The organism is Rubritalea squalenifaciens DSM 18772, from assembly GCF_900141815.1.
GTDB lineage: Bacteria > Verrucomicrobiota > Verrucomicrobiia > Verrucomicrobiales > Akkermansiaceae > Rubritalea > Rubritalea squalenifaciens.
This window is the reverse complement of the sequence record NZ_FQYR01000002.1, coordinates 512,237-627,579: the sequence shown is the minus strand read 5'-3', so window position 1 is coordinate 627,579 and position 115,343 is coordinate 512,237. Positions and strand designations below refer to the sequence as shown.

The 115,343-nt window shown below is 55.1% G+C and carries 108 protein-coding genes (2 of these 108 running past the window's edge); 41 read left to right on the top strand and 67 right to left on the bottom strand.

What is annotated here, in order from left to right:
- From BUB27_RS02960 to BUB27_RS02905, 12 genes are all read right to left on the bottom strand, one after another.
- Positions 1–4,849, bottom strand: the 5' portion of a protein-coding gene (locus tag BUB27_RS02960; protein ID WP_143158052.1) for a DNA repair ATPase. 284 nt of this gene lie to the left of the window's left edge; only the first 4,849 of its 5,133 coding nucleotides appear in the window; it begins with the start codon at positions 4,847–4,849; the stop codon falls past the left edge of the window.
- A 90-nt stretch (positions 4,850–4,939) separates the two neighbouring features.
- A complete protein-coding gene (locus BUB27_RS02955; protein WP_143158051.1) occupies positions 4,940–5,314 on the bottom strand; it encodes a GxxExxY protein in 375 nt (124 codons plus the stop codon).
- Between the two features lie 169 nt (positions 5,315–5,483).
- A complete protein-coding gene (locus BUB27_RS02950; protein ID WP_200797046.1) occupies positions 5,484–7,565 on the bottom strand; it encodes a flotillin family protein in 2,082 nt (693 codons plus the stop codon).
- A 22-nt stretch (positions 7,566–7,587) separates the two neighbouring features.
- Entirely contained in the window at positions 7,588–8,205 is a 618-nt protein-coding gene (locus BUB27_RS02945; protein ID WP_143158050.1) for an OB-fold-containig protein, read from the bottom strand.
- A gap of 111 nt (positions 8,206–8,316) precedes the next feature.
- Positions 8,317–8,880, bottom strand: coding sequence for a ribonuclease H-like domain-containing protein (locus BUB27_RS02940; RefSeq protein ID WP_143158049.1), 564 nt, complete (start codon positions 8,878–8,880; stop codon positions 8,317–8,319).
- 42 nt (positions 8,881–8,922) lie between these two features.
- Positions 8,923–9,723: an RDD family protein gene (locus tag BUB27_RS02935; RefSeq protein ID WP_143158048.1), complete on the bottom strand. Its 801-nt coding sequence runs from the start codon at positions 9,721–9,723 to the stop codon at positions 8,923–8,925.
- A 26-nt stretch (positions 9,724–9,749) separates the two neighbouring features.
- On the bottom strand, positions 9,750–11,573 hold the full coding sequence (locus BUB27_RS02930) for an FtsX-like permease family protein (protein ID WP_143158047.1): 1,824 nt from the start codon (positions 11,571–11,573) through the stop codon (positions 9,750–9,752).
- Positions 11,574–11,585: 12 nt separating this feature from the next.
- Positions 11,586–13,847: a ComEC/Rec2 family competence protein gene (locus BUB27_RS02925; RefSeq protein ID WP_143158046.1), complete on the bottom strand. Its 2,262-nt coding sequence runs from the start codon at positions 13,845–13,847 to the stop codon at positions 11,586–11,588.
- Between the two features lie 15 nt (positions 13,848–13,862).
- On the bottom strand, positions 13,863–14,453 hold the full coding sequence (locus BUB27_RS02920; protein WP_143158045.1) for a tetratricopeptide repeat protein: 591 nt from the start codon (positions 14,451–14,453) through the stop codon (positions 13,863–13,865).
- 151 nt (positions 14,454–14,604) lie between these two features.
- Positions 14,605–15,060, bottom strand: coding sequence for a type II toxin-antitoxin system RelE family toxin (locus BUB27_RS02915; RefSeq protein ID WP_234991656.1), 456 nt, complete (start codon positions 15,058–15,060; stop codon positions 14,605–14,607).
- A gap of 27 nt (positions 15,061–15,087) precedes the next feature.
- Positions 15,088–16,881, bottom strand: coding sequence for a serine/threonine protein kinase (locus tag BUB27_RS02910; RefSeq protein WP_143158044.1), 1,794 nt, complete (start codon positions 16,879–16,881; stop codon positions 15,088–15,090).
- A 301-nt stretch (positions 16,882–17,182) separates the two neighbouring features.
- Complete coding sequence (locus BUB27_RS02905) at positions 17,183–19,870, bottom strand: protein kinase domain-containing protein (protein WP_143158043.1); 2,688 nt, start codon at positions 19,868–19,870, stop codon at positions 17,183–17,185.
- Between the two features lie 97 nt (positions 19,871–19,967).
- Here BUB27_RS02905 and BUB27_RS02900 point away from each other — a divergent pair, with 97 nt between their 5' ends.
- Positions 19,968–20,381: a globin domain-containing protein gene (locus BUB27_RS02900; protein ID WP_143158042.1), complete on the top strand. Its 414-nt coding sequence runs from the start codon at positions 19,968–19,970 to the stop codon at positions 20,379–20,381.
- An 8-nt stretch (positions 20,382–20,389) separates the two neighbouring features.
- Here the strand turns inward: BUB27_RS02900 and BUB27_RS02895 are convergent, their stop codons facing one another.
- The 4 genes from BUB27_RS02895 to BUB27_RS02880 form a co-directional block, all read right to left on the bottom strand.
- The gene (locus BUB27_RS02895; RefSeq protein ID WP_159434765.1) at positions 20,390–22,330 is read right to left on the bottom strand and encodes an NPCBM/NEW2 domain-containing protein; all 1,941 of its coding nucleotides are present in this window, start codon (positions 22,328–22,330) and stop codon (positions 20,390–20,392) included.
- A 372-nt stretch (positions 22,331–22,702) separates the two neighbouring features.
- Entirely contained in the window at positions 22,703–23,338 is a 636-nt protein-coding gene (locus tag BUB27_RS02890) for an N-acetylmuramoyl-L-alanine amidase family protein (RefSeq protein WP_143158040.1), read from the bottom strand.
- 186 nt (positions 23,339–23,524) lie between these two features.
- Positions 23,525–24,271, bottom strand: coding sequence for a 3-keto-disaccharide hydrolase (locus BUB27_RS02885; protein WP_143158039.1), 747 nt, complete (start codon positions 24,269–24,271; stop codon positions 23,525–23,527).
- Positions 24,272–24,378: 107 nt separating this feature from the next.
- Positions 24,379–25,233, bottom strand: coding sequence for an alpha/beta hydrolase (locus BUB27_RS02880; RefSeq protein WP_143158038.1), 855 nt, complete (start codon positions 25,231–25,233; stop codon positions 24,379–24,381).
- A gap of 180 nt (positions 25,234–25,413) precedes the next feature.
- On the opposite strand from BUB27_RS02880, the gene BUB27_RS02875 reads away from it, so the two are divergent.
- Complete coding sequence (locus BUB27_RS02875; protein WP_143158037.1) at positions 25,414–26,289, top strand: hypothetical protein; 876 nt, start codon at positions 25,414–25,416, stop codon at positions 26,287–26,289.
- 96 nt (positions 26,290–26,385) lie between these two features.
- Here the strand turns inward: BUB27_RS02875 and BUB27_RS02870 are convergent, their stop codons facing one another.
- The 4 genes from BUB27_RS02870 to BUB27_RS02855 all read right to left on the bottom strand — a co-directional run bounded on the left by BUB27_RS02870 (position 26,386) and on the right by BUB27_RS02855 (position 28,662).
- Positions 26,386–26,646: a Txe/YoeB family addiction module toxin gene (locus BUB27_RS02870; protein WP_143158036.1), complete on the bottom strand. Its 261-nt coding sequence runs from the start codon at positions 26,644–26,646 to the stop codon at positions 26,386–26,388.
- Positions 26,643–26,903 carry a type II toxin-antitoxin system Phd/YefM family antitoxin gene (locus tag BUB27_RS02865; RefSeq protein ID WP_143158035.1) on the bottom strand — a complete coding sequence of 87 codons (261 nt, stop codon included), beginning with the start codon at positions 26,901–26,903 and terminating at the stop codon, positions 26,643–26,645. The genes BUB27_RS02870 and BUB27_RS02865 overlap by 4 nt, the downstream gene beginning before the upstream one ends.
- An 82-nt stretch (positions 26,904–26,985) precedes the next feature.
- Complete coding sequence (locus BUB27_RS02860) at positions 26,986–27,348, bottom strand: hypothetical protein (RefSeq protein ID WP_143158034.1); 363 nt, start codon at positions 27,346–27,348, stop codon at positions 26,986–26,988.
- Between the two features lie 90 nt (positions 27,349–27,438).
- Positions 27,439–28,662, bottom strand: coding sequence for a DUF2971 domain-containing protein (locus BUB27_RS02855; RefSeq protein ID WP_143158033.1), 1,224 nt, complete (start codon positions 28,660–28,662; stop codon positions 27,439–27,441).
- Positions 28,663–28,899: 237 nt separating this feature from the next.
- Here BUB27_RS02855 and uvrA point away from each other — a divergent pair, with 237 nt between their 5' ends.
- Complete coding sequence (gene uvrA / locus BUB27_RS02850) at positions 28,900–34,503, top strand: excinuclease ABC subunit UvrA (protein ID WP_425500464.1); 5,604 nt, start codon at positions 28,900–28,902, stop codon at positions 34,501–34,503.
- 7 nt (positions 34,504–34,510) lie between these two features.
- Here the strand turns inward: uvrA and BUB27_RS02845 are convergent, their stop codons facing one another.
- Both BUB27_RS02845 and BUB27_RS02840 read right to left on the bottom strand, forming a co-directional pair.
- A complete protein-coding gene (locus BUB27_RS02845; RefSeq protein ID WP_143158031.1) occupies positions 34,511–34,768 on the bottom strand; it encodes a Txe/YoeB family addiction module toxin in 258 nt (85 codons plus the stop codon).
- Positions 34,759–35,010, bottom strand: a complete 252-nt coding sequence (locus BUB27_RS02840; RefSeq protein ID WP_143158030.1) for a type II toxin-antitoxin system Phd/YefM family antitoxin — start codon at positions 35,008–35,010, stop codon at positions 34,759–34,761. The genes BUB27_RS02845 and BUB27_RS02840 overlap by 10 nt, the downstream gene beginning before the upstream one ends.
- 267 nt (positions 35,011–35,277) lie before the next feature.
- Between BUB27_RS02840 and BUB27_RS02835 the strand changes: the two genes are divergently transcribed.
- The 3 genes from BUB27_RS02835 (at position 35,278) to BUB27_RS02825 (ending at position 38,749) form a co-directional block, all read left to right on the top strand.
- Positions 35,278–36,708: a sulfatase gene (locus tag BUB27_RS02835; protein ID WP_143158029.1), complete on the top strand. Its 1,431-nt coding sequence runs from the start codon at positions 35,278–35,280 to the stop codon at positions 36,706–36,708.
- 46 nt (positions 36,709–36,754) lie between these two features.
- Positions 36,755–37,210: a 6-pyruvoyl trahydropterin synthase family protein gene (locus BUB27_RS02830; protein WP_234991654.1), complete on the top strand. Its 456-nt coding sequence runs from the start codon at positions 36,755–36,757 to the stop codon at positions 37,208–37,210.
- 66 nt (positions 37,211–37,276) lie between these two features.
- Entirely contained in the window at positions 37,277–38,749 is a 1,473-nt protein-coding gene (locus BUB27_RS02825) for an alpha/beta hydrolase (RefSeq protein ID WP_143158028.1), read from the top strand.
- 100 nt (positions 38,750–38,849) lie between these two features.
- Here the strand turns inward: BUB27_RS02825 and BUB27_RS02820 are convergent, their stop codons facing one another.
- Positions 38,850–40,556, bottom strand: a complete 1,707-nt coding sequence (locus BUB27_RS02820; protein ID WP_143158027.1) for a substrate-binding domain-containing protein — start codon at positions 40,554–40,556, stop codon at positions 38,850–38,852.
- On the bottom strand, positions 40,553–41,641 hold the full coding sequence (locus BUB27_RS02815) for a hypothetical protein (RefSeq protein WP_143158026.1): 1,089 nt from the start codon (positions 41,639–41,641) through the stop codon (positions 40,553–40,555). The genes BUB27_RS02820 and BUB27_RS02815 overlap by 4 nt, the downstream gene beginning before the upstream one ends.
- Positions 41,642–41,984: 343 nt before the next feature.
- Between BUB27_RS02815 and BUB27_RS02810 the strand changes: the two genes are divergently transcribed.
- From BUB27_RS02810 to BUB27_RS02790, 5 genes are all read left to right on the top strand, one after another.
- Positions 41,985–42,767 (top strand): hypothetical protein, encoded by a 783-nt coding sequence (locus BUB27_RS02810; RefSeq protein ID WP_143158025.1) that lies wholly within the window; start codon positions 41,985–41,987, stop codon positions 42,765–42,767.
- Between the two features lie 140 nt (positions 42,768–42,907).
- The gene (locus BUB27_RS02805) at positions 42,908–43,693 is read left to right on the top strand and encodes a hypothetical protein (RefSeq protein WP_143158024.1); all 786 of its coding nucleotides are present in this window, start codon (positions 42,908–42,910) and stop codon (positions 43,691–43,693) included.
- Between the two features lie 39 nt (positions 43,694–43,732).
- A complete protein-coding gene (locus BUB27_RS02800) occupies positions 43,733–44,416 on the top strand; it encodes an SDR family oxidoreductase (protein WP_143158023.1) in 684 nt (227 codons plus the stop codon).
- An 83-nt stretch (positions 44,417–44,499) separates the two neighbouring features.
- Complete coding sequence (locus BUB27_RS02795) at positions 44,500–45,303, top strand: flagellar basal body-associated FliL family protein (protein ID WP_143158022.1); 804 nt, start codon at positions 44,500–44,502, stop codon at positions 45,301–45,303.
- A 395-nt stretch (positions 45,304–45,698) separates the two neighbouring features.
- Positions 45,699–46,451 (top strand): HNH endonuclease, encoded by a 753-nt coding sequence (locus BUB27_RS02790; protein ID WP_143158021.1) that lies wholly within the window; start codon positions 45,699–45,701, stop codon positions 46,449–46,451.
- Here the strand turns inward: BUB27_RS02790 and BUB27_RS02785 are convergent.
- A complete protein-coding gene (locus tag BUB27_RS02785) occupies positions 46,402–46,677 on the bottom strand; it encodes a hypothetical protein (protein WP_143158020.1) in 276 nt (91 codons plus the stop codon). The two genes, BUB27_RS02790 and BUB27_RS02785, sit on opposite strands and share 50 nt — an antisense overlap.
- 48 nt (positions 46,678–46,725) lie before the next feature.
- Here BUB27_RS02785 and BUB27_RS02780 point away from each other — a divergent pair, with 48 nt between their 5' ends.
- The gene (locus BUB27_RS02780; RefSeq protein WP_143158019.1) at positions 46,726–47,166 is read left to right on the top strand and encodes a nuclease-related domain-containing protein; all 441 of its coding nucleotides are present in this window, start codon (positions 46,726–46,728) and stop codon (positions 47,164–47,166) included.
- A gap of 244 nt (positions 47,167–47,410) precedes the next feature.
- On the opposite strand, the gene BUB27_RS02775 is transcribed toward BUB27_RS02780, so the two are convergent.
- The gene (locus tag BUB27_RS02775; protein ID WP_143158018.1) at positions 47,411–47,905 is read right to left on the bottom strand and encodes a very short patch repair endonuclease; all 495 of its coding nucleotides are present in this window, start codon (positions 47,903–47,905) and stop codon (positions 47,411–47,413) included.
- A gap of 175 nt (positions 47,906–48,080) precedes the next feature.
- Here BUB27_RS02775 and BUB27_RS02770 point away from each other — a divergent pair, with 175 nt between their 5' ends.
- A complete protein-coding gene (locus BUB27_RS02770) occupies positions 48,081–49,931 on the top strand; it encodes a beta-N-acetylhexosaminidase (RefSeq protein ID WP_159434764.1) in 1,851 nt (616 codons plus the stop codon).
- 60 nt (positions 49,932–49,991) lie between these two features.
- On the opposite strand, the gene BUB27_RS02765 is transcribed toward BUB27_RS02770, so the two are convergent.
- Complete coding sequence (locus BUB27_RS02765; protein WP_143158016.1) at positions 49,992–50,435, bottom strand: RrF2 family transcriptional regulator; 444 nt, start codon at positions 50,433–50,435, stop codon at positions 49,992–49,994.
- Positions 50,436–50,506: 71 nt separating this feature from the next.
- Between BUB27_RS02765 and hmpA the strand changes: the two genes are divergently transcribed.
- Both hmpA and BUB27_RS02755 read left to right on the top strand, forming a co-directional pair.
- Entirely contained in the window at positions 50,507–51,724 is a 1,218-nt protein-coding gene (hmpA, locus tag BUB27_RS02760) for an NO-inducible flavohemoprotein (protein WP_143158015.1), read from the top strand.
- A 244-nt stretch (positions 51,725–51,968) separates the two neighbouring features.
- Positions 51,969–52,991, top strand: coding sequence for a PEP-CTERM sorting domain-containing protein (locus BUB27_RS02755; protein WP_143158014.1), 1,023 nt, complete (start codon positions 51,969–51,971; stop codon positions 52,989–52,991).
- Positions 52,992–53,069: 78 nt separating this feature from the next.
- On the opposite strand, the gene BUB27_RS02750 is transcribed toward BUB27_RS02755, so the two are convergent.
- From BUB27_RS02750 to BUB27_RS02735, 4 genes are all read right to left on the bottom strand, one after another.
- Entirely contained in the window at positions 53,070–54,146 is a 1,077-nt protein-coding gene (locus tag BUB27_RS02750) for a substrate-binding domain-containing protein (RefSeq protein ID WP_159434763.1), read from the bottom strand.
- Between the two features lie 82 nt (positions 54,147–54,228).
- On the bottom strand, positions 54,229–55,125 hold the full coding sequence (locus BUB27_RS02745; RefSeq protein WP_143158012.1) for a LysR family transcriptional regulator: 897 nt from the start codon (positions 55,123–55,125) through the stop codon (positions 54,229–54,231).
- A gap of 62 nt (positions 55,126–55,187) precedes the next feature.
- On the bottom strand, positions 55,188–59,768 hold the full coding sequence (locus BUB27_RS02740) for a hypothetical protein (protein ID WP_143158011.1): 4,581 nt from the start codon (positions 59,766–59,768) through the stop codon (positions 55,188–55,190).
- Positions 59,765–61,609, bottom strand: a complete 1,845-nt coding sequence (locus BUB27_RS02735) for a hypothetical protein (protein WP_143158010.1) — start codon at positions 61,607–61,609, stop codon at positions 59,765–59,767. Before BUB27_RS02735 ends, BUB27_RS02740 begins: the two co-directional genes overlap by 4 nt.
- A gap of 266 nt (positions 61,610–61,875) precedes the next feature.
- Here BUB27_RS02735 and BUB27_RS02730 point away from each other — a divergent pair, with 266 nt between their 5' ends.
- Both BUB27_RS02730 and BUB27_RS02725 read left to right on the top strand, forming a co-directional pair.
- Positions 61,876–63,318, top strand: coding sequence for a catalase (locus tag BUB27_RS02730; protein ID WP_143158009.1), 1,443 nt, complete (start codon positions 61,876–61,878; stop codon positions 63,316–63,318).
- 31 nt (positions 63,319–63,349) lie between these two features.
- Complete coding sequence (locus BUB27_RS02725) at positions 63,350–63,889, top strand: ankyrin repeat domain-containing protein (protein ID WP_143158008.1); 540 nt, start codon at positions 63,350–63,352, stop codon at positions 63,887–63,889.
- Positions 63,890–63,967: 78 nt separating this feature from the next.
- On the opposite strand, the gene BUB27_RS02720 is transcribed toward BUB27_RS02725, so the two are convergent.
- From BUB27_RS02720 to BUB27_RS02710, 3 genes are all read right to left on the bottom strand, one after another.
- Positions 63,968–64,258, bottom strand: a complete 291-nt coding sequence (locus BUB27_RS02720; protein ID WP_143158007.1) for a hypothetical protein — start codon at positions 64,256–64,258, stop codon at positions 63,968–63,970.
- A 215-nt stretch (positions 64,259–64,473) separates the two neighbouring features.
- Positions 64,474–65,061: a hypothetical protein gene (locus BUB27_RS02715; protein ID WP_143158006.1), complete on the bottom strand. Its 588-nt coding sequence runs from the start codon at positions 65,059–65,061 to the stop codon at positions 64,474–64,476.
- Positions 65,062–65,072: 11 nt separating this feature from the next.
- Positions 65,073–65,369 (bottom strand): hypothetical protein, encoded by a 297-nt coding sequence (locus BUB27_RS02710; RefSeq protein WP_143158005.1) that lies wholly within the window; start codon positions 65,367–65,369, stop codon positions 65,073–65,075.
- Between the two features lie 98 nt (positions 65,370–65,467).
- On the opposite strand from BUB27_RS02710, the gene BUB27_RS02705 reads away from it, so the two are divergent.
- Both BUB27_RS02705 and BUB27_RS02700 read left to right on the top strand, forming a co-directional pair.
- Positions 65,468–65,971: an SRPBCC domain-containing protein gene (locus BUB27_RS02705; RefSeq protein WP_143158004.1), complete on the top strand. Its 504-nt coding sequence runs from the start codon at positions 65,468–65,470 to the stop codon at positions 65,969–65,971.
- Between the two features lie 107 nt (positions 65,972–66,078).
- Positions 66,079–66,984: a hypothetical protein gene (locus BUB27_RS02700; protein WP_143158003.1), complete on the top strand. Its 906-nt coding sequence runs from the start codon at positions 66,079–66,081 to the stop codon at positions 66,982–66,984.
- 20 nt (positions 66,985–67,004) lie between these two features.
- On the opposite strand, the gene BUB27_RS02695 is transcribed toward BUB27_RS02700, so the two are convergent.
- Positions 67,005–67,298: a hypothetical protein gene (locus BUB27_RS02695; protein ID WP_143158002.1), complete on the bottom strand. Its 294-nt coding sequence runs from the start codon at positions 67,296–67,298 to the stop codon at positions 67,005–67,007.
- 59 nt (positions 67,299–67,357) lie between these two features.
- On the opposite strand from BUB27_RS02695, the gene BUB27_RS02690 reads away from it, so the two are divergent.
- The 3 genes from BUB27_RS02690 to BUB27_RS02680 are packed head-to-tail and all read left to right on the top strand — an operon-like array spanning position 67,358 to position 68,806.
- Positions 67,358–67,840: a hypothetical protein gene (locus BUB27_RS02690; RefSeq protein ID WP_143158001.1), complete on the top strand. Its 483-nt coding sequence runs from the start codon at positions 67,358–67,360 to the stop codon at positions 67,838–67,840.
- Positions 67,841–67,847: 7 nt separating this feature from the next.
- A complete protein-coding gene (locus BUB27_RS02685) occupies positions 67,848–68,300 on the top strand; it encodes a hypothetical protein (RefSeq protein WP_143158000.1) in 453 nt (150 codons plus the stop codon).
- Positions 68,301–68,305: 5 nt separating this feature from the next.
- Positions 68,306–68,806 carry a hypothetical protein gene (locus BUB27_RS02680; protein ID WP_143157999.1) on the top strand — a complete coding sequence of 167 codons (501 nt, stop codon included), beginning with the start codon at positions 68,306–68,308 and terminating at the stop codon, positions 68,804–68,806.
- Positions 68,807–68,883: 77 nt separating this feature from the next.
- Here BUB27_RS02680 and BUB27_RS02675 read toward each other — a convergent pair whose 3' ends face one another.
- Positions 68,884–69,411 (bottom strand): phage tail protein, encoded by a 528-nt coding sequence (locus tag BUB27_RS02675; RefSeq protein WP_234991680.1) that lies wholly within the window; start codon positions 69,409–69,411, stop codon positions 68,884–68,886.
- A 166-nt stretch (positions 69,412–69,577) separates the two neighbouring features.
- Between BUB27_RS02675 and BUB27_RS02670 the strand changes: the two genes are divergently transcribed.
- Complete coding sequence (locus BUB27_RS02670) at positions 69,578–69,889, top strand: DUF6916 family protein (protein WP_143157997.1); 312 nt, start codon at positions 69,578–69,580, stop codon at positions 69,887–69,889.
- Between the two features lie 6 nt (positions 69,890–69,895).
- Positions 69,896–70,858: a methionyl-tRNA formyltransferase gene (locus tag BUB27_RS02665; RefSeq protein WP_143157996.1), complete on the top strand. Its 963-nt coding sequence runs from the start codon at positions 69,896–69,898 to the stop codon at positions 70,856–70,858.
- Here the strand turns inward: BUB27_RS02665 and BUB27_RS02660 are convergent.
- The 6 genes from BUB27_RS02660 to BUB27_RS02635 form a co-directional block, all read right to left on the bottom strand.
- A complete protein-coding gene (locus tag BUB27_RS02660) occupies positions 70,830–72,047 on the bottom strand; it encodes a glycosyltransferase family 4 protein (RefSeq protein WP_143157995.1) in 1,218 nt (405 codons plus the stop codon). The genes BUB27_RS02665 and BUB27_RS02660 overlap by 29 nt on opposite strands.
- Before the next feature lie 77 nt (positions 72,048–72,124).
- Positions 72,125–72,742 carry a hypothetical protein gene (locus tag BUB27_RS02655; protein ID WP_143157994.1) on the bottom strand — a complete coding sequence of 206 codons (618 nt, stop codon included), beginning with the start codon at positions 72,740–72,742 and terminating at the stop codon, positions 72,125–72,127.
- A gap of 28 nt (positions 72,743–72,770) precedes the next feature.
- Positions 72,771–73,616, bottom strand: a complete 846-nt coding sequence (locus BUB27_RS02650) for a PEP-CTERM sorting domain-containing protein (protein ID WP_143157993.1) — start codon at positions 73,614–73,616, stop codon at positions 72,771–72,773.
- A gap of 367 nt (positions 73,617–73,983) precedes the next feature.
- Positions 73,984–77,409, bottom strand: coding sequence for a DUF6288 domain-containing protein (locus BUB27_RS02645; RefSeq protein ID WP_143157992.1), 3,426 nt, complete (start codon positions 77,407–77,409; stop codon positions 73,984–73,986).
- Positions 77,410–77,495: 86 nt separating this feature from the next.
- Complete coding sequence (locus BUB27_RS02640) at positions 77,496–78,287, bottom strand: response regulator transcription factor (protein WP_159434762.1); 792 nt, start codon at positions 78,285–78,287, stop codon at positions 77,496–77,498.
- A 291-nt stretch (positions 78,288–78,578) separates the two neighbouring features.
- Complete coding sequence (locus tag BUB27_RS02635; RefSeq protein WP_143157990.1) at positions 78,579–78,923, bottom strand: hypothetical protein; 345 nt, start codon at positions 78,921–78,923, stop codon at positions 78,579–78,581.
- Positions 78,924–79,069: 146 nt separating this feature from the next.
- Here BUB27_RS02635 and BUB27_RS02630 point away from each other — a divergent pair, with 146 nt between their 5' ends.
- Together BUB27_RS02630 and BUB27_RS02625 are read left to right on the top strand one after the other, a co-directional pair.
- Positions 79,070–79,507 (top strand): hypothetical protein, encoded by a 438-nt coding sequence (locus BUB27_RS02630; RefSeq protein ID WP_143157989.1) that lies wholly within the window; start codon positions 79,070–79,072, stop codon positions 79,505–79,507.
- A 387-nt stretch (positions 79,508–79,894) separates the two neighbouring features.
- Positions 79,895–82,195 carry an alkaline phosphatase D family protein gene (locus BUB27_RS02625; protein ID WP_143157988.1) on the top strand — a complete coding sequence of 767 codons (2,301 nt, stop codon included), beginning with the start codon at positions 79,895–79,897 and terminating at the stop codon, positions 82,193–82,195.
- Between the two features lie 131 nt (positions 82,196–82,326).
- Here BUB27_RS02625 and BUB27_RS02620 read toward each other — a convergent pair whose 3' ends face one another.
- From BUB27_RS02620 to BUB27_RS02600, 5 genes are all read right to left on the bottom strand, one after another.
- Positions 82,327–82,659, bottom strand: a complete 333-nt coding sequence (locus tag BUB27_RS02620) for a hypothetical protein (protein ID WP_143157987.1) — start codon at positions 82,657–82,659, stop codon at positions 82,327–82,329.
- 62 nt (positions 82,660–82,721) lie between these two features.
- A complete protein-coding gene (locus BUB27_RS02615) occupies positions 82,722–85,916 on the bottom strand; it encodes a S41 family peptidase (RefSeq protein WP_143157986.1) in 3,195 nt (1,064 codons plus the stop codon).
- A 456-nt stretch (positions 85,917–86,372) separates the two neighbouring features.
- Positions 86,373–86,939 (bottom strand): hypothetical protein, encoded by a 567-nt coding sequence (locus tag BUB27_RS02610; RefSeq protein ID WP_159434761.1) that lies wholly within the window; start codon positions 86,937–86,939, stop codon positions 86,373–86,375.
- Positions 86,940–87,245: 306 nt separating this feature from the next.
- Entirely contained in the window at positions 87,246–88,838 is a 1,593-nt protein-coding gene (locus BUB27_RS02605; protein ID WP_159434760.1) for a LamG-like jellyroll fold domain-containing protein, read from the bottom strand.
- On the bottom strand, positions 88,835–89,386 hold the full coding sequence (locus BUB27_RS02600; protein ID WP_143157983.1) for an RNA polymerase sigma factor: 552 nt from the start codon (positions 89,384–89,386) through the stop codon (positions 88,835–88,837). The genes BUB27_RS02605 and BUB27_RS02600 overlap by 4 nt, the downstream gene beginning before the upstream one ends.
- Before the next feature lie 138 nt (positions 89,387–89,524).
- Here BUB27_RS02600 and BUB27_RS19020 point away from each other — a divergent pair, with 138 nt between their 5' ends.
- The 8 genes from BUB27_RS19020 (at position 89,525) to BUB27_RS02570 (ending at position 94,984) form a co-directional block, all read left to right on the top strand.
- Positions 89,525–90,244, top strand: coding sequence for a DNRLRE domain-containing protein (locus BUB27_RS19020; protein WP_200797044.1), 720 nt, complete (start codon positions 89,525–89,527; stop codon positions 90,242–90,244).
- Between the two features lie 131 nt (positions 90,245–90,375).
- Positions 90,376–92,316 (top strand): FAD-dependent oxidoreductase, encoded by a 1,941-nt coding sequence (locus BUB27_RS02590; protein ID WP_143157982.1) that lies wholly within the window; start codon positions 90,376–90,378, stop codon positions 92,314–92,316.
- 44 nt (positions 92,317–92,360) lie between these two features.
- On the top strand, positions 92,361–92,804 hold the full coding sequence (locus BUB27_RS02585) for a hypothetical protein (protein ID WP_143157981.1): 444 nt from the start codon (positions 92,361–92,363) through the stop codon (positions 92,802–92,804).
- Between the two features lie 3 nt (positions 92,805–92,807).
- On the top strand, positions 92,808–92,978 hold the full coding sequence (locus BUB27_RS18845; RefSeq protein ID WP_159434759.1) for a hypothetical protein: 171 nt from the start codon (positions 92,808–92,810) through the stop codon (positions 92,976–92,978).
- Positions 92,979–93,131: 153 nt separating this feature from the next.
- On the top strand, positions 93,132–93,911 hold the full coding sequence (locus tag BUB27_RS02580; RefSeq protein ID WP_143157980.1) for a PEP-CTERM sorting domain-containing protein: 780 nt from the start codon (positions 93,132–93,134) through the stop codon (positions 93,909–93,911).
- Between the two features lie 137 nt (positions 93,912–94,048).
- Positions 94,049–94,198: a hypothetical protein gene (locus BUB27_RS18840; protein ID WP_159434758.1), complete on the top strand. Its 150-nt coding sequence runs from the start codon at positions 94,049–94,051 to the stop codon at positions 94,196–94,198.
- A 48-nt stretch (positions 94,199–94,246) separates the two neighbouring features.
- Positions 94,247–94,540 (top strand): hypothetical protein, encoded by a 294-nt coding sequence (locus BUB27_RS02575; RefSeq protein ID WP_143157979.1) that lies wholly within the window; start codon positions 94,247–94,249, stop codon positions 94,538–94,540.
- 48 nt (positions 94,541–94,588) lie between these two features.
- Positions 94,589–94,984 carry a hypothetical protein gene (locus BUB27_RS02570; protein WP_143157978.1) on the top strand — a complete coding sequence of 132 codons (396 nt, stop codon included), beginning with the start codon at positions 94,589–94,591 and terminating at the stop codon, positions 94,982–94,984.
- Positions 94,985–95,177: 193 nt separating this feature from the next.
- On the opposite strand, the gene BUB27_RS02565 is transcribed toward BUB27_RS02570, so the two are convergent.
- Positions 95,178–95,492 (bottom strand): Imm53 family immunity protein, encoded by a 315-nt coding sequence (locus BUB27_RS02565; protein WP_143157977.1) that lies wholly within the window; start codon positions 95,490–95,492, stop codon positions 95,178–95,180.
- Between the two features lie 178 nt (positions 95,493–95,670).
- Between BUB27_RS02565 and BUB27_RS02560 the strand changes: the two genes are divergently transcribed.
- The gene (locus BUB27_RS02560; protein WP_143157976.1) at positions 95,671–96,027 is read left to right on the top strand and encodes a hypothetical protein; all 357 of its coding nucleotides are present in this window, start codon (positions 95,671–95,673) and stop codon (positions 96,025–96,027) included.
- 207 nt (positions 96,028–96,234) lie between these two features.
- On the opposite strand, the gene BUB27_RS02555 is transcribed toward BUB27_RS02560, so the two are convergent.
- The 8 genes from BUB27_RS02555 to BUB27_RS02520 form a co-directional block, all read right to left on the bottom strand.
- The gene (locus BUB27_RS02555; protein WP_143157975.1) at positions 96,235–96,759 is read right to left on the bottom strand and encodes a hypothetical protein; all 525 of its coding nucleotides are present in this window, start codon (positions 96,757–96,759) and stop codon (positions 96,235–96,237) included.
- Between the two features lie 56 nt (positions 96,760–96,815).
- Positions 96,816–97,292 (bottom strand): hypothetical protein, encoded by a 477-nt coding sequence (locus BUB27_RS02550; protein WP_143157974.1) that lies wholly within the window; start codon positions 97,290–97,292, stop codon positions 96,816–96,818.
- 99 nt (positions 97,293–97,391) lie between these two features.
- A complete protein-coding gene (locus BUB27_RS02545; protein ID WP_159434757.1) occupies positions 97,392–97,817 on the bottom strand; it encodes a hypothetical protein in 426 nt (141 codons plus the stop codon).
- Positions 97,814–98,170 (bottom strand): hypothetical protein, encoded by a 357-nt coding sequence (locus tag BUB27_RS02540; RefSeq protein WP_159434756.1) that lies wholly within the window; start codon positions 98,168–98,170, stop codon positions 97,814–97,816. The genes BUB27_RS02545 and BUB27_RS02540 overlap by 4 nt, the downstream gene beginning before the upstream one ends.
- A gap of 105 nt (positions 98,171–98,275) precedes the next feature.
- Positions 98,276–99,034, bottom strand: a complete 759-nt coding sequence (locus BUB27_RS02535; protein WP_143157971.1) for a hypothetical protein — start codon at positions 99,032–99,034, stop codon at positions 98,276–98,278.
- A gap of 36 nt (positions 99,035–99,070) precedes the next feature.
- Positions 99,071–99,418: a hypothetical protein gene (locus BUB27_RS02530; protein ID WP_143157970.1), complete on the bottom strand. Its 348-nt coding sequence runs from the start codon at positions 99,416–99,418 to the stop codon at positions 99,071–99,073.
- Positions 99,419–99,928: 510 nt separating this feature from the next.
- On the bottom strand, positions 99,929–100,306 hold the full coding sequence (locus BUB27_RS02525; protein ID WP_143157969.1) for a hypothetical protein: 378 nt from the start codon (positions 100,304–100,306) through the stop codon (positions 99,929–99,931).
- Positions 100,307–100,624: 318 nt separating this feature from the next.
- Positions 100,625–101,374: a PEP-CTERM sorting domain-containing protein gene (locus BUB27_RS02520; RefSeq protein WP_234991652.1), complete on the bottom strand. Its 750-nt coding sequence runs from the start codon at positions 101,372–101,374 to the stop codon at positions 100,625–100,627.
- 190 nt (positions 101,375–101,564) lie between these two features.
- On the opposite strand from BUB27_RS02520, the gene BUB27_RS02515 reads away from it, so the two are divergent.
- The gene (locus BUB27_RS02515; RefSeq protein WP_143158515.1) at positions 101,565–102,326 is read left to right on the top strand and encodes a LamG-like jellyroll fold domain-containing protein; all 762 of its coding nucleotides are present in this window, start codon (positions 101,565–101,567) and stop codon (positions 102,324–102,326) included.
- Positions 102,327–102,333: 7 nt separating this feature from the next.
- Here the strand turns inward: BUB27_RS02515 and BUB27_RS02510 are convergent, their stop codons facing one another.
- On the bottom strand, positions 102,334–103,257 hold the full coding sequence (locus BUB27_RS02510) for a hypothetical protein (RefSeq protein WP_143157968.1): 924 nt from the start codon (positions 103,255–103,257) through the stop codon (positions 102,334–102,336).
- A gap of 151 nt (positions 103,258–103,408) precedes the next feature.
- Between BUB27_RS02510 and BUB27_RS02505 the strand changes: the two genes are divergently transcribed.
- Positions 103,409–104,059 carry a nitroreductase family protein gene (locus tag BUB27_RS02505; RefSeq protein WP_143157967.1) on the top strand — a complete coding sequence of 217 codons (651 nt, stop codon included), beginning with the start codon at positions 103,409–103,411 and terminating at the stop codon, positions 104,057–104,059.
- 164 nt (positions 104,060–104,223) lie between these two features.
- Positions 104,224–104,619 carry a hypothetical protein gene (locus tag BUB27_RS02500; RefSeq protein WP_143157966.1) on the top strand — a complete coding sequence of 132 codons (396 nt, stop codon included), beginning with the start codon at positions 104,224–104,226 and terminating at the stop codon, positions 104,617–104,619.
- A 156-nt stretch (positions 104,620–104,775) separates the two neighbouring features.
- On the opposite strand, the gene BUB27_RS02495 is transcribed toward BUB27_RS02500, so the two are convergent.
- On the bottom strand, positions 104,776–105,558 hold the full coding sequence (locus tag BUB27_RS02495; RefSeq protein ID WP_159434755.1) for a PEP-CTERM sorting domain-containing protein: 783 nt from the start codon (positions 105,556–105,558) through the stop codon (positions 104,776–104,778).
- A gap of 116 nt (positions 105,559–105,674) precedes the next feature.
- On the opposite strand from BUB27_RS02495, the gene BUB27_RS02490 reads away from it, so the two are divergent.
- On the top strand, positions 105,675–106,139 hold the full coding sequence (locus BUB27_RS02490) for a DUF2262 domain-containing protein (protein WP_159434754.1): 465 nt from the start codon (positions 105,675–105,677) through the stop codon (positions 106,137–106,139).
- Positions 106,140–106,222: 83 nt separating this feature from the next.
- Here the strand turns inward: BUB27_RS02490 and BUB27_RS02485 are convergent, their stop codons facing one another.
- The 4 genes from BUB27_RS02485 to BUB27_RS02470 all read right to left on the bottom strand — a co-directional run bounded on the left by BUB27_RS02485 (position 106,223) and on the right by BUB27_RS02470 (position 108,942).
- Positions 106,223–106,879 carry a class I SAM-dependent methyltransferase gene (locus BUB27_RS02485; RefSeq protein WP_143157963.1) on the bottom strand — a complete coding sequence of 219 codons (657 nt, stop codon included), beginning with the start codon at positions 106,877–106,879 and terminating at the stop codon, positions 106,223–106,225.
- A 12-nt stretch (positions 106,880–106,891) separates the two neighbouring features.
- On the bottom strand, positions 106,892–107,497 hold the full coding sequence (locus BUB27_RS02480; protein WP_159434752.1) for a hypothetical protein: 606 nt from the start codon (positions 107,495–107,497) through the stop codon (positions 106,892–106,894).
- Between the two features lie 171 nt (positions 107,498–107,668).
- A complete protein-coding gene (locus tag BUB27_RS02475) occupies positions 107,669–108,364 on the bottom strand; it encodes a PEP-CTERM sorting domain-containing protein (RefSeq protein WP_143157961.1) in 696 nt (231 codons plus the stop codon).
- A gap of 308 nt (positions 108,365–108,672) precedes the next feature.
- On the bottom strand, positions 108,673–108,942 hold the full coding sequence (locus BUB27_RS02470) for a helix-turn-helix domain-containing protein (RefSeq protein ID WP_200797043.1): 270 nt from the start codon (positions 108,940–108,942) through the stop codon (positions 108,673–108,675).
- 200 nt (positions 108,943–109,142) lie between these two features.
- On the opposite strand from BUB27_RS02470, the gene BUB27_RS02465 reads away from it, so the two are divergent.
- The gene (locus BUB27_RS02465) at positions 109,143–109,892 is read left to right on the top strand and encodes a glycine-rich domain-containing protein (RefSeq protein ID WP_143157960.1); all 750 of its coding nucleotides are present in this window, start codon (positions 109,143–109,145) and stop codon (positions 109,890–109,892) included.
- 252 nt (positions 109,893–110,144) lie between these two features.
- Positions 110,145–110,696, top strand: coding sequence for a hypothetical protein (locus BUB27_RS02460; RefSeq protein ID WP_143157959.1), 552 nt, complete (start codon positions 110,145–110,147; stop codon positions 110,694–110,696).
- A 45-nt stretch (positions 110,697–110,741) separates the two neighbouring features.
- On the opposite strand, the gene BUB27_RS02455 is transcribed toward BUB27_RS02460, so the two are convergent.
- The 5 genes from BUB27_RS02455 to BUB27_RS02435 form a co-directional block, all read right to left on the bottom strand.
- Positions 110,742–112,250 (bottom strand): LamG-like jellyroll fold domain-containing protein, encoded by a 1,509-nt coding sequence (locus BUB27_RS02455; protein ID WP_143157958.1) that lies wholly within the window; start codon positions 112,248–112,250, stop codon positions 110,742–110,744.
- Between the two features lie 5 nt (positions 112,251–112,255).
- Positions 112,256–112,810 (bottom strand): sigma-70 family RNA polymerase sigma factor, encoded by a 555-nt coding sequence (locus tag BUB27_RS02450; RefSeq protein WP_143157957.1) that lies wholly within the window; start codon positions 112,808–112,810, stop codon positions 112,256–112,258.
- A gap of 396 nt (positions 112,811–113,206) precedes the next feature.
- On the bottom strand, positions 113,207–113,437 hold the full coding sequence (locus BUB27_RS02445; RefSeq protein ID WP_159434751.1) for a hypothetical protein: 231 nt from the start codon (positions 113,435–113,437) through the stop codon (positions 113,207–113,209).
- Positions 113,430–115,118, bottom strand: coding sequence for a hypothetical protein (locus BUB27_RS02440; protein ID WP_143157955.1), 1,689 nt, complete (start codon positions 115,116–115,118; stop codon positions 113,430–113,432). The genes BUB27_RS02445 and BUB27_RS02440 overlap by 8 nt, the downstream gene beginning before the upstream one ends.
- Before the next feature lie 36 nt (positions 115,119–115,154).
- Positions 115,155–115,343, bottom strand: the 3' portion of a protein-coding gene (locus BUB27_RS02435) for a hypothetical protein (protein WP_143157954.1). It continues 168 nt past the right edge of the window; 189 of the gene's 357 nt are visible here — the last part of the coding sequence; the start codon falls outside the window, past its right edge; its stop codon occupies positions 115,155–115,157.

Sequence of the window (115,343 nt, the reverse complement as noted above, 5' to 3'; positions counted from 1 at the left end):
GGGCAACGATCCTGGCGACAGGATCATTCTCGCCACCGCTGGCACCGAGAAGCAGGTTCTTGTTGAAGCTCTTCTTGATGTCCTCCCAGCGCTCCTGTTCTTCCTCCGTCTGGAGATTCTCCATTTCACGGAACTTGAGCAAGTTCGCCTCGGCCCCCTTAGTCAGGGTCTGGGATTCGTTCTCGTAGTGATCCACCACCAGGTCTTCGACCTCCTTGTCCGTCATGAGCGGAAGGACCTTTTCGGCGATCCTGTTCATGTTTCGGTAGGAACCTTGCAGCTTGAAGGCAGGCTCGGTGCGGTAGGCATCTTCCTGCGCGGCACTGCGGATGTACTCCAAGTTCACACGAAGGATAGAATCACGCACACGATAGAGGTGCTTGGTGACTTTGACCATCTCATCGATCTCAGCCGGCGTGTAGTTACCCTCGAAATCAACGCCCTCCTGGCTGCCAGTGCGGGCGATCTGCATGACTGCGTAGACGTCCTTCTGACTGCGGCTGGAGAGTTTGTTCAGAACCCGGTTAGAAGTGAGTGAGTTCTCAATGTAGGAGGCTTTGAAGTCCTCAGCATGACCACCGATGATGTCACCCAGGTTGTAGGTATCCGCACGGTTGGCCAACATGTCCGGAATCTGGAACTTACCGCCAGTCTCCGTGTAAGGGTTACCCGCCATGACCACGGCCACCTTCTTACCACGCAGGTCGTAGGTACGTGGTCTACCGTTGTAGACACCTTCAATCTTACGCTGGCCATCGCAGAGGGAGATGAACTTCTGCAGGAACTCAGGATGAGTGTGCTGGATGTCATCCAGGTAGATCATCACGTTGTCCCCCATCTCGAGCGCGAGGTTGAGCTTCTTCACTTCCTCAGCAGCGGAGGCATTGGGAGCCTCCTGAGGATCCAGCGAGACCACGTTGTGACCGAGTGCCGGACCATTGATCTTCATGAAGGTCAGGCCGAGGCGGTTGGCCACGTACTCCATGAGCGTGGTCTTACCGTAACCCGGAGGCGAGATCAGCAGGAGCAAGCCCATACGGTCGGTACGGGTATCGCTGCCAGCGGTACCAATCTGCTTGGCCAGATTATCCCCCACCATCGGCAGGAAGACGTTATTGAGAAGTTTGTTACGCACGAAGGCACTCATCACCTTCGGTTTGAACTCATCCAGGCGCATCATCTCACGCTTGTCCTCGACCAGTTGCTGCTTGAGCTCCTGATAGGCGCGGAAGGTAGGCACGGCTTCACGCTCGAAGTGATCCAGCCTTTCCACAAAGCGATTGTAGTTCAGGTGATACTTGCCCTGCTCTACCACATCGTGGCTGCCGATGAGGCCTTCCACATCGACGGCGACGCGGACATCAAGCACATCACGCTGCTCGTAGCCGCCGCGGGTCAGGTGAGCGGCCGCTTCTAACAAAGCACTACTCTCCATATCGATGCCTTCCGGCATGTCCTCCTCGGCAAGGCTCTGCAGGTAGCCGTGTAGCCAGTCGAGATTGACCTCGAACAAGGCAACGACATCCTCGATTCCCTGCACGGTGTCCTCATACTCAGACTCGACGTGCTTCACGACGAGGCTGTGCTTGAGCTTCTTCACCAGATCATTCGCCTCTGGAGAGACGGTAAAGCCGGTGCATGAGGTGAGTTCCTCAAACAAATACTTGGCCGCGGCATCGGCTCTGGCGCCAGTAACTACACTGCCATTGTCCCAGGACCCGAGATGCTTCTGCAGATCGCCCATGAGTGCGTGCTGCTCATTCTTGTTCGCACCAAAGACGGCACGGCGCTTGGCGTGTGCTTTTATCTTACCGGCGAGCAGGGCCTTCTCTTCACCTTGCCAGGCCTGCCAGAACAGCATGGCTAGAGCACGGTCACGCGCGCCGAAGCGCAGCAAGCCGATATTCGCATGGATCGGGAGGATCGCCGCGAGCAGCTTGGTCCCGTCCTCATCGTGCACACCCTTGGTGTAGCTCTCCGCGTAGCGGGGCTGCATGTACTGCTGGACGACAGCGAGCAAGTTGTCTTTTTTCCACTGGCTTTCATCCTTGGCCAGATCGCGGCCTTGCTCGGAATTGAGCAGCTGATAGATGAGATACTCGGCACGGTAGACTTGCTTGTTCTCGGAAATCACTTCCTGATCCCAGACCGCCTTGGTGGCAAGGAATTCCGGATCAGTGATCGGCTCGAAGAAGTCCGTCCCGCTGAGGTGGAAGCACATCTTCTCCTCGTGTGGAACGATCGTCAGCGCCAGCTCCTGAGTGTTGACGTTGAACTTGTTCTTGCCGAACTGGATGATGTTCTTGCCATCAACGTAGAGCTCGTTGCGGTCCTTGAGGGCACGCACGGCGTCCTCACGGATGGTCTTCAGGCGGGTCTGGATGTCGTCTGCCTTGACGCTATCGCCCAGTTCGGTGAGCTGCTCGATGACATCACGCACCTTCTCGATCATCAGATCACTGGCGAAGTAGCCATTGATCTCATTGATCTCTTTGAAATTCGAGACGCGGTTCTTGATGCCAGCCAGCACACGGTCAGCGGACTTGATCAGGATGTTCGCACGCTTGCTTTTCGCCTCAAGCAGCTGCTGCTTACGGCTTTCAAAGGCATTGTAGACCTCTTCACGCTTGGCGGTCAGTTCCTCGATGTAGTCATCGAACTCGGCAAACTTGCCTTCGAGTTCCTCGATCTGCACCATCACCTTGGTGAGATAGCCTTCGGTCTTCTCCGGGGTATCGCAGAGGTCAAGGTAGTTCACCACGGCCTGCCCCAGGAGCTTGATCTGAGCACCGAACTGCGCCACGCCCTCGCTGCGGGAGAGGTCCATGCGCTTGTTCTTCAGCTCGGCCTTGGCTCCATTCAGAGTCGAGTAGATGGAGGAAATGCTCTCGATGATCGCGGTGGTCTGGGTGGAATCCTCGATCTTGAGGTTAGAGACCACATCGATGAGCATCTCGAGTTCCTTGCCTGCCTCGGAGATCTCTTCGCCCAGTTCATCCGCCTCGGTGACCTTGGTCAGCTTAGTCAGCGTGACTTTCTGTTCCTCGACTTTTTTACGGTAAGGATCCAGAGCCTCCGGCATGAGCAGGAAGCTCACGGTCTTACCGGAAACTTTCTCTGCGGCTTCTACGATAGATTCCTCAAGCGCATCCACGCGCTCCAGGTCCATGTAGCGCATTTCACGCAGGCCAATCACTTCACCACGGATCGTGCGCAAGCCACTGAGCTGCTTGACGAAGCCGAGGATGTCATCCGGCGGACTATTCTCCGCATCGCGCACCAGGCGCTGGCACTGACTGGCCACTTCCTCGATACGTTCGGCGGAAGTCTTGCGCAGGCGCTGCACTTTATCAAATTCCTCGATCGCGCTGTTTGCAGCCTGCTGGACGCCTTTGATCGGCTCGGAAAGGTTCTTGGTCTCCTCTCGCTCGATCCAGAAGTAGCCATCGAGCAGGTCGGTGGATTTCTTGACGAGGTCCAGGTAAAGTCCGCCGTAGTTATCTTCTTTATCTAACAGCGTAAGAAGCTCACGGCACTCAGCCATGGCAGCCACCAATTCGGCGTTACCAATTTTGAAAAGGTAACTGGTCTGATCCTGCTCCTGGGCAGCGACGGCATCATCGCTGAGGATAGGCGTCTGCCAGACCTGCAGGGTATGGTGCTTCTGAGCCTCCAGTTCGGTCTTGAAATAAATCAGCTCACCATTGTCGAAGATCGAGTAGCCATTACACACCACCGGAGTAGCGACGGTCTGCTCGATGATATTGTAGGTGAGTAGGACGTAGTCACCCGAGGTGCGGTTGTAGAAGGCAAAGAGACTGTCCTCGCCATTGGCCGATGCCACCCGGCGCTCGAACATCATGTGATCGATCCCGTGATCAAAGGTCTTCAGCTCCCCGCTGAGCAGGTAGTAACCATTGGCAAAGATAATGCCGTGATCCTCCGGCAACAGCACACAGGATTCACCAATCGCATCGATACGATCCACCGATTGGTTCTTTTCGTTGAAGACCAGATAGCGGTACTCCTCTTCACGATAAGGAAGAATCTTCAGCAAGATGAGCGGCCCAACGATGGCATAGAAAATCTCCGCATCATCGAGTGTCTGATCCACATCTAACACCTCCTCACAGTAAATCCCTTTACCATCAGCCGTGTTATCCTCCACCTTGACGGTAAGGTCGCCGCCAACCGTTTCCACGAAGACTTTCTCCTCGATGGAAATGTGCGGGTGCTCCCCGGCGCGCTGCATATCGCGTGTGACGCGCTTCCACTCGAAGCCGTGCTGGTTCGGGAAAACATATTCGTGATCGAAACGGTTACCGACGTATTTCAGAGTGCCGTTTCCATTGACCAGGAATTTGAAAGCTTTGATATCCTTCACGTCCTTGCCTACCTGCAAGGCCATGTAGATATGCGGACCGATGCGCATGAACTTCGCGAATACGGTCTGCTTGTAGTACTTGTAAAGGTAGTCGAAGTCCGCTTTGAACTCCGGGCTATCAATCACCTCGGCGAGAGACAGCTTGGTAAAGTGATGACCCTCTGGGTCATACGCGTAGGCGGCAAACACATCCGCCAGCTCGGTAGTCTGCTTGAGACCGAACTGGATGTTGTAGCCGAAGAGAAAACGATTGTCCCCGATCGCGATCAGATCACGCGGCACACAGTTGTGGTCCGTGGTGACACGCTCGGTAGCCACCAGAGATGACTCGACCGCCCCGAAGATCGACTTGCGCTCCTCATTGAGGGAATCCAGTCGCCCGCGCAGGTCCACGGCCTGTTTCTCCAGGCGAGCGCGAATCACTTCATACGCTCCACCCTCTAACTGTTTGTTTTCTTCTGACATGTTTGTGGAATCTGGAGCTCGTCAGGTGGTCGACTTTTCAACCACGAATCTCACGAATCTCACGAATTTTTTGTTCCATGAAAAATAATTCTAACGCAGGACACGCTCATACTGTAGTCCCTCTCGATTACCCAAATTGACAAGCAAGGCCAGTTTGTAGCCAGTTGCCTTCAAATAGTTCAGCACTTGTTGCCGGTGGTAATCATTGAGAGCCGTGACAGCTTTCAACTCTATGATGATTTTCTCAAAACAGATAAGATCTGGCTTAAACTGCTTTGTGAGCTTGTGGCCTTTGTAGGAAATTTCTAGAGAAGGCTCAGAGACGAAGCTTATCTTCTTCTCCATGAGTTCGATTAGGAGTGCTTCATGGTACACTCTCTCATCGAAACCATTGCCTAACTCATTATATACCTCGAAACAGGCTCCAATAATGTCGAAACTCTCTTGTTTGTAGATCAGACTCAAATCGAATTCCTTTCATTCTGGACCAGCTTTCACTTATCTTAGCACGCTTGGCTACAGAGACTTGCTTTGCAACCATTCGTGGGATTCGTGAAATTCGTGGTAAAAAATTTATTAAGGATCCCAGTGCTTTCCGCTCCATGCTTACTCGCACTGGGATTGTCTTAATACCTTACTTCAGCAGGCTGCTGGCTTTGGCGTCTGAGAGGCCGAAGCGCTCTGCTGCACCGAGGAAGCCGATGAGCTTCTGCTGGACGTCGCCGTCTGCCTGAGGAATCATTTTCCCTAACAGACCAGCTACGCTGAGGTTCTTGAGGTCTTCTGTCTCGATGCCGAACTGGTCGATCCAGCTCTTCACCTGGCTCTTGAAGTACTCAGGGTCTCCGTTGAAGAAGGTTTCCTTCACGTCGCTGAGCACTCTTGAGTTGTCGACGATGCGGTCGGCAACCTTGCCCTTGGTGACAGCATTGGTAATGCGGTCGAAGAACTCGGTCTCGCCACCCACGATGTCGATCTTGGCCTGCTTGAGGGCCTCGCCGATCACCACAGCCTGCTGCTCGGCAACCTGGCGCTGGACGTCGATCTCTGCGAGTTCGATGGCTTTCTCTTTCTCGAGGCGGAGCTTGAATTCCTCGTGTTCCTGGCCGGCTTCTTCGAAGAGCTTCATGGCGGCAGCCTTCTGCTCGATACCCTTCGCTTCGGCAGCGAACTTGAGGGCATCCACATCGGCCTGAGCGGCACCTTGCTTCTGCAGGGCGTCTGCGTCTGCAAGTTTCACCTCCACGTGGCCAAGGCCTTCGGCAGCGGTTTCCTTCGCAATCGCGTCTGCGAGCATCTTCTTGGCATTGGCTTCCTTCTCGGATGCGGTGAGGGCAGCTTCTGCGGTGATGACACGCTCTTCGGCTTTCATCTCGCTGGCCTTCTTGCTGGCTTCGGCAGCCTTCTGCACGTTGTAGGCTTCCTCGTCTGCCTTGAGCTGGGCTGCTTCCTTGCGAGCCTCGGCTTCCTTGATCTGGCGGATGAGAACTTCCTGAGCCTCGGCCTCTGCCTTGGTAACCAGAACCTGCTTGTGACGGTCTGCGCCGGCAAAGGCTTCGGTGTCCTTGATCTTCTCTTGCTCGATGACCACGGTCTTCTCGAGAGCCACGCGGTCTTTGATGACCTCCTGGATGTTCTTCTTCTCGATCTCGACGGCCTTCTCTTTCTCGATGGCCTTGAGGGCGGTCACACGCTCACGCTCAATAGCCTCAAGCATACGCTCGCGCTCCACGCGCTCGAGCTCGACGGCATCGGTACGTTCCTTGTTACGCAGGGCAACCAGCACCTGTCGCTGCTTGTTCTCCTCTGCAATTTGAATTTCTTCCTCAGCAGTGATACGGGCACGCTCTGCCTTCTGGTGCTCTTCTTCACGCACCTTGTCAGTCTCTGCCTGCTCACGAAGCTGAACGATCTGTACTTCGCGTTGCTGCTTGGCCTCGGTCTCAGCAAGCTGACGCTCGAGCTCAAGGATCGCTTCACGCGCTTCCACGTCCTGCTGCTTGATGACCTTCTCTTTGTCACGCTGGATGTTGTTCGCCAGCTTGGCCTGACCAGCGGTCAAATCGATAATCTTCTTGATACCTTCCGCATCGAGAATGTTGTCTGGGTCGAGACTTTCGATAGGAGTCTGCTCCAGGTAGTCGATCGCCGCGTCATCCAAAATGAAACCATTCAGGTTACGACCGATGACTTCGATGATCTGGTCACGGAAAGTTTCACGCTCTTCATAGAGCTCGGTGAAGTCAAACTTCTTACCCACCGTCTTGAGAGCCTCAGAGAATTTCGCGTCAAAGAGTCCACGGATTTCAGGTTCACTGGAGGCACGCTCACAACCGATGGATTCAGCCACATTGATCACGTCCTGTGCGAGATTATTTACACGCACGAAGAAAGCGACCTTGATGTCCGCACGCATGTTGTCCTTACAGACAAGACCATTTTTGCCAGTACGGTCGATTTCAATACGCTTCAAAGAAATGTCCATCAGCTCTGAGCGATGAACCACAGGGAATACCATCATTCCCGTAAAGGTCACCTTGGTTTCACCCAGACCTGTACGGATCAGTGCGGTACCTTTCTCCACTTTGCGGAAGCAATTAATGAAGGCAAGCACTCCTGCAATCAGAATAATTACTGCCACTACGATACCAATCGTAATGATATTACCTGGCAGGCTTGCCAGAGTAACATGGTTGTTTACTAGTTCAGTTATCATTGTTGTTTTTTGTTAGATTGTTTCAAATTCGCTTAGCCACATAGAGGCTATTTTCTTTATCGTGATCAAAGAGCACTACTTTGTCCCCTCTTTTAAGAGGCACATCACCCTCTACCAAGCGGCAGGCCACGACAGCAGGAGCACCGCGCTCACGTGGGATCTCCACACGCCCGTACTTATCAGTTAGAGTTCCAGAAACGACCTCGCACTCGCGACCATAGACAGGCTCCTCATCATTCTCGCCTTGTTTGAAGGCAGCAAACAGAGGGCTCAGAGGCTTCATCAAGATCCTGGTAACAATACATGCAATGATGAACGCACCGATGATCCCGAGCAGGCCTCCCCACCAAAGGGAAGCGAAGCCCACATAACCATGATACATCACCAAGAGCATCCACTTGAACAAGCAGATCAGAGAGAGCACCATCATCAGAGGAACATCCGTGGCATTCACGATTTTCAGGAAACCTGCCATGAAGCCGCCACCGTCCGTGTCAGCATCTGCATCGGCATCAATATCCAGGCTATCAATATCCATGGTGCCTATCGCCGCCAGCAGCCAGTAGACCACAAAGAGACACAGCATCACGGTGTAGGGTAAAACCCATGGAGATAGCGCAATATCGAATAGTTCTTTCACAACGCTAGCACTAGACAAGAAACGTTCGTTTTACGCCATTACAAAACTGGCCATTTTTTCCCATCTGGGGAATGAAAGGGCCTTACACACTGATACTCAGAGGCTCTGGGTCTAGCTCCAGTCTACGGAAACTTCTGCAGTATCGCCTGACTTGTCCTCGTATTTGATGATTCCCTTCTCCACACCGTATTCGTGAACGCATTTGGTCACTTTCACATCGAAGCAGCAGTACTCGGCAATCTTCATCATGAACTCCGGATCTCCGGTCTTCTTGTACTCGTTCCACCAGCGCAGGGCGTCCAGGCCATCGGCGGTTTTACCGTCGTTGCCGAGGCAGCATTTGGCGGCGGAGTCGAGCTTGAGGCGGAAGCCGAGGTCTTTCTCCAGCTCCAGCATCATGTCCAGGTTCATGGTCTGGGTCTCCAGATCGTAGACGGTGTAGCCCTGCAGCACTGGGTAGTCGAACTGGACGTGGTTCCAGCCGACGACGAGGTCAGCGCGGACGAGCTGCTGGACGAGGTCATCAATATTCTCCTCGGTGTAGATGTGATACTGTCCTGTTTTGGTAGAGTAGGTTACCGCTACAGAGATTCCCATTTTCGCCTTATTCTTGGCGCCTCCAACAGCGGAGAAGCTTTTCTGGGTTTCCAAGTCGAAGTAAACAATATCACGCATAGCCACCACAGGTTTACGGGGCATCCCCCCGTACTGCAAGCACTATGGAGCAGGATTCTGCATCTGGTTCTCCAGCATCTCCATGACTTCGGGCGGGAACCCGTACTGCATGAGTACTGCAAGCATCAGGTAGGCTAGAACCACTAGCGTGATACGCATCGCTGTTAGCGGCTCAGCGACTACCCGGTAGCGCTTGGGGAAATCCCAGACCATGTAGTTCAGCCGCTTGGCCATGAACCAGCTGATGGCCAGTGAGACAGGAGTAATGATCCACATTCCCCAGCCCAGCACCCAGACACGCAGGGAGCGCATCACCGAGCTGCCCAGCCCAATGGCCAAACCCTGGGAATCTACGACCCGAATACCCAGCAGCCATTTGCCGGGAGAGCATTTCCAGAGATTGGTCATGCCGGCATCGATCAGCACGTAGCCCAAGCCCATCATCAGGTGAAACATCACATCCCGCTGTGCCGGATCCAGAATGACCGGGTCCCTGATCACGATGATGAGCAGGGTCATGTAGAGCATCAAATCAAACAAACGGGCGAAGAAGCGCCGCACCAGATGCAGCTTGGGCGGGTAGATGTACTCCAGCGCAATCTGCTCCTCCATCACTTCCTCCTCGCTGATAGGAGTGGCCAAAGCCCCCGAACTCTCCAGGCTGTCCCTGGTGCGGAACAAACCCTCTACGACCGGGACTTCATCCAGACGTACCCAATCCGGGGCGCCTTCGTACCAGGCCTGGGTAGAGGCCGCCAAGTCTCCAGCTTCGATCCTGTCACGGACTTCGTAGCTCTCATGGGGGCCTGTACGTTCGCCCTCTTCCAACAACCAGATTTTCATGCCTCTTGCAGTAGCTTAGCCGAAATTTACATGTTGCGCAATGATCTCGCCGCATCCACGCGTGAGGCCATAAAGGCCGGGATCCAGGCAGCCAAAGTACACATCAGGAAGGCTCCGACACTGACGAGCACCATTTCCCAGGTGTCCACCTTATGGGGCAGCGTTTCCATACCGTAGAATGAAGCCGGGAAGGGATCGAAGCCCAAGCCCGCCACAAAGCTCTGGATGACATTCAGGTTCTTCAGCACGAGAATCGCCAACCCGACACCGCCAACCGCGCCGAGGATACCCACGATTACCCCCTGCAGGGTAAAGACCTGGGTAATCTGCGCCGGCGTGGCTCCGAGAGCTTTCATCACACCGATCTCGCGCTTCTTCTGCACGGTCACCGTGAACATGACCGCTCCTATGGAGAAGACTGCGACTAACACAATGAAGAACAGGGCAATCACCATCATCAACTTCTGCTGCTTGATGAGATCAAACTGCTGCTCGAACTGCTCCATCCAGGTTACAGGCTTCCAATCGACTATCAGGCCATTGGCCGTCAGCATCGGGATGATTTCATCTTCTAGCACCTGGTTCACCGTATAGGGATCTTCCACCTTCACGGCGACTCCGCCAATCCCTCCGCTGTCTCCAGCCCCGGCTAGCTCCTGCGCCAGATGCAAGGGCACGAGCAGTGACGGCGTACCCTGCGCAAAGCGGTCAGCACGGAAGACTCCGACGATCTTTACCTTCTTCGGCAAGGCCAATTCCTTGAACTGCATGTCTTCCTCTTCATCCAGTTTCTTGAGATCCACTTGCTTGAGTTCATCGATAGTACTCAGTAGCTTTGTCAGGCGGCCTTTCTCATAAAAATTGGTCGTATCGTCATAGTCGCTGGTACGTGTCAGCTGATAGATGGCATCCACCAAATCGAGCTCTCCTTGTCTCGCGTTCAAGCCTTTCAGGTAGACAATGAAATCTTGTGCCCGCTTGACCCGTTCATAATTCGCGGATTCCTTTTCTCCATCCGTTTTCCAAAAGTCATTCAGGTCTGTGATCAAGCGCTCAAAGTCCATCTGATGCTGGTCATAGATGGATGGCTGATTTTGCCTGTCGAGCATCGGCTTGAGCTGTTTGATATTCCTGTTAGAAATGATTTCAAGAATCATGCCGGGCTGCAGCTTGAAGTTATCCGCAAAGAGTGAGGACACGATGCAGACATCCGTGGTCTCAGCCTCAGCGATCGGCGCCTCGTTAATTTCCTCCATCGACAGATCGTTTGCGGAATCCTTATCGAGAGCCGCTTCCACCTCATCGATACTCAGGTCACTGATCACGCCCATGCCCATCTGGGTGGTGCCTCTGTCTGGGATCTCCAGCTTCTTCAGCGCCTCCATGGTGCTTTTATCCTGGGTATCGACCCCTTGCATCTTCTGCGGGACGACCTGACCGTTCATGTCTACGATCACAAAGTCCTCTACCAGAGGGTAGGCATTGGTCACGCCTTTGACCTCCTTGAGCTTCTGCTCCAGATCGCGCCACTGGGTTTCCGCAGAGAGAGGATTACCATTCGCATCGAAGGCCTGCCATGGCTGCACACGCTGCACGACAACGTGCGGCGACTGGCCGAGTACGCGCTCTTTCACCACCCCTTCAAATCCGGCCATCACCCCATTGACCACGATCAGCACCATCACTCCCACGGCGACGCCGAGCAGAGAGATCAGGGTAATGACAGAGACGTGGGTGCGCAGTGGGTTCAGGTAACGCAGCGCGAGTAGAAGACTAAAGTTTTTCTGAATGATAAGCCGACGAAAGGTTGTTAATGCGGCAAAATTCGCATTTCCGCCGACAAAGTCCAACGCAAAATCCGTTTACTTCGGATAGCGGAAAGCCCGCAGTTTTATACCATCACTCGCGGGCTCCAAGATCGCCGCACCGGACTGATCGAGGCGGTGAACCTGGATGCCCTGCTGCTCCAAGCTAGCGTACCAAGCCTCTCCTCTGGATTCCCCTTCCGGAAAAGCGTGCTCGCTGGCGATGACAAGTTTGGGCGAGATCTTTTCCAGCAAAGCAGGCGACCCAGAAAGGTCTTCGCGGTGCTTGCCCAGCACCAGAATATCCGCAGAGAGATCCACGCTGCCCTGCATGGCCCATTGCTCGAACTCGAAGCCTGAGTCACCCAGAAAGAGCAGGGTCTTTCCCCGCCAGTGAAGCCGGAGGACCAGACAACGGTCATCTGCCAGACCTCCCACATTTCCCGGTGCATAGAGGACTTCGATCCAGCTGTCTGCATCCAGCGCCAGCCGCTGTCCCTCGCCCGCTCTCAAGGTAGTGACTCCCTGTGAATCCAGCTCACTGAGTAAGGACCGCAGCAATCCACGCGACTGCCCTTCATCCGGCACCAATGCCTGCTGAATCTGGTAACGCTCTAGCAGGGGCAGGAAACCACCGCAGTGCTGACTGTCCGCATGGGTAGCAATCATACTATCCACTGGAGCACCATATCGGTTCAAGGAGGGCCAGACTTCCTGATAGAAGGCATCACGATCCCCCGCATCCAGCAAGGCACCTCCACCGATTCCCAGATAGGCACAGGCTCCCCCCTCTGGCATGGCATAGACCACCACCCTCTCGCCCTGCTGCCATTCCTTGTGCAGAAAATGGCTACCGGGGGCATCCGCGAGAGCTGCCGCCATCCCGCGTGCTCCAGCCGCCTGCAGGCCATTCAGGCGATTCAACTGCTGGGAGGCCTGCGGCCAGAGACTGCCGATACAGAGAGACACACAGCACAGCGACATGATGAAGAAGGCCATGAACACCAAAGGTACCCCTAACAAGAAGGACGCTGGCGTCACGATCCCAAAATGCCAGAACATCAGCGGCGCGGAACCTAACCAGGCGCTCCCCCCGACTGTGAGTCCCCCGCTGAGCTGCCGCCTCGTCCAGAGTGAGCATTCCTGATAACGGGAATACAAGGGCCTCGGCAAAAAGGGATCCATGTAGTGAATCCACCGGAAGCAACGATGCACCAAGGAGGTGGTCAGCACGATGGCCACCAGCACCCCAAAGGACAGCTGGAAACCCGGCATGAAGATCATGTGTCCATTCCAAAGCACAGCCACCAGCGCACTCAGGGCCACGCCATTTCCCAGCACGGGCTTGCGCGAGAACAGCCAGGCACCAATAACCAGACTCCCCATCACCGCGGCGCGCATGGCTGGCGGTCGCATACCTGTGACCATGGCGTAAAAGAACATCACCGCGATGACCGCAAGCACCCACACTTTCCGGGGCACACCGAGAAGGCGCAGCATGAAGGCCACAAAACCACCAATCATCATGACGTGCAGACCACTCACTGCAAAGACATGGATCGTCCCACTCTTGCGAAAGTCCTCCACCATCTCTCTGGCTCCCTGTGGGCGCTCGCCGAGGAACATCGCCCGGATCACCTTTTCATCCTGACCACCAGGCTCCAGACCCGCTGTGATTCTTTCCCCTATCCAGCCACGGGCATACCAGGCCCAGCGCTGTAGTAGGAAGCGCTTGTCCACCTCTCCAGTAGGTTTCGCGTCCCAAGCATCCAGAACTGTATGCACTCCGCGCCTCGCCAACCAGTCCTGCTGATCCCAGGCGGCGGGATTCATCGCCTTGGCGGGAGCTACCAGCCGTCCCTTTACCAGCAAGACATCCCCAACAAGCGGCTTCACCTCCATCCAGGGAAGATCCAGATAGAGCCTATCCTGCGTGCTTGGCCCTACTGTAGGCGTCACCATGACTTCCCAGCCCTCACGCCCGCTCCGCACTTCATCCATCACGGTAAATGGTGCTTCCACTCTCTCCCCAAGATGTGCGGCTATGGAATACTCCCGTGCCAATCGCTCATGATAGAGCACTCCAGAGGCCACCGAACAAAACAGAGCCAGCAGCAGGCAACGCAGACCACCCAGACAAGAGAGCAGCAAGAAAGCAAGCAAGGCGAAGCAGAGCAGCCAAGACCACTGATCTACTAACAAAACGGCAGCCACACTCGCCAGTGCAGGCAGCACCATGACCTGCCGCCTGATCCACTTACCCAGACGACTCTCAGTCCAACTCAGGCAAGCAGCCGGGAGCTGGGATCGGGCAGCCATATAGTGAGAGAACAGTTAGAGAGCACCAAGCTCGCGGAGCTGATGGGTCGCATTGGCCGAATGACGAGTCTCAGGAAAGAGCTCGATCACTTGCCTGAGGATATTCACGGCAGAATCCTTGTCCTCACGTTCTTTGAGATGGATCTCCGCCATGCGGAACATGAAGTAGGCAGCGTCATTGACTCTCCACTCATGGCTTTCCAGGCCTTCCTTGAGTATAGCTACCGCACCATCAGGGTCTTCCATTTGCGTCAGCTGGATCTTGGCCATTTCGATCCAAGGCATACGGTTCTCAGTATCCGTCTCCGTGACTTTACGGAATTCCTTGAGTGCACCTGCGTAATCTCCCTGAGCCATCAAGGCCCGTCCATCGTGCATAGGATCCTCGATCTCAGGCTCACCACCAGGATCACTGTAGAGGAGACGGGCGACCGCATCCGAGATAAGAGGCAGCGCATAAGTAATAAACATTAGGCCGATGTAGAGACCAGCGAGAATCGAAACACTCATCCTCAGGAAGACATCCTCCGGCCCCGCTGTCCGGTAGACGTGGATAACCAAATATGCGATAGCAGCACCGATGACGCCGTAGATAATTCCCTTCATAAGATTAAGTTAGAAAAAATATTCAGCATCATTCCTAACACGTTCCGCAGGCGATGGGCAAGCCCCAAGCGAAAGAACCCGCTAATCCTAGACAGATTACGGGTTCGAAAGCTTATTTTATGGATCTACTGACCCCCGGAGAGATCCGGAATTACATCCTGCGGGCATTGCGGCCCTCATCGATGAGCTTCCAGAAATGCTTGCTCTGGCTGAGCGCCTCATCCTCACCGACAGGCATTTTAGAGCGGAAGAGGAAATCTGAGAAGGTGTTCTTGTGCAGAACGCGGTGCACCACGACCAGATCATCCTGTACCTCAAAGTAGATACGATACTCTTTGGCACGGAAACGGTAGAGCACTTTATCATCGCGCTCCAGCTTGGCGAAATCCCCCCCATCCATGTCTTCCAGCTTTTCTCTGGTGACCTGGAAGGAATCTAACAAATCCAGCTGATCCAAGGTATCCATTCTGGATAGCTCGGCGGCACTAATTTCATTGAATACGATCTGAAGCACGGCGGCACTGTAGCCATATAGCCCGCGAAGGACGAACCTTTTTTCCAAACTCGTAAAAATGAAATGCCGCTCCCGGCAAACGGTGAGCGGCATGGGTAAATCTATTACTGGAGATCAGGCTTAGGAACCGGCCTGCTCATCAGGAAGAGGCAGTCCTCTGGCAATCAGACGGATTCTCGTCTTATCCTCGCGGATGGACTCGACCTCAGCCTTAAGCGCCTCGATACCCTCTTTCTGTGCTTGGGCATCCAGCTCCTTGAGCTTCTTCTCGCAAGCCCTCACATACTCAGAACGCATGGTGCTGAACTGCTGCTCGTAACGCTGGTCGATGTCCCGCTGGTCTCTGAAATACTCAAAGTGGGAACGCGTAATGACGAAGTGCTCACCAGAAACTTTCTCAGGGATGTACTGGTTCTGCTGCATCGCGCCATAGAAGGCCTCGGCCTTCATTTCCACCCCGTCACGCTCGCCATTGTTCAGCTTGCGCACCGCACGCTTGATCTCACGATTGTAGCGGTCGATGTTCTTGGCGATCTCTTCATTGTATTCTTCTACTGTGGAGGAATTGTGAATGACGACATCCTGTCTCAAGCCCTTGATGAAGGCCTTGTGGTCAAATGTCTGGATCTCTGCATCCTCGACAACTACAGGCCTCGAAACCTCCTCAGGCTCCGCGACTCTGCCACGGCCTGCCTGGAGTTCAGCTTTGAAGGCACGCATTTCCGCCTCGCGCTCAGCCGCCTTGGCGAGGCGCAGTTCTTCTTCCTGCTGCTTTTTGAGCCTGCGGGCTTCACGCTGCTTCTCCATATCGGCCTCTTTTTCCGCACGGATGCGCGCGGCTTCCTGCTCGGCAGTCTCTGTCGCTACTGGAGTTGGCGCAGGCTCATCCTGCTTGGACATGGAATTATAAGCCACGACACCGACTACCGCCAGACCTGCCACCAGCAGGAGAGGAACTACTGGGCTCTTCTTTTTACTGGAAGCCAGATAGGTTGGAGCCGGGGTACGTAGAGCACCTACGGTAGCTCCAGCAAGTGGCCGAGCCCCCATGGCTGCCGGCGTATTGGCAGTGGTGAGCAAGCGGCTGGTTGGAGGTGACGGGACTGGCTCAGGATTGGTCAGTGAGCGAAGGAGTTCCTCGAGATCCTCAGCCATTTCAGAGACAGATGAGTATCTGTGTTCCGGATCCGGCTGGATGGCTCGAGCTACAATGTTATCAAAGCGCTCATCGGCCTCCGCAGCCTCGCTCGGGCTCATGTAAGGATCCACAGGCATTCCACCAGTGAGTAGCTCATAGAGCATGACACCCACGGAATAGATGTCCGAACGCTGGTCCACGTTCTCCGGATGATTGAGCACCTCTGGAGCGGTATAGCCAGGCGTACCAAAGACGACACCGCCTCCTTCATCACCCTCGAGCGGTCTCGCCAGACCGAAATCCACGATTTTCGGGCGCACCTGATCATCAATCAGGATATTGGCCGGCTTGATATCCCGGTGAATCAGGCCTGCCTCATGGGCGTGCTCCAGACCGCGGCAGATATCCAGAATAAGACGGGCGGCCTCTTCCTCTTCCACCACCTGGCCATGGGCCGATTCATGCAAGGATCTCCCCTGCACGTATTCCATGATGATGTAGAGCATGCCATCCAGCTCACCGAAATCATAGATTCCGACCAGGTTAGGATGGTTGAGACGAGCCATCGCCTTGGCTTCTGTTTCAAAGGACTGACGATAGCTTGGATCTTCTCCAAACACGTCTGGTAAAATCTTGATCGCCACGGGACGGTCCAGGGAGACCTGTGTACCATGGTACACGGCACCCATTCCTCCCTGTGCGATGAATCCATCGACACGGTAGGCAGAAAAAAGATTATTAAGTTCCTCAGGTTGAGGTGGGGTAAATTGATTCATAATCACTTTTTATGCGGTATTTTCAGCAACTTCAGAGGAATGACACACGATCCTCTGCGGGGCTTATAAAGTTAATTATCCTGAATAATCTAGTCAAAATTTAAAAAATGCGTCGTCAAAGCACGGCAGAACAATGGATCCAGCCTACAGCCTAACACCACACAAAAATCGTGACACTCTCGATTCATTTAGGAATCAACTACACGTAGTACGCAAAAGTTGCGGTCAAAGTTACAAAAAAAATCCCCACCCGATAGATCAGTAATCGAGTGAGGATTATAAAAGATTGCGAGTGATCGGTCTACTCGACTCCCATCAACTCGAGGAAGGACTTAGTCGACTTCTGCGCAGCAGAGATCTCATCTTCCACAGAACGGGAAGCGGTGATTTGCCCTTTGGAGACTAGGTCATCCCTGACTTTCTTGAGCTGGCGAATGTAGGCCATGCGGATCTTGTCCACATCTGCGAGGAACTCTTTTTCGATCCGCTGCTGCTTGTCATAACCGTAGCTGGTAAAGCCTCTGACCTTCTGGCTAGGCCCCTTGTTCTCGATCTCATCAGGAAGCCTTTCCTTACCGACGAAGGTGGTCTTGAGTGCTTCAAGCAATTTGCCCTGGATTTCTTTGTCCCCTTTGGTGAGTCCATTGAAGTAGGTGTCAATATCCCACTCGAGACGTTTGATGTTCTCGGCATGCTGCTCTTCTCTGGCCGTATTCTCCTTGGCCAAGAGCTGCTCAGCCTTCGTGCGCAGAGATGCAAATGAGGCATTCACATTGGCAGCATCTTCACTGAGCTGCTCTGGGGTAAACTTCGCCTTGTCCTTGCTCCACTCGATCAGGATATACGAAACTCGATCCGAAGAAGTAAGATCTCTCCATGGCGAAGATTCCGCACCAAAGGCGGCCACAAGCTTTCCATCTCCGGGATAGTTCTGATCCCAGTTTGCAAAACTCCATGGCTCACCCGTAATCCAGGTCCATTTGTCGCCGGAGCGCTGGCCACCGATCCAGGCCATCTCACCTGCAGGCAATGTCTCAGCAAGAAACTCCTTCACGGCTTCCAACTCTGTCTGATCAGTCGGCACGAAGAGTTCACCGCCGGCATCCTTGGCCAGACTTCTCGCCTGAGCAAAGGTGCTAGGCTCATAGACCAGGCAGAAATTACGGCTGCCGATGGAGTACGTACCCGGAGGGTAAATAGGATCAATCTGGTTCAGCGTCTGTCTGGTGAACTGGAGTCGCTCGCGGATACCACCAGGCTGACTGCCATCTACACGCCACTCCATCACGAAAGGCTGCTTGTCCTTGGAATTGAGCAGCTCAAAAATGGCATCTGAGCTCAGCCCCACGTAGAAGAGCTTGCTTGTCTTACGCAATCCCAAGTCATTGGCATACACGGTACCATCTGACCAGGCCCAGAGGTTTCTGCCAGCTTTACCAGCTCCGACCCAGGCGGTAGTGGCGGCTGGAATTTTCTCTGCGATGGACGCTGCATCCGCACTATCACGCACGGTGGCGAGATATGCGCCGTGCGCGCGGCACCACTGATCGGCTTGCTGCCAAGTCATTGGTGTCTGCACATAAAGAAGCATGCGAGACTTGCTACTCAGGTAGAAGGTCTCCTTGGGCATCTCGCTCAGCGGACGGCGTCCGCTTGCCAAGACGTCTTTCAAACTCTCCAGAGCCTCAAGTTTGGTCAAGGGCTTCGGAGCCGGCTTTGGCTTAGGCTTCGGGCTCGTTGATCCAGAATTATCATTCTGTCTGTTCCCGTTCTGATATTGAGCTTTCTGGGCAGCGATGATGTCCTCACGCTCTTTTTTCCTTTGAGCCTCTTCCCTGTCGATCTGCTCCTGCTGCTGAGCAACGCGCTCCTTGCGTTTGGAGAGCTGGTCCTGAGCCACATAGATCGCCACCAGAAGAATGATGATGATCACGATATTCCGTGTCACCGTGCTATTGCCGGTCACATCCACCTTGGCGGTAGACGGAGTCGCCGGCCTGGCAGGTGCGGCACCTGCAGCTCCGGGCGTGGCCAGCTTTGCGGCAGGCGTCACAGGCTGGGCCGCAGGTTTCAGCTTGGCACCGGTTTGGCGTGCAGCGGTCCCGGGAACCCCGAGATTGACTGAAGACTTCTTCGCCGCAGGCGCAGCTCGGAGCCCCCCTGTCGGCGGTGCTGAAAGAGTACGCAGGATTTCAGCGAGTTCGTCGCCCATTTCCTTGGCCGTCGAAAAGCGCAACCTCATGTTCGGGTTGATCGCCTTGCGGATCACTTTGTCCAGGCGCTGGTCACAATCGACATGAGTGTGGACGGCCTGATAAGGGCCTTCCGGCTTGGCTCCAGTCAGAAGCTCATAGAGCATGATGCCCACAGAGTAGATATCCGCACGCTGGTCTACATTGTCCGGGCTGTTAAGTACCTCGGGTGCTGTGTAGCCAGGAGTTCCGTAGATGACACCGCCAGACTCAGAGTTTCCAACGGCTCGGGCGAGACCAAAGTCACCAATCTTCGGAATTTTCTTCTTCAGGAGAATATTGGCCGGCTTGATGTCACGGTGGAGAACGCCGGACTCATGAGCGTGATCCAGACCTTCACAGATCTGGCGGATGATATCGATCGCAGTCTCTTGCTTGATCGCCTTACCGTAGGCCTTTTCGTAAAGGGACTTACCGGGGACAAGCTCCATGACAATGTAGAGCAAGCCTTCGATTTCACCGAAATCATAAACGGCAATCAGGTTTGGATGATTGAGACGGGCCATCATCTTGGCCTCTGTCTCGAAAGATTCGCGGAAAGAAGCGTCTGCTCCGAATTCCTTTGGCAGCACTTTGATAGCTACCGGCCTATCCAGGGAAATTTGAGTAGCTTTGTATACAGCGCCCATGCCACCTTTGGCGATGAACGACTCAAAGTGATACTTGGGTAGTAAAGATTCTACTTCTTCCAGCGAGGGCGCCTCGAAGTGAATCTGGTCGTGAGGATTGTGGGTCATGTTCTTATGTGGGAACGTGTGAACAACGGATATCTTAGTTTACTGCTGACCTTTATCATGTAGTCTTGCCCTAAAGAGCAGTTCAGCAAACGCACCGATGGACGAAGAAAGCATCATGAATCTGGTTGGTCGAGCCGGAATTGAAAGAATGACGAAAGCGTTTTACGCCAAAGTGAAGGATGACGACATTCTCGGACCCATGTACCCTGAAGCGGACATGGCCGGAGCCGAGGAGCGCCTGAGGGACTTCCTTCTCTTTCGTCTAGCCGCCGATGAAACCTATCTGCAGAAACGTGGCCACCCCAGACTAAGGGCTAGGCACATGCCTTTCACCATCGGCATCAAGGAGCGAGACCGCTGGGTGGAGCTGATGGACGCCGCCATGGTAGAGGCTGAAATCCCAGCCGAAGCAGCCACAGCACTCTCGAAGTTTTTTGCCCAAGTGGCGGACTTCATGCGCAACACGCCGGAAGGCGGCGGGGTCCATTTCAATCCCCGCGCCAACCAGTAAGCTGCGACTTAGCGCTTGAGTTTGACATCAAACCAAGTGGACCAGTCACTGCCGATCCCGTCACCACCGTCTTCGGTGATGAGCTCGAGGGTCTGCACGCCCTCGACATTGAGGTCAAAGTTTCTGAGCTGGTCACTCTTGGTATTACCAGATTTCCAGAGCACCTTGCCATCCCCCTTGATGACAAAGGCGGCTGTTCCCCAGCTACCGTTTGCCATGGAGGCAAAGCCTGAAAGCTTGTTCCATTTTCCGCCGAGTGTATAAACCACTCTGGACTCCGCGTGAGCAAAGAGTCCGGTGGAGAAGGCACGCTCGGCAGCCACCAGCATGGGATTCTCACTAGGCACTTTGTCAAAGACCGGGCGACCGTAGCCCACCTTGATGGACTCATACTTGGTATCCGTCAGCACCACTTCCTTGGTACTCTCCGGCAGAGCGGCCGGTGCCGGCAATGGCCTGGATTGGTTCTTCGCATTGACCAGACGCTGGGCAATCTCACGCATTTCCGGGCTGGCATCCGCTGGGAGCATGTCCATGCTGGCAGTTCCCTTGTTCACGGCGGCGAAAAAGTCTGTGAGCTCCAGCTTCATCAGAGCGAGGGTGAGATCCACATTCCCCTCTTTATCCACGGAGTATGGGTGGTAATACTTGTCGTTTGGACCAGCAAAGGAGGAAGCATCGCCATTCACGTGCAGGAAGGTGATATTCAGGCGGCCAGTCTTACCAGGAACCAACTCCTTGCATTCCAGGCTGAAGTCGCCGTTTTCATCCGGGATGGAAACGGTCATGTGTGAATTATAGTCACCGCCACCGGTAGGATCCATGTAGCCGAGAACCGCATGCACCGGGATATCCGACTTCACGTTACCACTCACGGTGAAGGACTTGCCGTGGTTTTCAATGTTTACATTCGTCACCTCGCGCTTGGCGATCTCGCCAAAGCCTTTGGCGGAGCCATTGAACATAGGGTGAGCGGCCAGCTTCAGGCCATGGCCGAGGTTCAGGAAAGAGCCCAGGCTCTCGCCGCGCAATTCCTCGCCGTAGGTGAAGTTACCATTCCCCATGAGCGCCGTACCAAACTCCTTCTTCTGATCTGCGGTCTCGCGGTTGTGCGGCAAAGACAGGGCGTGACCGAGCTCGTGGGCGATACCACCGATGAAGATGGAATTGTACTGACCGAGTGACTTCTTGCCGTACTGGCCGTCGCGGACAAATTTCCCTTTCTCGGTGAGATCATCCAGATTCAGGATCTCAGAATCCACCTGCCAGGCGGTTCCTTTGACGCTGGTCCCGGAGGCATAGTAGGGAGAGTTCTGGCGGATGGTGCGGTGCTTCTCATTCCAGTTCGCCATGTTACAGAAGATCACGATGGTCTCCTTGTCGGCATCGATTCCGGCCTTCTTGAGAACTGGCACGCAATCTTTGCGGATCTGGCCTCCACTTTGCACGTTGTATTCAGCATAGGGCTTCTCACCCCTGACCACGTGAATACGCATCTTGCCCTCAGGATCGTAGTCCAGGTTGACGGTCTGTCTGCCAAAGCCAAGGGACTCCATCTCATCGGCATAGAAATTCTGGATGTGCTCGAGAATCTTCTGCAGGCGCTCCTGGTAGGCTGGTGCCGGATCACGGTCAGCAGGAGTCCAGTAAACGATGTGCAGCTTACGCTCGATGGTTTTCTCTGGTCTTTTGCCATGATAAGCCTCAAGGATTTTCAGAGCTTTCGGCACCTTGATAGCGATATCGCGAGCCGCTGGTGGCAAGCTAGCGGGATCCACTGGTTCTGGCTTAGGCTCCGGCTGAGCTTCAGAATCAACCAACTCAGCTTCGGTGGCGGAGGATTCTTTCTCCGGCTGAGAGCTTTGGTCGTTCTTATTACAATTGATCAGGAGGAGTGTGGCTGCGGCCGTGGAGGCGCAGACGAGAGGACTTAGTACAGAGAACTTCATGAGCAAGGTGTGCGTGCGTGTGCGAGGAAGTACGTAATTTGTAAGTAAATTTATCAAGATTATTGCACAGATTGCATGCAATTGCATCTGGCTCTTCTGATGAACAAAAAATGCCAGCTCTAATGAACCATCATCTCTAAGATAGTCACTTATTGTTCTAATTCAGAGTCCCCGACCGGAACTCGACAAGAATCAAAGAGTCAGGTAGGCGCCCCAGACTGAGGATCCTGGGCTAGTAATCGGACCACTAGATAGACGATCACGCCAAGCATGAGCCAGACCTCGATCTTGCTAAACCAGCGCATTGTCTGTCCGGGCTTTTCCTCCATACATCTCTATGAGGGATAAGGCCTGGAAATATTCCAAGGAAGCTCAGCGCACACGGCCGGATCGGCGGGCGGACTGGTAGCGCACGATGCCCTCGACGATTCCCTCTGCAATATCCTGACGATAGTTGCCACGCTTGCAGTCACGGCATTCGGAGGAATTGGAGACAAATCCACCCTCGACCAGAACGGCCGGATTCTTCGCATGGCGGATCACATAGTAGCGGGCAAACTTCACCCCCCTGTCGACTGCCCCCGTCTTGCGCAAGGTCGCATTCTGGATGTACTGCGCGAGAGCCTTGGAGCGGGAGCTGTAGTAGAAAGTCTCGATCCCTTTGACATGGCGCTTGTAGGTGTAGTTGTAGTGGATGGAAACGAAGATGGAGTTGCGGTAGCTGTTGCCGATCGAGGCACGCTTCTGCAGAGTAATGAAGTGATCGCTATCACGGGTCATGCGGGTGCGGTAGCCTTTGCGCTTGAGCATATAGTCCACACGCTTTGCGGTATCGAGCGCCAGATGTTTCTCATACACCTTGCCATAGGAACCACCGATATCCTTTCCTCCATGCCCTGCATCAATCACTACCGTACTGAAAGCCCCAGCAGAACTCAGACCCGCTGTACAGAGCAGAGATAGCAAGATAGCTAGCAGTGGGCGCGGTGTGAGGCTTCTTTTGGGCATGAATACGTCTTTCTTTTGATAGTAAAGGGGTTATGCGAATTAAGGGAGGGCGGCAAACAAAGTAGCCACACATGCCATCGCATAAATACCCCCTACCTGTCAAGCTGATACTTAAGACATCTAAATCAAAACCCCGCCATCCCTTGAGATAGCGGGGTCAGAAAATTCAAAAAAAGCTAACAGCTCTTACTTGGCAGGAAGAGGTGTGAGCTCCACCTTGCGGAATTCGACCTCGGTCCCCTCCGCCTGGAGAGCGATCTGGCCTTTGGAGACGGTGCATCCGGTGCCGTGGTTAACGAAGTCACCATTGACCCAGACCTTGATCTCATCACCCACGCAGTCGATGATCATGGTGTTCCACTCACCTGGAGTCTTTTCGGAACCATCGGTCAGGTTCTTGATATTGCGGGCATCGCCTTCGGAGCCGCCGAACTTCTGGTTTTTCCCTTTCGGGCGGCGCTTCTCCATATCTGGCACGGAGATATCTTGCTCAATGCACCAGAAGTCACCAGCGGAGCCGGACATCATCTGCACCTCGATGGAGGCAGGAAACATTTTATAGAGCGCGCGAGGCGTGGAGGAATGCACCAGCACACCGCAGTTGCCAGTCTTGATGCTGCCGTCCTCCTTCTTGCCAGAGAAGCGGTATTCTACGACAAGTCGGTAATCGGAATACACCTGGTTAGTAGTCAGGTGGCCGAGTGGGCGCCCCATACTCACCAGCTTGCCATCACGCACGATGAAGCTAGGCTTGATGTCTTTGTTGTGGTCGGCAGCCGGCACGTCTGGTCTCCAGCCTTTCAGGTCCTTGCCATTGAAGAGCTTGATGGTCTTGTCCGTAGCGGCGGTATCCGGAGCTTTAGGTGACTCAGCCAGTACGGTGACCGGCAGTACAAAGGCACATGCGAGTATGGTATTCTTGATGATATTCATAGATGAGTGTGGTTGAAGCAGGCTATACGCCCAAAACAGCAGATTCCTTCAAATCTGTTCGATTCTGCACCACCCGTACACCAATCTGCAAAAAGATACGAGACAATCTAGTAGTCCACAAACTGCCCCACTGATGGGTCCAGATCCAGAAAGCCCTGCTCAGCCAGGAATCCATTCGCCGCCTCCAGCGTCTGCACGAAATGCTGCTGGTTCACATTGAAGTTAAAGAAGGAATGGGTGGCCCGGTTGAAGGGGACAAAGCGGGCGATGTTCCGCTTGCCCTGCAGCCTGCGGCAGAATTTCTCCACCGTCGCCACTGGCACCGTGGGGTCCGCCACGCCGTGGAAGAAGATCATCGGCGGCAGCTTGCGGCGCACGTTCTTGGTGGGTGAGGTCCGGGTAGCCTCCCTGCGGGAAGCAAACTTGGACATGCCGATGCCCTTGTTCGTGGTATCGATAATCGCGCTGAAAAGGATGAGAGCATCCGGCTTGCCGGAGTAGAAGCCATCATTTTCCACCTTCTTGTGCATAGCGGCACAGAGGGCAATGTGGGCTCCCGAGCCAGCTCCGCCAGCCACCACCTTCTCAGGGTCGACCCCCAGATAGCGGTTGTTTTTACGGATCCACAGAATGGCTGTTTGCGCATCCGCGATCGCCTCCATCGGAGTGGTATTGTGGACGGAGGAAACGCGGTACTCCACGACGATGCCCACGGCTCCCTCACTGACAAAATTCAGCGCCTGCGGAGCAAACTGGCTCGTCATTTCATTATCCCACTGGCCACCATGGAAAAAGACCACGGCCGTGCGGTGATCTGTCTGCTCATGGCCTGGAGGAAAGAAGCAATGCAAGGTAAGCTCACCCTGCTCGGTCTTCTTATAGACCATCGGGGTTCCATCTTTGAGGAGTTCAACATCGCGGATCACAGCGATCGGCGACTTTATGATTGGCTCGGTCTGCATGGGAGGCAAAGACTAATGGAGAGTCTGAGTGGGTGTTCAATCTTCGTCAAGTTCGCAGAATCCGTCCTCTGCCAGGCCGCTGGCCTATGAATTTCTTGAAATTGATGTTCGTGGGATCGACAGGGTTGTGCAATGCTTTCTGCAATGCAAAGTCGTTTTTTTTCACCCCTACTGATAGCCATGACGGCCTGCTGCTGCCTCTTCAGCCTTGCAGGTAAATCCCTTGCGCAGGAAAACAAACTGCTGCAGTCACAGCTGGAAACCACCTACGGCACCTGGCGAAATGCGATGATCAAGAAGGATCCGCGCGCTTGGTCCCAGACCACGGCCACTCACCGCCAGCTCCACATCAAGAACCGCATCCTCTCCGAGAAGCGTGCTTTCCCCTCCGCTGTCTTTGAGGTACCCGCCTCACCACCGGCTATCGACAACCTGAAAGCCCTACGTGTCACCCAGAACGGAGCCACCGCCACCGCCGTCTACTTCGGCAAGGTGGATTTCGGCGTAGGCGGCCAGCCTACCGACAACCTGCTACTGCTCCATTTCCTCAATGAGCGCGGCCGCTGGAAATACGACACCGCGGACTACATCAACCTCGGCGCCCTGCCAGAGATCCGCAAGAAGCTCCAGGCCGGCGACTACAGCTACGTCCAGCACGAGGACTTCAAGGCCAGCGGCAAGACACCGGAAATGCCTATCGCCGTGAAGGGCGCCCAGTACATCGCCAAGGTCTACGTCTTCTGCCCGGGCCGCGAGGTGAAGGTCAAAGTCAACCGCATCTCCGACCACCGCTTCCAGGACACCAAGCAGGCCGAAGTCATCATCGGCGGCGCCAAGGCCGGCCGCAACGACCTGCAATTCGCCACCAAGCTGCTCGAGGGAGCCAAAGGCACCGAGCCCCTCAGCATCCGCGTCTATCTCATGTCCACCGTCCCGGGCGTGAAGCCAGTCAAGATCTACGAATACCAGGTCGCCGACAAAGGCGAGGTCAAAGCCTACGGCAGCGGCACCTTCGTCATCGACAACAAAGTCCACAACCAGCTGCTGGGACGATGAAGCCCATTGGAGAAGTCACCATCGCCAATGCCAGCTCCTGCCCCCAACGCGGCTGGAGCTGGGTGGATCATTCTTAGGCACTCGCTTCGAACCGAACTAGATATAGTGATATCTAGCCTGAGCTACTTGGATCACTTGATCCGAAACACGGTAGACTAGCCTGTGTTCATCGGTGATACGTCGTGACCAGAAGCCAGAAAAGGCATGCTTCAAGGGTTCAGGTTTACCTATCCCTTGGTAAGGATCATCCCGGGAAATATCCTGCAGCAAGGCATTGATTTTCTTCAAAACCTTTCGGTCATGCTGCTGCCAATAGAGGTAGTCTTCCCAAGCTCTGGTAGAGAACTGAATCGTCATTTCTCTAGATCATCCAAACTCTTGATCACGCCTCCACCAGCCTCCAGCTCAGCAATCGACTCTGCTAGCCTTGCTGCATTCACTGGAGACCGCAGCAAGTAAGCAGTCTCTTGCAATGACTCGTAGTCTTCAAGCGACAGCATCACCACGGACTGATTACGCTTCCGAGTAATAATCACTGGATCATGGTCTTCACAAACCTTGTCCATCGTAGCGGCAAGATTCTCTCGCGCAGATGTGTAGGTAATCGCCTTCATACGTACAGGATAACGTACAATGGAAATCTGTCGACTAAATTCACCAAGCGCTTAACATGTCAAACGTAAGACCTCAAACGACTTACGCACTCGCTTCGCTCTCGGTGCGGCTCAGGGAGGCCCCAAGGGTGAGACGCTGGCCGTTGGCTGAGGTGAGGCTGTTTTCATCGATCACGCCTTGCAGCTCGGTCAGGACGCTGATCAGGTCAGCACCTACTTGCTCCATCTGCTCGCGGCTCATCTGGTCATTCCAGCAAGCCAGGTAAATGCCACCGGAGAACTCCGTGCTCGACCAGCTCTCTACATGGGCATCCAGGATGGTGGCGATCTGCTCCTGCATGGCAGCAGCACTCGCTATTTCCAGCTTAGTCACATAGCGCAGTTGGGGCTGCCCGTCGATCTCTAGCATCTCGCCAGTCGGCACGTGGTATTTCAAATCACTCATCGGTTTTATGACACGTAGCACTAGGCGCTAAGCTTTCGGATGAACAGGATTTTTTAGATTTTGCCACCACAATAATAGAGATCACAGATATTAGGTAACTACATTGCCATTCCCTAAAATAGCTGCTTTGTCCTGTAGCAATTTTTGGTGCGGTATCTCTAATTCACATAAAGGCTTAAACGGAAGAGAACCCATGTAACTTTTCTTGAGCACTCCCAGGGGCTTTATAGTCATTTTAAATTCAAACTGATGAGCTTTGGCCTGAAAAAAAGAAAAACTTTCCAAATCATATTCTTCACCAGCATTTTTTGCATATTCGCTTACTAACATATAGCAGCAGAAAAATACCCTCTGAGCATCGGCATTCGATATTTTACTTCCGAGAACTATTCCTTTAACATGCTTCGGTGAAACTTTGAGCGATCGAAGATCAGGCGGAAAATTCCTTTTCCCATATTTTGGCAATATTGCACGCACCTCTCTCTCATAACGCCAATCAGAATACTTCACCAAACCAACTAAGTGATCATCTTTCAAAGGAGCATCCCCCATTATTAATTCGGGAACATCATAGTGATATTCTGCTTCCGAATAGTGAAATTTATGTACTAGATAGTGAAATCCATTCACCTTAGGAGGGCTTTTTTTATAAGTAACAGGTTCTAATTCTAGATCTTTATCAGTCCATGCCCCAATCAAACTCACACCTTCTTCTTCGGAAGGTCGTGACCCATACAGTATCTCTAAGGATGAACTCACACTTAACTTATTGCCATCAACTTCATATACGATTGCGAAACCTTGATCAGCTGCTCCATAATGACCCCACATTGTTGGGTTCGTGACATCTGTTGAAAAAGCAGCAATATATCTGTCGACATCATTTATATCTGGAAGCTTTTCCTTTAGTACAGCAAACGAGAGCTCCTCCAAATATCTCAACTGATTTTCTGGATAGGAACCTGCCACATTCCCAAGCATAACCTTTATGAATAACCCTATTAGGTTATCTTCTGACAACTCACGAAGCCCTGCCGACTTCTTTACTTCCGCACCAATTTCATCATACAAATCAACAAACTGTTCAAACTTCTCTCTGTTTCCCCCAAACAACACATGCTCACCCGCGATTGCAATTTCAAACAAGATGAAATGCGCGAAACGCTGCCAAATTTCCAGAGAAGCCTTGTATATAAAATTCGGACGGCATTCATTTGAGTCGTTCAATTCCCCAACTGAAGCAAAATAAATTTCACCTCTCTTTAACGCGCTAAATGACAAATTTGATGGGCTTTGGTACTTAAAAAGAAACATGAGCTTTTTATCTAACTAGATACATTGCTAATACAGCACCACCTCTTTTCAATCCAGTAAAACAGCCGTAATACCTCGAAGTCTAAAATCCAGACACAACCCACCACTTGCCACCCATCATTTCCGCGCTAAGCTCTGGGCGTGCCTGCGAAGAAAACCACAGCAAAGAAGGCTGCCAAGAAGACGGCGAAGAAGGTAGCCAAGACTAAGTCCCGGAAGACCAATACGGAGGATGCGATCCGCATCTTTGGGGCGAAGCAGCACAACCTGAAGAATCTGGACCTGGACATCCCGGCGGGCAAGCTCACCGTCATCACGGGACCTTCCGGCTCCGGCAAATCCTCGCTGGCCTTTCACACGCTCTATGCCGAGGGGCAGCGCCGCTACGTGGAAACCTTTTCTCCCTATGTGCGGCAGTTCCTCGACCGCATGGACAAGCCAGTGGTAGACCGCATTGAGAACATCCCGCCGGCGATTGCGGTGGAGCAGAAGAACAACATCCGCACCACCCGCTCCACGGTGGGCACGCTCACCGAGCTGAACGACTACCTCAAGGTGATCTATCCGCTGCTGGCCAAGGCCTATGACCCGGAGACGGGCGACGAGATCAAGCCGGACACCCCGGCCACCATCTGCGACTGGGCCTTTGACAAGCACGAGGGAGAGAACCTGCTGGTCACCTTCCCGATCCCGATTCCCTCCGGCTCCACCCAGGCCGAAGTCTGCGACTTCCTGCACCAGCAGGCCTACCTGCGCGTCTGGCTGAAGGGCGAGGTGATCCGTACCGATGAACCGGTGGACCCGGACAAGAAATGGCCTGCCGCGATGGCCAATGTCATCCAGGACCGCATCAAGATCAGCAAGGCGAACCGCCTCCGTCTGCACGAGGCGCTGGAGGCCTCGCTATCCTTTGGCAAGGGCCACACCACGCTCATCCCGACCCAGACCAACAAGCCGAAGGAATTCTTCAACGGCTGGTCGAACCCGAAGACTGGCTTCACCCTGCAGCCGCCTACTTCCTCCCTCTTTTCCTTCAATTCACCACTGGGCGCCTGCCCGACCTGCCGTGGCTTTGGCCGCGTGATTGGCATCGATCTGAAAAAGGCAGTCCAAGACCCTACGCTTTCAATCAAGGAAGGGGTGATCAAGCCCTTCGAGGGTGAGCGCGGCGCCGAGTGCAAGGCGGACCTGATCCGCTGCGCGCGGGACAAGGGCATCTCCGCCGTGACCCCATGGCATTCCCTGACCAAGGACGAGCAGCAGTGGATCCTGCGCGGTGAGAAGGGTGACCCTGACGATCTCTGGCGCAACGGCCAATGGTACGGCGTGAAAGGCTTCTTCGACTGGATGGAGACCAAGGCCTACAAGATGCACGTGCGCGTCTTCCTCTCCCGCTACCGCGCCTACACCGAGTGCTCCGCCTGTGAGGGCACCCGCCTGAAGCCCGAGGCACTCTGCTTCAAGATCGATGGCAAGACCCTGCCGGATCTCTGGCACATCCCGCTGGATGAGCTGCTGCCGTGGTTCCAGAAGATCGCCAAGCAATCGCTGGAGGATGCCGACAGCTCTAACATCGAACGTTCGAATTCCCTCAAGCACGCGCTCAGCGAAATCATTTCCCGTCTTTCCTACCTGAATCAGGTGGGCCTTTCCTACCTCACGCTCGACCGTCCTGCCCGCACCCTCTCCGGTGGCGAGATCGAGCGCGTGAACCTCACCACCTGTCTCGGTGCCGCGCTGACGAACACGCTCTTTGTATTAGACGAGCCTACCGTGGGTCTGCATGCCAGGGACATCCACCGCCTGATCGGAGTGATGCATTCCCTGCGCGACAAGGGCAATACCGTTGTGGTGGTGGAGCACGAGGAAGCCGTGATGCGCCATGCGGACAACCTGATCGACATCGGCCCGCAGGCTGGTGAACACGGTGGCCAGATCACCTACCACGGCCCGGTTCCGAAAAATCTCAGCGCCCTGAGCAAGAAGAACCAGGAGTCCCCGACTCTACCTTACCTGACTGGTGACAAGTCGGCCTCCCGCCCGCGCATCCAGAAGAAATCCCGCGCCAAGCAGAAGGTGCTCAGCATCAAGGGAGCGACCAAGCACAACATTGAGATGCTGGATGTGGACATCCCGCTGGGCAAGTTCGTCTGCCTGACCGGCGTTTCCGGCTCCGGCAAGTCAACGCTGGCGAATGAAGTGATCTACCTCAACCTGCTAGACCGCTTCCATCTACCAAATGATGAGGATGCCGCCTTTGTAAAATCCCTCAAAGGCTACGAGGAACTGGCAGGCGTGGAGCGTGTGGACCAATCCCCGCTTACCCGCACGCCGCGCTCCACCCCTGCCGTCTACGCAGGCGCCTTCGATGCCATCCGCGAGCTTTTCACCCGCACCCCAGAAGCCCAGGACCGCAAGCTGAAGCCTGGCTACTTCTCCTTCAACTCCGGCGAAGGCCGCTGCCAGCGCTGCATGGGCAATGGATTTGAGAAGGTGGAGATGCAGTTCCTTTCCGATCTCTTTATCACCTGTCCGGAGTGCCAGGGCGACCGCTACAATGCCACCGCACTGGAGATCACTTATGAGGGCAAGAGCATTGCCGATATCCTCAAGCTCACCATCACCGAGTCCATCGAGTTCTTCGCCCTATCAGCAGACGACGCCAAAAAGGAAATTTCCCTGAAGAACAAGATCGCCAACGCGCTCAGCCCGCTGGTCGATGTAGGCCTGGGCTACCTGCGCCTCGGCCAGCCGCTCAATACCCTCTCCGGCGGTGAGTCCCAGCGCCTCAAGCTCTGCCAGCTTCTCTCCAGCACCAGCTCTGGCGATGGTCGCGGCAAGCTGCTCATTCTCGACGAGCCGACGACCGGCCTGCACTTCACCGACATTGAAAAGCTGCTCGATGTCTTCCAGTCGCTCACCGAGCAGGGCCACAGTCTGTTAGTGATCGAGCACAATCTGGATGTCATCCGCTCCGCCGACCATTTGGTCGAGCTCGGCCCCGGCGCCGGCACGCACGGCGGTCAGTGCGTCTTCACCGGCTCACCGCAAGAGATTCTCAAGACCAAGACGGAAACCGCCAAGGCCCTTCACCTGGACACCGAGCCAGAAACAGCCGTGCTCAAGGCTGCGGAAGACGAAGCCCTCTACCTAGTCGGCGAAGCCGCTGGTTCCATCAGTAATCAGAAATCCGTAATCAGTAATTCGATCCACATCAGCGGAGCGCGTGAACATAACCTGAAGAACTTCGATCTCTCCATCCCGCGCGATGAACTGGTGGTCGTTACCGGTCTATCAGGTTCCGGCAAATCCACGCTCGCCTTCGACATCATCTTTGCCGAGGGGCAGCGCCGCTTCCTCGATTCCATGTCTCCCTACGCCCGTCAGTTCGCGGGGCAGATGGAAAAGCCGGACATCGACAAGATCGAGGGACTGCCCCCGACCGTGGCGATCGAGCAACGAGTCTCCCGTGGTGGCGGCAAGTCCACTGTGGGCACTGTGACGGAGATCTATCACTTCCTGCGCCTGCTCTACGCCAAGCTCGGCGTGCAGCATTGCCCCGAATCCGGCGAGCCGGTTGTCTCCCAGACTCAGGATGCCATCCTGCAACAACTGAAGAAGGCTTTCTCTAACAAGAAGAAAAAACAATACCTCGTATCCCCGCTAATCCGTGGCCGTAAGGGTTACCATACGGATGTCGCCGCCGCAGCGGGCCGCAAGGGAATCGAACTCCTGCTGGTAGATGGCAAGCTGGTGGAGACGGAGGCCTTCCAGCCTCTCGCCCGCTTCAAGGAGCACGACATCTTCGCCGTCATCACGGACAAGGCACCGGATGCCGAGCAGCTCTCCTGGGCACTCGCTATGGGCAAAGGCCAGTGCGCACTGGCCGAGGTGAAGGGCAAGAGCTTTGAGTTTCAGACCTACTCCACCGCCAGAGTGAGCCCCGTCACGGGGATTTCCTTCCCAGAGCTGGACCCGCACCACTTCTCCTTCAACTCCCCACGTGGCTGGTGCTCGGAATGCCGAGGCTACGGCGTGATCGCAGAGAGTGCTGGCAAGAAAAAGCGCAAGTCCCGCCGCAAGGCCAATGAGTTCAACTCAGAAGCCGAGGCCGAGATCGCCGAAGAGCTGAAGCATTTCTCTGATGACGAGGACACCGTCCGCGTGACCTGCCCGAGCTGTCAGGGCGACCGCATCCAGCGCAATGCGCGCTTCGTGCTGATCCGCGACCACAACATCGCCCACATTACCGACATGTCCGTCACTGCCGCGGCTGACATGTTAGAAACCTGGAGCTTCGAGGGCAGGGACAAGATCATTGCCCGTGACATCCTGCCGGAGATCACCCAGCGCCTGCGCTTCCTGGAGAAGGTGGGTCTCAACTACCTTTCCCTCAACCGCTCCGCAGACACGCTCTCCGGCGGCGAGTCCCAGCGCATCCGTCTGGCCGCCCAGCTAGGCTCTAACCTGACTGGCGTACTCTACGTGCTGGACGAGCCGACCATCGGCCTGCATCCGCGTGACAACGTCCAGCTGCTGCAGACTCTAGAAGCCCTGCGTACGCGGGGGAACTCGCTCATCGTGGTCGAGCACGACGAGGAAACCATGCGCCGCGCCACCCAGCTGATCGACCTCGGCCCCGGAGCTGGGATTCGCGGCGGTGAAGTGATGTATGCTGGCGATCCGAAACCACTCTTCAGCAAACGCCCGACCAAGGCCGCCAAGAACTCCAGCACCGGCCATGCACTGGCCAATCCGCTGCAGCACCCGATCCACGGCGGGCGCCGCAAGATCCCCGCACTCAAGTCGAAGGACGAATGGCTGCTGCTACAGGGCTGCTGCTACAATAACCTCAAGGACATTGACGTGCGCATCCCGCTGGGTCGCCTCACGGTGATTTCCGGGGTATCCGGCTGCGGTAAGTCCTCGCTGATGCGCGGCACCATCCCGGCTGCCTACGAAGCCGGCCAGAAGAAGCGCGGCAAGAAGAAGGACACCGATCACCTTTTCAAATCCGCCACGAACTTCGACCAGCTCAAGTACTGCTACGAGGTGGACCAGACCCCGATCGGCAAGACCTCGCGTTCCTGCCCGGCCACCTACGTCAAGGTGCTGGACGAGATCCGCAAGCTCTACGCCCAGCTGCCGGAGTCCCGCATGCGCGGCTACACCGCCTCCCGTTTCTCCTTCAACAATGCCGAAGGCCAGTGCCCCGAGTGCAAGGGCAATGGACGCATCAAGCTGGAAATGGACTTCCTGCCCACCACCTGGGTGCCCTGCCACACCTGCCACGAGAAGCGCTACAACCCGGCTACGCTGGAGGTCTTCTACAACGGCAAGAACATCGGCGATGTACTGGACATGAATATCAACGATGCCGCTGAGTTCTTCTCCGCCCACACTAAGCTACATCGCACCCTTTCCCTGCTAGACCAGACCGGACTCGGCTACCTGAAGCTCGGCCAGGCCTCCCCCACCCTCTCTGGTGGCGAAGCGCAGCGCCTCAAGCTGGTGGCCGAACTCACCCGTGGCCGCGCCAGCGTCCGCAAGATGGGACCGACTAACAAGAACCTCTACTTGATCGAGGAACCCACCATCGGTCTGCACCAGGAAGACGTGAGAAAACTCATCGAGGTGCTGCACCGCCTCGTGGATGAGGGCCACACGGTCATCGTGATCGAGCATCACACCGCCATCATGGCCGAGGCCGATTACCTCATCGACATGGGCCCCGAAGCCGGCGACCAAGGCGGCACCATCGTCGCCCAAGGCCCGCCGGAAAAAGTCGCCAAAGCGAAGAACTCACGTACGGCTCCGTTTATTCAGGAGGAGCTGGGGTAATTCTCCCCTAGTCATAGTGAAAGCGGCATTGCATGATGATGAGCATGCCGTCTTCCGCTTTGTAGACCAGGCGGTGCTCCTGGGTGATCCGGCGCGACCACCAGCCACGCAGGTTACTCTTCAAGGGTTCTGGCTTACCGATACCTTCAAAGGGGTGGCGCATCGCGTCTTTGATGAGCTCGTTCACGCGCTTAAGCGTTTTTTTGTCCTGGGTCTGCCAGTAGAGGTAATCCTCCCAGCCTCCCTCAAGCCACATTAGTCGCATAGCTCGTGCTCTTGGATTTTAGACTCTTCGTAATCCGCGAGACCTTGCTGAATGCGCTTCGCATTGGCAGGAGTCGAGAGCAGGTGAAGTGTCTCCATCATGCTATCGTATTCTTCCTGCAGCATCACCACCACTGAGGCGTGACCATTGCGGGTGATGGCAATTACATCGCGATCCTGCTCGGCGTCCTTCATCAGACGCGCAAGACCATTTCTCGCTTCGGTGTAATTGACTGTTTTCATAGGACTAATCTACGTAGTGCCAGAATTCTGTCAATTTGTAATTCCATCAACTCAGAGAGCCAGCTTTCTGAGCATCCAACGATTTTTACGCATCACCAATCTAGCCAATGCTAGCTGACGCCTCATCCGTTCTTCCTTAGTCATTGCAGAATCATAATCGGCTATTCGACAAGTGGCCAAGAGTATTTCCCCGTTAACGCTTTTACGTGCCCAGTCATACTATGGTAAGAATCCTCATTCACTACCGTATTCTAAACACATCGTTTTATGAAATTTAGTAAATTGCTCAGACTCTCCGCGCTCTTGCTGGTCCCCATCGTTGCCAAGGCGGCGGACAAGCCGAACATCCTGCTTATCTATGCCGACGACCATGGCTACACAGATATCGCGAGCATGGGCTCAGACTTTTACGAGACGCCAAACCTCGACAAGCTGAAGTCCCAGAGCCTGAGCTTTACCAATGGCTATGCCAGCTGTGCGAACTGCGCGCCTTCCCGTGCTTCCCTGATGTCCGGCGTCTACAGCGCCCGCCACAAGGTCTACACCGTAGGCAGCTCAGCCCGCGGCAAGTCCTCCAAGCGCAAGCTGATCCCGATCAAGAACGTCGAAACGCTGGATCCCAAGTTCACCACCCTACCGGAAGCGCTGAAGGCTGCAGGCTACGCGACCTGCCATGCGGGCAAGTGGCACGTCTCCGGGGACCCCACCAAGTACGGCTTTGATAAAAACATCGGCGGCAACCACAGCGGCGGCCCACGTGGCGGATACTTCTCCCCCTACAACAACCCGCAACTGCCAGACGGCCCGAAGGGCGAGCACCTGCCTGATCGCCTCACCCGCGACCTGAACGGCTGGATCAACGAGCAGCACAAGGCGGACAAGCCATTCTTCGCTTACATGGCCTTCTACTCCGTCCATACCCCGATCCAGGCACGCGAGGATCTCACCGAGAAGTACCAGGCCAAGGAAAAAGGCAAGTACCACAATCATCCGAAGTACGCCGCCATGGTGGAAGCCATGGATCTGGCGATCGGCAACCTGCTCAACAACCTCGAGGAGCAAGGTCTAGCGGACAATACCATCGTGGTCTTCACCACGGACAACGGCCCTTACGGCCCGGTCTCCAACGCCAAGCCACTGCGCGGCAACAAGGGCATGTTCTACGAGGGCGGCATCCGCGTGCCCTACTTCATCAAGTGGCCCGGCAAGTCCAAGGCTGGCAGCAGCTCAGATACCCCGGTACACCAGACAGACCTGTTCCCGACACTGGCCACGGCTGGCGGCGCCGAGCTTCCGGAAACGCTGGACGGCGTAAACCTCAGTGGCCTGGTCCAGGGAGAGGAGCTGCCTGCACGCGCGCTCTTCTGGCACTTCCCCTGCTACCTCCAGTCCTACGGCAGCGATGCCATGAAGGATGCCCACACCGAGGGCTGGCGCGCCACCCCGTGCAGCGTGATCCGTGAGGGAGACTGGAAGCTGGTACAGTATTTCGAGGACAACTCCGTGGAGCTCTTCAACCTGAAGGAGGATGCTACCGAGTCCAAGGACCTCTCCAAGACCAACCCGCGCAAGGTCACCGAGCTGCTCGCCAAGCTGAAAGCCTGGCAGGAGGCATCCGGCGCAGACATTCCTACCGAAAAGAATCCTGAGTACGGCAAGCCAGAGGCCAAAAAGGAAAAGAGGAAGAACAAGGCATAGATCGTAAAGAGTTTGCCCTAGGCGAAATCCATAGTATGCCTAGGGCATGCCTTACCGCATCTGCAAAATGATCGAGGTGGAAAACGGCCACCTCCTCTCCAAGCACCCGGACAAGTGCCGCTTCCCGCACGGCCACACCCGCAAGGTGGAGCTCATCTTTGAAGCCGACTCACTCGACGACCGCGAGATGGTTTTCGACTTCAAGCTGGTGAAGCGCATGGTGGATGACTTCCTGGAGACCTACGATCACGCCCTTTGCATGAACACCTCGGACCCGAAGTTCGAGTTCTTCAAGGAAGCCTACGGCGACCGCATCATCGGCTTTGAAAACCTGGACCCCACCACCGAGGTGATGGCCAAAACGATTTTCGACCACACCAGCGGCCAGCTCCAGCACCACGTGGACAACCCGGATCCCGAGTACCCGGTCCGCGCCGAAGTGAAGCTCAAGACCGTCCGCGTCTGGGAGACTACTTCCTCCTGGGCGGAATACGGGCTCTAGTCCCCATTTCCCCTTGGAATAAACTTCTGACTTTTCAAGTGCGCCTCAGCCTTCCAGCTTAGGCGCATGTTTTTTCGTCGTTTCAGTCACCTGGCCCTGAGCTGCCTGGTTCTTGCAGGAGCCGCCCAGGCGAAGACCAGCTTCGAAGTCAGCTACGCGCTGCCTGAGAAGAAACCCAGCGAGACCCCGATCGTCTACATCGCACTGCGTGCAGATTCCAAGGAGCCCGTGAAGACCCTGTCCTCCTGGTACAGTCCTCCCTATCTGCTCTCTGCGGAAGATACAGACCGCGATGGCAAAGTCACCCTCACGCTGGATGAGAACAGCTACCTGGGGCTCGATGGCAAGCTCCCGAACAAGCCACTGAAGGCGCAGGCCATCGTCCGGCTGACTGAGAACTGGCCCGTACCCGGCGTAGGCTTTGACGATCTCCACAGTGCGACCATCGATGTGCGCTTCAGCGAGGAGGAAGACCACCACTACGAGCTGACTGCCAGCCGCAAGGCCAAGCCATTCAAGCCCGTCAATAAAGGCAGGCTACGCATCGCCTCCTTCCGCAGTGAGAAGCTCAGCCAGTTCCACGAGCGCCCTACGGACATGCTCTACACCCTGCTGCTGCCTGAAAACTGGGATCCGGAGAAACGCTATCCCGTGCTGGTCTACGTGCACGGCTATACCGGCACCTACCTGAACTACTGGGGCATTTTCTCCGACCTGGGGACTGAAAATCTCAAGGATGTGATCACCATCATCCCGGACCCGAACTGCCGCTGGGGTCATCATGTCTTTGCGGATTCCGAGGTCAACGGGCCTTGGGGCACAGCGCTTACGGAAGAGCTGATGCCCCACATCGACAAGACCTACGGCGGCGCTGGTCCAGAACACCGCTACGTCACAGGCGTCTCCTCCGGTGGCTGGTCCTCCATCTGGCTGCAGGTGAAGTACCCGGAGCACTTCGCTGGCTGCTGGGGCTTTGGCCCGGACCCGCTGGACTTCGCCCACTTCCAGGACAGTAATTTCTATGAAATCAAATCCTTCTACTACCAGGAGGATGGTAAGCCACGCCCACTCTCGCTGCCGATCATGAGAGGGAAAAGCCTCTACTACAAAGACATGGCCGCCTATGAGCGGGCCATTGGCCCGGGTGGCCAGCTGAAGTCCTTTGCGGCGGTCTTCTCCGAGCGCCTGGATGACGGCAGCCCGCGGCTCTTCTATGATGAGGAGACCGGAGAGATGGATCACGAAGCTCTCAAGCACTGGAAGCCCTACGAAATCTCCAGCCTGATCAAAACCCAATGGAAGAACAACAAGGAGCAGCTCAGCGGCAAGATCAACGTCCTCGTTCATGAACAAGACCTCTTCTTCCTCGATCATTCCGTGCGTGCCTTTGAGAAAACCTGCCAGCAGATCGGCTGCGATGCCAAGTTCACCTACATGGAAGGACAGGGCCACCACATCCCGGAAGGCCAGCTCGACCCGATGTTCAAGCTCATGAAAAAGCGGATCCAAGAAAGCCCGGCACTCGACCGGGCTGAGTAAGGGATTTGCTGAAGCTATAAAAAAGAATCCCGGCCAGCGTGCCGATAAAAGCACACTGACCGGGAACACCTCCAACAAAAATTGGAACGCTTTGAATCGCTTACTTACGGGTAAGCCAGATCTCTACGCGGCGGTTCTGCGCGCGGCCGCTTTCGCTGCCGTTGTCCGCTACAGGCATGGCTTCACCGAAGCCTTCTGCAGTGATGTTACGCACGCCTTTGGCTTCCAGTAGTGCCTTGACCTCTTCGGCTCTCTTTCTGGAGAGTCTGAGGTTGCTGGACTGGTTACCCACGCTGTCTGCGAAACCTACGAGCACGACACCAAACTTCTCGTGACCAGGGTTCGCCAGGTAGCTGGCAAGACGGTCGAGGTTGTTCAGGGAGTTGATGTCAGGCTCGTTGGAACCCTGCACGAAACGGATGTTCGCCTGGGTGTCTGAGCGGTCGGAATTAGCGATCAGCATCTTGTAGGCTTGAGGCACAGAGGCATCTGAGAGAAGTTGCTTCTTCAGCTGGTCCGCGTTGTTGCGGTCCACCTGGCTGGAAAGACCCTGGCCGACGAGACCAGACTTATCCACTACTTCCTGGCCATCGTTAGACATGGTGAACTTGACGAAGTCTCTGGAGAGGCTGCTCGCATTCACCGGAAGGTAGAAATAAAGCAGGCGCGCCAGCGGGTAGTCCTGAGTCTTTACGGTAAGGCGGGTCGGCTGGAACGGGCGGGCTTCCTTACCTGCCTGTACGGCGAGACCTTTGACTGTGGAGTCCACATAGGCTAGGCCAGTGAAACCGATGCCACCCTTGGTGGCGGCTACGTTGCGCACCAGCAAGGCGGAGTCCTCGAAGCGCTTCACGTTGTTCTCGCTCAGTTTGAATTTGAACGGCTTAAGCACGCGGGACTTAAAGGTATCCCAGGTACCGGACTGCTCGTCACGGGCGAAGATCTGGATGGGCAGGTCCTCACCGCCGAGCTGCTTCCAGTTAGAAATTTTACCGGAGAAAATCTCAGCGATCTGCTCTACAGTAAGAGCCTGGATCGGGTTACTGCGGTTCAGCACGACTGCCACCCCGTCAAGGGCGATCGGGAACTCGCTGGCCGCGGTGCGCATGTCACCCATGCCGGCATCCATCAGAGCCTTTTGCTCTTTGTCCTTCATCGGACGGGAAGCCATGCCAATATCACAGAATTTTCCGAGCAAGCCGACTCCCTTGTTAGAATCCGTCTCACCGAAAGCAGTGCTGGATCCGTGAGCCTTGATCTCCACCTGATAGATGGTGTTGTCACCTGGCTTGGAATAAGAAATCATCGCTTCCACACCATCGCGGTCTGTTGTGATGCCAGTGAAGCCTTTATCCTTGAGGAAGGCGCGCACCAAAGCTGGGGCCAGGCTGGCACCCACGGTATTGGAACCATGGACACGCAGGGTGGTCACCATCTTCTTGGCATTCACATCCACGCCCATACGCTGGGCGAACTCCTTGGCCACTTTGGCCACGGTGGATCCCTGGATGCTCGCAATAATCACAAACATGCGCTGGCGGTCCTTGTTCTCGGACTCAACGGCTTGTTTGGCGGCGGCCGGGGCATTGTCTGCAAGGCTCAGAGTGCCTGCTGCGGTTTCACTTACCTGCTTGGTATTCTTGAGGTAGTCGATCAGGGAGGTACGCTGTTCGCGCTGCTCCTGGAGTTTGGCGAACTCTTCTTTCATGCCAGTATCCTGGGCAAAGGCGCCGCAGATACTCATGAAGAAGAACGCCAGACCGATCAATGATCGGAAGCTTGTGTGCTTGGTCTTTCGTGTGTTCATCTTGTCATTTGGTTGAGTAAATCATTCTTCTTGCCGGTCTTCGGCAGCATGCCATTGAGATCCGGCTTTTCTTTGCCAGTATCCGCTCCGGACATTTGATCTAATAAACTGGCACTGGAGGCAGCAGGCTTTACTGGTTCAGCCTTGGCCATCAGGTCCAGTGGGTTCACCTTGGCTGGCTCCGGCTTGGGTGCCGGCTTGGGATCGATCACGGCCACTGGGGCAGGCTCAGGCTTCTTCTCCACCTCTGCCACAGGGGCTGCTACTGGCTCGGGCTTCACCTCTGGCTCAGCCTTGGTCACGGGTGGTGCAGGAACTTGCTCGCGGATCACGATAGTCTCCACCTGCTTGGGCTCATCTTTATCACCTAACAGCATGAAAGCACCCACGCCGAGCAGGAGGACAAAGACCGCAGCGATCGCGCCGATCATCAGCTTGGCTCCGTTTTGGTTGTCTTGCTGATTCTTGACTTCCATCAGCTTGCGCTGGGCTTCTTCAGCCACAGCCTTGACTGGCACTGTCCCCGTATTGGCAGGCATGGAGGTAGAGAGGATGCTGCGTAGATGGCCGAGCGGCACATCCATTAAGAGCGCGATGGCCTTCTCCACGGAAATGGCCGGAGCATCCTTTTTCTCAAAGCCCCACAGGATGAAGAGGCGCTTCTCCTCGCCTTGCTGATAGATGCGGTAGCGGTCCAGGCTACGGCGCGGACTTGGCACGTGGAAGTTCAGCAGGACAGGCTGTAGGTTTGCCGGGATCTTCTCCTCCTGCAAACGTCTGCGTAGCCTGAGCCAGCCCTCCATCAGGCGCATCATCTCTGCGCGCGGCACATCGACGATGTTTTTGACGGGCTCGGAACTCTCGACGAGATTACGGCCACTTTCGTTGTTAGACGCGTAGTAGAACTCACCAGTCTTCTCATCCTTCACGATCGCAGGAAACAAATCCCCGAAGGCGGCCACCAGCACCTCGTGCACACGAGGATCATGGTAATGAACTTTCAAATGAGGAGCAGCGAGTCCAGAGCACTGAACAGGAATCCAGGACTCCTGATCGATCATGATATCTTTTTTGTCTCTGTTCACGGTGCATCCTATAGGCACACCCCCTAACAGAAACGAATGATACTCGGTGACAAAACTGTATCAAAATCGCGCACGGCCTTAGCATTTTACGCACAAGTGCGGAACAACTCACTCAGCAGTATTCCTCAAGGCAGCAGTTGCTTGAGCTGAAGTAAGCGCCCCGCTAGGCCGCACCCATGCCGCCACTCCCTCAGGAACCCCTTGAGAGAGAAACAGGAAGGATTAACCGGGTAGTCCAACCATAGCTTCATAAAGGCGGCATCAGGGGATCTAGGCTTGATCTCAGCCTCATCTCTTGCTTCAAACACTACCGCAAATTGCACTTTCGAGCTTTCTTACACCTATGAAAATAAACGCTAGATCCTACTTAGGCATCCTCTTTGCGCTTTCTGCATTCGGACTCAACTCCTGCGGTGACGATGAAAAGGTCGTTCCCAATGTCGCTGTGCCAGACTGGTACAAGGAAGAAAGCGAAGATCTCACCGATGCGGAGCCGGATTCAACTGAGGATATCCAGAAGCCGATCAACATCGAACTCAAGGTGCTCTTCTCCCATAACCGTGTCACTCCACCTCACAAGAAATTCTCAAACCTGAATGCCAGCAGCATTCAGGACTGGGCCGTCTACACCGGCAGCCCGTCCTACGACAAAGTCGTGCGCAAAGACTTTGGCAAACTCCTCAAGACTCCACTCAAGATCGGCAGCTTTGAGGAGAGCAAGGACTTCCCCGGTGAAAAACACGCCTTCACTTCCAGGGAGCAAGAAGCACCCATCGTCCCCGCACTCTATGCCGACCTCAAAGACGGAATACAACAAGGAGAAGGATACACGGTAGGCGTGAAAGTCCCGCATACTTCAAGCGGCCAGTTTAGTATCACCACCTACTTCGCAGCCTTCAGAGTAGATGCCCAAGTCCGCATCCGTAAATCCGACGGCACAGTGCTGCAGGAATACGCCTTCCCCTGGGAGCATAGGGCCTACCATGCTCTGGAAGCCACGATCAGCGATGCCGCTCCTGACTCCCTCCTGTATGTGGATGTCTTGTTAGGCAACACGGAGAACATTCAAGGCACTCTGCCTGAGGTGGGCATCGGCCTGAATGGCATCAAAGTCGAGCGTCTCTAACCGATCCAGCGCAGCCGCTGGCAGCACATGACAAGGGTAGGAAAGGGACCACCCGAAACCCTGGACTCCGGCTTGATAGGGGGAGGGCAATTGTATGAAAGGATAAGGCTTAAATCCTTCACTCACATACACCCAACCCGATGACACTCAATCCATCATCTCGCCTCTCCCTCATCTACTCACTAGCCCTACTGTCCCTCAGCTCCTGCGGAGACGATGAAAAGGTAGTCCCTAATGTCCAAGTACCGGACTGGTATAAGGAAGAAGGCCATGAAGCAGTAGACGAGCCGGAAAAGGAGCTGAGTTCTGCAGAAAAAACGCCTCTTAGCATCTCTTTTAACATGCTTTACTCCAGACACCGAGCCTGGCCACCTGAGAAACAGCACAGCAATCTGGATGCCCCTGAGATCCATGACTGGGCCGTCTACACCGGCAGCCCGGTGTACAATCACACCATCCGCAAAGACTCAGGCAAATTGCTCAAGATACCTTTGAAGATAGGCAGCTTTGGGGACGGGATGAACTACCCTTGTACCGCGCACGCCTTCAACTCAAAATTTTACCAGTCCCCGCTGGTTCCGGCACTCTATGCCGATGTCAAAAACGGCCTCCAGCCTAATGAAGGCTACACCGTGGGCATTAAAGTCCCACAGGCCGCTCAGGCAGGCTTCAAGCTCACCACCTACTTTGTGGCCTTCCGCTCAGACGCCCTCATCCGAATCCGGAAAACCGATGGCACCGTGCTGCAGGAATTTGCCTGCCCATGGGAAGAAAGCGCCTATCATGCGCTCCAAGCCACCATCAAAGGAGCCCAGCCCGGCTCACTCCTCTACGTGGACGTACTCCTCTCTCAGGCGAAACCAGAAACCAAAGGCCTCCCTCAGATCGGCATCGGCCTGAATGGAATGAAGGTCGAAAGTCTCTGACTTCACAGCGGCACGGTTTCAGTCTATACTAACCGTGTTATGCACATACTTCTGACAGGAGCCTCCTCCGGCATTGGCCGTGCCGCCGCCGAATTACTGCACGAGAGGGAGCACATCATCTACGGTGTGAGCCGTCAGTTAGAGAATCTTCCCGATGGGATCCACCCCATTGAGGCGGACCTCAGCAAGCCGGAGGACATTGAAAACATCTTCAACTACCTGCCGAAGTTCAATGCTCTGATCAACTGCGCCGGCATGGCCTACCTGTCCCCCATCTCCAGCGGGAACCCTGAACAATGGAAGACCATGTGGCAGGTCAATGTGCATGCCCTCGCCCTGCTCTGCCAGCACTCGCTACCCAGACTAACAGACACTGGAATCATTCTCAATGTCTCCTCCATGTCCGGCTGGCGTGTGCCTCCGAGCGGTGGCTTCTACGCCCCCACCAAGTTTGCCGTGCGCGCCATCACCGAGGCACTGCGCTCCGAGCTTCGCGCCGAGGGCTCCCGCATCCGCGTAGGCAGCCTCTCCCCCGGCTTTGTAGACACCCCGTTGTTAGACAATTACTTCCACGGCCGCGAGCAGCAGCTGGCCACCCAGCGCGAGAGCAAGGTCATGCTCAGCGCCGAGGATGTCGCCCGCTCCATCGTGCACATTATCGAGGCTCCAGAGCACGTGGAGATCGGCGATATCCAGATGCGCTCCACCGGGCAGAAAGCCTAGAAGCGTGGATAAAAATAGAGCCTATCGGGCTAATACTTTCCCCTAGAGAGTCATACAGAGAGTAACTCACACTCTCTCCTGCTATGACTCCGCAAAGCTCACACACCAAACTATCCGCGAACAAAGTTTCCCTCATCATCCTGGCCAGCTCGGTCGCCCTGACCCTCGTCATTGGTCTGGTCATCGCCAGTGGCAAAGACGAAGACAGCAGCCCGGTCAGCATTCCACCTGAAAGGCTGGAAGCTGCAGATTCACCAGCCGCCTCAAAGCCCACCTCCAGGCAGACCCCACCAGCCTTTGCCAGCGTCTTCCTGCTCTACGAAAAGATCCGCCAGGCCAAACTTGACCCCGAATTCAAGGACCTCAGTCTGGCACGAGACTGGGCCATCTACACCGGCACCTCACTCAGCCTCGACAGCAGCCGCAAGTCCGGCGGCCAGATCCTTGGCAAGCTCCAACCTGTCGGTGACATCGGCGAGCTCCAGTTCTTCGAGCTGCCCAACTACACGTTCAGGACTCCAAAAGGTGAGAAAATCCCCGGTATGTATGCTGACCAGAAACTAGGGCTCAATGTAGGACAGGGCTGGCGCATCCCGCTTACCACACCGGAGAATCTCCATAGCGATCTCATCATCACCATCCACTACAGCGCCTACCGCACCAATCTCACCCTCAAGGTGCGCAATGCGGATGGCACCATGATCACTGCCAGCCCCCTACCCTACACCCAGAAAGCCATCTGCGGCATCCGCACCACCCTGCAGAACCTCCAGCCAGATACCCCCTACTACCTGGAACTCGTCGTCGACTCCTACTACACCGACAACAAAAGCACCCGCGCCAACGCCCCCCACGGCCTCGGCATCAATGCGGTTGTCGTGGAGTGATTCGATCACCATATAATTTCTTAGTCACCCTCTAACTGCTTGAACACACCCGCACAAAACACCTCCCACAATTCGCACATAGCTTGCGCCTCGTAGAGAGAGCTACACTCCTCGATTCCCCCCTCCACCCAAGCTCTCGCGAAACCCTTCTCTTCTACCTGTTGCCAATAGTCCCGGGTCCTCTCCCAAGTCTTCAATCGCTCCTCCAGCGCCACCCGTACCATCACACGGTCAGCGCGGGGGATCTCTATAACGCAATGGCTGTTAGCCTCACTTCCTCCCTCTTTCATTCCCCCCAGCATAGCACCCTACAGGAATTCCAGCCACGGACTATAAGTAGCATTTTCGCACTTAGAGTTTCACATTCGAGCATAAGTTTGAGCATAGTGTAATGCATGAGCAAACGCTGGACTCGCGAGCACCTGCTGCTGGCGCTTAATCTTTACCACCAGACTCCATTTGGAAGGCAGCACCAAGGCTATCCGCCTATAATCGAGCTTGCTGATAAACTAGAGAGAACTCCGGGTTCCGTAGCGATGAAGCTTAACAACTTTACTTCACTGGACCCGGCAGAAACCAGTCGCGGCATTAAAGGGCTGCAAGGCTCAAGCCGCCTTGATCGTGTGATATGGGAGGAATTCTACGGTCATCTGGATGAACTAGCAGAACAGAGTGAACTCCTGATCGATTCATTTGGCACAAAGCCCATGGACTCCACAGCGATCTCTCCCCCTGCTGGCGAGTCCGAGACAACTGCTCTCGTTAAGGTGCGCAGACACCAGCAATTCTTCAGGAAAGCAGTTCTGGGTTCCTACGAGCAGAAGTGCTGTATCTCCGGAATTCCTGTTCTGGAACTACTCCGCGCCAGTCATATCATCCCATGGAGTGATCATGCCGAGCACCGTACAGATCCAGCTAACGGTTTATGTTTGGCAGCGACTTACGATGCAGCTTTTGACAAAGGCCTCATTGCTCTCTCAGGCGATTTTACGATTCTCGTCAGCGACAGATTGAAGCAGTTTAAGAATAATCAGGAGATAGAAACCCATTTCCTCTCCAGAGAACATACACCGATTACTCTCCCGGCTAAGAACCTCCCTAATCCTGAGTTTCTTGAGTGGCATCGTACTCACCGTTTCCTCGGATAAGCGAAGCAACAACTACATACTCTTCCAGACTCACTGCACTCTCGAAGTCTCTTTCCCCTTCCAGAAACTCATTTAGTCGAAACATCAGGTGACTCACGATCTCTTCCTGAGCCTCCCGTTCCGTAGCAAAAAGTATTGGCCCATGATCTCCCAATACTGATGGCACGACACCACCTAACAATGAATCTATAACAATCATATAGCCTTTTTCTTCTTCCTGCATCATAAGCAAGCCTCCACTTTACCGCATTAGCCATCCTTTAATCAACGGACTATGAGTATCATCGCCTCTAGCAGCTTCACCTCTGAAATCATCCAGACACTGCTTCATCAGTTGCTTGGATATTGGCACCTCATTGGAATTGTTTTTATCATAATATTGCTCAAAGGCATTTTCAGCAGTCCGAGTGTCAAAGGGTGGTGGGGTGAGTTGCAAGTCACTAGCTTTGGCCTGAAGCGACTTGATCCCGCCATTTACAAAGTCTTCAACGATATCTACCTACCCAGACCAGATGGAAAGGGAACCACTCAAATAGACCATCTGGTGATTTCTCGATTCGGTCTTTTTGTAATAGAGACGAAAAATTACGGCGGCTGGATCTTTGGCAGCGAGAATCAAAGACAATGGACTCAACAAATCTACAAAAGAAACACCGCTTCCAAAACCCACTTCAACAAAACCAGCTTCACATTAACGCTCTCTCAAAGTTTCTAGGAATTGATAAATCCCTCTGTCACAACATGGTGTTTTTTATTGGTGATTGCACCTTAAAGACAGAGCTTCCGCCCAATGTACTCACCGATGGTTTACTTCGATATATTCGAAATAAATCAGAAACCCTCATTGAGGAAATTAATCTAACAAGCATTACATCTCAACTGGTCGCACACCTGTCCTCCATCGATAAAAAAGCTGTAGCCAGAGAGCATGTCAGGCAACTCAAAGCAAGAAAATCACCCTAATCGAAATCCTCCGCCACCCTTCCGAGTTGGTCGGTTTCATCCTCGAGGTGGTACTCGAAGGGTTTGCGCTCGATGAGGTAGGGTAGTCGGCGTTCGAGGGAATAGAGGCGGTCTTTGGTGGAGAGTTCGCAGGCCCAGATGGTGATGACGTTCCAGCCGAGGGATTCGAGTTTTCCATTGTTTGATTGATCGCGCTGCTGGTTCTTGCGGATCTTGGTTAGCCAGAACTCGGTGCGGGTTTTGGGGATGGAGAAATCCTTGCAGCCTTCATGACCGTGCCAGAAGCAGCCGTTGACGAAGATCACGGTGGCCCATTTGGGAAGGACGATATCCGGTCTTCCCGGCAAGGTCTGGTTACGTGGTCCACTGACGGTGAAGCGGTAGCCATGCGCATGCAGCAGCGAACGGACAGCCAGTTCAGGCTTGGTGTCCTTGCCCTTGATCCGGCTCATCACCCAGCTGCGTTTCTCCTCGCTCCAGATATCCGCCATACTAACAGTATAAAAGAACTACTGGCATTTGTCTAAGGGCATCCCCATCTAACCTCCCCCCACACAATTATGACTGCTTTTTTCTGTAAGAATCTGTAGGATACGACGTGTGTATAGGACTGGTCTTTCCGTTATGGGGGAGGCTGGCACTCGAACCACTTACACATTACTCACGATGATAGCATTCAAGCACTCACTGATTGCTTTGGCGGCGCTGGCGGCACCTTTGTTGCAGGCGGAGCCGGAGCTCATCCCGCGGCCTAGCGAGGTCAGCTGGCAGAAAGACACGACCAATCTGGCAGCCTTTTCAACGATCGAGGCTGCGGCGGAGCTCAGTTTCGAAAAAGACTATCTGGCGAAGACACTGCAGTCCTGGATGCAGCGCTCCAGCACGCAGGCTCCTGCGGGAGCGGCTAAGACGATCATGCTGCGCACCGGCAAGCTGGATTCCGACTACCTTCTCGAGGTAAAGCCGGAGGCCATTACCATCACAGGCAAGGACGCTGCGGGAGTGTTTTACGGCATCCAAACCTTGCTCCAGCTGGTCACGCTGGAGAAGGACAAGGCGGATTTCCAGATCCCGCTGGGCACGGTCAAGGACAGCGCCCGCTACGGCTGGCGCGGGCTGATGCTGGATTCCTCCCGCCACTTCCAGACGGTGGAGGAGGTGAAACACTTTCTCGATATGATGGCCTACTACAAGTACAACGTCTTCCATTGGCACCTGACCGATGACCAGGGCTGGCGCATCGAGATCAAGTCCCGGCCGAAGCTCACCAGCATCGGCGCCTGGCGCGTGCCGCGTGAGGGCATCTGGTGGACACGCCCCGGACCGATGAAGAACGAGAAGGCCACTGACGGAGGCTTCTACACCCAGGAGCAGATCAAGGAGATCGTGAAGTACGCGGCGGAGCGCCACATCGAGGTGATTCCTGAGATCGACGTCCCCGGCCACGCGCTTTCCATCCTGGCTGCTTATCCTGAGCTCTCCACCACGGGCGGCCCCTTCCAGGTGAACCCGGGTTCCAAGTTCTACAACATCATCGAGAACACACTCGATCCCTCCAACCCGGAGACCTACAAGTTCCTCGACGACGTGTTCCGCGAGACCTGCCAGCTCTTCCCTTCCCAGTACGTCCACATCGGTGGTGATGAGGCGACCAAGAAATACTGGAATGCCGATCCCGACTGCCAGGCTTTCATGAAGGAAAAGGGCCTGAAGGATGCCCACGAGCTGCAGTCCTACTTCATCAAGCGAGTGGAAGCCATGCTTGCGAAGCACAACAAGAAGATCATCGGCTGGGACGAGATCCTGGAAGGAGGTCTGGCTGAGTCCGCCACAGTGATGAGCTGGCGCGGTGTGGGTGGAGCTAACAAGGCGGCCAAGATGGGACGCCAGGTGGTGATCGCCGCGAACTCGGCCTATTACTTCGACCTCTATCAGGGCCACCAGTCCTACGAGCCAGCCACCTATAGCAAGCTGCGCCTGAAGAAGTCTTATCACTTCGACTACCAGCTGCCAAAGGGCGTGGATGAGAAGCTGCTACTCGGCCTGCACGGTGCGCTCTGGACAGAAGAGATTCCTAACATGCGCCACTGCGAGTACATGCTCTGGCCGCGTGGCTTCGCGCTGGCGGATGCCGCCTGGAGTACCCAGACGAAGAAGGACTGGCCGGAGTTCGTGGAGCGCGTGGAGGCTCACTTCAAGCGTCTCGATTTCCTGGACATCAACTACGCCACTTCCATCTATGACCCGATCATCCAGATGAAGAAGATCAACAAGCGTGAGGTCATCACCCTCAGCACCGAGGTCGACGGTCTGGACATCCACTACACCTTCGATGAAGGCGAGGTGGACCACCACTACCCGGTCTACAAGGAGCCACTCGTAGTCCCCTATGGTGCCACCACCATCCGCATGCGCACCTACCGCGATGGCAAGCCCGTCGGCAAGCTGCGCACGGCGATCATCAAGGACATCAATGCCGCGAAGAAGCTCCTCTTCCCGACACCGATCGAGAACTAGTCTTCGACGGTCTTTAAGAAATGATTCACCCAGGAGCAGCCAGCCGGCTGCTCTTTTTTTTTAGTCTTCGCCTAGTAGGGCAACCAGCTTCTTGGCGATGGCGGGCTCGGCCACCAGGTCGGCGAGGGTGTACTTGTCCAGCACCTCAAAGAAGGCGCGGCGCGCCTCCGCCAGCACTCCCTTGAGCTTGCAGGCTGGCAGGATCTTGCACTGGCCGCCGATGCCTCCGGTGCAGTTCACCAGCGCGGGGTCTGGCTCCATGATCTGGATGATGCGGGACAGCCCGATCTCCTCCGGCGCCATAGCCAGCTTCACGCCCCCATCCCGGCCGCGCTTGGCCTCCAGGATGCCTTCCTTGATCAAAGTTTTGCAGATCTTCGAGAGGTGGTGATGAGACAGTCCGTAGGCCTCGGCCACTTCGGCCACGGTCACCAGCCTGTTTCCATGCACGCTGGCATAGATCAGGAATCGGAAACTGAAATCAGTGGCGGAGTTTAGCTTCATAATTGTGGTATTTAAAATGCCACTTTTATCCATTGACGTAAACAGGTATTTTTTTTACCCCTTTTACTGTAATGACAGCTCTATCCAAAGAAACGATTGAAACGGTGAAGGCGACCATCCCCTTCCTGGCCGAGAACGCCACCAAACTGACCGCCCATTTCTACCAGCGGATGTTCCGCGAGAACCCGGAGGTAAGGGCTTATTTCAATGCCGCCCACCAGGTCTCCGGCAGCCAGCAGGGAGCGCTCGCAGCCTCGGTCTGTGCCTTTGCCAGAAACATCGAGACTCCAGAAAACCTGGCTACAGCGGTGTCCCTGATCGCGAACAAGCACGCCTCGCTGGGAGTGCAGCCAGAGCATTACCCGATTGTGGGCAAGCACCTGCTGGCCTCGATCGATGAGTTGCTCAACCCGGCACCGCCGGAAATTCTCCAAGCCTGGGGAGAAGCCTATGGCTTCCTGGCCGAAGTACTGATCCAGCAGGAAAAAGGCATCTACGCCGAGCAGAGCTGGAACGGCTTCCGCAAGTTCACCCTTTTCCGCAAGGAGGAAGAATCCGCCGTGGTCAGCTCCTTCTACCTGAAGCCGAGCGACGGCGGCACCGTCCCCGCCTACCTGCCGGGCCAGTACATCACCGTGCGTATCCCGACAGCCGATGGCTCCACCACGATGCGCAACTACTCCCTTTCCTGCCACGGTTGCCAGCACGGTCTGCGCATCAGCGTGAAGCAAGAGAAGGCCGCCCACGCCGACCAGCCGGACGGCTATGTGTCCAACTACCTGCACGAGCATCTTGCACTGGGTGACGAAGTGGAAGTGGCTCCACCATGCGGAGATTTCGTCTTTGATGCCGATGCTGCGGAGAAATCCGGGGCGCCCGTACTCCTGCTCTCCGGCGGCATCGGTATCACGCCGCTGCTCTCCATGCTGCACGCTAGCAAAGGGAAGAGCTTCCCGGTCAGCTTCGTCCACGGCGCGATCGATTCCAAACACCACGCCTTTGCCGGGGAAGTTAGCAAGCTGGCACAGGAGCATGAGAACATCAGCGCCCACTTCCGCTACAGCGCCCCGCTGGATGGAGACAGTCCAGATAGCCAGGGACTCTTCGATCGCGAGTTCCTCGGCCAGTACCTCAGCCCGGAAACCGAGGTCTACTTCTGCGGACCCAAGCCGATGATGGCCCATGTGCTCAGTGTGTTAGATTCCATCGGCCATCCGGCAGACAAGGTGCACTATGAGTTCTTCGGCCCGGCGGAGGAGCTCAGCAAGTGCCCGATGCACGCGATCTAAGCAGCTTTTGTGTCGTACCCTCTAACGGAAAAGGGCGGTCCTTCGGGGCCGCCCTTTTCTAGGCTTGGATGAGCTTGGCCAGGCACCTGTCAACTAGGTCATTGGGAGATTAGAAATCTATCTGGACAAGAAAACAGTCCAGAAAGAATTTTGCACTCCCCATTGTAGCCCAGCCGACACACCCGCTAAAGATGGGGATGTAGCATTCAGACTACTGAATAACCTCACACTAAACTATAACACAATGACATCCCTCAACAAACTCACTACTACACTCCCCATGCTGGTGCTCGCAACCAGCCTCTCAGCCCACTCCGCAGTCTCTGTCCAGTCTGGCTTCTGGACCGACGGGACCACTTGGGACACAGGTAATCCCCCGGCAGGCGGCACGGACTATTTCATCGCAGATGGTCACGTGGTGGAATCCCCGAACGCAACAGGTGACTACAACTTCGGCGGAGACAACCTGACAGTCCAGAGCGGAGGTACACTGCGCTTTGAGAATAACCATGCCTCAGGCCTGCAGACCAACAACTACACCTTCAACAGCCTGACTCTCCTCGACGGAGCAACCATGGAAGCTGGCCAAGAAGGCGGAGGTGCCTTTGGTGCCAGTAATTACCGCATCAATACCACTGTTGAAGTCAATGGCTCCGTCGACGTAACCCTCTCAGGAGGATTTTACTTCAGCTACATGACTCTGGCCAACGGCGTCTCAGGCGATGGAACGATCAATTTTAGCCGTGTCGCGGGTTTTTATGGGGAGCAATCTGGATTCGAACTGAGACTGGATGCTACCAGTACTTACTCAGGTGTCTGGAATCTCTCCGGCCTCAACCAGCCCTTCACCACCAAGGTCAATGCAGCGGGTGCATTCGGTACCGGCACCATCAATATCTTCGACAACATGATCGTGGATAACCTTTTCAGTGGTGGACTGGATAGCTTGGCTGGAATCGCCATCAATGGAACCGGTGAACTCCAGTTGACCAATGCCCTCAACGATTTGAACTCCGGCATCACCATGACTGCAGGCGCCACACTGGATCTAACGGACCAGAGCAGCACAGTCGCAAGCCTCATCATTGACGGCAACAACGTCGCCGCAGGAACTTACAATAAAGATCAACTAGCAGCCCTAGGCTATGGTGGTCTCTTTGACGGCTCCACTGGCACGATCACGGTATCCGCTGTCCCAGAGCCATCATCCACTGCACTGATCGGGCTAGCTGGTCTGGCGCTCATCCTGCGCAGAAGAAGGTTCTAGTGCTCCATCATTCCAAGTGTTGGTTAATAATGAAGAGGCGGCCCAATGGCCGTCTCTTTGATTATCTATGAGCAAGCATTACACAAGACTGCGAACAGAGTCCGCCTCCTTAACAATTTCCATAGGATATAATTTAATTCCGATACTTTTCAGTCCCCCTTTAATCCATCGTTCAAAATCCTTTGCTGCACGTTCATGGGGATACTTCATCATCTGAATGCTGGGTTGGTACCAGCGGAGGTTTTCGCTATAATCCAAACAGATCAAGGAAATGTCATCTGGGATCTTCAATCCCTTGCTGTTGCAGAAGGATAGAAGCGAAATAAGAATAGGGGTGTCCGCACATACCACCGCCGTAGGCCTCGCTCTGGCAAAGGCCCTCTCCCAGTAGGCCATCCAAATTTTCGGCTGATGCTCCACGAAACGCGGTATGTAATTCTCCACATCAGCCTCAGCGACACACATCTCCTCTTGATAAACAGCTTGGTACAACAAGTGTAAACTTGCAAAATAGGTACTGCAAGGCACTAAAATTCTCTCATGTCCGCGTGTCTTGAGATATCTCAGCACATGGCGCATAGTCAGTGCCGCATCATACGCAATCAAGCTAACAGAGCCGTCATTAGGTACCAAACCACCCTCACATAAGCAAGGAATGCCCGCTTGGTGAGCCCCATTCACCCAAGATAGAGGAGCGACCGTCAGCACAATGGCATCCATACCATACTGAGTTACCATACGCTCAAAAAAAGCAGGAGGTGGATCTTTATGCAGAATAAAATCCATCTCTTTTACAATCACCGTCCCGCCATTTGCCTCCCAGATTTCGATGTATCTCCTTTCGTTTCGTACGTTTGCTGCACTTCTGATCAAACCGCTATTTCTCAGGTAGATCAGCACCATCCCTGATTTAGGCTTTTCCCGATAAGTATTCGCTACCCGTCTGGCCTTCCTCCCCTCTTTGGGCATGATGACCCCCTGCCTTTCTAATAGACGAAGGGCTTCTTGCACTGTCTGCCTACTCACCCCAGCTCTTTCTGCAATCAAGCGTTCGCCAGGGAGCACTTGCAAACCGCTCTGCTGAATCAAGCTCTCCAGAATAAAATCTGCTACCTGCTCTGCTAAGGATTTACGGTTTCGGGAGAAATCAGCCATCAAGTTATATTCAGAAATGCAAACGCACTCTGTCAATCCCATCTGACAGGGCGGGAAGCGCCTGACTTTTAAGCATCAGATTCTATCCTGCACCCACAATACGTTGCAGGCATCTGGCGATGACTTCGGCCAGCGGGGAGAGGCCGCCACTGCGGCGGCGCATGAGGCCGATCATGCGAGTGGGCTGAGGCTCGGCAAAGGGACGCACGACGACATTGGGGAAATGATAGCGCTCGGCTGCACGCTGCGGCACGACAGCGATACCGGCTCCAGAGTCCACCATGGCCAGGGCGGTTTCCAACTGGTCACACTTGATGCGCTGGTCCGGGGCTTTGACGCGGCAGACTTTCAGCGTCTGGTCTAACAGGCAATGACCTTCCTTGAGATAGATCAGTTCCCCGGCATTGATTTCCTCCGGCTTGGGCTTGGCGCGCCTGCGGGCGAGCACGTGCTTGGCCGGCAAGGCGGCGACGAGCGGCTCATGGTAGAGCTCATCCACCCGCACCGACCAGGTCTTGGCATCCTTGACCCGGATATCACTGACCACCGCGCACTCAATGTCTCCCTTGGAAAGTCTTTCGATCAGCACCTGGGTACGGTCCTCCACCAGCTCCAGATCCAGCCCCGGGTAGTTCTGCTTCAGCTCTAACAGCAGCTCACCGATCAGGTAGGGCGCTACCGTAGGGATCACTCCCATGCGCAGGCTGCCGCGGATTTCTTTGCCCATGCCACTGAGCTCCGCCTGCAGGGTCTCCCCCTCTAGCAGCATCTTGCGGGCATGCTCCAGCACCTTCTCTCCCTCTGGAGTAGGCCGCACACCACGGGAGCTACGCTCCAGCACCTGCACACCGAGTTCGTGCTCAAGCGCGGAAATCTGCTGGCTCAGGGACGGCTGGGCCACCCGGCAGGCTTCCGCCGCCTTGCTGATAGAGCCCATCTCGACTGCGGTGACAAAGTAGCGTAGCTGGCGTAATTCCATGCAAGCATCTTGCCATAGCCTGAGACTATGGCAAATGCATTGATCATAGATTCATGGGAAGGCTACTTGTCTTTCTTAGGCTCTTCGCCAGCGCCTTCGATTTTATCAGCCACATCCTCAAGGGCACCTGCCAGACCACCACGTCGACGACGCACTGGCTTTTCCTTGGGAGTTTCCTCTTCCTTGATCATTTTCTCCAGATCATCGGTGCCATCGCCAGCCACCTTGGGCGGATCAAATTTCGGAGGGTGGGTGCCGTTCTTCAGGTAGTCATCGAGAGCCTGGGCCTTCTCTTCCAGAGCTTTCAGCTCACGATCAATCTGATCCAGATCTGGATGCTTGGGCAGCTTGCCGTGCTCTTTCTCGTAGGCGGCCTTCTTGTCCTTGAGTGCCTTCATGGCCCGCTCGATGTCCGCCTTTTGCTTGAGCAGCTCGAGATATTCCGGGCTGGCTTCGAGGGACTTGGGCATGGCCTCAATCTGCTCCATGACGGCATCCAGGTTTTCCTGCAGTCTACGGGCCTGTTTGAAGTCGGCAGGCAGGTAGTCTTCACTGAGTTTTTCCAGATCTGCCTTCTCAGCCTGTAGAGCCGCGCGGTTCATCTCCGCTGCATCACGCTGGTCCTGCAGCCAGCGGTCCACCTCTTGCTGTCCACCACGCTCGTACAACTTGTCGCGAGTACGCAACCAATCGCGGTAGGAGCTGAGTGAGGAGAAGCCTTTCGGCACGTTTGGATTTGGTTTGGAATTAGGTACTCCGGTGTAGCCTTTGAGGCCGGGCACTGCATTTTCCACCATGTTCTTGAGCTTGTTGAGACCATCGCGATAGGTCCCACCGGGGCCAGCCAGCTTCTCCAGCTCGGCGCGCATGGCTGTCGGGTCACCCTTGTGCTCGATGAGTTTGGAGGTGGCATCGTAGAGCTCACGCATCGGGTGCCCCGGAGGCATGTCCGCGCCATTCATCTTAGCCACCAAGGCGGCACGCTGACCGTACTTGGCCAAAGCGCGAGCGGTCTGGTGAGGAGTCTCCCCACCCTCCGTGTAGGCATCCAGGTGCTCGGAAATCATCATGGTCTGGTCATTCATCATGTTATCCAGCTGGCGCTCGGACAGGTGGCTGAGGTCGCCATCACGGTTGAACTTGGGGTCATTCCAGAGGTCATTGACCGACATCTTGCTACCATCCTCGCGAGTCTTGCTCTGCATGCGGTTCACAATGACATCCAGGCCAGCACCATCGGTGTAGGCCTCGATCCCGTCACGGGAGGCCTGGTTCATCAGGCGCTCACGCTGGGCCTGGAGTTTCTTCCAGTCTGGCGAGCCCGGCTCCAGCTTGCTGATCTGAGTATCCAACGCCTTCACATCCCGCATGGTTTCCCCGTAGACAAGGTCACGGGCGTAGATGCCAGCTTCCTTGCTGTTCGGATCCAGCCCGAAACGCTCGGCCACCTTGGTACGAGCCTCGCTAAGTCTCTTCTCACTGGCTTCAAGCGCACGCTCGGCAATGGCGATTTCCGTCTCGCGCTGCTGCTTCTTCACCGGATCATCACCGGCCTTTTCCAGCATATTCTTCTTATAAAGCTCGCGACGCTCGGGAGACATATGAGACATGGCAGCCGCCAGGCTATTGCCGGCCACAGCATCATCATGGCTCACGGTGCCGACTCCCTCGATATCCACCTTTTCGTTGTTGAAGCCTTTTTCTGCATCATTGCGCAGCGGCATGGCGGCCTTCACGCCGTCCATCACGTTGTAGTATTCATTCAGGTCAAAGGCTTTGGCTGTGGTAGGGCCGACACCTTTGACGCCATTGCTCTCGGTCATGAGGCGATCGCGTTGCAGGTTTTTCATGGCCTGCACCACGCGCGGCTCACTCCAGGAGCGGTCGATATCACTAGTCGGATCACTGGAACCGGGGGCAATCATCTTGGCCTCCTTGATCGATTTTTCATGAGCCAGCCTTTCCGCCTCCAGCTGTCTGAGCCTGATGTCCTTGGACGAGGCATCCCCGTCTCCGGTGATGGCTGCCTGCTTCTTGAGCTCGTACTCGCGGTTCAGCTCGCGGATGGCACGGTCCTTGACCTCTTGGCCGACGCCATTCTCCATCACATCCTTGGTGAACAATTCACCGTGTGCCTTAGAGAGAGCCTTGCCCGCCTTCACACCAGCGGCATTCTTGTCGCGCTCGCCTTTACCAAGCTGCTCCAGCACTGCGGTTCTTTCTGATTGCAGACCGTCCACGCCGAGCGCCCTGTCTTCCGCTGTGCCTTTGCCTGCACGCACATCGGCGATCCGGCTATCGTAGTCCGCCGCCACATTTTCCTTCGCCTTATCTAACACCACTCCACTATCCGGCTCCCTGACACCGTAAGCCCACTCTGTGCGGCGGTCTTTCACCTCATTCAGGAGATCCGCAACGACCTTGCCTTCCTTCTCTGCAATGATGCCTAAGTCACCCCAGCGAAGGTCACCATTCTTCAGGCTGTCCATGATATGGTCTGCCATGGCTGGATTCCGATAAACCTCAGCGCTGTTTTCTGGCTTTCCTAACAAGCCCGTCCCTTCACCCCCCTCTGCGACGCGGCGTTTGACGGCATCAAAACGATCCACAGCCTCCTGGGCATGGGCTTCACTCTTGCGGGCTCGCTCAATAGAAGCGAGCACCGCCTTCGGGTTATCGATCGCCCACTGACGGACACTTTCCGGCAAGCGCTCGATGACCTTCTCAGCAGTCACCTCCCCGCCACCGTGCATGACCGAGCTGGCGGTCTTTGACATGGCACCGGAAAAGAGATTGGCCATGAAGGCATCCTTGTCCAGTGGTCCACCATCAGCCGCAGCCTGATAGGCAGTCTCGATAGCCGCCTCCGAGGTGAGTCCTACCGAGTTAGCGATGAAGCGCTTCATCTGATCACTGCGAAGGATTTTCTCTCCGTCCTTGGTCGCGCCCATCAACTCACGGAACACAGTATTGTTCCCGGAGTTTTCCAGCGCATCGCGCCAGCTCTTATTGGAATTCAAAAACTCATCACCAGCAGCTCCAGTCAGTTTGCCGACACCAGCCATGGTTAGGTTGTGCAACAGCGCCTTGTCAAAATCCGCATCCTTGCCGTGCGCCACATTCATCAGCGAGTCCATACCGGAGCTGGCAGTCACCTCGGTGAGGGTGGCCAGTGCTGCCGTCCCCTTGGCTCCCAGATTTCCCGCATTGGCCAGAGCCTGGGCAAAACGTGCCGAACCTGCCCCCGTAGCCATGGCGAGGCCAGTCTCCCCGGCACTGCGCACACTGACCACATCCATCCAGGGGCTCTTCGGCAGGTTCACATCCATCACTTGGTTGATGTCCCGGTTAGACTGAGGCACTTGATAGGAGTATTTGCCATCAGCCTCCTTCTTCACATAGCCGTAGTTGATGAGCAAATCCCGGTCTTTGGCTGTCAGATTGTTCGCATTGGTCGTTGCGGCCTCATTGAGGAGAGCGGCTACCTTGTAGCCATCAGCTTTGACCGCATCGATCTTCCGGCGCACGGTGCCTACCCCTTCCTCACTGTTCTCAAAGATGGAGCGCATGGCCGTGCCCATGCCGAGATTCGCCCACTGGCTGACGGTGCTGTCTTTGCCGTCATTGGCATTGGGCAGGTATTCATTGGTGAAATAGTCATCCAGCTCATTGGCGCGCTGGTGAATGACCTGGGACATGGCGCGGAAGTGCTCCTGCGGGGTGGCGTTTTTACCCTCCACGTGCTTGAGCGCTTGCGAAGCGATGTTTGACTTATTCTCGTAGGAAAGCTGACCAGCCAGCGCCAGGCGGGAATCCTTTTTCTCGCCGGTGAAGAAATTAACAAAGTCCTCAGGAATGCCGCCGTCGTGCGCGCGGCGTTTCACGCTGCTTTCCAGCACCTTCATGGCATTCGCACCGACCTTGCTCTGCTGGGTCGGGGTGAGCAATTCACCGGAGCTAGGGCTTCTAAAATTCCGGCTGTTCGCCAGCGAACGGTACTCCTCCAGGTTGTGCTCCACCTGGACGCGCTTGGCCATCTGGTCCACCTCGGCGGCAAAGCCTTTGTGACCGTAGCTCGTGTTGTAGTCCGTGCTCTCGATGTTCCGGAGCAGCTCACTCATGCGCGCGGTCTTGGCATCCACCCGCTTGTCAAAAGCTGTGTGCCCCTTGTAGGTGCGGTCCTCTACCGGGCGGAACTCGCGGACAAAGGATTCATTCACCGCATTGTCAATCATCATGGCGCGGAGGGCGGCCTCGTTGTTTGCCAAAAAGGCAGCACGCTGGTCGGCAGTCATGTCCTTGCGGTTCTCCGCCGAGCCTACGAGCGCGTTGGTAAAATCAATGCGGCGACGGGTATTCTCCGCCTTATTGTGATAGACGTAGCGCTTCTGGCCGTCTTCGTTCACCCCGCGCATGGAGGAGAGGTAATGCTCGCGGGTGGCGCCGCGGTAGATAAGCTCCGCTCTCGCCAAGTTCTGCTTGGCCTCGGCGATGTTACCGGCATTTCCACCGGCCTCAGCCTGCCTGAGCTTGATGAGTGCGGTGTTGATCCGGTTCTGGGCCTGGAGTTTTTGCTGCGCTGTATCGTCAGCGATGGCGCTGGCAACCAGGGCGATACTAGTGAGTAGAGTCAGGGTTTTCATGGTAGGTTGAATTCAGGTTCGTAAAGGGCGTGGGCGAGCACGTAGGTTTTGCCGGGGGAGTTCCAGTCGAAGTAGAGATGGACATCTCGCATGTCCGGGCGGGTGAAGGTGCCTTTGAAGAAATGCAGACCGGACTCCGAGGTGCTGAGGTACTCGAGCGTTCCTTTGTCCTCCCCGCACTGCCAGCGGAGATTGCTGATCTGCTTGAGGCCGTGCTTTTCGTAATAGGGCTTCATCTTCTCCCCAAGCTGGGCGATAGCACTGGCGAGGCCGCCTTCGTCCCGGTGCTTGGTCTCCACCTTGATGCCAATGAGCAAGGTCCCTTTACCGCGCTTGGCGATGGTGCGGATGAAGCTGTGCATGCCGATGGAAGACATGTCTCCCGGCAGCCTGAGTGCTGGAGAATGAATGCCGCCGAGCTGATACTCGATCGGCGGCTTGAAGGAGTTGTTGATATACTGCTGCCAAAGGATCACGGAATCCACAGCGCACTTAAGATGCATCTTACCTCCTAACAAAGTTTTCTTGATCTCTTCATGATCATAAGGACTGAGACGATAAGGATTAAAAACAATGGAACCTCTGTCTCCGAGAATCTCTGCAATGAGCTTAGGGTACCATTCCATTTTGACCCAGGGAGTATAAAGATAAGCTCGCGGAACTTCCCAGTTAGGATTCGAGCGCAGCTGAGCATACAGCGCAGCAACGGAAGATACACGCAAGGGGCTCAGGTCAATCGCCATCGTCTCACGAAACAAGAGACTGACATCTGCACGCCCTGTGATCTGAAAAAGATTATGCTTCTTTGAAATAGCACTAAAGCTAGCCTTCATATAGGCCTCCAACCTGGCCGCTTGATCCGAACTCCGTTTGACAAAGGCTGCCCGAAGAATCGACCGGTCCCACTTCATCTCCTTAATCATGTAGCGCTGATAATCGGTATTCGCCCCCGGCTTACCATAAACGCAATCCAGCCAGACAGTAGGGTCCACACTGATCATCAGCATGATATCCTGACGCATATTGGCATGGATCTTGAGTCCTTCGAAGAGTTCCTTGTACTTCGCCTCCTCGGCATAGGCTGCCAGATAGGCCACCGCCCAGGGCACATGGCTCACCAGATCATAACCAATCTTGCTGCTGTCCCCCATGTTCTCCTCGACCGCCTTCTCCCGGTACCGCTTGAGACATTCCAGGGCAAAGCTCTCTGCCTGTGGATGCTTGTTCAGCGCCATCAGCTTCATCAGATCATAGAGGAAATCGATCTCCTCTGAGATGAGCTTCTCACGGTTCTTGTAGAGCCAGTCGACGGCTGCCTGGTCCCGCTTGAGCGCGTAAACGCGAGCAATCTGAACGTGGTTAAAATCCAGTGGGCTGCTGGTATCGAAACCTTTTCCGTGCCGCATCCTGATCTGCACGCTCGGCGCGCCGACCCAATAATGATTGGGAAACTGTTCGTTCAGCCAGGCAATCTCAGCCTCCCCTCCGTAGGCGGCGAGAATACCGCCTAGCGCCTCATTGGCCTGAAGGATCGTGGAGGTCTGCACGTGCCACATGTTCGCCTTCTCCTTCATCACCTCCTCGTACTTCGCCTTGTTAGCCAGAAGCTGTTTTTTTGCGGCGGCCACTGCCTTCTTGCCTTCTTCCGCACTGATCCCCTCCTTAGGAATCGCAAAATCTGAACCCCGGTGATAGTTCCCAAGCATCTGCTGGATACTTTTCGCAGCGCGGAGCTGCATACTACCAGCCTCTACGATCTTCTTGTCATCACCGACCCGGTAGACTTTGAATTCCGCAGCCCCCGCAACACCTGTTAGAAAGCAGATGGGGAGAATAATCATGCCGAGAACTCTGTTGTGTAATTTAGACAATAGCATCAATCGTTTGTTTAAAAGATATCTACTTCATAATCAAGATCATTCCGGAGACGCTCCTGTTACCGATAGCTTCCTTCACCATCAATGCTTCACACATCTGTAACGCTCTCGCCTTATTATAGGAAATTCCTATATCTACTATACGACCTAAGTATTTCTCCAATATCCAATCAGCAGGCATACTGCGCAGCGAAGTCGATAAACCAATTTAACCAAAACTTCCTGAATCTATGTCTCGCAAACAAATGACAACCACCGGTGGCAACCCCATCGCAGACAACCAGAACTCTAAGTCAGCCGGCCCACGCGGACCACTCTTGCTGGAGGATTACCAGTTGATCGAAAAGCTGGCTCACCAGAACCGCGAACGCATCCCGGAGCGTGTGGTGCACGCCAAGGGATCCGGCGCCTTCGGCACTCTTACCATCACCCATGACATTACCCAGTATACCAAGGCGGACATTTTCTCCGAGGTCGGCAAGCAGACCGAGTGCTTGCTGCGTTTCTCCACCGTGGCCGGCGAGCGCGGTGCGGCGGATGCCGAGCGCGACGTGCGCGGCTGGGCCCTCAAGTTTTACACCGAGCAGGGCAACTGGGACATCGTAGGCAACAACACGCCGGTCTTCTTTGTCCGCGACCCACTCAAGTTCCCGGATTTCATCCACACGCAGAAGCGCCACCCGCGCACCAACATGCGCTGTGCCACGGCGATGTGGGATTTCTGGTCACTGAGCCCCGAGTCCCTGCACCAGATCACCATCCTGATGTCCGACCGCGGCCTGCCGAAGAGCTACCGCCACACCAACGGCTACGGTTCCCACACTTATTCCTTCATCAATGCCAAGGGTGAGCGCTTCTGGGTGAAGTTCCACTTCAAGACCCGTCAGGGCATCCAGAACATGAGCAATGAAGAGGCCGCCCAGGTGATCGCCCAGGACCGCGAGTCCTCCCAGCGTGATCTCTACGAGAACATCGAGCAGGGCCATTTCCCGCAGTGGGACTTCAAGATCCAGATCATGCCGGAGGAAGAGGCGGAGAACTGCGCCTTCAACCCCTTCGACCTGACCAAGGTCTGGCCACATGCCGACTACCCGCTCATCGACGTGGGCGTGCTGGAACTGAACCGCAATCCGGAAAACTACTTCCAGGAGATCGAGCAGTCCGCCTTCTCACCATCCAACATCGTGCCGGGCATCTCCTTCTCACCGGACAAGATGCTGCAGGCCCGCATCTTCTCCTATGCCGATGCCCACCGCTACCGTGTAGGCACCTGGTACGAGCAGCTGCCGGTCAACCGACCCAAGTCCGCGGTGAATACCTACCACATGGACGGCTCCATGAACTTCAGCACACCAAGTTCAAGCAATGCCTACTACGAGCCTAACAGCTTCGACGGGCCAATTGATAGCAGCGAGTTCGCCGAGCCACCGCTGAAGATCTCTGGAGACGCTGATCGCTATAACCACCGCGAAGGCAATGACGACTACACCCAGCCGGGCAATCTCTTCCGCCTGATGAGTGCCGAGCAGCAACAGCAGCTCTTTGAGAACATCGCCGGAGCCATGCAGGGCGTCCCGCAGGAAATCATCGAGCGCCAGCTGGCCCACTTCGATAAAGCCGACCCCGCCTACGGTGAGGGTGTCCGCCAAGCATTGGGCATGGTGCCCGCCTAACACGTAAAATCATTAACCCATTCCACTTTCCATGAACGACGAAGACAAACGCTACGCCGAACTGCAGGAGATGGCGCTGGATGCCGCCCGCCACGGTGACATCGAAATGCTGAAGCCGATGTTAGAAGCCGGCATGCCTGTCAACCTGCAGGACCACAAAGGCAACTCACTGCTCATGCTCGCCAGCTACAACGACCAGCCACAGACGGTTCAGATCCTGCTCTACCACGGGGCGGATCCGGAGCTACGCAACTCCCGCGGCCAGACCCCACTGGCCGGAGTGGCCTTCAAAGGTCATCTGGAGTGCGCACGCATCCTGGTCAACCACGGGGCCGACCCGAACGCGGAGCAAGGCCACGGCCAGACACCGATCACCTTTGCCGCCATGTTCGGCAGACAGGAAGTACTGGCACTGCTCCAGCAGAATGCCGGCAAGAGCCGCGCCTCCAGCCTGGTGCTCAGCAGCGTGGCCAGCATCACCCGCCGCCTGCGCACCGCAGCGACCTATACCATGGCCTTCTTCAAGAACCACACGCCGAAGAGCCATTACCACTTCACTCCCCAACCCTAGGGAAACTCTCAACCATTTGTATGCGTAAACCAGAGCCCGGAGTGCAGCCTGCCTCCGGGTTTATTGTTTTAGGAAAACTTACACGCCGCGGGCCACCATCAGGCAGAGCCAGCCGAAGGAGAGGGTGGCCAGCGAAACCATGGTCACCGCCATCCAGTAGAGACGTGAGGGCACGTTCTTCTCATGGTAGAGCATGGTGACCGCGATGATCATCAACACACCGGCCACGGTGGCTGGCAGGGAGGTCAGCATCACCCAGGTGACCTCACTCAGGGTCACCTCAGAGTACGTGGACTTCCCCAGGTAGCCGCCCAAGAAGGCAGCAGCCATGACAGTGAAGAATGCCAGCACTGGATAAACTTTTCGCATGTTGAGGTCTCGTATAATGATCGCGGAAGCTAGCACATGACAATTCCAGAACTCAAGCTTTTCATGAATATATATTCATAATTGACAAGCTTGGGTGGAATTGGCTTCGGGGGGGAACTAATGGCTAGCCAAGTTGCACCAAGTTGATCTCAAACTAGCGTTTAAAAAGCAACACATTTTTAGTTAGAGATACTGAAAACGGGCTCACTCAGGCTTCACTGAGGCAGGCTTCGTTTGATACCATTGGCATCTAACATATCGTTCAGGACTTTCGCAAAGTTTTGGGCCCCAAAGTAAACTCTCTCAGATTTTTCAGCCGCGGCAGCCGGGAACATCTCCATGGAGGCACACTGAAAGCAGATCAGGTAGTCCCGCACCTCACCATTCCAGTAGGCACGGACACCATGGCGAGGATTAAAGCAATGCATCATTGGCGGATTGCGCTCTGTGGCGACGCTCTGGTGGACGGCTGTACGCACCTGATCCATTCTATTCGGATCCGTGATCTCGATCTTGCCGTAGATGTAGTAGCCGTGGAAGGTCTTTTGGGGGTCAGGATCGATCCTGTTACCATCCGGATCCCTGTGTGGACTGGGAACGAGAGAATAGAGCTCCAGCTTGTCCGCCTGCCTCAGGAAGGGAGCATAGTCCCCCATCGCGGTATCACGGATCTCATCATCGCTGCGCAACAGGCCGAAATAAGAGAGCGCCACACCAGACAGGACAATCGCCAGGATCACCACAGCAGCGAGGCCTGCGACCAGTGGCCAACCGAAACCTTTCTTGGCGTTCTCTTCCGTCATCTGCAAGCACTCTACACGAATAAGATCCAAATCACACAGACTAAACCTAGGAATCCAGAAAACTCCACCCACCAGGCAGGCTCAAACCTCCAGTCATCGGATGAATGCCTCCTCCAGCCAGTGCAGCAAACCACCTCATCCGGGAAGTAAAAGGACACGGCGCTAACAATGAAAGCACCCACATTCACGAGGAATTTGCTCTCCCGGTAAAGCTCCTGCGCCGCGATCTGCCAGACCACCAAGACGAGAACGATCCCGACAATGACTTTCAGGACCCCCCTCCAACTCTCTTTCAGATAATCGACCACGGCAGCACCCTAGCAGACAGACCTTTGACCGCCAAGTGCATAGCTCCAGCTGCATCTTCTCCTTGTCAGTGTGCTTTCCAACAGCCAGAGTCAGCCCTATGCGTATTACCCTCATTCTCCTTGCCTGCCTCTGTCTGCCGCTTCAGGCTGAACCAGTGAAACCGGAATTCAGCTACACCACCTTCATTGCCAAGCCTGCGAAGACCGTCTGGAATGCTCTGACCCAGAAGGAGGCCGTCAACCAGTACTACCTGGCCCCGATCCACACCCTGGAGCTCAAGCAAGGCGGCAAGATCAGCTATGGCGGCGATCAGGAAATGATCTCCGGCACCATCACCAAGCTGGAAGCGCCCAAGACTCTCACCCACACCTTCAACTTCGCCGGCTCCAAGGACGCGGAGACCACAGTGAGCTACAGCATCGAGCCCATCGGTGAGGAGATGTGCGCCCTCACCGTGACCCACAGCGGTTTTGAAGAAGAAAACCAGACCTACGCCAACGTGGCCGGCGGCTGGCCCGTCATCCTCTCCTCCCTCAAGACTCTGCTAGAAACCGGCAAGCCCATGCCCTGGCCAAAGCCTGAGGCTCAGGAAAAAGAATAGGTGCTAGGCTAGCCCTCTTCAGAAAGGACGATTTCTAAAGCTTTTTGCGCCTCGCAATCTTGTGGTTCTGTGTTAGGGTGGAGGGTGTTTAAACCATCCCCAGAACGATGAAAAAGATTCTAAGTGTGTTGTCCCTGTGTTCCCTCAGTCTGCAAGCCGTGTATGCGGACAAGCCGCATGAGGAAGTTCTCAGTATCCCCGGTGGCAGCGGGGAAATCGTGGTCGAAGGCTCGCTGACGGGCAATCATATCCTCGACTACAAGCTGGACGCCAGTGCCGGCCAGCAGCTGACCGTCACTCTCAACAGCGACCGGATGACCCAGTATTTCAACCTGATCAGCCCGATGAACAAGGAGACGCTCTTCGTGGGCAGCCAGTCGGCGGAGGATGAGAAGACCACCACGCAGATTCTCCCCACCGACGGGCGCTACACCATCCGCCTCTACCTGATGGGCAATGCCAAGGACTCCGACCTCACCGCCAATCACAAACTCAGTGTCGCCCTCAAGGACGTGGAGAGCAGCCTGCCGAAGAAGCTCAGCCTACAGGGGATCACCTTCAACCTCAGCGCCAAGCCGATGGACAACGACCACACGGTGATCCTAGTCACCCCAGAGGGGCTGGAAAAGGACAACACCCCCGTGATGAACAAGGTCAAAGGCAAGGTGACGGGTGCTGAGCTAGCAGACCTGAATGCCGACGGCTCGCCGGAGATCTACATCTTCTCAGTCAGCGGTGAGAACAAGGAGGCCCAGCTGACCGCCTACTCCGCCAACAACAAGAAATCGCTCAGCCAGATCTACCTGCCCCCTCTTGAGAAGGAAGCTGCTACGGGCTACCGCGGCCAGGACGCCTTCGCCGTGGTGGAAAATGTCCTCGCCCGCCGCTTCCCGATCTATCCGGAGGATGAAACGGCCAAAGCCCCCACCGGGAAGACCCGCCAGCTCCAGTACAAGCTGCACGCCGGAGAGGCCGGCTGGGTGCTCAAGCTGGACAAGACCACGGAGTACTGAAGACGGCTGATAGAGAAAACCTAGTCCTCCACACCGAGGAGTTTCTCGCATTTGTCGAGGCGGTTCTGGACGAGGGAGGGGTTCCAGTCGGGGTATTCCTGCTGGAGGGAGCGGAGTAGCTCGCGGGCCTGCTGGAGGGAGGTGGTGTCCTGTTCTTGCTTCATGAGCTCATGAGCCTTGGTGAAGCGCTGGCGGCAGGTGCTGCTCTCCGCACTTTCCGTGACCTCCGTCTCCGGCTGCTCGGGAGCCTCCTTTTCACAGGCGGTGATGAGGACGGCGATGGAAAGCAGGCTTGCGCTGATGATCTTGCTCATGGCTAAGTACAGAAAGTATCACAGAACCTACACTAATCCCAGCAAGAAGACCACCAGCCATGCAGACCCAGAACCCATACAGCCCGCCTAACAGTGCAGCCACCCAGGAGGAAAGCTACGGCAATCCGCTCTTCGCGCGCTTCAGCAAGCAGGCGGTGGACAGGCTCTACTCCCGCTCCTGCAATGTCACTTCTGTGGCCAGCTTTACGAGTATCATCTCTCTCATCCTGCTCGGGCAGGCTAGCCTCCAGCTGGCCTCCAGCACTCGTGTGGATGGATTCGATTTCTATATCATCCTATTCGGATTTCTGGGGGGCTTTGGTGCCATCTCCGCGTACCACATGATCAAGCGCAGCCGGTCAGGGCGTATTATGGGGATCAGCTGCAGCAGCTTCGCCTTGATCTTGTTTCCGGTGGGCACCATCATCGGAGTCGCGGGTCTTTTTGGCTTCATTCAGGCGCCGATCCTCTTCGGGGAGAAGCGCATCACGCACAAGGAACTGAAGAAAGAGTACCAATTCCGCCGCGCGCATCGTATCTAAGCCATCCATGGTCAAAGCCATTCACATCACTGCCGCCTCAATCCTAGTTTACTCCACGGTAGTCTTCTCCTGTAGCGAGTCTCAGATACCGCTGCAATTCGGCAGCTACACCAGCCAGCTGGTGCCTCGCAATTTCACCTGGGCCATTTATCTCTACGCACTCCTTTTCTTCTACCTCGGCGGTCTCTTCCTCACCATGCTCAAGCCTACGACCATCGGGCAGAAGATAGAAATCTGGGGCAAGGAAATCACGATCACCAAAGCCAACCAGTCCCTGGTCCGCTGGGGCCTCAACTGGACCACTCTCGGCATGCTCCTCTCCCTCGGCTTCCTGTTGATTCCCAATCTTTCGCTGGGCATCGATCATATCCAGATGCTGAGCCCTTTCATCATTGGCGCTGCCACCAGCATCATCCCCTCCATCATCGTCCGCAGGAAAATCATCAAGCTAACAGACTGAGCATCATGACCCACCACAAACACGACCTCTTCCGCTTCTACCTGCCAGCTTTCTACCTCACCAGTGGCGTGAGTTTTCTGCTGAGTCTCGCCTATCTAGTCAACGCGACATCCCCGCAGGATGGAATCGGGGGGATATTCATCGCAATCATTGCTCCCCTCTACCTCTGGATCCTCGTGGCCTTGGCTCTGCTGATTACCCAGAGCGTACGCAACTTGGGCTATGAACGCAAAACCCGCACGACGCAGCTGGTGCACCGCATCTCCCTGGCCCTGTATGTCTTTTCCTTTGTCCAAGGCCTCATCCTTCTGATCATCCGCATGGAAGAGGGTTCTCCCCTAAACTACCTTCAGTTTGCCCTGATCTTCTTTCTCGCCATCAGTTTGATTTCCGCCGTTCTCGCAGCGCTTTGCTTTCTGGTCGGTTTCGGCATTACCAGCCTGCGCCTGAAAAAACTCGCGACTCAGCCAGGCTTTACCCCGAGCGGCAAGATCACGATACAGTGAAGGCGGCCCATTGCTGGACCGCCTTCCCCACACACAAACGTCGCGGTACCCAGTACCGTTCCGTAAATTGATTCCTTTTAGTTTCTGCTCGGGAAGGTTCCGTAGAGGCAGATGATGTAGTTCACCGCCAGGAATGGCATTCTGTTCTCATGCGACTGACCTCCGCCAGCATTGTTGACAGCAACTCCACCGGTCACAGAAACGCCGCCAAGCTGGGCATTTGCGGCATCCGAGCTGTAGATGCTTTCATTGGCATTGGACAGAATGTGGCCTGCCACATCAGGCGTGTTACCATCATCCTCGAGCACACCTACTTGAGCGGCCAGATCATTGGTCGTGGTGTGATTGTGGGAAGGCATCTGCTGTTGGGTCAGTGTGACCGTTTCCTGTCCGCCCTTCTGCCCGAGAGCATAGCTCGACAAGCCCGCACCTTGGCCAGCAGAGATCGCCACCCTGCCGCGCAGGTCAGGCAGCTGGAAAGTGGTTCTCCCGTCACCGCCGTAGACGACTCCCAAGATGGCAAACAAGGCCGAGTTTGACGTGATGGACATCATCTGCCCTTGGCAAAAAGACCAATTACGTGGGGCAAAGGTCCCACCAAACATTCTAATTTCTCCGATATATCCATCCATAGTGTGTTTTTTTGTAAAGATTGAGTGGCTTCTCAATTATGAAGCGATCTCTACTAACAGATAGATCTCACCTACAGCAAACATATTCTAACACAAATTACCTTTACAGCAGGTCATCCCCACTATTGATTCTCAATACATGTACGAAATATCACAATTCAAGAAGCATACAGGCGGACTTTACGAGGTCTATTTGAACGGTGACAATATCGACACTCTTACCCTTGTTAGAGCTGATCCTCTTCCAGCACCACCGCCTGAGTACACGCAAGTGAAGCAGGATCCCTTTGAAATGGTGATGCGTACCCAGTCCGACCAGGCGATTGATGCCACGGTGATGATCAAGGACCCCGAGGGTCAGGAATTTGAAATCTACCTGAATCCCGAGTGCTTCTATGATTGTCCGGAAAGCGGCAAACGCATCGTCCAGTATCATTGCCTGTTTACCTAATCTCTTATGAAGACCGCACTCTACTGCAACCACTTTGCCGCCTTTCACTTACTGGGTCATCTGACCCAGACGGGACAGCTCTCACTGGTCTGCCTGCCGGGCAAAGACTGCCCGATGTATGTAGAGGCGGAGCTGCTCTGCCGGATGCGCCAGATCCCGCTAGTCTGCTACGAGGACGGCGAGGAACAGCTATCCAACGCGCTGCGCGAGCACGGCATCGATCTAGCCATTGTCTTCACCTTCCCGCACCGGCTTTCGGGAAGCTTGTGCCAGACCCCTGCGCACGGCACCTGGAACCTCCATGGCAGCCCACTGCCCGCCTATCGCGGACCCGATCCACTGTTCTGGCAGATTCGCAAGGGGGAAAGCAAGGCCGGCCTCACCCTGCACCGCGCCAGCGCCCGAATCGATGCTGGCGAAATCTTTGCCTGCACCACCACAGACATTTCCCCGGTAGAGATCAAAGGTTCCCTCTTCGACAAGATCGCCCAGCTGGCTCCGGATCTGGTTTCCCGCCTCATCCAGCAGCTGGACAATGGCGAAGAGCTCAAACTAACAGCGCAGAATGACAAGCTGGCCAGCGAGCAAAAGCGTCCGACTCTAGAGGACCTGATCATCCGCTGGGATTCCATGGACGCCAGTGAGGTGGCACGGCTGATCCACGCCAGCAATCCAGACTACGGCGGCGCCCTGACTTGGATCCGCGGCACGGAGGTGCGGATGCTGGAGGCGGAGAGCTTCCACTGCCGTACGCCGCTAAACGCCAAGCCGGGCTGCATCATCCATGCGCCCGATGACCCGAATCTTTATGTGGTCTGCGCCAAAGACAGCTATATCCGCGTGAATGTGCTAAGCTCCGCAAACGCCATCGCCACTGGTGCCCGGCTCAAGGTGATGTTCGGCCTGCGCTCCGGGGAACTCTTTGCCGATTCCCCACAGGCTAGCCTACCAGCACAGGCTGGTTGTTAGGTAATCTCACGGCAGCCTGGAAGACGCTTTCCCACTGCTTGGCGATAGCCTCCCAGGTGTAGGCCTCGCGCTGGGCATTCTGATAGCACCGCTCCGCCAGCCGTTCACGTTCACTAAAATTGCTGTAGAGTAGCTCAAAGGCCGCTTGCAGTGACTCCAGCGTAGGCTGAGTCATGACAAAGGGAGAAATCTGGCCAATCTCAGACGGCTCTGTCTCCACGACGATACCCGAGTCCTTCCAAAGCTCCGCGCAGGCTGTGTGATCAGGAACAATCTGGGCAGCGCCCGTGGCGGCGTGCTCAAAACTGACCAACCCCCAGCCTTCGCCCATGGAGCTGTTCACGCCCACATCGCAGGCATTGTAGAGTTTGTTCAGGTCCTCGTCACTGAGCACCTCGCTCTCCCGTCTGCCTGAGAAGGGATTGAGAACTACCCGGCCCTCGATATCCAGTTCCTTGATCAGGTCCAGCAGCTGCAGGCTCTGCTCTTCCCTGATAGCCTGATGCAGACAGAGCTTCACTTTAGCTGGCTTATCCTCCGCAAAGGCAGCAAAGGCTCTTAAAGTCAGATCCACCCGCTTGCGCACGCAGGGCCGACTGGCATTGAGAACCACAAAGGCACCTTCCTCCAGCCCGGGGAAGACTTCCTTCCTGACAGCCTGCCGATCCTCTAAGTGGTAAAACTGTTTGGTATCCACCCCGTGAGCCACCACCTCCATACGCGGCAGTTTTTCCTCCGGCGCGATCTCTAACAGCGCATTGCGTACCTGGTCGCGTGCCCACTCAGTGTAGAGCACTAGTGTATCGAGCCCCAGCAGATAGCTTACCGATTCCGGGTTCGTCACCTCGCCATCGATCGGTGTGTAGCCGACGATCTTGGTCTTATCCCGCAGACCATCGAACACCATCATGTAGCGCTGGAAGTGCCAGACATCCTGCAGGATAAACACGCACTCAGGCTCGATTGCCTCGATCAGTTCCCGTGCGATGTAGGAGCCCATCACATCCCCCCCCTCCAGATTGGTGGGGTAAATGGTCAGCCCTGGCTGCTCGATCCGAGGGCCTTTGTAACCGACGCCCACATAGTGCACCATGTACTCATCACGAAACTGCTGCACCAGCGCATCCATGACACGGGTCAGGCCAGTGCCCGGAATGTAGAAGGCGATACAGACGATAGACTTTTTCATGGTACAAAAAAATATTTCCCCGCCACCTTAACTCCACACACAGTGCCGGGGAAATAATGTCCTAGGACAAAAGGGATTTAGTAAACGGACTGCTTGGAGGTCAGCACTGGCGTGTAGATCTTCTTGCCGTCGTATTCCGTAGGCACCAGCTGGGCTACCAGCATGCCGCCTGGATAGGTAGCGGAACCGTACTGCTTCTGCTGTGAAGAACTACTCACATACACGGAGTGAGGAATCGCCCCACTCTCGATGCCGCTGTCCTGCGTACTAGGCACGGTGATGAGCGTGTAGCCCACCTTGCCAGTGAAACCACAGGCGTAGTAGGTATTCAGCTGCTCAAGCATGTCCAACTGAGAACCGGCACCAATCTTCACGAGAAACTGGTACAAGGCTCCCTGAGGCACCTGAGTGATGAAGATGCCCTGGGTGGCTACGATGATGATGTAGTCATCATCCACAAACTTGTCCAAGCCCGGAGGCACGGTATCAAACTTGTAGTTGTTTGCTTCCTGGAAGTAAGTGAAGAGAGGAGCACTCGTCGGGTCAAAACGGTTGAGTACCCAGTACTGGATACCGACCTTGTTGTCCTGCTTGGTGTAGTACTGTGTCTTATTAACAGACAGGATGGCCTCACCTGAGTAGTCCCAGGAGCCGAAGGGCGCTATTGTGATTAAGGATATGTTGTTAGGATCCATGGTATTATTGTTTTAAGAGAGAGATGTTTTAGGAACGCTTGCGTCTGAGCAGGCACCCGAGAGCGCCGAGGAACAGGAGGCTGGTGGAGCTGGGCTCAGGGATGATGGTGACATTCCCAATTCCCTCGATCACCCAGTCCGCACTTTCATTGAAGCCGCCCGACGTAGAGGTCTCCGCTAACTTTTCCCAGTTCGCTTCGTTCTGGATCAGGGCCCGCAGCTCATCAGCCGTGCCGACGAAGTTACCACCATAGCTATCGGGAAGCACAAAGCGCGCCCCCTCGGAGTCATCCCCAGTTTGATCACCAAGTCCAAGTGCCAAGGCATTGACTCCCTCGGTCAGGCCGGGATAAAGCTCACTCCAGGACTGCCCTGACTCAGGTCCGGGGAAGGTCCAGTTATCAGTATTCAAGTTCACTGCCCACAGTGCGGTGAAACCTGCGGTGTCGCTGATATCATTGTCCTGGAAAATCAGTAGCTGATCACCTGAGGTCGTGAAGTCTATGGAAGCATTCAAATGATAGGCAGAGTTCAGCGGAGAGGTATAACCTGAAGGAGGATTGAAGTTATCCACCTTGATCACCGTCCCAGCTGAGATACCACCGGCCTGCACCGTATACTCGAACAAGCCTTCTTTCACTTCGAATCCACCGGATTTGTAGCTGGAGTCCGTGAAGTAGAGCACTTCTCCCGCAGCGATGTCGTTCAAGGCAATCCATGAGAAAAACTCACTGCCATTCTTGGCGGTCAGATCCGCACCAATGATGGCCAGATCATTGCTCGACACAGCAGCCTGGGCTCCATTAGGCGCCAGTGATAACCCCCCCGCCACAGCGGAAGCTACCAGACACTTTGTTAGGTTAAAGTTTTTCATGAGCGTAGATTGGTGTAGTTTAAACCTAAAACGAGTGAAGTTGATCCATTAGAATCACATCTAACGAACACACAGAGAGTTTGCTAACAAGATAAAAATTAGAACTTTTTCATTTATCGTTCATTATTGTGTGACAACTCAGTGACATCCTTAACACACCCCCACCAAATAGTTGGGGAAAACCATCACCCTGCTTCACCTTTTGAAACCAACACGGACTCGTTAGAAAATGACTTACTATTACCGCGTAACCCCCATGCGCATAGGATCACAACAAAACGCTCCTCTCGATTCACCATCAAGAGGAGCATTAACCGTAACCAGAAACTAACAATCTGCGTAATTCAGAATTTATCAGAGAACCTCTTTACCAGACATCTCCCCATTTTCCCTGATAATCGCTCTCCGGGGAAACGACACGCAGCTCTCTAAGCTCCGCTCCCTTGCCGTCATAGAGAACACGGAGGCGGTCAGTCTCCACCGGCTCACAGGCTCGCAGCCCTGAGGTGCCGCGAGGGCTGACCAGCTTCCACTCACCATCCACCATGGCCTCAATGCGGTGGGAGATCTTGCCATCGCCAAGATCCGTATAGACTGATTTGACCAGCTGCTTGCGGTTCAGCTTGATCTCGACCGCCTTGCCGGAGCTCAGCGCCAGCGAGGTTTCCACCTTACCGTCCAGGATTTCACGCGGCCCTTGGTAGCTGATCTCGCGCTTGGCATCACCGATCAGCTTGACCGTACGCAGGTCATGCCCCCAAGCGCTGCCTGGAGAAATCTCCAGTTCATAGATCTGCCCTTCCAGCAGATAGGGAGCCGGCTCACTGCGCTGTTCACAGGAAAAAGGAACCTTGTTAGACAAGAGCAACCCCATGCTGTAGGAGCCGTAGTAATCCTCCAGCAGAGTCCCTTTGACCGGCACTCGGACAAGGGCAGGCACATAGTTTCGGGATTCGGAAGCCGGGATGTCAAAGTCACTGACATACTTGAATTCCAGCCCGGCACAGCGGTAGGAGACTCTCACCTTAAGCACGGTCGATTCTCCATCCGCCATCTTGCAGCTGGTCTTCAAACTGCCGTCCTTGCCTGATTTGACGATATTTCTGAAGAACTTCCGTGAGCTGTCGCCGAGCTCCACCTTGAGGTTTTCGATCGGGAAGATCGCCGTGGCGATATCGCGGCTGGTGCCCAGCTCCTCCGCCTGCATGACCGAATGCGGCTGGATGAGCACGCGGTAGTCGATGCGCCCATTCGCCCCCTTGCGTGCGAGTTCCTTCTGCTTCTTCTTGGTAAATTCCTTGATGGCTTTCTTGTCATCCTCCAGCTCCTCGGGCAGATCCGCCAGCAGGTCAGCGGTGCAGAGACCATCGAAATGGATACCCATCACCAACTCGGCAAGCTGACCGGAAGGAACGCGCCCGTTCTTGGAAGGGATCCGCATGACATCGCGCGCGATCTGCGGCGCCTTTTGCCTGAAGAGCTCCATGAGCGCCTTCTCCAGGCCGAAGTCTTCCTTCAGCTCCAGCATGGCTTTCAGCCCCGCCTTGAGGGAGGCTGGGGAATCACTCCCTAGATGAGCATCTACCAGCGCCCAGTTGCGGATCATATGGAGCTTGGTGGACTTATGGTCATTGTAGAGCAGCGCTGTCTCCTCCTTTTCATGGGAGAGGTATTCCTCCTTGCCCGTCATGGCGAGTTGCTTGCGGTGTGCGTTCATCAGGATCAGGTAGGCTGCGGTACGCCAGTAGGGCTCACCGATCACTCCGTCTCCATTGTGGTACTCTACGCGGTAGTTGTTCTTATTGATCAGGCCATCGTACTCTCGCAGCAGGGTGAACTTCCAGAGATAGGCATCCATGACTCCCTGATAGCCTTTCTGGTTAGACAGACAGGACGACAAGGCACTCCAGAAGAAATGCAGGGTCTGGGTAGCGTGTCCATTCTCCGCTGTACCGAAGGGTGCGGTGGAAAATCTCTCGCGCGCCGCCTCGGTGAAGCGCTCCCCACCACTTCCTAACAAGGAAGCCACAAAGTAGGGTCCGGAGCCGCAGCCACCGCCTTGGCCAGACACCTCGTTGTGGGCCTTCTTTTTACCGCCACGGCCGTATGGCACCAGGCCAGCAGGCGCGATCTCCTGCACCCGTGAGAGCATTTTGTGGAGCAAGTCCTGATCCTCGGCATTGGCCACCGGGGTCTTGCAGGCCACGGCCAGACCGCAGCAGAGTGCACCACCACCACCGATGTAGCCACTACCCCCATAACCAGGACGCATGTAACTGTGACCCGCCGTGAAATCGGAAAGCACAAATCTGCGGGCATCCGTCAGCACCCGGCGCAGGGAGGGCAGGATCTCCTTGTCCCCGCTGTAGAGGTAGTACTCAGCGAGAAAGAGCAACTGCACGCCATTCGAGTAGGTCCACTTGTCAGCCTCGGTAGCCTGCGCCACATAGTAGGCCGCCTTTTTGACCGCGGGCATGACGGAGCGGTCCCCGGTACTCATCAGCGCGAGGCCGGAAATCGAGGTATGGAAGCTCAGGCTGGCGTAGCCCCCAGCCTTCCAAGAACCATCGGCCTCCTGCTGCACCAGCAGACGGTGCTTGAGCATGCGGGAGTAGTTGTAAGCCTTTTCGCTGTTCGGGTCGAAATGCGAGCCGAAGCTGCCGATCTTATCCAGCTTGAGGGAGACGGTTTCCAATCTGGCAGCCAGATCCTTTTCCGGTTTCTGCAGGTCTGGACGGAATTCCACTCTCAGCGAGCCGCTCTTCCAGCTGACCGGCCCCTTGAAGACCCAATCCTTACCAGGCACCTCGAGGGCATGGTTAATGATGCCCTCGCGGCGCTTCATTTCCATGTCCATGGCCAGCCCGCCAGGACCCGTCATGCGGAGGCCATCCACATTCGGCTTCTTGCCGCTGGCGATCAGGCGCACCATCCCTGCAGAAGGAAACTTGATCTCCACCGTAGCTCCGGAGCTAGGCTTAAGCTCCTCTAGCTTCTGCCAGCCAGACTTGCGCGCAGCAAGTCCGGATTCTTTCCCGGAGGGCAAGACGACCAAAGTAATTTCACCGAGGGACTCCGCGCGATCGATCAGTTCACCGGCATGGAGTTCCAGCCCGCGCACATGGCGGTTCCCCAGTTCACTATCCAGCATGCAGCGCTGGGAGCCCTGCAGGTACTCACCGTCCATCGCCAGGATGCGGTCACCCGGCTTGAGCACTCCATCCGCCGGGGAGCCCGGCTTTACGGTCACCACCTCGAAGTGATTCCAGACCAGGCTACCGTCCTGATCACAGAGACCCTTCGGAAAAGCTTTCTTCACTGCGGAGAAATTTTCCCAGGCCCGGTCATGCATCCGTGTGGTCACGCCGAGCGGCCCCAGATTCACATACCATCTCTTCACGCACTCGGCACTATCTCCATTGAAGTAGCTTCGGTGGGGGGAGGGATTGTATTTCCCCCAGGCCTTCAAATCGATCTTCTGGCCACGAGCCTTCTGCCAAGCGGCGAAATCAAAGTCCGTCTCCACCTCTGTGAGCACCGGGTGCGGCTCTGGCTCCGCAGGTTCTACTGGCGGCTGTGGCTCGGCAGGCTTCACGTCCGGCTCAGAGGGCTGCTGTACTAACTCCGCGGGAACTTCTTTGACCTTCTCTGTCGCGGGAACAAGCTCTGCTGTCTGCACCTCTATAGCCTCCACCACATCTTTTTGCGCGGAAACCTGCTCCGACTGTAAGTAGATGTAACCAATTCCCGAACCAACGGCGAGAATACCTAGAATGGGGTAAACCGATCTCATTAACTCTTATAATGAGTCAAACGCGGATCTATTAGCATTTATGACACGGCCTCTGTACTTTTCCGTTCATTGAAACCTAAAAGCCACTATCTCCCATTCCGGAGTAACATGGCCATCAAAGCGAGACGGTTCTCCACCTGAAACTCCCCTAGCAACCGTGCCACGTGCTTCTCCACTGTACGCGAGCTGATCCCCATGATGATGGAGATCTCCGGGTTCGTCTTGCCATCCAGCACGTAGAGCAAGACCTCCCTCTCCCGCATCGTCAGTGAGGGCAGACTCCCGTCCACCGCCCGCATCGGCTGCATGATCCCCAGCTTGCGGCAGGCGAGCTCGAAATGCTCGCGCAGCACGCGGACCATCATGCGCTGTTCCTCGCTAAAGGCCTTGGCCGAGTTCACCGTGAGTATCACGCCATTCTGACCGTCCGTGCAGAACTGGGCGGATAGCTGGTGCTGCGCCCCCATATGGCGGTAGGCCTCTGCCCAGATGGCCACCTTGTGCAGGTCAGCCTCCGGGGTGAAATCCGTCAGGTTCCAGACATGCCTGAAAATCCCCTCCTTGCCGATGAGCCCCATGCCCTGCACCACTGGATGGGTCTCCATGTGGTGGTTGATGAGGTCTTGAAATCCCCCCACGCTCTCCTGATAGCCGGGGCTCAGGTACACCTTCTGCAGCTGGATGTCTTGATCGTGCTCATTCCAGGCTGCCCAGTCGGCCTTCAGAACGCCGGGTAGAACCTCCGCGGCAATTTTCATCAAGTCATCTGCCGACGTGGAAGCGGAGATATCCAGAATCACCTCATTCAGCGAGGCCCACTGCTCATGGCTTAACCTGACCTTATCCGGCCCTTGCAGGTATTTTCTGATATCCGACATGATTGAAAACGACGTATCTCGCAGAGTGATAAACATCTACGCTCGTACACCCAAAGACTTTCACCCCGTAAAAGCCCTTCAATCAAGCACCGTTAGAAAAATCCGCAAGGTCACGGCTGAACTTACGCGCCATTCCCTAATCGCCGGCTATCAGCCCACGCATGAGCGAGGGCTTTACTCACCCGTCTCAGTCTTGCCAAACCATGGGCAATCATAAGCCGCTAGTACGAGTAGGGCTCCACTGACCACGCGCCCCGCACGCTCCTGCATCGTCAGCTTCTTCTCCGCTTCCTAGATCTTCTTTTTCCGCTCGGGCGTGGCAGCCGCCAGCGCCTCTGCGATCAAGGCATCCCCGCTCTGCCCGCGCACACCATGTGAGGGGATAAAAAAGCGCGTACCCGCCTTGTCTCCTCTGTACACCCAGTAACCATCACTCGCGCCAGTGAGATGATCTTCAGCCACTCCCTTCGGGTAGTAGGTCGGCGGCTTCTTCGCCACCTGGCGCCAGCGGCCGGAATCCAGCGCGCTAACAGCCTCCTGTTTTTCCACCAGGGTTTGGCTGCATGAGGAAAACGCCATGGCCGTGAATAACAGGCAGGCACCGCGGATCAGTTGTTTGGAAAGTGGTTTGGTCATACGAGGAAAACAGCGTCTCTTCACTAACAGTGACCCTACATACAAGCCCCTCCACCTGAGCAAGCACATTTCTCATCAACACACCATCTCCTCCCATCAAAGAACTTCCCCTCACTCAAAGAGTATGCTTGAATGCGGGCTAGCTTATGAAAACTCTCGTCGTACTTTGCAGCTCTGTCAGTCTTCTCAGCTCCCTCTGCATGGCCAAGGATTCGGATGACACCTCTCCCAAGCAAGCCGCGGTGGAAGCCCCGGCGAACAACCTGACCCACCTCCGCGCGGAGATCCTGAAGATGATCGCGCTGCTAGAGAAGGGAGACCTCGCCTCCTCCGAGGCCTTCATCAAGAAGTACGCCATCCCTGATGAGCTGACTAAAATCCTTAGCGATGAAAAGCTCGAAGAGCTGACCGAGCGCTTTCACGAAGAGAAGCGTGAGAAGCTGCTCGACGTGCTGAAGGGCACGGCGGACATCGAACCGAAGATTTCCGAGGACAAGCTCGACTACCGCTTCCTCGTCCCTAACAAACGAGGCGTCACCTTCCGCTGGGACGCCAAGACCTCCCGCTTCCACGTGAAAAATTAGATCAGGAGGATCATTCCCCCTCGATTTCAAAGGAGGACCGGAGGATTTCACCGCGCCGCTTGTGGAGGGTATAATCCCGACCGTTCGCACGCAGAATGAGTTTATCGGGCATCACCGCAGCTCTGAGCTCCCCAGCTACGAAGAGATCAAGAATGATTTCATCTCCGACGACTTGGTAATACCCCTCCAACAGTGATTGAGCGAGCCTGGATACCTCCCCCGGTCCGCCTCTTTTTTGTACCTTTTGCGGCTAATAAATCTACGGCCGGGATCATTCAAGTGTCGGGGTCATATTGCTGGAAACCTATTGGGTCCAGTATGAGGACCAGTATAAAAATCACACTTATTGACAATTCGCGTATTTCCGAGCGTACTCTAGATCACACTATGAACCGCAGACATTTTCTCACGTTATTGACGGCCTGCTACAGCGCCCCCTACCTGAAAGGGGCCGAGGCATTGACCAAACGCATTCGCCTGGACCACTGGGACCGCAGCCATGACCGCCTGTTCCTCGGCGGCCAGTTCTGGACCAACCCGATGGAAGACTGGCTGATCCAGGACGGCTGGGCCTCCTGCCAGACCTCCGGCGCGAACCGCAATATCCACTCCCTGCTTTACCAACTGAGCGATACCAGCAAGCCCTTTACCATCTCCACCGAAGTCAGCCGCCCGGAGAGCCTGAAAAAGGACGACGGCGCAGGCTTCCGCTTCGGCATCCGTGCAGACATCGATGACCACCGCGCGCGCTGCTTCTCCTACCACGGCGAGACAGCCGGCCTGAAGGGCAAGACCCTCTTCATCGGCAAGAAAGAGACCACTCTGGAAGGCAAGATCCCTGCCCACTACGAGCTGACCCTCACCGGCAAGCCCAGCGGAGACAAAGTGGAACTCACCCTTACTGTTTCCAATCCGGATGACGGCGCCTCCCTCGGAAGCGTCAGCGCTACCGTGGCCGCCAAGCAAGTGGCTGGAAACTTCTCTGTGGTCAGCCAGTTCACAGGCAACAAAGGCCGCCCAGCCAATGCCGGCTACCAGTTCCGTAACTGGCAGATCTCAGGCGAGGCCTTCAGCCATCACCCGGAACGCCAGTTCGGCCCGATCATGTGGTCCATGTACACGCTCAGCGACAACCGCAGCGATGACGGCTACGTGATGAAGATCACCGCCCTGCTCGCCCCGATGGGTGAGAAGGACAACCAGAAGGTGGAACTTGAGGTCCAGAAGGACGGCGCCTGGAAGAAACTCGGCAGCGCCGAGCTCAATACCGACGCCTGGACCGCGACCTTCCGCGTGCCCAAGTGGGACGAGAAGACCAAGACTCCATTCCGCCTGATCTACCGCGAGCAGCACACGGACTCCACGGAGACTGCCCACGAATGGACCGGCACCATCCGCTCCAACCCGACCGGACCACTGCGCATGGGTGCGCTCACCTGCCAGAACGACTACGGCTTCCCTTACGCCCCGGTGGCAGAGAACCTCTCCAAGCTGGATCTGGACCTGCTCTACTTCTCCGGCGACCAGCTTTATGAGAACCACGGCGGCTTCGGCATCATCCGCACGCCAGCCATCCCGGCCATTCACAACTACCTGCGCAAGTTCTACCAGTTCGGCTGGTCCTTCCGTGAGCCGATGCGCCACTCACCCACCGTCTGCCTGCCGGATGACCACGATGTCTTCCACGGCAACATCTGGGGTGAAGGCGGAGCGCCATTCAACCCGAATGCCAAGGGTCCAAGCCGAGGCGGCTACCGCCAGCCAGCCCGCATGGTCAATGCCGTGCATCTGACCAACTGCTCCCACCACCCGGACTACGCCTCACCGAAGCCCTGCAAGCAGGACATCTCCGTCTACTACGGAGACATGGTCTACGGCGGCGTCAACTTCGCCATCATCGCCGACCGCCAGTGGAAGAGCGGACCAGAGCACGTGAATACCGAAGGCTCCCGCTACGACCACGTGGCGGACAAGGATTTCGATACCAGCAAACTGGACAAGCCAGGCCTGCAGATGCTCGGCGAGCGCCAGGAAAAATACGTCGAGGAATGGGCCAAGGACTGGCGCGCCCACAGCATGAAGGTCTTCCTTTCCCAGACCGTCTTTGCCGGCGTCGCCACCCACCACGGCAGCCCGAAAGGCTACCTCAAGGGCGACCTGGACTCCGGCGGCTGGCCACAGACAGCGCGCAACAAGGCCATCGATCTGATGCGCCCGTCCATGGCGCTGCACATCAATGGAGACCAGCACCTCACCTCCCTGTCCCAGTACGGCGTGGACAAGCAGCGTGACTCTAACTGGTCCTTCTGCACTCCGGCCATCTCCGCCGGCTACCCACGCTGGTGGCTGCCTGATGAGCTGGGCATGGAGCACGAGAACCGCCCGGACCACAACAACGCGAACACCGGCGAGTTCCTCGACGGCTTCGGCAACAAGGTCTACGTCTACGCCATCGGCAACCCGGTCAAAAACCCGCGCGAAGGGGCCAAGACCCGCTACGAGCTAGCCCACAACAAGGCCAGCGGTTTCGGCATGATCACCATCGACACCGAGAAGAAGACCTACACCATGGACTGCTTCCGCTTCCTCTGTGATGCCACCGACGGCAAGAAGGAGAACCAGTTCCCAGGATGGCCAGTCACCATCCACCAGAAGGAAAACCGCGGCGAGAACCTCCTCAACGCCTGATCCCCTTCTCACACCACATTTAAAAAGCCGGGCTACTCCAGCCCGGCTTTTTTTGTCTCCACACAAGGAGCGAATCCGCCGGATAGATCTCCTGACGGTTCCACTACTCTCAATGAATGGTACTGATCTGCCTAACGGTCTCTATTTCTTACCCGGAGGTTGATCAGAGACTGAGTCAGGTCTTCCTCTTTTCGGCTGATGCCATTCTGAGCCATCATCCGTCCATCTTTATTGAAGGATGCCGATCCGCCGCCTTCGAAAGTCGCCAGGAAATTTCCGTTACTCAGCTCGGTAATACGCGGCACTCTGGTCTGGCTATTATGGTTACGGTCGCCATCATGATGACTACCACCATGGTGGCCACTGTGGTTTGAGTGACTGTCATAAGCTCCCTCTTGGACTTCGCAGCTAGACAAGGCGAAGAGCCCGGCTAGGGACATTATTTGGATTATTGTTTTTTTCATGTTTGTTTGGGGGTTAGATTTTTACATTTGAGGGCAACGCACACCCTCCAGAGTAGCCGTTTCTATTCTGAGGCCGACGCCCCAGCTTCTTTTAACTTTTCCAGCAAAGTGTTCACGGCCGCTTCCAGCTGAAGGTCTTTGCCCTCGATGATCGACTTGGGGTCGTTTTGAACCAAAACCTCTGGGACAATCTCCATGTTTTCAAAGAATGTTCCATCGGTTAGCCTGAACCCAAGCTCTGGAATTCCGTAGTCCATGTATCCGTTGATCATCGGGTCACGTACCACAGCCGTGCCCGTACCAGGCACACGCTCTCCCACCAATGGACCAATCTTCTTACGCTGATAGAGAACCGGGAAGACTGTACCATCTGAGTAAGAGTTCGCGTTCACCATCACGCAGCTGGGCTTGGTCCAGCGCCCAATGGGGTTACGTGCGATTTCGACTCCCTCCCTGCTGATCAGTGAACTATCATGCTCCCCGGAGAGCAAGGTGATCAACTGGTCATGGAGATTTCCTCCCCCATTTGAGCGTACATCAATGATTACCGCCTCCTTGTCTTTACACGGGCCAAACAGCTCACCGTAGGCGCGTTTGTAAGCGACCGGAGCCATCAAATTGAGGTGCAGATAGCCAAGACGGCCACCTGATAATTTGTCGACCATGCCCCGCCTCTCCAAAACCCACCTCTCATAGGCGAGCACGTTTTCTACATCAAGTGACACCGGACGCATCTTCAGGTTCTTCTCTCCTGATGCTGAGCGCACTCTGACTAACAGCTCTTTACCTACAGTGCCATTCAACAGCTTGTCGATAGACTCATCTTTCCCGAGCTGGTGACCATCCACCTCCAGAATGATGGTCCCCTTCTTGATCGCTTCATCAGACCTATCAGATGGGCCATTGGCTAAAACATGAGCCACCTTCATCCCCTCACCCTCATGACTGTAGTCCCAGTATACTCCAAGTGAGCCAGTGGCATCCATATCCGTGGCAGGCGCATGGAATCTGGCCGCCTGGTGCGAGGCATTCAGCTCCCCCACCATTTCATCTAACAAAACAGCGACATCTTCCCAGTGGATGAGATGAGGAAGGAACTGACGATAGTGATCGCCGACCTCCTTCCAGTTTACTCCATGCATTTCCTTCTGGTAAAAGGTCTGCTCGGTAATGCGCCAGCAATGCTCAAACAAACCTGCGACTTCTGCGCGGGCGTCACGCATCATCTCCAGCCTGTAAGGCACGGATTGCTTGGCCCCGCTTGTTACATCATAGCGATGTACGGCACCTCCACTACAGACATAGACTCCCTTGACTTCGCCATCCGTAGCATAGGCTCCTCCCGGCAAGACTGGCCCACTGAACAAGGTTCTCATAGCCAGAGTACGAGCATCGATCACATAGCAAACCGCCATCCCGTTAGGCTGGTTCGCCACGACAATCAGGTGCTTATTATTCGGCGTAAGCTGGTAGAAAGCGATCTCACTGGAAAAGGGAGTCAGACGGATGGTCCGCGTAGAGAGTCCATCCACTTCTGGCAAGACCGCCTCTTGCTGGGAGCTCACCTCCGATGGCTTTTTCTGATCTTCCTCAATTCCTTGTTTATAAAGGTCCAAGCTCTTCTTCGTCAGGAAGGCGGCATAAATATCCTGCTGGGCGCCACCGAAAGTGACTGACTTCAAGCCCTCACGGTCACTCACCCAAAGGGCTATCTTCCCATCAGCACTCATCTTCGGGTTGCCGTCAGCAAAACCGTTGTTACTCAGATTAACAGACTCTTTTCCACTCTCGGCACTAACGAGACTCACCTCATCGCCAAAGCCTGTCTGAGTAATCAGCCATCGGCCATCTGGGGCCCATTTGAAGAGCACATCTCCATCATTGTAGGAATAGGTCTTGTCTCCACTCTGTGCCACCGCCGAGTTTCCAGACTTTTTATCAAACACCCTGAGCTCCGTTCTGGACTCTAGATAAGCTAGCTTGTCCCCTTGAGGCGAGTACTCAGGCGCATAGCTGTCTCCACCGCCTCCAATGAGTACCTTTTCCTCATATGGAGCAGCACCTGCAAAGCTGGCATCCCCCTCTTGGGTCAAGCTGGCCTCGATAATATCCCAATCACCTCCGCGCTCTGAAGCATAGGCCAGTCCCCGGCCATCGGGCGCAAAGTCGACCATGCGCTCCATCTGCGGCGTATTCGTGATACGGCGCACACCATCCCCTTTCATAGAGAGGACAAACACCTCGCCATGCGCGACCAAAGCAGCCTGGGAGCCATCCTTGGAAATCACAAATTCATTCACCTCCGGCGTGACATCCTTCACGCTCACCCCGTCCACCAAACTTGACTGACGGATGAACACGGGCACTACCTCGCCTTCTTGAGAGCCAGCAGGGATGCGCCAGATTTCACCATTCCAGGCATACACCAAAGTCCCGTCGCTCGCCGAAGAGAGAAATCGTACCGGCCATTTCTGGTGGCGGCTCACCTGCACAGGCTCCCCCCCCTGAAGCTCTCTGCTCCAGATATTCAGAGAGCCGCTACGCTCACTCAGCCAGAACATGGACTTCCCATCTGCACTCCACTGGGGATCTCTATCATCTCCCTTCCACTGCGTCAGTTGCTCATAGGTTCCACTCGCTGGATCAAACAGACAAATATCTCTGGCCGCTGATGAGTCCTGGTGCTTCCGCCACATGTTCTCCAGGGTGCACGGCTCATTCTCATAGAGCAGTTTGTCCCCGGCCTGGTTCCAGGCCAGATTAAGCATAGGTACCGGGGAAATAATGCGTGGCCGCCCCCCACTCACAGGTACACCATAGACTTGCTTCACCACCGGACTCAGCCCCCGCAAGGAATCATGCGCAGTCGCCTTCACCTCGCCTAAGCGTGGTGATAGATACTGCACCTGTGCCCCGTCCACCGAGAAACTTACCGGCACATCATCCGCACTATGCCAGGTCAACCTTACGGACTGGCCACCATCAACCGGGACCACAAAGACATCAAAATTCCCATGCCGCTTGGCTGCGAAAGCTACCCGCTTGCCATCGGGTGACCAAACCGGGTGCGAACTGTAGAACAGTCCACTGGTCAAGGGAGTCGCATAACCTCCTGCCGCAGGAACCAGCCATATCTGACCTCGATAACAAAATGCGATGTTCGCACCATCTGGCGACACGGCTGGATAGCGCAACCACTTGGCACGGTTTTCACTCTCATCAGAGAGACCTACTTGAGGCAGGAGCCATCCAAGCATTCCTATCAGACACGGCTTTCCCAATCGGCTTATTGAGAACTTCGAGGGGGCATTCAAACAAAAAGACACCCTGTTGGTATATCATCACGACTGACTCATTGTCAACTTATTGCAGCACACAAACAGCTGTCCCTTTAATACCCCACTTAGTCGCTCACTGGGGAGCCCCGTATCACCCCTAGCCCTCAAAGCGCTAAAAAAAGCGGGACCGCCCGGAAAACCCACCCCAGACGGCCCCAGTACCCTCAATGAAAACTGGAGGGTTAACCTGACCTATAGATTCAGCGCCGCCTGTACGGGGGCTTGTCTAAAGGGAGGATTTTTTCTGAGATTTTTTTATTCGCCTTCTTTGGGCAAGGTGATGGTGTGCTCAAGCGTTCGCGTTGCCGGTATGATTATATGTATCCCATCTGCTTCATCCTCAGATTTATTTTCCATCAGAAGCGTCATCTCCTTTTACAAATCGAAGAACTGGCTCAGGGAGCGAATGGTCGTTTCCTCACCTGTCATCTTCATGCTGTAGCCTTGATCCAGACGTACGGTGACATGAAACTTCCTAGTGAGAACGGCACACTGCTGCCCCTGATAGTCAACAACTTCATCAAAGGTCACCTTGTTTTCACCTTGCAGACCCTGATCAACACCTGTGAGCAATTTCAAATACCCATGGCCATCATCCCAAGTCTCACCCACAGACCTCGGGACTTCACTATAACAATCATTCAACACAAACCCAAAACTAACGTTTCCTAATTGTTGTTGCTGTTTTGGAGATAACTGCAGGGAAGCATTAGCCGGTTTAAAATCCCATTTCCCATCTTTCCTGACACCCAAAAGCTTGATCTTTAAAAGCTCACCTTGTTTCTTCTGCTCAGGAAGTACCTTTCCTCCAATTTTCATTTTTGTAACAGTCGCGCTCTCCTTGACTTCTAACTGAATTCGATCTTTACCCAGCTGCAAAGCCTCACTCAAATCCTGAGTAAGTATCGAGCCTCCGTTATCTATTTTATCTGCTAACTTCATCTTCATATTCTCAGTATTCACCCGCGTCTTAGTCACTATCTTTGTACCCACTGGGAGTGAGGATCCTTTTTTATAGAGCACGTATTTTTCCTCGGCTTGAGCCTGGGCACAGACACTGAGACCCAGCAGGGCGGCGGTCATGAAATATTTGGCAAACATCACTAGACTGTTAGATTTCTTGTTTTTGTGAGCAGCATAGACGTCTCTCACCAAAACGGCCGATGCACACGCGAGCCATCCTTCGCAAAAAACACCGGGGTGTCCAGCTTCAAGACAGCTCTATCAGCTGCCCACCTACCCAGTGATCTATTGCCTCTCCTTCATCAGCGCCTGCACCTCTGCGGCGCTGAGGGCGTAGTCGAAGATGTAGAGCTCATCGAGCGAGCCGCGGAAGAAGCGGTGCCCGGTCATGCCTTGGCCATTGCCGAAGTAGGCCATGTTACGGCCCACCCAGAGTCCGTGATCCGGGCTATCCACATCGGTGAGGACTTCCTGCAGGGCGCGGCGGGAGACTTTTTCCTGTTTACCATCGAGATAGAGCAAGACATGGGTGCCCACGTCTGGGCGGGTGCCACCGTAGAGTACCACCGCCACATGGTGCCACTGACCATCACGTAAATCGGTAGAGCCTACCACCTGACCACCGAAGAGGCCGAGGCGCAGCCTACCCACCGGGCCTTGCTCGGGCTGAGGATTGACGGCGATCTGCCAGGCTTTGCCTTCCACATTATGAATGCCCCAGGAAACAAGACCGTAGCCCTCGCTGATTTTCAGATCTTTAGGCACCTTCACCCAGAAACAAACCGACCTTGGTTTGCCTCCGCCGATACCACGGTAGGAGCTCTCCCCGTAGGCTCCCTTGCCATCGAAGCTAAGTGCCGAACTAGAGACGCCTTCGCTCCACTGTGGCAGGCTGCCCTCGTCCTCCACCTTGAGCGTCATCCCTCCCTGACCAGGAGCTTCCTTGGCCAGCTTACCTTTGGAGTGAGCGGTGATTCCCTCCCCTTCATCAAAGGACCAATGGATGTAGCCAGCACCTCCGTTGTGAGATGGCGGCATCTCCGTGTAGAAGTTCCCTAGGTCCGCCTGGATCTTCTCGCCACCATCCTGGCCGAAGCGCATGGCGTCATTCTTTAAAAGCTTCACCCCGCCCTTGCCTCCCTTGGCAAAGGCTTCCACGGAGCCATCGATCACGTGCGTCTCCACCACACCATTTTCCTCCACGGAAACACCAAATTCCGTCCCCAGATCCACCACGCTACCCAGCGGAGTTTCTATCCGGTAGCCGATGCCCTGCTTGGTGGCACGCATCACCACACGGCCATGGTGCAGCACCGCCTTGCCATCCTCTGGGAATTCCAGATGCGCCGGACCTTCCACGATCAGACGGCCTTGCCCAGCGAGATCCATTTCTAGCAAACCTTTGGAAATTTTGACGGTTCCCCCCTCGCCAAGGACAGCCCCGCTCTCGATCTGACTGCCAGCCCACTCTACTCCATCAGCTCGAACAACGCTGGCCATGTTAGATCCACCTGACTGAGTGACACTCTCAGGCTGCAGCAGCACGAGTGCGGTCAGGGAAATCGCAATGACTGCCGCAACGGCGAGTGCACGCCTCAGCCACTGACCACGCTGGATTTTCTGGCGCACCTCTTCCGTGAACTGATCTACATCCTCTTTCTCCACAGCCTGCATGATGCCTCCCACAAATTTTTCCTCACTGAGCTCATCCTGCATCAGGACACTGAGCTGGCCATGTACAGCCATCTGACGCCGTGCCTCCTGCTGCCATTCCGGGTGCTGCTGCAGACAAGCTAACAGCTCTCTCTCTTCCTCCTCCGTAGCTACACCCTCCAGATAAAGTGCGAGCAACTTGTTCATTTCTTCCTTAGACATCATGCCTTGCCTCCTTCTAACTGACTTTCGACACATTCGCGCAGACTATCGCGCAAGCGGTGTAATTTCATGGTCAGGGCCGAATAGCCCTTCCCTGTGGTCGCGGAAATTTCCCGCACGGTGTGTCCGTGCACGTAGCGCAACTCTAATAAATTCTTCGCACCTCCCTCCACCTTATCCAGGCAATCCTTCAGGGCATCCAGCGCCACGTGCTCCGTTTCCTCCTCATTTACCTCATGCAGCAGGACTTCCAGATCAGTCTCCCCGTCCATCAGCAGCTCCCGTTTCTTACGGATGAAATTCCGCAGGTGATTATGAGCGATACCTCTCAGCCAGGCCGGGAACGAACCTTCACCGCGAAACTGCCTGATCTGCCGGAAGGCTGTCACGAATGTATCCTGGGCCAAGTCATCGGCAGCGCTCCAGTCGCTTAGTTGACCGCGCAGCCACCCCCTCAGCCAGGATTGATGCAGGCGCACAAGCCCCTCGAAAGCCTGCAGGTCTCCCCGGCGGCTTTGCTCGATCCACTGCTGTTCCTGCTGCGCGTCCATACTCCTTGTCCATGAGTGTCATGGATACGTCACGATATCACATTTATTTTAACTTTGTGTGTTACTTCTCCGAGAAGGAGACACCCCACCAGCACAGGTGCACGCTTCTATGCCCTGCTATCTCAAAAACTCTAAACCATGAACACACACTCTACACTATACACAATAGCGCTACTCACCAGTACACTCAGCACCCAAGCCGCGATCACCATCAGCCACACTGCGGCGGATGACGTCATGCTGCGCGAGTCCGCTGCGACGACAAGCCAAGAAGGCAGCCATCGCAACCTAATCGGCGGCCAGGGCGCCACCGGTGAGTTCGTCACCCTCTACCGCTTTGACCTGAGCGATCTCTACAGCACCTATGGAGCCAGCGGCGCGACAATCAACAGCGTCTCCTTCGACCTGGGTGATGCCATGAAATATTCAGGCATCGACTCTACCACCACCATCGAGCTGCGCGCCTACGACTTCGACTTCGACGCCGCGACCGCCACCTGGAACAACCCTACCGGAAGCGGCAGTGATACCACGTCTGGCGGCACTCTAGGCACCATTCTTGCGACCCTGACAATTTCCAATACTGACGCCGAAGGAAGCTTCGTCTTCACCTCGAGCCCTGAATTCACGAACTACCTGCAAACCATCTACGACAATGGCGACAGCACGGTCATGTTCCGCGCCTCCTCTGACCTCGCCACGGTGACAAACAACGGCTTCATTCGTAGTGATGACGGCGCGGTTCAAGGAGATGGCCTGGGCTCCGTGGTGATCGATGCCACCGCCGTTCCTGAGCCGAGTTCCAGCGCCCTGCTCGGTCTGGCAGGTCTTGGCCTGATCCTCAGACGCCGCCGCTAGCCAGCAAAATCTTTTCATTCATTGTGTGCAAGCCACCGCCTGGGGCGGTGGCTTTTTTGTGCCTTTTCCGGAAGATTCCTGTGTTACTTTCCTGCAGTCAGGACACTTGGACCGTAAGTACCATGAACACCATGCAAACATCTCACTATTCCAGACGCCAGTTTCTCGGGCACGCGGGAGCCACCGCTCTCGGCCTGCTCGCCTCCAGCCGTGCCTTCGGGAAAAATACTCCATCGGACGGTTCCTTTGTCTTCCTCGAAGCAGAAGGTTTCACCGATCACGGCGGTTGGGAGCTGGACCAGCAGTCCATGGACCAGATGGGATCGCCCTATCTGCTGGCTCATGGTCTGGGCCGTCCCGTCAATGACGCCACCACCAAAGCCACCTTCCCGAGTACAGGCAAATACCGGATCTGGGTGCGCACCCGCGACTGGGTAGCGCCGTGGAAGGCACCGGGCGCACCGGGCAAGTTCCAGGTCTTGCTGGACGGAAAGCCTGTGAAAGAAACCTTTGGTACCAAGAATGCCGAGTGGCACTGGCACGATGGCGGCACCGTAGACATTTCCGACAAAGACACCACCGTCTCCCTGCACGACCTGACAGGATTCGAAGGCCGCTGCGAGGCTATCCTCTTCTGCAAGGACACCAGCTTCACGCCGACCAATGATGTGAAGGCGCTGGAGAAGTTCCGCCGTAAGCTGCTGGGTCTTTCAGACACACCAGCCGATGGAGGAGAGTATGAATTCGTTGTCGTAGGTGCGGGCCTGGCCGGCGTGTGCGCTGCCATCTCCGCTGCGCGCCATGGAGTCAAGGTAGCCCTGATCCAGGACCGCCCGGTCCTCGGCGGCAATGCCAGCTCTGAGGTACGCGTCTGGCCGGAGGGTCACATCAATCAAAAGCCTTACACACACATCGGGGACATCGTGAAGGAAATCCTCACCGACCTCCCCAAGACCGGCTCGATGAATGGCAAGCACGCCAAGTTCTTTGACGATGAGAAGAAGATGGGGGTAGTGACCAAAGAGCCAAACATCACCCTGCTCACCAACTACCGGGCCATATCCACCCAGAAGAAGGGCGAGCGCATCAGCTCCGTGGTGATCCAGAGCACGCTCACGGGCGAGCGTAAGCTGGTGAAGGGCACTCTCTTTGCCGACTGCACCGGCGACGCCGTGGTCGGCTACCAGGCGGGTGCGGACTACGAATACTCCGTGGGCAATAACATGGGCATGACCAATCTCTGGCGCCCGATGGATGCGGCCAAGGAGGAAAACGTCCTGAAGTGCGAGTGCAAGGACAAGGACGCCCTCACCGCCGACTTCCAGGAAGGCAAGACCGAACAGCCCTTCCCGCGCTGCCCCTGGGCGATCGATCTCAGTGACAAGCCCTTCCCCGGCCGCAAGAACTTCCGTGGCCAATGGGGCGGTAGCAACCCGCTCAACAATCTCGGCGGCTGGTTCTGGGAAAGCGGCTTCGACAAGGACATGGTGGAGGATACCGAGATCATCCGCGACCTCAACTTCCGCGCCATGTACGGCGCCTGGGATACCCTCAAAAACGTGGACGGCATGTACCCGAACCACCGCCTGGAGTGGGCTGCCTTCATCGCCGGCAAGCGCGAATCCCGCCGCCTGATGGGAGACGTGGTCCTCACCGCCGATGACTTCCGCCAGGGCAAGCAATGGGAGGATCCCGCTTTCCCCTGCTCCTGGCACATCGACCTCCACGTGCCGCATGAAAAATTCGATGACGAACTGAAGGGCCAGGAATTCATTTCCAAAGCCACCGCGGGCAAGGAATACAGCTACAAGGGTCCCTACTGGGCACCCTACCGCACGCTCTACTCCCGCAATATCGAGAACCTCTTCATGGCTGGCCGGGACATCTCCGTCTCCAAGGACGGGCTGGGCCCCGTCCGCGTAATGCGCACCACCGGCATGATGGGTGAAACCGTGGGCAAGGCGGCCGCCCTCTGCATCAAGCACCAGGCCAACCCGCGCGGCATCTACCAGAAACATCTGGATGAGCTGAAGAAGCTCATGCAGCAGCCGGGCAGCGAGCGCAGCGCCTGAAAAATAAGCTTTTATGCCGGCTCGCGGGTGCTTCAATGACGTCTATGTCGTGGAGCACCCGCTTTCTTTTTCTTCTGCTGTGTGGATCATTCACCCTCACCTTTTCTTCCTGCGCCACGAAACAGGAGGCGCAATACGTCTACCCTTCGAACTCTCTCAAACTTACGGGGCAGGCAGTACAAGAGCTGAGGGAAAAGATCGCGCAGACCAAGTACCCAAAACCTGAGAACTACACGGAAAAGCTAATTCCTGTACATACAGATTGGGGAGTCTCAGGCTTCCCGGCCGCCTACTATGATTTCATCCAAAGCTCCTCAGGGATTCACACATCCTCCGTCATGACCTACCGACTGAATGAGGACTATTGCCTCGCTGTATTCCAGGATTCGTATGATGACGGAAAATCGCCCTGCAGCACTTCAACCGTCGATTCAGACGCGTCCATCCTACGCAAGCGCTTTGACTATAAATCCCCACTCCAGCCATAAGAGATGATTCACACCCTCGCCACCTGGGCAGATGCCATTCCGGATGAGGCCGCCTGGGCTCTTCTGCTTCTATTACTCTTGCTACCGGGCTTGGTATTGTTCGGCCTCGGCTGGCTGATCTGGCGCCTGTTCCCCAGGAAGCAGCAAGCACCGAACCATAAAAAGGACCAGTGAAATCCCTCACTTTGATCTCCGGCTCTAGCTAGACGAGTGCCATTTTTTGGGTGCGGGCTCTAGAAGTTTGGTTTATTGTCATAGATGGTTCCATCCTGAAATGGCCAGACCTAGGCCGCTCCCTTACTCGTATAAACACTCAACTCTACTCCCATGAATAACACTCCAATCCTCTCGGCTCTCCTGCTGGCAGGCACCCTCGCGGGCACCGAAGCCGCCACCATCAGCTTCACCTTCACCAATGACACCAACCTGCTGGGCTCCAGTGACCAGGTGGGCGCTGCCGCCTACCGCGACGACAACTGGAACAACCTGATCACCGACTGGTCCGGTAACAACAGTGGCCAGGACATCGTGGATGGCGACGGCAATGTCGTCGGAGACCTCCACAGCAGCGCAGGCCTGCAGGTCCGCTACGATGCCAACACCAACTACTTCACCGACGGCGCCAATGGCACCGCGGATGAGAAACTTTTCAAACGCTACCTGGACGATGGCGGCGGCACTGGCCAGCCCTACATCACGCTGAGCAACATAGCCAACGCAGCACAGGGATACACCCTGATCGTGTACTTGGCCAGCGACAGCGCCAACAGTGGTGCCGATGTCCAGCTGGGCAACTACTGGGTACAGGACCAGCAGGCAGACGCCGGGGCGACCATCCTCTCCAATGGCGGTTCCAAGATTTCCCCGCTCCTGCTCGGTGATTCCTTCACCGGGAGCTATGTGGAAGCCTCTGAGAGCACCGCGGGCAACTACCTGGTCTTCACCGGTCTCACCGCAGATTCCGTGACTATCCGCAGTGAGCGCCTTAGTGACCCGACGCGACGCGCCAGCATCGCCGGTTTCCAGATCGTGGCGATTCCGGAGCCTAGCAGCACCGCACTCATCGGGCTGGCAGGCCTGGGATTCATCCTGCGCAGACGTCGCTAGGAATGCAGAACACCTCATTTTTTTCCCAAACCATGGCCGCAGGATTCCTCTGCGGCCATTTTTTTGAGGCATTTTCAGTCTCGCGAAGGCCTTGTGGAAATTGAGGAAGAGTGCTACGTACTCATCCGATTTCCCCAATGCATCAACGCTTCCCCATACTCACCGCCTGTCTAGCCGCCGTCATCACTGCGGTGCTCAGCTATGCAGCCTATCCTTTGCTGATGGACTGGATCCTAGGGGATGCACGCCAGCACTTGGTGATCCTGAAACCAGCGGAAACGTTCTAGCACCCGCTCAAGACCTCCCTATGCTTCGGCATTCTCGGAGTCAGCGCCGTGGGAGCCGCCTATCAGTACCAGCGCAACAAACCCGGCAACCGCTTCGCAACGATCCTGGGAGCTATCTCTCTCTGCGCTCTCATCATGGTACTGATCTCCCTCTGGCTCATCCGCCATGACCTCGCAGAGGCGCTGGCCGTCTCCCAACAAGCCTTTCCTGACATGGTGCCCGCCATCACCCCTGACGTAGTACCGCTCCACCTGGCCGCCGTGCATCCGCTCGTGGCGCTAAACATCGTCTGGATCCTGCAGGCCCTGAAAAACAGGAAACCTAAACCAAGCTCATCCTAACAAGTCCTTGACCTCGTATCACTTTAGTACGAAACTGGACAACTCGCCATGAACTGGAACACTCCCCTCTATTATCTCCTTCTCGCCGCCGGCACCCTCTGGCTGGCCTTCCCGCAGATGCATGACCCTGTAGAGATCCTTCCCGTGTGCGCCCTCATCCTCAGCATCTGCTGGACCATTGGTGTAGGCATCTGGCTCTGCCGGGAAAAGATCTCTGGCCACATGGGCTACCAGCTCGTTCTCTGGATGATGGGAATCACCAATGGCATCGTCCTGCTCACCTACGACCTTTCCGCCCCCTCTCAGTCCTACGCCAGCTACCAGCTCAACCAGCCCATCTATCAATACTGGGCCCTGCTTCTCATCCCTATCAGCTCCCTCCTCCTGCTCAGCTTGGAGCGCCTGAAGAATAAGAGCAGCCTGCAGACCTCTTCCGGGGAGTAAGCAGAGTCCAGCGGATAATCTGCAGGCCGGGTTGATAGCAGGTAAGCCCTGCGGGCTTATCATGGGTCAATAGTCAGGAGTCATTGGGGGGCTTCACTCCCACTTTTCTAGCGGGAACAAAGTGTAGCCAGAGAACCCCAACGCGGGTTCCGGATTTTAGCCCACTCCATGAATACTCGGGACATTCATTCTTTCACAACAAAGCAGCCATCAAAGCAGACATCGCCTCGTTCATCTTTCCTGGAGTCGAAAAAAGTGACACCCCATAATCCTTTTTCTCGATAACGAAAAACTCCACATCATTGTCATCTTTTTCACCCCCATCTTCATCAAAACCAAAATTTCCCCAATCAAACTCAGGATTAAGGTCGCTATCTTGGCAGCTTATTTTGATGGAAAAACCAGGATTATCAAAGGTTGCAATAGAAAAGCCATTATTATGCTCCCATTGACCATTACAATGCGACAAAAACCACTGAAACAAAGGACCTAGACAATCATATTCCATAAACCTCCAAGGGACTACATAGACCTTAACACATTGTTTTACAAAAACTAAGAAACAAGTTCGCAACAGGTTTCACCAAACAAGCCCAATGACCCATGACAATTGACTCATGACGTGTCCGCAGGACACATCAATCTGCTTGTCCTCCCCTGCATTCCCCTGTTAGTGCTAGCGCATCATGCGCATCTACATTCTGGGTCTGGGAGTCATCATCGGCATCGTTATGTTCATTTATGAGGCGGACTCGCGTTATACCGAGATCCCCCTCGGGCTCTATCTCTTGCCCGTGGCCCTGATCCTGGCCTCCGCCTTCTGGCGGGACGCCACCGAAAAATCCGCCTACTACAAGACCTACCAACGCATCTATGCCTCTCTCGCGGAGGGTCCCCTTACCATGGACGAACTCATCACCGCGCTGGCCAAAGTCAGCCTCCACCAGGACAGGGAATGGTTCCGCCAAGTCATCGGCATCATGCTGGAGGAGAAGCAGCTCGTCGTCAAAGACGGCCGCGTGCAGATCCCGGAGGTAGACTAGTGATTTCGACTGAAGACCTGCCGTTTTCTGTAGAAACTCCAGCCTAACAAAAACACCGAGTGTCTGCGGATCGGCCATGCAGCGTGTCTCATCGTCCGGTATTTCTCAAAAAAGGGAGGTGAACGCCTTACAGATACTATACTCACCGTGGCAGCTCGAGAGAAAGTACTGCAACAATATATATTTTATATAACTTATTCATTCGGTCTACTCAGTAAATGGGTCTAAGCGTTTCTCATCGAATTCCGAGAGCTGCTTCAGTCTTGAAATCACCTCCAGTTTAGAGCCTTCCTCAAGCTCTCCGCGGTCAAAGTGAAGATGGTTGCAAACAAGATTCAAATCCTTCTCATTGCCATGCATGGCCAGCATCACGAGCAAGGTATAGTAGTGATCATCAGGAATACAATAAACCGAGTAGAATAGGAATAGCTTCCGCATTGCTGACACATCCTGATCAAGAAAGGCTGCCTCCATGAGTGCGATGAACCTTTCCTTGTCCAGGTAGGATAAAGCCGCCGAATCTACACGAGCTGTCCAGCCTGCATCCGGACTCATGAAATCGGGTGTGTAATCCATCTCACGCCCAGATACCGGATTCTCATCTACGGATCGCCCAGTTTCAGGTGAAATGGCTTGTTTGGACTCACCCTGATTTCCACATATTAGATAAACCACGGAGAGAGCTACGAGAGCGCCAGCGAGGAAACTAGCCGTATTCTTCAAGACAGACATCCTAGTATCAATTGATTAAAGTTATCCTACCATGATTGGCGTAACAGCTGCGTCGGTTACACACACCTGTTGATTTGATTCTTCGACGTGCGTAGGTCATATTTTTCGAGTCTCTTCGTCAGCCTCTCTAAGTCCGGCCTTGCTTCTGAATTAATATATTTCACCGCTTTAAAAACCCTAACAATTCCCAAAATTGCGAGAGCCTGTGAAGCATTTAATGTCGCATCATCCACCACATCATTTAAGTAGATTATGCATTTTTCCAGATTCGACTCCAAGTCTTCCACGCATGCCCGCAGAACACCTTTTAAAAAGAAGATTCTACCATAGCTACTCAAGTAAGCAAAATACCACGACTTAGATATATCCTCGAAATACTCACTAACGCATTCGGGACATAAGTTGTAAATTGCCTCCTCAGCTTCTTTAAGTTCATCATTCCCTGCAGATTTGACTACTAAGTCTTGGTCACTTATGTCGAAATCATAAGCACTTTCAAAAACTTTAAATGCTTGGTTTATGTATGCTTCCATCTGATTTTGCACAATGTTGAGAATAGGCCGCGCGGCACGCCTAGACTACGTCCACATGATTAAACACAGTAGTTAATTGCTAGTCACACATAGAGATGTCTACAAAAAGTGCTTAGAATAGGATGCTAGAGCCCCCTTCTCATAATGCAATGTAAAGCCAGAGAACTTAAGGTCACCTCCACCATCTTGTGATGATAGTTTCTGCTTCGGTAGCCTGAACTCATAGGAATCATTCCATTCCCCATCCGATCCAAAAGTCTGCTCTGGCCACCACAGCTTTCTTAGAACGACGTCTCTGGGCTGACCTTTGTTCTCTCTAAAAAATTCTTTTAAGTCCTTTTCCGTAAAGGCCTGCTTATACATATCGATGTTTTCCACCTCTTCGACAAGCTCTCCTCCGGACATGAGGATGAGATTTGTTTCCTCAGACTCACAAGCACTGAGCACCAGCAAGGCCACAGAGCCAATGTATATTAAAACCAGTTTGTTCATTCTATTACTTGTATTTACGCTCAGTGATTTCATCGACCAGCAGACTGGACTTTGATTCCACCTTCAGGACTCACCACCACCTGAGAACTGCCTCGCATCCTGAAGGATGCATCCTCAATGAGAAGCTTCCTTTCTCCAAGACTTCCAAAAACCACATCCAAGTCACCTTCTCCCAGCACCACGAAATCATACTCTAAATGACCACGTGGCTCTATCGCTGGAAGACTCTCACACGAAGCCCCCTGAGCCAGACAGATGTCTTCCAAATAGTCATCCGTCTCATTGTATATGATGACCGAGTATTTCCCCTCTTGATAGCCCCTAAAAGCATGGACAAGCCACAATACCAAACCGCAAACCAACAGAATAAAAGCTGATTTGATCAACGTATTTTTCCTCTTCATAGGCATCAAATCAATCTGAACGAATCTAGCTCACTGTATCGAGATTGTTTCTTCATGCACATAATCCATGTCCTATGGTGTTCGCCATCACTCACTCTCACTACTCTTATCCCACAAGATCATAGCTTCCCCTAAATTATACCCGTCCAATGCCAGCCAGACTTTGACAACGCAGAGACCACCTTTCTCTTCATCATCCAGCACTTCAAATAGATACCTCGCACCTCCATGCCCCCGGCACACGTGGACAACGCCAAATACTGGACCAGCATCGACCAACTTAGGAGCCCCTCCAAACCTCTCCAGTAGTGTATCTAAGCCCAGTTCACCTTCGTCCAAGAACTCGCGGACAGCGGCTAACTCCAGCGGCTCGGCTTCCCCCGTTTTCTTGTTCACAAGCTTCATCAGGGCTTTCTGCAGACGCAGCATGCGATCTTCATCTCCCTCCACACCAAAGATCTCGCCGTCCTTCAACATGTAGACTGTAAGTAAATCTCCCTTGCCTGTATCTTTTGATTCCAAATAGATGGTAAATTGCCACTCCATCCCTCCTGGCGGAGAACCATCTCCAAGATTGCTTGGTTTAATCGTCGGCAGGATTTGATCCAGCTCCAAGGCCGATACATTGGTATTTTCTATGGTCAGCCAGGTTACCCAGTTCGTTATTTCGATCTTGGGCACGGTGATGCTCTCTGGCACGGGGGCATAGAACGCAGACAATGACTCATCATTCTCAACTCTCTCACTAGCGGTGGCCTCATCAGAGTTCTGACTACGATCCCGTTCACAGCTGCCCAATACGGCAAAGCAGCTAAATACGACTACGAGGTGGAATAGATAGTTCATCGCTTGGATCACAATTCATCTAATTTACCTAAGCTCTTATTCCGAGAACATCACAAAGTAAAGGATTCTCGCCGTGGGCTTCCCGCTCAAATCAATCGAATGCGCATTATAGCCTGGCCCCTGATTCTCACGCACCATCATCATCCTACCAGCATAGAGATCTCGCAGCTTCACTCCCTCCTTCGTAATGGACTCCACGCGATAACTCTTCGGATAGTTTACGTGCTCTACCTTGATATAATCACCCTCGTTCACCTCTAAGGAACGATTCCAGATCAGCTCCTTGTACTCCACATTCGTAGTCCAAATCTCACCCTCATCGGGTGGCGTGTGAACACAAGCTGTTAGCAAGACACACAAGAGAAAAAGACTTCGCACCGACATGCGCTCTTTTTTTCTACACTTCCACCCCATTGGCAACTTAATCATTTCTACATGACACCTCTTTGCTCTAGCGCCACTCCGCACCGCTAAGTTCATACGGCGGGTGGACTACTTCCTCTTCCAATACACACGCCCATCTTCGTGCGCCTGCTTTACAAAGTCAGTGGGAAAGCTCCAACTATCATGAAATTCTTCGGCAGATACTCTGCACGGACTGTATCGACTGCGATCAAGCGACTTGAGAAGAAAACTTCCCGGCTCATCTTGTTTGCAGCGTGAGTCCCCTGAGACCTCGACTTGTCTCGTCACCAGCCCGTGATCATCCACTTCAAAATAGAACAAGGATGCCGTACTCCCGCTGGGCACATGCTCCGCTAGTTGACTTCCCGGTATCACAAAATAGTCCATTACACGCTTCGTTTGATAAGAGCCTAGATTAGGCAGGGCGGTGAGGTCGATCCAGAAACACCTATTGATACCTTACTGCTAGATCCGGGGAAGTGTATGGCTTCATCTAAAGATCAGGCTGATATCGTCGCCCGTTTCGGTGACGCCATCAGGCCCAAGGCAGGAGAGGTACTTGTATCCATCTTCATTTCTGGTGAATTCAATTTGATTCCCCCATGCATCCTCGAAGGGAGCGTTCTCATCAGCGGCTTGATAGTAGCGTGGAATCAATTCGTGCAAGTCGGTGATCTCTTTACCTTCATCCATTTCGAAGAATACCACGGCATTCTGGATTTCTATTACGCGGCGAAACGTTATCGACTCATCAATCATTTTCCTCATACCCGGGTACACAACAAAGAGATAGAACACTACAAGGCCTACACACATGGATACTAGCCCGGTGACCACCAAACCTAACAGAACCTTTTTCTTATTCATCGTTTTAGCATCTCGTGTTGCATTCCCGCACAATCAGGAAGCCTTATTCTAACACAAGCGACTCCCTGATGTAAAATACATTGGGAAGATCCTTCCCCCACCCCTCCGGGGTGGTCTTTGTGGGGGGATCGGTTCCCGGGGTGGCGCTTGTCTAGCGACAAGCTTACCGCCGGGCTTTGTTCCATCATCCCTACGGGATGGGAGCCCTGCGGGCTTGTCATGGGCTGGGATTTTTCTTGAGCGATTGCCCACAAAAAAGCCACTCCTGTGAGGGGAGTGGCTTTGGGTTTTGGGAAGGATTGGTATCGAGGGGAGCTGTTAGCGGCGGCGGCGCAGGATGAAGCCGAGACCGGCGAGTCCGATGAGGGCGGTGCTACTAGGTTCCGGGACGGCGACGAGGGCGCCATCTACGGAGATGTTCTGGAATGCCTGCATGACGCCACCACCACTACTGGTAGAGAAGGTCTGGACGCGGAATTCCACGCTGCCGCCATCGGTGGTGAGGCCAAGGCCGCTGAGGTCGTAGTTGCCTGCAGTGCCGTCTACCCAGGTATCGATCGCGACGTCGCCATTGAAGGACTCCACGCCGAGTGAAACGAAGCTACCACCGTCCACGCTAGCGAAGACACGGTAACCGATAGTGGTACCGGTGAGTGCGTCATCATTGGAGCCGAACCCCCAGTCGAAGGTGAGGGTATTCAGGTCCAGCTGAGAGCCAGCATCTGCGGTGAGGGTGAAGCCGAAATAGTCATCTGCTACGGCGGAGGACACCCCTGGGTCAGCAGCGAGGTCCAGATTGGCATTCACCACGTACCAGTAGTCGTCAGATGGAACATTTCCACCCAAGTTGATATCACCGAACTGGTCCCTGACTGGTCCACCACTACCGCCACTTAAACCTACGAAAGCCATGCCTGAGGCGGTGACGCCTGCAGCAGAGGCTGCGGCTGGAGTATTACTGTCTGCATAGTTTGCCCCATCGATGTAGAGGGCGATCTGAGCAGCGTGAGCGGCTGGCACAGCCAGTAGGGCTGCAGCCACGACTAATGTCATCGTTTGTGTTTTCATTGAGTATTCATGTGTTTATTTTTTGACGCAGTGATTGCGCCTATCGATGGGGAATAACGGCAGGTTATTGAATTTGAATAAAGTTCACGCCGATTGAATTTTTAAAACACGACAGCCAATCTTCGACATAGAGCCATTTTTTTAGCTGAGGGTGTTAACGTTTTCAAATGGGGCAGGATACCTTGATACCATGTGCAAAACACTATTCACACACCTCTCAGTATTAGCCTGCATGGCCACCACTAGCCAGGCAGCGCTCATCGCCCACTATGACTTCTCCGATGGAGACCTCCTGGACAACGAAGTTGGCGGCAGCTACACGCTGGCCCAGGGATCTGGCACGGATCTCGTCAGCCTGAATGGCGACGGCAGCGCCAGCTTCTCTGGAGACGACAACAACCCAGCCTGGCTGGAAACCGTAGGCCCTGGCGGCGCGGCGAACTTCACCGTATCACTCTGGGTGAAAACCGACAGCTGGAACCAAGGCAGCTTCCAAGGCCTCTTTGCCAATAATACTGGTGGCGCTGGCACGCTCTACTCCTGGCAAATTGACTCCAATGGAGGAGACATCCGCGTAGCGACTCAGGAAGGCGGAGCCATTTTTAGCACCTCAAGTGCAGGCCTGAATTCAAGCAGCTGGTACAACATCACCCTGATCAAGAACGGCGCGGACACCGAGTTCTACCTCACTGAAGAAGGAGCTGGGTCCGCCAACCACATCGGTACCGTTGTCGCTAATCCAGGAGGCCTGCAGAGCTTCCGTCTCGGCATCAACCGTAACGACGACAAGCTTTTCACCATGGATATGGCCAATGTGAAGATCTTTAATAGCGTGGAAAACGTAGACAACCTGGTACTCGAAGGCGCCATGGTCTCCAGCGTGCCAGAACCGACCAGCACTGCTCTCGTAGGTCTGGCCGGACTGGGATTCATCCTACGCCGCCGCCGATAGACTCCTTTTAGCGAGACCTTCTCACCACAGCCCGTTCCTCATGCTGAGGGCGGGCTTTTACTTTGTTTGGCTGGACGATCTTGCGGTTCATGGAGTAGCTGGAGTCCCCGGTGCTGCCCAGGCCCAGCTTGGCGCGGGACTTGATATTCACCGCCATGTAGAGGTCCACGCCGTAGTCCAGCGCCCGGATCACACGGCCGCGGGCCTTGACGTGGTCTTCCCCAGCCTGGCTGGAGCCCACGCTATCCACCTCAAAGGAAAAGTAGGCGCATTGGTAGCCACGGTAGAACTGCACTTTTTCAAATTTCATGGAGGCCTCGCCCGTGAAGCTCACGTCTTCCGGAGGAAAGGGCAGAAGATGGGCCGGATTGAAGCTCCAGCTCTCGCCGGGGCGGCGCGGTTTGGTACCGTAGATCTCCGCATCATAGGCACCGAAGATCTTGTTGGTATCCACCATGACAGCCTCTTCCTCCTTGCCCATGGGCTCCCAGCTGTAGGTCTTGCCATCCCACCGGGCCTTCACCGTCTTGCCTTTTAGCGGATTGCCCAGCTCAGGGACCTCCAGCTTCTTGCCCCCCATGGTGAGCACGTTAGTCATATCCACCTTCAGCGGGTAGACGATCATGCTGTCCGCGGTATTGCACTGCAGCCAGAAGCGGCGCTCACGCGTCATGCTGCCCTGAGACATCACCGCGCGCTTCTGCTTCTCTTCATTCACAGCTTCCATCAGCACCTTGGGTGCCGCATAGATCTCCGTGACATCCACAGAATTGCCCACCATCTGCAGGTGGCCGGGATAGGCCAGCAGATAGCTCTCCGCCTCCACCTTCTCAGGCAGAGGGTCGTCCGCACGCGTCACACTCCTCATAGGCTGACGCTCACAGGATACCAGCAGGAGGGCTGGCAGGAGAATAAATGACAATCTGTTCATCTTGGCAGGGAGATTGATCAGAGCGGGCGTGCAGGGCAAGTCAAATGTCCTCTCAATTAGGCACAGAGAGCGGCTGCAGGCCAGTGCGGAGGAATAGGCTTGGCATGAGGGCGATTCCCACGTGAGTTAGGTCTTTGGAAACGACTTCATTATGCCAGCCCTGAATTTTACCCGCCTGCCAGCCGAGACCAGCCAGATACGCGCCGCCGAATTCTACGAAGCCATGAGCCGCCGCCGCAGCGTGCGCGATTTCTCGCCAGATCCCATCCCGAAAGGCGTGCTGGAGCATTGCCTGCTGACGGCGGGCACGGCCCCCAATGGCGCCAACCTACAGCCTTGGCACTTCGCCGTGGTCACCAGCCCGGAGATCAAGACACAGATCCGCGAGGCTGCCGAGGCGGAGGAGCGGGAGTTCTACCAACACCGCGCACCACAGGACTGGCTGGACACCCTGGCCCCGCTGGGCACGGACGCGGAGAAACCTTTCCTGCAGACAGCCCCGGCACTGATCGCCATTTTCCAGAAGTCCAGAACCACCCGGCCGGACGGCACGGAGAGCAAGACCTACTACCCGAAGGAGTCCGTGGGCATCGCCACCGGCATGCTGATCACCGCGCTGCACCACGCGGGACTGGCCACCCTGACCCACACGCCCAGCCCGATGCAGTTCCTCAATACCATCCTGCAGCGGCCCAAGGATGAAAAACCCTTCTTGCTGCTGGTAGTAGGCTACCCGGCGGAGAACTGCCAAGTGCCTGACATCCAGAAGCTCCCGCTGGAGGACACCTCCTCCAGCCACTAACACATTCTATCACAATCCATTAAATATCTTTCATTTCTATATCACGAATGAAAATGATCCTATCTCCTAAGTTTTTATAAGAAAAAGGTCCGAGTTTCCCTCTTCTCCTCCAAAGCGGCTTCAGGCATAGTTTCTAGACTATCGATACAGGTCTAACCAAAACTATGAAGAAGATCCCCCGCGCCAAACCCGTCGCTTTGCTTATCATCTCCTGCGGTCTTATAGTGACAACCTATATCAAGCTCATGCCCTCCAAGGCAGTGCGAGCTTTACCCGTAAACGCGCTCAACATTCAGGAGCAAGAAGAGGCCGACGGCCAAACCGACCGGCGCACGCTGGTCAAAGCACGCGTACCGCTCACCGAGCTGGCAGCCTACGCGGAACGGATGGGAGTACCCGCTCAGAGTGACTCACCAAAGCAATCGCCAAGCTGGTCCAATGGACCTGACTGGTGGAAACCCAGTGGCCAGCCACGCTACGTCTCCGAGGGAGATACCTACCGCACCATGATCGGATGGGAGGACGGATATCTCTACTACGACAACACCGCCTGGCACTAGTCACCCAGAAAGATTTTCTAAAACCCAAAGAAAAAAAATGCCTGCCAGCAGGTGAAAAACCCAAATCATGAGCCTGTAACCAGGCGGGCATGAGTTCCATCCTATGCATCGACATAGGATGGAACTTTTCTTTAAACTGGGGGGACAAAGGCCTGCTTAGCGACGACGCTTAGCAAGTAAGAATAGACCGGCAAAGCCGAGCAGCGCAGTGCTCGACGGCTCCGGTACAGCCACGGCAGTAAGCACACCGCCAGTGACTTCAAAATGATCTGCGAAAGTTCCGCTATTGGCTCCGTCATAACGGAGTCCACCACTTGCCCAGAGACCCTCATAGTAACTCTGGTCTGCAGCGGCAATGTCCAGCGCCCCGGTGGAACCACTGGTAAAGTTGATAAATCCAGTCGGGGTAAAGGTGCTGTTCAGATCCACCAAACCACCACTGATGGTCAGAAAGCTGTGCTCCGAATCAGAGATATTGCCCACGTTGAAGCCGCTAGCCACGAGCGTACCCCCGTTCATGATCACGCTGGCGGTATTAAAAAGCTCCAGGTTCCGGGTAGTCGGCAGAATGAGATTCCCCCCATCATTGATCGTTATAGAGGCTGTGTTGCGGACGCGCAGCACACGGGTGCCAGCCCCAGTGGATATATTCATCGTGCCGTTATCGATCACAATGTCCGTGTCCCCCCGGAAATCAGGAATGAAATCAGAACCTCGGGTCAAGGTAGCACCCCCAGTGATCGTGAAATCCACGTCCTGGAGATTGCCCGACCAGACGGCATCCGTAGCCACGGTGCCTAGGTTGGAATTATCGGGAACGCCGTTATCCCAGTTGGCGCCGTCCAAGATATCACCACCGACCGGGCCGGTGTAGGTGGTGGCAGCGTAGACTGGGGAAGCGAGAGTGAGAGTTGTCAGGAGTAGTGTACTTAGTTTCATTGTGTCTGGAATTAGGGTTCCAACTCTCCATGACCAGCCCAAGGATTGTATTACGATCTTTTTGGAAAAACACATGGTGCAAGCCCAGAGCCAGCTGCCCACGGCGCTCTTTTTCCATGGAAATTCTGCTGTGCGGCTCTAGCATCCGGCGCATGCAAGACGAGTACCGAGACGAAAAGCTGGGGCCGCTGAAACTCAATCCAAACACCGGCCATATCGAGGGCAAGCGCAAGTGGATGCTCAAACTCTACAAGCTCTGCATCATCCCAGATAGCGAGGGCGGCTACGACTCCGAGCAGGTCCACGCCAAGGCCCGATTTGCGGAACTCAACCTAAGAAAATTCTACCAGCACATCGTGGACAGCCACTACGCCACTTTCCTACGCCAGTACGCCACCCAGGGACCGCTCACCCAGAAGGAATTCACCCGCCGGCTGGCTCTGCACGCCATCCACATCCACCCGAACGGCAATACCGACCTCACCTTCAAGGACGGAGGCCTCTTCCGCGGCCGCTACCTGCGCTTCACCTACAAGGAGTCCGGCGATCTCACCACGGCGAAGTTTGTCTCACGCTGCTAGAGAACAGCTAGTAAATTCTCCCGATGAGGTGCGTAGCACTGCCGAAGAAAGAGTTCCTGCACTGCACTTCAAACCCCTCGCTCTCAAACAGCGGGACGACCCTTCTGCAGCTCCCAAACTCCCTGGTGTATTGCCACAGCATCCGGTAGTTGTCCGGATTCCCCCAGAAACAACCAGCCTAGAAACGGCACGTAAAATTTCACGTAGAGGCGGAAGAAAAATCTCACCATGGCATTTTCCGGCATGGAAAACTCCAGCAAGCTGATGCTTCCGCCCGGCTTCAACACGCGTTTCACCTCCCGCACAAAGTCTAGCAGCTCATCCGGAGACAAGGTCTTCAGACCGAAGGTAGACACGACGGCATCATAGGATGCGTCTTGGCTGGGCAAGGCCAGGGCACTGGCATTGATGACCTCCACCTGCTTGCCATGGTAGCGCCGGACCGTCTGCCTGGCCCGCGCACACATGTCCTCACACCAATCCACCAGCTCCATACGCGTCTCCTTGCCAAAATGCGTCCTCATGTGGGTCAGGCATTCGGCGCCCCCGGTCATCAGATCGCACACCTGCAGACTGTCTTTGGGCAAAGCCCGGACGGCCAGTTTGCGCCAGAAATAGGCAAAGCCCAGAGAGGACAACAGATTGACCACTCCGTACGTTCTCGACATCTCGCTGAACAGCGATTTCACAAATCGCTCCGAGTGGATGTCCACTTCCGGATCCTCAAGTCCCTGACACATCAACTCATCTATTTAGCGCTTCTCAGCAGCGTCTATTTTTTTCTGAGCCTGATTTTCGTACTCCTGCAGTGATTTATAGGGCGTCAGCGGCAATCCAGCTTCATGGATAATGCGTGCAAGTGTCACCAGGTCCACACTCAGCCTCCCCTGATCAAACAAGTTTTTCCCCAGATTGGTCTTCACATTATTGCAAGTCAGGCAAACCTCGATACAGGCGACCGGCTCTCCCAAGAAGGTATAGAAGACAAAACAATGATGCGGCTCATAACAGTCCATAACCGGATGTCTCCCACCGCCCTCAAAGGTAGCCTTGATCACTTTCTGAGCGCTTTCCTTAGTGAGAGTCTTTTGAGCCAAAGTGCGCGAGGCCAAGGCCGCCACATCGACCACATCACGCTGCCTTACGAGCCCCGAAGGGATCCACGGCTTATCTCCGGCGAAGGGATCTCCACCTGGCGAGGGCCTAGCCTCCCGTTCATCAGCGTCTCTCAAGGTGTAGGCAACGCAGAACCACCACTCTGGAAATTTTTTCTCTTCCTCCGCAGCAACTGTCATCAATGATGCCATGCTCAGCAACCAGGTCAGTGAGACCAACTTAATCAGGGAACGACAAATCATGAGCTCAAGCTATTACGCCCCCTAACCCGGAGTCGAGAGCAATCAGCCCTGCGGCGCATGCTCGTATGAGCTAGAGCGAAAAGGCTAAAAAAAATGCCCGTCCAGTCAGGACGGGCACTGTTGAGCTTAGGTGGGTCAGGGTAATCTAAAGAGAGCAGAACACCCGGGAAATTAACGTCTGCGGCGCAGGATCAGGCCGAGTCCAGCCAGGCCGAGGAGTGCCGTGGAACTTGGCTCAGGCACAGCAGCCGTGGTCACTTCGAATCCGAGTGTATCGATACGGAAATACTGTAGTGATGGAGACGGATTATTGGTCATCTCCAGAGTCATGTTCTTACCGTCGAAGCCCGTGAAGGTGTGGTTGACCTCCCCAGTACCCGCACCAGCCTGAGCACTTTCCTGATCAGTCAGGCCATTGGTCAGCAGGATGGTAGCAGCATCCGGGACTTCTAGACGATTGGTCGTCTGCAAAGCCGTGAGGAAGACATCATAGCTCGAGGTGACGTCGGCATTGGCATTGTCGCGGTCCAGAATGGTCACCGTCCAGTAGGCGATCTCGCCGTCAGCCCAGCGGTAGGACTGCGCACCAGTGCCACCGTCAGGCTGCCAGCCGTAGCCACCACCGGAGCCATCTGCACGAAGTCCGGTAGAATCACCACCGGCAGAAAAATCCATCTTGAAGCTGAGGTTCTCCCCCTCGTCCCCGGTGAAATAGACCTCGATGGTTTTGGTCGGTGTCGTACCGGTGACCCAGTCGACATCGGTTTGCCCCCCATTCGAGGGACCGAAAGACAGAGTGGCAGCTTGGGCGGAAGCAGCCACCAGAGCGGAAATAGTGAATATGCGTGTGTAGAGTCGTGTTTTCATGACAAACTCAGATATGCATAATTAAACTCAATCAGTCAACCCGCACCTTCATACACCATCTTGACAAAACCGAACAATAGACAGAGATAACGCTTATCTTTAAAAGAAATGTGGACTATTCAACATAACAAAAACACAAGACAAATAAACGCAATATGTAACTCTTTAGCGCATATCTACAAACACGCCACATAGCGCGTATGCTTAATATCTACAACTAAGATACACATCACGACCCAGCCACCCCCTCCCGATCGGGAGAGGTGCTAGCCAGAGTTACAGGGTGCAAAATGAGACAGAGACTAGCCTCAGGCGGAAGCCGTCAGCAGATAGTCCGGGGTGTGGGCACCATCTTCACCGGTCACCAGCCATTCCATCGAGACCTCAAAGAGGCGCGCGATGCGCAGCAGGCTCATCGTATCCGGCGTCTTACCAGCCAGATAGCCTAGGATTTGGAAGTGGGAGATTCCTGTGAGGCGGGCGAGCTCAGCTGTTGTGCAGTCATTTTGCTCCATCAAGTCATGTAGCCTGCCGGCAAATTGCCTGTCCGGCGCACATAGCATACGTGTGTGTGTCATTTTTCGTTTCCATTGGGTTGGGCAGGGGTGACGGTGACAATTAACACAGAAATGACGGAAATATAATTAATTCTTAGTCACTTATCCATACTACTTTCTACCACAGCTGGAGACAATGAGTGCCGCCTGAGTACTCAGCAGAGCGGGTTCTTGAAAAATCGCGATTGTCGGCAGGAGCCTGAGCCCACTAGGCTGCCAGCATGGCTTTGAATCGTGAATTGTGGGACAAGCTGGACTCCTACTCGCTGGATGAGGTGGACTCCGCACTGAAATTTTCTCAACGCCTCGCCCGTGAGAATCAATGGGATCTGGCGTACACGCAGCGCGTGATCGAGGAATACAAGCGCTTCGTCTACCTTTCCTCGGAGGCTGGCCACATGGTCACTCCCTCTGATGAAGTGGACCAGGTCTGGCACCTGCACCTCTGCTACACACGCAGCTACTGGGAAGAGCTCTGTCAGGGGGTGCTAGGCAAACCGCTGCACCACGGCCCCACCAAAGGCGGCAACTCGGAGCGGGTGAAGTACCACGATCTCTATGAGCGTACGCTAGAGTCTTACCGCAAGCATTTTGGGACAGAAGCCCCTGCGGACATCTGGCCACCCTCCAAGCAGCGCTTTGCCTGCAGCCATTTCCAGCGGGTGGATGCCAAGACCCACTTCATCCTGCCCAAGCGCCGGGTCATCCAGATAGCCCTGGGATCCCTCGGCACCCTAGCTCTAGCGGGCTGCACCAGCCAACTGGGCTTTATAGAGGGCCTATTCCCATTCATCATCATCGCTATCATTTTTATCTTCATCCTTGCCGCCTTCTCCAAGGGCGGCAAAGGCGGTGGTGGCAACAACTCTGGCGGCGGATGCGGCTCGGTCGGCGGTGGATGCAGCTCAGACAGCGGCTGTGGTAGCGGTTGCGGGGGCGGCGGATGTGGTGGCGGATGTGGCGGAGGCTAGTCTCGAAAACGACTCCACAGCAGATCAACCAGACTCTCATACCCCTTTGAGAGGGCCTCCTGCTATGCCTACTGCATGATCAGCAGGGCGTCTGACACCAAGTACTCGCCCCTTTATCAGACTATTTTGCTCAGGTAGCAGAAGAATCCCGTGTGACACGGAATTTATAGCCCCCCGAAGAAGAGGTTCAGATAATTCGCTTCACAACAACGCAGATGTTTGGCTAGGGTTCTAGCCTGACCCAAATGTACAATGAGCACTGCGGAACAATTTATTGAAACTCCGTTGGGAAAAATCCTGATCCGAGCCGGCGCCCCGGCGGGCGCCTGCGTATCCATCCAGCTACTGGAGCCTGAGAAGGACTTTCCTGGCATAGAATCCATGGAGCAAGTCACGGCAGCCCTGCTGCACATCAAGACCTCCATGGATATTCGGAACTACTTTTACGAGTGCATCTGGATCGATGAACCTCCGGCAGAGGGCTACGGCTTCGGCCAGCACATCGAGACCTGGCAGCAGGACGGCTACTGCCTCACCATGAGCACGGAAGACGGCGAGACACTGAACTCCCGCCTGCCCTACGCCGGCTTTGACAATCTAGCCACGGCAATACGCCATACTGAGAGAGGCCTGGTGATCAAGGTTCCTCATCTCCCAGCGAGAACGGACACCTCGCTGCACTTCATCACCGCCTGGAACCAGAAACACATTGCCGGCGAATGCCCGCCATCTCCAGCCAGCCACATCCCGCACCTGGCACTGCTGGACAAGGAGCTGGTCCACGGGCCGGAGCTCCCCTGCTAAGGGCCAGCGAAAAGCCAAGCACCGGGCTTGAGCACCCAGGATAAGCTACTCACCCATCAAGTGAGGAATGTACTCCTCAGGGTACGCACCCTGATAGACCCTCACGTCATCGATGGTGCCGCGGAAGTTACGCCCGATCAGGCATGGGTCAGCACCCGGTCTCCCGACGATGGTGCCCACGCGGTTGACTTTATACTCACTGATCTCTTCCTGCTTGCCGTCCACATAGAGCTTGATAGTGGACGCATCCCCACGGCCTGAGCCATCATAGACAGAGACCACATGGTGCCATTCCCCGTCTCTCAAATCGGTGGTGCCAATGACATAACCTCGTGAAAACTCGGTACGCAGCGCTCCCACCTTACCAGCATCTCCACCAGCATTGATGGTGACACGCCACTTGGCGGCATTCAGATCTGGGTTCCCCCATTCGATGATCGCGCCAGTAGGTATGGCATCCGGTTTTTTCGGATACTTCACCCAGGCGGAAATAGTACGCGGGCGGTCGGCATCCACACCCGGCCAGGTAGTCTGAATAAAGCCATTGTTCGGGTGAAATCTGCGGGCCCGATCTTTGCGACCCGGGACGACATCAATCTTTCCACGTACGACGGAAGAAACCACGTCCTCTAGACCTGCCATGTTACCTGTAGCGGCAAATGCTTTATTGGTCGGCTCGTCAAGGCTCCACTCCAGATAGGTCAGACCATCCGGCAGGCCTTTCAGGAATGAATCCTGAGCCACGGGAATCGTCTCCAGACCGCCGTCCATGCTGACCTTGCAAGCCTGTCCGGTGGTCAAGGTCTGCACATCCTTCATCTTAAGCAATGAGCTTACCTGGACACGACCACGCAGCACATGCACCTGCTCATCCGCCGTGGTAGGATCTACCACCACACCAAATTCCGTACCCAGATCCACCACCTCCATCTGAGGTGTTTTCACGGTAAATCCATGCCCCTGCGGGGAAACACTGAACCAGCTATTACCATTCTTCAGCTCCAGGGTGTACTCATCCACCATCTTAAAAAGTGCCGGAGCTTCCACCACGGCAACCACGCCGGAGTTGATATTCAGCTCCACGCTGCCCTGCTTCAGCTCCACAATAGCCCCACTGACCAGCTCACCAGCCTCATAATCCACATCCTCTGGATAAGTCACCCTGTAGTCAGAGTGCTCCGCATAGCGCATGGTAGCCACACTAGGCTCAAAACTTACATTGATCACCGTCAGGATCACCCCGCAGATCAGCAGCACGGCGGCAGCGGTCGCAGCAGACCACATGGCGATGCGCTTACGCTGGCGGCGGGCCAGACGGTCAAAGGGAATCAGATTCTGCGGAGTGGACATCTGCGGATGCGCCGCCGAGTGCATCTGGTCCTCCAGCAGATCCTCCAGCCGGGTCAGGTCACGGTATCTCTGCCGGGCCGCGGGATTATGCTTCAGTATCCCCTGTAGCTTCTGATGACGGTCCGGCGTGATGGCACCATCAAGCAGCTCGAAGATCATGTCATCGAGATCCTGGGGGGAAGATTCTGTCTGCTTTAAATTCATGGGGACTAAAATGGGGACTGCTTCTTCAGCAGGGCGACTTGCTGCTCGATACACTCGCGCAGGGCGGAGCGGACTCTGTTCAGAATCACTCTCAGCGAGGCGGCATCCCTGCCATCCTCATGCGCGTAATCAATCAGCGTGATGTTTCGGTGATAACGGGCACGCACGAGAGAGAAATTCTTCGGGCTCAGCTTTTCCAGACATCCGTCCAGCGCCAAGCGCTCCAGCTCCACTTCGTCTTGAGCGTCTCCGCCCTCGTCTGCAAGCAGATTTACCAGATCCTCGTCAAAAACCAGCATCTGGTTCTTTTTCATCTTGTTACGATGCTCAAGCGAACGGAAGCGGGCCACCGCGCAGGCCCAGGCCTTGAAATTGGTTCCAGGCTCGAAATCCTCCCTCCGCTCCCACAGGGCGAGGTTGGTATTCTGCAAGACATCATTCACATCCGAGGCATTCGGGATGAGTGAACGGATATAGCCCCGGATCACCGCCTGGTGTTCGGTAAGCAGGCGAACGAACTCGCCTAGTTCCAGGATATTTCCGCTCTTTTTCTTGGCCATGATCTTGCAGTCTGAGACTGAATACTCCGCGAGAACGACTGTAGCAGATTATGTCAGGGGATGCAGCCAAAAGGCCACATCCCCATCATACTCATAACACTGCAATAACTCAGAAAAGCCACTCAGCTCCTCTTAATTATTAACTGCCACCCATTGCTGGTTGGCGGTGAAATCACCCTGCAAGGTAACTTCACTATAATATGTGCCCAGAACCCCACTTGTTAACAAAATCGGGAAAAAAACTTCATTCTTTTTCCCTCCGCTCGGAATCTGGGCGAAATCACGTCCTAAGCCAGTACTATGGCGGACCTCCAACCTCTGAGCCTCAGCCCAGCTCTCGGGCGAATGAGTGCCCCCTCACCAAAGCATCAAGTCCGGCCTATGACCCAGCGTGTCCTATCCAGCTTCCTGGTCGGCAGCAGGGTCCATCCCCTTGGCTTCTCCAGAGGTTGGCGCATCCTTGCTCTGCAAACTGTTTTTAATCCTGATGTTTTTCTTGAGATTTTCCATGATTGCCTTGCCCGCTCTCCCCTGAGGAATCTTTTTGAATTTCCTTTCCTCAGGCAGCTCGCGCTGATCTTCCGCAGGAAGCGTTTTCTTCTTCTCAGGTTCGTTCATACTAGCCATCGTTTATGTCGGCACGAAAGTGGGATTTACTTTTCGCATTTTCGCGAAGCTGGCGGAATTTTTGGGCGGCTTGCTGGATGTCTTCCCTCAGGTAGCGCATCTCGTCAGTGCTCATGAGGTCTTGCGGGCTGAGTACCGGGGAATCTCCGTCCACAGCCGCTTGCCCATCCTGCACCCTTCTATCCGCACCGCCTCCGCTGACTCTGATGGGGTTGTCCAGCAGCAGCACGGGGTGCGCCAGAACCTCCCCTTCGGGATCTAACACATAGCGACCATAGCGTGCAGCCGCGGGGCGGTAGCGCAGATCCTCGATGGCTTCCACGCTGAAGCTCACCTCCAGATCACCCACCGGGCCCTTGCCCAGTTCCTCCAGCCCCTCGCGGATGATCTGCTGCACTTCTCCTGTTAGATCACTGCGTTCCGCCGCCTCGATATCCTGCGCAAAGTAGTAGAGCCTACCATGGTACCTGTTAGGACAATCTTTCCCGTCTCCCCAGATCCCTTCCAGAATAACTTCCTGCAGCCCCATCTCGCGGAACAGGTCCAGCACATCCACCTCAAGCTGCTCCAGTCCGCCATACAAAGCCTCGCGTAGGATCTCCATCCTGTACATCGCCTGCCTGTCCTCTTCCTCGGCATGGATGCCTGCGGGCGGGGTATACACCTCCCGCACCCGGGCTGGCGGGTTCTCCTGCTGATAGAGAGCCGGATGCTTGTCCCCCTCACCCTCCGCCACCAGCGTGTAACGGCGGTAGCCGCCCTCGTAGCGCTTGAAGCACATGTGCTCCAGCGGCAGCTCTTCAAAGATAAGCCGGATCTCCTCCCGCTCTCCCTTGCCCAGCTTCTCCAGCCCCCGGTACACGCACTCCTTGATCGTGTAGGTCAGCCCGGAAAGCTCTGCCCTGCCGATGTCCTCCTGGAAATAATAAAGGCTGACCCGGTAGCTATCCTGCCGGGCCTCGCTCTCGTCCAGCACCCCGTGGATGATGATCTCCTGCAACCCGTCTCCAGAGAAGCGCTCCAGCAGCTCCAGCTCCAGCTCACGCGTGGCCCAGCACAGGTCCATGCGGCGAAACTTCTTCTCGTGCAGCGCATGCTTGCGCAGCCGCACGTTTTCCCAGCCCTCCTTCGGCACGAAGCGTTCTTTCACCCGCGGGTTGCCGCTGTTGTCATAGACCCGCACCTCCTGGATATCCTCCTCATCGAAGGCCTGGTGATAGGCATGGAAGTCGCTCTTGTAATCGATGATGTACACTTCCTCCTCCAGCGGCTCACGGCCCACCTTGAATTGAAAGTTCAGCGTCTCCCAGGGGATCCCGCTGCATTCCTCCGCTTTCTCGCAGTACAGCAGCTTGAAATAATCTATCAGTCCAGACTTCAGCGCTTTCCTGCCGTCCCCCGGATAAAACATAAAGGTCACTTCCGTGTACCAGGCACCATAGTCCGTTCTCTCTCGCCCAGCAACACCGTCTTGCATCCCTTCGGCATCAAAAAGGTCGTTGAGGCCACGGAATGCTCCTCGCAGACCTTCGCGCCATTTTTCAATGAACTCTGACCACGCCTGCTCACGCTGGTTATCTTCCGGAGTATCCCACTTGAAAGTACCACGCCGGAAATAGACCGGCAGCAGATTCTCTTCGCTTCGCTGTCCGTTATCGCCTTGTTTCCCGTCTTCACGCATCACAACCAGATTGAATAACCTTATCGTTAGTTCAATCTATTTGTGGGTCTCCCATGTCCATTCATTGAGCTTACGGAATTGATACCCCTTACCTTCCAAATGCGCCACCTCCCTCGCAAAATAACTGTAACGCTTCGGATTCATCGGGTCGTGCGAGAAGAGGATCTGTTTTCCGTTCTTTCGGCACCAGTCCAGCACCGCCTTGTTCAGCTCCCATATTTCAGA

Excerpts from the sequence above, each read along its gene's own strand:
- BUB27_RS02765 (WP_143158016.1), bottom strand. The coding sequence starts at position 50,435 with ATGAAGCTAAACTCCGCCACTGATTTCAGTTTCCGATTCCTGATCTAT.
- BUB27_RS02800 (WP_143158023.1), top strand. The coding sequence starts at position 43,733 with ATGCACATACTTCTGACAGGAGCCTCCTCCGGCATTGGCCGTGCCGCC.
- BUB27_RS02560 (WP_143157976.1), top strand. The coding sequence starts at position 95,671 with ATGCGCATCTACATTCTGGGTCTGGGAGTCATCATCGGCATCGTTATG.
- BUB27_RS02770 (WP_159434764.1), top strand. The coding sequence starts at position 48,081 with ATGATAGCATTCAAGCACTCACTGATTGCTTTGGCGGCGCTGGCGGCA.
- BUB27_RS02585 (WP_143157981.1), top strand. The coding sequence starts at position 92,361 with ATGTCGTGGAGCACCCGCTTTCTTTTTCTTCTGCTGTGTGGATCATTC.
- BUB27_RS02825 (WP_143158028.1), top strand. The coding sequence starts at position 37,277 with ATGTTTTTTCGTCGTTTCAGTCACCTGGCCCTGAGCTGCCTGGTTCTT.
- BUB27_RS02660 (WP_143157995.1), bottom strand. The coding sequence starts at position 72,047 with ATGAAAAAGTCTATCGTCTGTATCGCCTTCTACATTCCGGGCACTGGC.
- BUB27_RS02805 (WP_143158024.1), top strand. The coding sequence starts at position 42,908 with ATGACACTCAATCCATCATCTCGCCTCTCCCTCATCTACTCACTAGCC.
- BUB27_RS02655 (WP_143157994.1), bottom strand. The coding sequence starts at position 72,742 with ATGGATCCTAACAACATATCCTTAATCACAATAGCGCCCTTCGGCTCC.
- BUB27_RS02610 (WP_159434761.1), bottom strand. The coding sequence starts at position 86,939 with ATGAAGTTAGCAGATAAAATAGATAACGGAGGCTCGATACTTACTCAG.
- BUB27_RS02615 (WP_143157986.1), bottom strand. The coding sequence starts at position 85,916 with ATGCTTGGATGGCTCCTGCCTCAAGTAGGTCTCTCTGATGAGAGTGAA.
- BUB27_RS02515 (WP_143158515.1), top strand. The coding sequence starts at position 101,565 with ATGTGCAAAACACTATTCACACACCTCTCAGTATTAGCCTGCATGGCC.
- BUB27_RS02580 (WP_143157980.1), top strand. The coding sequence starts at position 93,132 with ATGAATAACACTCCAATCCTCTCGGCTCTCCTGCTGGCAGGCACCCTC.
- BUB27_RS02620 (WP_143157987.1), bottom strand. The coding sequence starts at position 82,659 with ATGAAAAAAACAATAATCCAAATAATGTCCCTAGCCGGGCTCTTCGCC.
- BUB27_RS02520 (WP_234991652.1), bottom strand. The coding sequence starts at position 101,374 with ATGAAAACACAAACGATGACATTAGTCGTGGCTGCAGCCCTACTGGCT.
- BUB27_RS02785 (WP_143158020.1), bottom strand. The coding sequence starts at position 46,677 with ATGATGCAGGAAGAAGAAAAAGGCTATATGATTGTTATAGATTCATTG.
- BUB27_RS02890 (WP_143158040.1), bottom strand. The coding sequence starts at position 23,338 with ATGCCCAAAAGAAGCCTCACACCGCGCCCACTGCTAGCTATCTTGCTA.
- BUB27_RS02810 (WP_143158025.1), top strand. The coding sequence starts at position 41,985 with ATGAAAATAAACGCTAGATCCTACTTAGGCATCCTCTTTGCGCTTTCT.
- BUB27_RS02700 (WP_143158003.1), top strand. The coding sequence starts at position 66,079 with ATGAAAAAGATTCTAAGTGTGTTGTCCCTGTGTTCCCTCAGTCTGCAA.
- BUB27_RS02755 (WP_143158014.1), top strand. The coding sequence starts at position 51,969 with ATGACATCCCTCAACAAACTCACTACTACACTCCCCATGCTGGTGCTC.
- BUB27_RS02905 (WP_143158043.1), bottom strand. The coding sequence starts at position 19,870 with ATGACCCACAATCCTCACGACCAGATTCACTTCGAGGCGCCCTCGCTG.
- BUB27_RS02485 (WP_143157963.1), bottom strand. The coding sequence starts at position 106,879 with ATGTGTCAGGGACTTGAGGATCCGGAAGTGGACATCCACTCGGAGCGA.
- BUB27_RS02950 (WP_200797046.1), bottom strand. The coding sequence starts at position 7,565 with ATGATAACTGAACTAGTAAACAACCATGTTACTCTGGCAAGCCTGCCA.
- BUB27_RS02840 (WP_143158030.1), bottom strand. The coding sequence starts at position 35,010 with ATGAAAACAGTCAATTACACCGAAGCGAGAAATGGTCTTGCGCGTCTG.
- BUB27_RS02845 (WP_143158031.1), bottom strand. The coding sequence starts at position 34,768 with ATGCGACTAATGTGGCTTGAGGGAGGCTGGGAGGATTACCTCTACTGG.
- BUB27_RS02880 (WP_143158038.1), bottom strand. The coding sequence starts at position 25,233 with ATGCAGACCGAGCCAATCATAAAGTCGCCGATCGCTGTGATCCGCGAT.
- BUB27_RS02925 (WP_143158046.1), bottom strand. The coding sequence starts at position 13,847 with ATGGCTGCCCGATCCCAGCTCCCGGCTGCTTGCCTGAGTTGGACTGAG.
- BUB27_RS02740 (WP_143158011.1), bottom strand. The coding sequence starts at position 59,768 with ATGAAAACCCTGACTCTACTCACTAGTATCGCCCTGGTTGCCAGCGCC.
- BUB27_RS02590 (WP_143157982.1), top strand. The coding sequence starts at position 90,376 with ATGCAAACATCTCACTATTCCAGACGCCAGTTTCTCGGGCACGCGGGA.
- BUB27_RS02885 (WP_143158039.1), bottom strand. The coding sequence starts at position 24,271 with ATGAATATCATCAAGAATACCATACTCGCATGTGCCTTTGTACTGCCG.
- BUB27_RS02445 (WP_159434751.1), bottom strand. The coding sequence starts at position 113,437 with ATGGCTAGTATGAACGAACCTGAGAAGAAGAAAACGCTTCCTGCGGAA.
- BUB27_RS02545 (WP_159434757.1), bottom strand. The coding sequence starts at position 97,817 with ATGAAATCACTGAGCGTAAATACAAGTAATAGAATGAACAAACTGGTT.
- BUB27_RS02690 (WP_143158001.1), top strand. The coding sequence starts at position 67,358 with ATGCAGACCCAGAACCCATACAGCCCGCCTAACAGTGCAGCCACCCAG.
- BUB27_RS02830 (WP_234991654.1), top strand. The coding sequence starts at position 36,755 with ATGCCTTACCGCATCTGCAAAATGATCGAGGTGGAAAACGGCCACCTC.
- BUB27_RS02780 (WP_143158019.1), top strand. The coding sequence starts at position 46,726 with ATGAGTATCATCGCCTCTAGCAGCTTCACCTCTGAAATCATCCAGACA.
- BUB27_RS02555 (WP_143157975.1), bottom strand. The coding sequence starts at position 96,759 with ATGTCTGTCTTGAAGAATACGGCTAGTTTCCTCGCTGGCGCTCTCGTA.
- BUB27_RS02570 (WP_143157978.1), top strand. The coding sequence starts at position 94,589 with ATGAACTGGAACACTCCCCTCTATTATCTCCTTCTCGCCGCCGGCACC.
- BUB27_RS02795 (WP_143158022.1), top strand. The coding sequence starts at position 44,500 with ATGACTCCGCAAAGCTCACACACCAAACTATCCGCGAACAAAGTTTCC.
- BUB27_RS02525 (WP_143157969.1), bottom strand. The coding sequence starts at position 100,306 with ATGAATAAGAAAAAGGTTCTGTTAGGTTTGGTGGTCACCGGGCTAGTA.
- BUB27_RS02605 (WP_159434760.1), bottom strand. The coding sequence starts at position 88,838 with ATGATGTCTAAGGAAGAAATGAACAAGTTGCTCGCACTTTATCTGGAG.
- BUB27_RS02465 (WP_143157960.1), top strand. The coding sequence starts at position 109,143 with ATGGCTTTGAATCGTGAATTGTGGGACAAGCTGGACTCCTACTCGCTG.
- BUB27_RS02510 (WP_143157968.1), bottom strand. The coding sequence starts at position 103,257 with ATGAACAGATTGTCATTTATTCTCCTGCCAGCCCTCCTGCTGGTATCC.
- BUB27_RS02450 (WP_143157957.1), bottom strand. The coding sequence starts at position 112,810 with ATGGCCAAGAAAAAGAGCGGAAATATCCTGGAACTAGGCGAGTTCGTT.
- BUB27_RS02940 (WP_143158049.1), bottom strand. The coding sequence starts at position 8,880 with ATGCGTGATATTGTTTACTTCGACTTGGAAACCCAGAAAAGCTTCTCC.
- BUB27_RS02920 (WP_143158045.1), bottom strand. The coding sequence starts at position 14,453 with ATGAAGGGAATTATCTACGGCGTCATCGGTGCTGCTATCGCATATTTG.
- BUB27_RS02820 (WP_143158027.1), bottom strand. The coding sequence starts at position 40,556 with ATGAACACACGAAAGACCAAGCACACAAGCTTCCGATCATTGATCGGT.
- BUB27_RS02480 (WP_159434752.1), bottom strand. The coding sequence starts at position 107,497 with ATGATTTGTCGTTCCCTGATTAAGTTGGTCTCACTGACCTGGTTGCTG.
- BUB27_RS02715 (WP_143158006.1), bottom strand. The coding sequence starts at position 65,061 with ATGACGGAAGAGAACGCCAAGAAAGGTTTCGGTTGGCCACTGGTCGCA.
- BUB27_RS02730 (WP_143158009.1), top strand. The coding sequence starts at position 61,876 with ATGTCTCGCAAACAAATGACAACCACCGGTGGCAACCCCATCGCAGAC.
- BUB27_RS02680 (WP_143157999.1), top strand. The coding sequence starts at position 68,306 with ATGACCCACCACAAACACGACCTCTTCCGCTTCTACCTGCCAGCTTTC.
- BUB27_RS02500 (WP_143157966.1), top strand. The coding sequence starts at position 104,224 with ATGAAGAAGATCCCCCGCGCCAAACCCGTCGCTTTGCTTATCATCTCC.
- BUB27_RS02675 (WP_234991680.1), bottom strand. The coding sequence starts at position 69,411 with ATGTTTGGTGGGACCTTTGCCCCACGTAATTGGTCTTTTTGCCAAGGG.
- BUB27_RS02870 (WP_143158036.1), bottom strand. The coding sequence starts at position 26,646 with ATGACGATTCAGTTCTCTACCAGAGCTTGGGAAGACTACCTCTATTGG.
- BUB27_RS02460 (WP_143157959.1), top strand. The coding sequence starts at position 110,145 with ATGAGCACTGCGGAACAATTTATTGAAACTCCGTTGGGAAAAATCCTG.
- BUB27_RS02630 (WP_143157989.1), top strand. The coding sequence starts at position 79,070 with ATGAAAACTCTCGTCGTACTTTGCAGCTCTGTCAGTCTTCTCAGCTCC.
- BUB27_RS02835 (WP_143158029.1), top strand. The coding sequence starts at position 35,278 with ATGAAATTTAGTAAATTGCTCAGACTCTCCGCGCTCTTGCTGGTCCCC.
- BUB27_RS02875 (WP_143158037.1), top strand. The coding sequence starts at position 25,414 with ATGACGGCCTGCTGCTGCCTCTTCAGCCTTGCAGGTAAATCCCTTGCG.
- BUB27_RS02600 (WP_143157983.1), bottom strand. The coding sequence starts at position 89,386 with ATGGACGCGCAGCAGGAACAGCAGTGGATCGAGCAAAGCCGCCGGGGA.
- BUB27_RS02860 (WP_143158034.1), bottom strand. The coding sequence starts at position 27,348 with ATGAGTGATTTGAAATACCACGTGCCGACTGGCGAGATGCTAGAGATC.
- BUB27_RS18840 (WP_159434758.1), top strand. The coding sequence starts at position 94,049 with ATGCATCAACGCTTCCCCATACTCACCGCCTGTCTAGCCGCCGTCATC.
- BUB27_RS02635 (WP_143157990.1), bottom strand. The coding sequence starts at position 78,923 with ATGACCAAACCACTTTCCAAACAACTGATCCGCGGTGCCTGCCTGTTA.
- BUB27_RS02455 (WP_143157958.1), bottom strand. The coding sequence starts at position 112,250 with ATGAATTTAAAGCAGACAGAATCTTCCCCCCAGGATCTCGATGACATG.
- BUB27_RS02645 (WP_143157992.1), bottom strand. The coding sequence starts at position 77,409 with ATGAGATCGGTTTACCCCATTCTAGGTATTCTCGCCGTTGGTTCGGGA.
- BUB27_RS02490 (WP_159434754.1), top strand. The coding sequence starts at position 105,675 with ATGGAAATTCTGCTGTGCGGCTCTAGCATCCGGCGCATGCAAGACGAG.
- BUB27_RS02640 (WP_159434762.1), bottom strand. The coding sequence starts at position 78,287 with ATGTCGGATATCAGAAAATACCTGCAAGGGCCGGATAAGGTCAGGTTA.
- BUB27_RS02720 (WP_143158007.1), bottom strand. The coding sequence starts at position 64,258 with ATGCGAAAAGTTTATCCAGTGCTGGCATTCTTCACTGTCATGGCTGCT.
- BUB27_RS19020 (WP_200797044.1), top strand. The coding sequence starts at position 89,525 with ATGAACACACACTCTACACTATACACAATAGCGCTACTCACCAGTACA.
- BUB27_RS02855 (WP_143158033.1), bottom strand. The coding sequence starts at position 28,662 with ATGTTTCTTTTTAAGTACCAAAGCCCATCAAATTTGTCATTTAGCGCG.
- BUB27_RS02550 (WP_143157974.1), bottom strand. The coding sequence starts at position 97,292 with ATGGAAGCATACATAAACCAAGCATTTAAAGTTTTTGAAAGTGCTTAT.
- BUB27_RS02910 (WP_143158044.1), bottom strand. The coding sequence starts at position 16,881 with ATGAATCAATTTACCCCACCTCAACCTGAGGAACTTAATAATCTTTTT.
- BUB27_RS02745 (WP_143158012.1), bottom strand. The coding sequence starts at position 55,125 with ATGGAATTACGCCAGCTACGCTACTTTGTCACCGCAGTCGAGATGGGC.
- BUB27_RS02475 (WP_143157961.1), bottom strand. The coding sequence starts at position 108,364 with ATGAAAACACGACTCTACACACGCATATTCACTATTTCCGCTCTGGTG.
- BUB27_RS02790 (WP_143158021.1), top strand. The coding sequence starts at position 45,699 with ATGAGCAAACGCTGGACTCGCGAGCACCTGCTGCTGGCGCTTAATCTT.
- BUB27_RS02685 (WP_143158000.1), top strand. The coding sequence starts at position 67,848 with ATGGTCAAAGCCATTCACATCACTGCCGCCTCAATCCTAGTTTACTCC.
- BUB27_RS02495 (WP_159434755.1), bottom strand. The coding sequence starts at position 105,558 with ATGAAACTAAGTACACTACTCCTGACAACTCTCACTCTCGCTTCCCCA.
- BUB27_RS18845 (WP_159434759.1), top strand. The coding sequence starts at position 92,808 with ATGATTCACACCCTCGCCACCTGGGCAGATGCCATTCCGGATGAGGCC.
- BUB27_RS02625 (WP_143157988.1), top strand. The coding sequence starts at position 79,895 with ATGAACCGCAGACATTTTCTCACGTTATTGACGGCCTGCTACAGCGCC.
- BUB27_RS02440 (WP_143157955.1), bottom strand. The coding sequence starts at position 115,118 with ATGCGTGAAGACGGGAAACAAGGCGATAACGGACAGCGAAGCGAAGAG.
- BUB27_RS02670 (WP_143157997.1), top strand. The coding sequence starts at position 69,578 with ATGTACGAAATATCACAATTCAAGAAGCATACAGGCGGACTTTACGAG.
- BUB27_RS02705 (WP_143158004.1), top strand. The coding sequence starts at position 65,468 with ATGCGTATTACCCTCATTCTCCTTGCCTGCCTCTGTCTGCCGCTTCAG.
- BUB27_RS02725 (WP_143158008.1), top strand. The coding sequence starts at position 63,350 with ATGAACGACGAAGACAAACGCTACGCCGAACTGCAGGAGATGGCGCTG.
- BUB27_RS02505 (WP_143157967.1), top strand. The coding sequence starts at position 103,409 with ATGCCAGCCCTGAATTTTACCCGCCTGCCAGCCGAGACCAGCCAGATA.
- BUB27_RS02750 (WP_159434763.1), bottom strand. The coding sequence starts at position 54,146 with ATGGCTGATTTCTCCCGAAACCGTAAATCCTTAGCAGAGCAGGTAGCA.
- BUB27_RS02565 (WP_143157977.1), bottom strand. The coding sequence starts at position 95,492 with ATGGAATATGATTGTCTAGGTCCTTTGTTTCAGTGGTTTTTGTCGCAT.
- BUB27_RS02895 (WP_159434765.1), bottom strand. The coding sequence starts at position 22,330 with ATGAAGTTCTCTGTACTAAGTCCTCTCGTCTGCGCCTCCACGGCCGCA.
- BUB27_RS02775 (WP_143158018.1), bottom strand. The coding sequence starts at position 47,905 with ATGGCGGATATCTGGAGCGAGGAGAAACGCAGCTGGGTGATGAGCCGG.
- BUB27_RS02865 (WP_143158035.1), bottom strand. The coding sequence starts at position 26,903 with ATGAAGGCGATTACCTACACATCTGCGCGAGAGAATCTTGCCGCTACG.
- BUB27_RS02530 (WP_143157970.1), bottom strand. The coding sequence starts at position 99,418 with ATGTCGGTGCGAAGTCTTTTTCTCTTGTGTGTCTTGCTAACAGCTTGT.
- BUB27_RS02915 (WP_234991656.1), bottom strand. The coding sequence starts at position 15,060 with ATGCCGCTCACCGTTTGCCGGGAGCGGCATTTCATTTTTACGAGTTTG.
- BUB27_RS02695 (WP_143158002.1), bottom strand. The coding sequence starts at position 67,298 with ATGAGCAAGATCATCAGCGCAAGCCTGCTTTCCATCGCCGTCCTCATC.
- BUB27_RS02650 (WP_143157993.1), bottom strand. The coding sequence starts at position 73,616 with ATGAAAAACTTTAACCTAACAAAGTGTCTGGTAGCTTCCGCTGTGGCG.
- BUB27_RS02900 (WP_143158042.1), top strand. The coding sequence starts at position 19,968 with ATGGACGAAGAAAGCATCATGAATCTGGTTGGTCGAGCCGGAATTGAA.
- BUB27_RS02935 (WP_143158048.1), bottom strand. The coding sequence starts at position 9,723 with ATGAAAATCTGGTTGTTGGAAGAGGGCGAACGTACAGGCCCCCATGAG.
- BUB27_RS02470 (WP_200797043.1), bottom strand. The coding sequence starts at position 108,942 with ATGACACACACACGTATGCTATGTGCGCCGGACAGGCAATTTGCCGGC.
- BUB27_RS02735 (WP_143158010.1), bottom strand. The coding sequence starts at position 61,609 with ATGATTATTCTCCCCATCTGCTTTCTAACAGGTGTTGCGGGGGCTGCG.
- hmpA (WP_143158015.1), top strand. The coding sequence starts at position 50,507 with ATGACAGCTCTATCCAAAGAAACGATTGAAACGGTGAAGGCGACCATC.
- BUB27_RS02665 (WP_143157996.1), top strand. The coding sequence starts at position 69,896 with ATGAAGACCGCACTCTACTGCAACCACTTTGCCGCCTTTCACTTACTG.
- BUB27_RS02535 (WP_143157971.1), bottom strand. The coding sequence starts at position 99,034 with ATGAACTATCTATTCCACCTCGTAGTCGTATTTAGCTGCTTTGCCGTA.